This window comes from Alcaligenes endophyticus (assembly GCF_026344035.1).
Classification (GTDB): domain Bacteria; phylum Pseudomonadota; class Gammaproteobacteria; order Burkholderiales; family Burkholderiaceae_B; genus Alcaligenes; species Alcaligenes endophyticus.
This window is the reverse complement of record NZ_JAPKND010000004.1, coordinates 115343-230685: the sequence shown is the minus strand read 5'-3', so window position 1 is coordinate 230685 and position 115343 is coordinate 115343. Positions and strand designations below refer to the sequence as shown.

Here is a 115343-nt window from a genome sequence, read left to right as displayed (position 1 = left end):
AGAACAGGGCCCCGTCATTCAGGTAGAATGGCGATATATCATGCTTGTTTCAGGTATGTGTAAGCATGCTTGGAAAAATGCCGCAATCGCAGGAGATTGGCTTTGAATAATTCGTTTTCCAAGGTCGCTATCTGGATGGTTATTGCGCTTGTGCTATTTACTGTTTTTAAGCAGTTTGATGGCAGGCCGGTAGCCTCAGACGGTGTCACCTACACCCAATTCATGAACGACGCGCGCGCTGGACGTATCAGTAAAGTTGATATCCAGGGCGACACTTTGCATGTCACACCTGACGGTGGACGTAGTTACTCACTGACCTCACCCGGCGATCTCTGGATGGTGCCGGAGCTCGTTAAGGCTGGGGTACAGGTATCTGGCAAAGCGCGTGAAGAGCCATCTTTCTTAGCCAGCATTTTCATCTCTTGGTTCCCCATGCTGTTGTTAATTGGCGTATGGGTGTTTTTCATGCGACAAATGCAGGGTGGAGGAAAAGGCGGAGCCTTCAGCTTTGGAAAGTCGCGTGCTCGCATGCTCGATGAGAATACGAATACAGTTACATTTGCCGACGTGGCCGGATGTGATGAGGCCAAAGAAGATGTTCAGGAATTAGTTGATTTCCTGCGTGACCCTACTCGTTTTCAACGTCTGGGTGGCCGAATCCCACGTGGTATCTTAATGGTAGGCTCACCAGGTACGGGTAAAACATTGTTGGCGCGCGCCATTGCAGGCGAGGCAAAAGTACCGTTTTTCAGTATTTCGGGCTCCGACTTTGTCGAAATGTTTGTCGGTGTGGGAGCTTCCCGCGTCCGAGACATGTTCGAAAATGCTAAGAAGCAGTCGCCTTGCATTATTTTTATCGACGAGATTGACGCAGTAGGTCGTCAACGTGGTGCTGGCTTAGGTGGCGGTAACGATGAACGTGAGCAAACGCTGAACCAGTTGCTGGTAGAAATGGATGGGTTCGAAAGAGGCCAAGGCGTGCTGGTGATAGCCGCTACAAACCGCCCTGATGTTCTTGATCCAGCTTTGCTGAGGCCAGGTCGTTTTGACCGACAGGTAGTGGTAGGCTTACCCGACATCCGCGGTCGTGAGCAAATTCTTAAAGTTCACATGCGCAAAGTGCCTTTAGCCAATAACGTTGATGCGGTCGTGTTGGCTCGCGGTACGCCCGGTTTTTCAGGGGCTGATTTAGCAAACTTAGTCAACGAGGCTGCTTTGTTTGCTGCTCGTCGCAATGGTTCTACCGTTGATATGCAAGACTTTGAAAAAGCCAAAGACAAGATCATTATGGGCGCCGAGCGCCGCAGCATGATTATGCCTGAGGAAGAGCGTAAAAATACGGCCTACCACGAAGCAGGTCATGCTTTGGTCGCGTGTTTGTTACCTAAAACAGATCCAGTTCACAAAGTCACTATTATTCCTCGTGGTCGGGCTCTGGGCGTTACCATGCAGTTACCAGAGGGTGATCGTTACAGTATGGATAAAGAGCGTCTTCTAAATATGATTGCTGTGTTGTTTGGCGGTCGTATTGCTGAAGAGGTTTTTATGCATCAAATGACCACTGGAGCCTCTAACGACTTTGAGCGTGCAACACAAATTGCTCGTGATATTGTTACGCGTTACGGTATGACAGATACCCTAGGCCCGGTTGTTTATGCCGAGAACGAAGGTGAGGTGTTCTTGGGTCGTAGCGTGACTAAGACCACTCATGTGTCCGAAGCTACGATGCAGAAAGTAGATCAGGAAATACGCAATATTATCGATGAACAATACGATATTGCTCGTAAACTGATTGAAGACAACCGTGACAAAATGGAAGCCATGGCTAAAGCCTTGTTGGAATGGGAAACCATTGATGCTGAGCAAATTGACGATATTATGAAAGGTTTGCCACCTCGTGCCCCTTATATTCCTACTGGCACGAATGGGTCGTCCGACAAAACGCCTCCTGCAGCAGGTCCTAAACCTGCTGATGATAAGGGCGAAGCAGCTACAACTCCGGTTTAATCTTTTCGTTTACCACGAATGAAGCATTTCGTTTGGTCATGTGGGCGCTTTCAGCTTGGGCTGGAGCGCCCTTTGCTTATGGGTATCTTGAATGTGACACCCGATTCTTTCTATGACGGCAATCAACATGCTAGTCTAGAGCGTGCTCTGGAGCATGCCCATAGATTGTTAGAACAAGGGGCTGACATCCTTGATATTGGTGGGGAGTCTACGCGGCCTGGAGCCGACCCGGTGCCACTAGAGCAGGAGTTGGAACGCGTAGTCCCGTTAGTTGAGGCCTTGCATAAATTAAATGTTCCTCTATCTGTAGATACATTTAAGCCTCAGGTTATGCAGGCAGTGCTGGCAGCAGGGGCTGATATTATTAATGATATTTATGCGTGCAGAATGCCCGGGGCGATAGAGGCTATTGCCAACAGCCACGCCGGTGTATGCGTGATGCACATGCAGGGCGAGCCGCGCACGATGCAACAGCAGCCTAAGTATAAAAATGTCACGTTAGAAGTTCGTGAGTTTTTAGTTGAACAAATTAGACGTTTACGTGTGGCAGGAATAGCTGCGCAGCGCATTAGCGTCGATCCTGGATTCGGTTTTGGTAAAACGACTCAACAAAATTACCAGCTGTTACGGAATTTGAATGAAATACAGATAGAATCCTATCCCATTCTGATAGGTTTATCGCGTAAGACGATGCTTGGACAGATCACTGGTAAGCCTCCAGCGGAGCGTTTGATTGCCAGTGTGGCAGCAGCTTTATCATGTGCTGAGCGTGGAGCAAGCATTCTACGGGTGCATGATGTAGCAGCAACCCGAGAAGCGTTGCAAATTTGGAATGCCATAGAGCATGGAGTGGAAGAATGACTACACGTAAATATTTTGGTACAGATGGGATCAGAGGGGAAGTTGGCGGACCAGTCATTAATCCCGAATTTGCACTGCGCTTGGGTTATGCGGCCGGTAAAGTGTTGGCGGCTGAGCATAAGGGCACGGGCCGTCCTACCGTAGTGATAGGTAAAGACACACGTATTTCTGGGTATATGTTGGAGTCGTCCCTTGAGGCCGGTTTGTCGGCAGCAGGTATTGATGTGTTGTTGGCCGGCCCCGTACCTACGCCAGCTGTGGCTTATTTGACGCGTACGTTGCGTTTGACCGCAGGTATTGTGATTAGCGCTTCCCACAATCCATTCTACGATAATGGAATTAAGTTTTTCTCGGCTCAAGGCACGAAGCTGCCTGATGAGCTAGAGCTGGAAATCGAGTCCGCCATCGAGCAACCTATGCAGTGGGTGCGCTCTGAAGCGTTGGGACGGGCGCGCCGTTTGCAAGATTCTGCTGGTCGCTACATTGAGTTCTGTAAAAGCAGTTTTCCCAACGAGCTGGACTTAGACGGCTTACGTATTGTGGTCGATGCCGCACATGGTGCAGCTTATAACATAGCGCCTCATGTCTTTCGTGAGCTGGGTGCGGAAGTCATCGCTATTGGCGTGCAACCTGATGGGTTTAATATTAACCACGAAGTGGGTGCCACCTATCCTGAGCGTTTGGCCGAGGCGGTCAAAGCGCATAGTGCCGATTTAGGGATTGCACTAGATGGAGACGCGGATCGCTTGCAAATGGTGGATGCTGATGGGCGTATTTACAACGGCGATGAGTTGCTTTACGTCATCGTGCAAGACCGTATGCTTACACATGATGTGAAGGGTGTTGCTGGGACGCTAATGACAAACCTTGGCTTAGAGAAACGCTTTCAAGAGTTGGGAGTGGCGTTTGAACGGGCTAAGGTGGGGGACCGTTATGTGCTGGAGTTGATTCAACAGCGTGGTTGGTTGTATGGTGGTGAAAGTTCGGGGCATTTATTGTGTCTGGACTGGCACACCACAGGTGATGGTATTATTGCAGCCCTACAGGTACTAACGGCGATGCGTCATGGTAAGTGTTCTTTATCGGAGTTAGTTCGTGATCTGAAGATGTATCCCCAGATTATGAAAAATGTGCCTTTGCAGCCGGGGATAGACTGGCAAAGTCATCCGGGCTTGCAATCTGCTACCGCTCAAGTCGAGGCAGATTTGCAAGGTAAGGGACGGGTATTAATTCGTGCATCGGGTACCGAGCCCAAGCTGCGTATTATGGTCGAGGCAGAAGACTTTGAACTAGCGCAATCGGGTATTGAGAAATTACTTGCTGTAGATTTCACAAAACAGTAATGTAATTGGCAAAAGCCTGAAACATTGCTTGTGCATCATGCATGAAAGCTTATGGAGTGGAACGATGCTTGAGTTTGAACGAGTACATTCTGAATCTACTGACCTAGCTTCCGTATGGGCGGGGCACACCGTGGGTGGCTTGACCTTACGCTTGGCGCGCACCGATGAGGAACTAGAGATCTTGCAGCGTTTGCGTTTTCAGGTCTTTACGGAAGAAATGAACGCTGTCTTTCCTGATGCTACTGAGGGTTTGGACATAGACCATTTTGATCAGTGGTGTGAGCACTTTATGGTCTCCGAGCCAGAAAGCAGCCGTGTAATCGGTACTTATCGTTTTTTGACGCCCGAGAAAGCAGCTAAGGCTGGTGGGTATTACTCAGAGTCAGAATTTGATATTAGTGCTTTAGCCCCTATACGAAATAGTTTGGTTGAGGTGGGACGCTCTTGTATACATCCTGATTTTCGCACTGGTGCGGCAATTATGATGTTGTGGGGGGGTATCGCAGCCTTAATGCGCATAGGTGGTTATCGTTACCTGCTTGGTTGCGCTAGCGTTAGCTTGCGTGATGATGGGGTTACAGCAGCTGAAGTGTGGCGTGCAGCAAAAAAGACGATGCAAGCTAATCCCGAGGTTCCTATGGTGAAGCCACTGCATCGTTATCCGATAGAGCGTTTGCACAGCACTTTGCCAGCGCGTATTCCACCCTTGATAAAAGGATATTTAAAATTAGGCGCCACTATTTGTGGTGAACCCGCTTGGGATCCTGATTTTAATACCGCAGACTTTCCTGTTTTGCTTGACTTAGAGGCGATGGACGAGCGTTATAAGCGACATTTTGGTTTGGCCTGAAGAGGTTTAAGCAAGTGTTATAAGGCCTGCTATTGCAGGCCTTATTTTTATTCCACTCAGCCTCTAGCTAAGCGCTTAGTCGTGTACATTCAGTATTACGTCCAAGGGCATTTTTTCCCATTCGGCCTGTTCCGTTTGAAGCGAATACTCCGTTAATGGATGACGCTCAAGCCATTTTTTTGGGGCGTTTATCATCAGTTCGTTGTTTTTGCGTACTAGACGGACGGGAAGTTCGTCTAAGTCTTCACGGCGCCGCATAAGTATAACGGCCAAGCGTAAGCACAGCATGGCACACCACCAAGAAGTGGGGGCTTCAAAACGTTTTAATTTACTGAGCCTTCCTTGATGCCCTAAGGTAAGAAAACTAAGTAAGGTTTGTTCATCTTTGGAGAAGCCGGGCATATCGGCGTATTCTAAGATGTAGGCAGTGTGTTTGTGGTAATCGGTATGCGCGATGCTTAGCCCAATCTCATGCAGCTCTGCAGCCCATTCCAGTAAACGCTCTATCTGGTCCGGATCATTAGGATCATGTGGCCCTAATTGTTTGAATAGAACTTCTGTGGTGCGTTCAACACGCTGTGCTTGGCGAGCATCCACATGATACCGCTTGCTAAGTTGCTGTACGGTAAGCAGGCGTTGATCTTGTTCAGAGTCGCGTCCTAGCATGTCATAAAGCACACCCACACGTAGGGCGCCTTCACCCGCCAACATGTTTTTTATTTTTAGCTCTTGGAAAGCAGCCATCATAATGGCTAAACCGGCTGCTAAAACAGGGGCTCGGTGTGGTTTGACACCTGCCAGTTTGTCCATATCAACTTTGCCATCGTGGATAAGTCGTTTTTTTAAGGCCTCCATGCCTTGCAAAGTAATACCTTTGGCTGAGTAGTTATTTTCCTCAAGTATGGCGATGAGTCCCTTTGCCGTGCCGGACGATCCATATGCTTCCTGCCATCCGGTTTTTTTATATTGGCGCGCAATGCCTTCGAGTTCACGTCTGGCAGCCAGTATGGCCTTATTCATCCGTTCTTCGGTGATACGACCATCGTCGAAAAATTTATCAGTAAAGCTGACGCAGCCCATATAAAGTGAAGAAAGCAGTTGGGGCTTGAGTCCTTTTCCTATGATGACTTCGGTAGAGCCTCCCCCTATGTCTATCATGAGGCGTCGGTGCTCGGAGGGCGGTAGCTCATTACTAATCCCAGAAAAGATGAGGCGAGCTTCCTCGTGTCCCGAAATAACTTCAATCGGAAAGCCCAGTGCTGCTTCAGCCTTGGGCAAAACTTCGCTAAGGTTGCAGGCGACACGGAAGGTATTGGTTGCTACAGCACGTACGCGATTAGGATGGAACCCTTGCAAGCGCTCGTTAAAACGTTTCAGTATAGTGATGGCACGTTCAATCGCGTCGGGGCTAATGCGTTTATCGGCTCCCATGCCGGCTGCGAGCCGCACGGATTCGTTTAGACGGTCGATAGCGTAAATTTGAGCCTGCCCATTATTAATCACGACGCGCCCGATGGACAGTCGAAAACTATTGGAACCCAAGTCTACGGCGGCTAATAAATGGTCCATGTTGATCGCTAAATATGAATACTCTGCGATTATAAGTATAGATGCACCGGAGTTTGTAGCAGATATTGCATTTATTTCAGTTTCTGGCATTAAGAGTCTATTGCTATGCTCGCTTATGGTGACTTTGAGACAGTCTTAACACGCCTTCATCGAATAGTAATATAAGTGTAGTAAAAGTACGGAAGTCTTCCTCTTAACTTGTTGGGTTTCAGATATTTTATGCTTTCCTCACCTGATACTACCTTGCTAAACCGTGAGCTCTCCTTGTTGAAGTTTAATGAGCGAGTCATGGCTATGGCAGAAAACCCCAGTACCCCATTATTAGAGCGGTTGCGGTATTTGTGTATAGTGAGTTCGAATTTAGATGAATTTTTTGAAATTCGTATCTCTAGCATTAAAGAGCAGGTGTTACAAAATCCCCATAAGATCGGTGAGGATGGTTTTTTGCCCATAGAAGCTTTTAACCGGGTGCAGGAGGCCGCACATGCCTTGGTGGATAAGCAAAATAATTTGCTGATGCAGCAGGTATTGCCAAGCTTGATGGAAGAGGGAATTGGCTTACTATTTGCCGCGCAGTGGACGGAAAGCCAGCGGGAATGGGCGTATCAAACCTTCATGCGCGACGTCATGCCGTTATTAACACCGGTAGGTCTGGATCCTGCCCATCCTTTCCCTCGTGTTTATAACAAAAGCTTGAATTACATTATTGAGTTAAGCGGTAATGACGCTTTTGGGCGTACCGGTAATATTGCTATTGTCCAAGCACCTCGAGCCTTACCTAGGCTGATTCGAGTCCCTGATGAAATCTCCCATATTTCTCAAGGATATATGCTCTTGACCTCGCTCATCAGCGTGTTTGTCAATGAGCTCTTTCCGGGTATGGACGTCAAGGGTTGTTATCAATGGCGTGTCACTCGAAATAGTGACTTGTTTGTAGATGAAGAAGAAGTTACTAATTTGCGACTAGCATTGCAGGGCGAGTTATCGCAGCGTAACTTCGGTGCCGCGGTGCGCTTAGAAATTGACCAAAGCATGCCGGAAGAGCTGGAGTTTTTCTTGCAGAAAGAGTTTCAATTGGCCGCTTGGGATACCTACCGGGTACGAGGGCCTGTTAATCTTTCGCGGTTAATGCAGTTGTGTAATGTGCCAGAGCGTCCAGATCTCCAGTTTCCAGAGTACCGTGCGCCTATCCCTGCACCGTTTGATGCCGCATTTGATCACCCCAGCCAGTTGTTTGCAGCCATCGCTAAGCGCGACCAGCTATTCCATCACCCTTATCAGTCTTTCCAGCCTGTATTAAGCTTTTTGCGTGCGGCGGCGGTCGATCCAGACGTAGTAGCGATCAAGCAAACTATTTATCGTACAGGGGAAGACTCCGAGCTAATGAATTTGCTGTTATCGGCTGCACGAGCCGGTAAGGAAGTCACTGTCGTGGTGGAGCTCATGGCCAGGTTTGATGAGCAGACTAATATCAACTGGGCAGCCAAAATGGAAGAAGTGGGTGCCCATGTAAGCTATGGGGTGGTAGGAAACAAAACACATGCCAAGATGCTATTGGTCTTGCGGCGCGAAAATGGTGAGATCAGGCGTTACGGTCATGTTGGCACAGGTAACTATCACCCTCGCACGGCTAGGTTGTATACCGATTTCGGCCTGATCACAGCTAATCGAGATATCTGTGACGATATGGATAAGGTTTTTTCTTTGCTTACAGGGCTAGGGGCGTGGCGGCCATTAAAAGTGTTGTTGCAATCACCGTTTACCTTGCACGACACCATGATCGCGAAAATTAAAGCAGAAGAAGAACGAGCGCGAGAGGGTAAGCGTGCTCGCATTATGGCGAAAATGAACTCTTTGCTTGAGCCTAAGGTTATTGAGGCTTTATATAGCGCGAGTCAGGCAGGAGTGCGTGTAGATTTAATCGTACGTGGTGCTTGTGCCCTGCGCCCTGGAGTCCCCGGCTTATCCGAAAAAATACAGGTCCGCTCGTTGGTGGGGCGTTTCTTAGAACACTCACGCATATTTTATTTTTACAACGAGGGCCAAGAAGACGTTTATATGTCTTCAGCCGACTGGATGGATAGAAATTTCTTTCGCCGGGTTGAGCTTGCAGTGCCCGTGTTGGATCGCACTTTGAAACGGCGTGTTATTTCAGAAGCCTTTACTTTCGCTTTAAAAGATAATCAGCTGGCTTGGAAAGGCAATGCAGATGGCACTTATAGCCGTATTCGGACCCGTAGAGCACCCTTTAATCTGCATAACTACTTAATGGAGCGCTTAGGTTAGCGTGTTTTTTACAACTGTCATGTACATGTCATAATGCGGGCTTAACATGTTTAGACATAGCAGTTCAAAACTGCCTTATGACTAACACCAAGAGGACATATCGATGTTGAAACGTGTATTTAACAAGGTGACTATTGCTCTGGCTTTCAGTGCCTTTGCAGCAAGTGCCAATGCAATTGATATTACTGGCGCGGGTGCTTCCTTCCCGTATCCTATTTACGCTAAGTGGGCTGCCGAATACGCTAAGGAAACCAATAACCGTGTGAACTACCAATCCATTGGTTCTGGTGGTGGTCAACAGCAAATTATTGCTAAAACGGTAGACTTTGGTGCTTCTGATGACCCAATGTCCGGTGCTGCGCTGGATAAAGACGGTCTGTTGCAGTTTCCAGCGGTAATCGGTGGTGTAGTTCCTGTTGTGAACGTCGAAGGTATTGCTCCAGGTCAGTTGAAACTGTCCGGTAAAGTATTGGGCGATATCTACTTAGGTAAAGTAAGCAAGTGGGATGACGCCGCTATCAAAGCGCTTAACCCAGATGTAAAACTGCCTAACCGCGACATCGTTGTAGTACACCGCTCCGACGGCTCCGGTACAACTTTCGGTTGGACCAACTACTTGTCTAAAGTCTCTACAGACTGGAAAGATCAAGTCGGTGAAGGTAAAGCTGTTAAGTGGCCAACAGGGCAAGGCGGTAAAGGTAACGAAGGTGTTGCTGCTTACGTACGTCAGTTGAAAGACTCCATCGGTTATGTTGAGTACGCTTACGCTAAGCAAAATAATCTGGCTTGGACACAGTTGCAAAACAAAGATGGTCACTTTGTACAACCTAGCCAAGAGAGTTTTGCTGCTGCAGCGGCCAATGCCGATTGGAAGTCAGCACCAGGTATGGGTGTTATTCTGACTGAAGAGCCAGGTGCTCAGTCGTGGCCTATTACTTCTGCTACTTTTGTGCTAATGCACAAAATTCAGGATAAACCTGAGAACGGCAAAGCGGTATTGGATTTCTTTAACTGGGCTTTCGAAAACGGTGCAAAGTCAGCAGGGGAGCTAGATTACGTTGCTCTACCTAAAGAAGTTACTGACCAAATCCGTGCTACTTGGGCTGCCGAAGTTAAGAGTAAAGACGGCGCTGCGGTGTGGAAGTAATTTAGTGCTGTACTGTGATCAGTTGTAAATTGATCTCATAAGACGGCTGGTGTCTTTGATACCGCCGTCTTTATTATGTCAAAATGTCGGTTTTGTGTGTAGCGGCGATGTGCCGCCTTTAATTTTGCCGGTTGTTTAGCTGACGTCCTTATATGAAACGAAATCAGAATGCTCTCTATGATGGCCTTTTCAGGGGGCTGACGCGAAGTTTTGCGTTCCTGGTCTTTATCCTTTTGGCTGCCATATCCATCTCCCTTATCTATGGGAGCCGCGAGTCTATCCTAGAATATGGTATATCATTTTTATGGACGAACAACTGGGATCCTGTCAACGGAGTTTATGGTGCTTTAGTACCTATAGTGGGTACCCTTAGCACATCGTTAATCGCGTTGTTGATCGCTGTACCTGTATCGTTTGGTATTGCGATGTTCTTAACTGAATTATCGCCTACTTGGCTACGCCGCCCGTTGGGCACAGCGATCGAAATGCTGGCTGCGATTCCTTCCATCATTTATGGTATGTGGGGTCTGTTTGTTTTTGTACCGCTGTTTCAGCGCTACATACAGCCACACATGATCTCCCTTTTTGAGCACATTCCTGTATTGAATCAGCTTTTTGCTGGACCGGCATTTGGGATTGGGGTGTTTACTGCAGGGTTGGTGTTATCCATTATGATCATCCCTTTCATTACGGCGGTAATGCGAGATGTGTTCGAGCTTGTACCAGCCATGCTGAAAGAGTCTGCTTATGGTTTGGGAAGTACGACGTGGGAAGTCATGTGGCGTGTTGTCTTGCCGTTCACAAAAAATGGCGTCATTGGCGGCATTATGCTTGGTCTAGGGCGGGCCTTGGGTGAAACCATGGCAGTTACCTTTGTTATCGGTAACTCGTTCCGCTTACCACATTCCTTATTTGCTCCATCTAACTCCATTGCTTCCTCTTTGGCTAACGAGTTTAACGAAGCGGGTGGTATGCAAAAATCTGCCTTATTAGAGCTAGGTTTAATTCTGTTCTTGATTACTACAGTGGTGTTAGCCATCTCCAAGTTACTGCTGTTGCGCCTCGCAAAAAATGAAGGTACATCACGCTAATACGGACCAGAACCATGCTACAAAATAAATCTGCTATACATACGGATAATCCCGTTTACCGGACCCGACGCTTGGTCAATAAGGTGATGTTGACCGTTTCCTTTGCTGCCTTACTGTTTGGCTTGTTCTGGCTGTTCTGGATTATTATTACCTTAATTAGCAAAGGCAGTGCCGCCATGGCTTGGTCTTTGTTTACAGAAAGTACACCTGGCCCTGGTGGTGCTGGTGGTTTAGCCAATGCCATACTGGGTAGTGTGATGATGGCTGCGGTAGGTACTTTAATTGGTACACCCATTGGAATCTTGGCGGGTACCTATTTAGCCGAATTTGGGCAACGAGGTTGGTTGGCTCCGGCTACGCGTTTTTTGAATGATGTATTGCTGTCTGCACCTTCCATTGTGATCGGTTTGTTTATTTATGCGGTGTACGTGGCTCAGGTTGGTCACTACTCGGGTTGGGCGGGAGCCTTAGCACTGGCTATTCTAGTCATTCCTGTGGTGGTACGCTCAACCGATAATATGTTGTCCTTGGTGCCTAATAGTTTGCGCGAAGCGGCAGCTGCCTTGGGTTGCCCTCAATGGAAAATTATTCTGTCCATCTCTTATAAAGCAGCGCGTTCAGGCATTGTGACTGGGGTACTGTTGGCTGTTGCTCGTATTTCTGGTGAGACCGCACCATTGCTGTTTACAGCATTGAATAACCAGTTCTTGTCATTCAACATGAATGGACCTATGGCTAACTTGCCATTTGTTATTTACGCTTTTGCTTCCAGCCCGTTCGAGGATTGGAACAACTTAGCCTGGTCTGGAGCGGTACTGATTACCTTACTGGTTCTTAGTATTAATATACTCGCGCGTAGCCTGTTCCGAAATAAATAAGCTTACATGGAGCGCCCTTGTGGGCTGATGAATATGACTGCAATAAATTTTGCTGATGTACGTACTAAGCTAGAAATTAAAGACTTAAACTTTTATTACGGCAATTTTCATGCTCTAAAGAATGTCAATATGTCGATTAAGGAAAATAAAGTGACTGCGTTTATCGGACCTTCCGGTTGCGGTAAGTCTACTTTGTTGCGCACCCTTAATCGCATGTATGAACTCTATCCTGGGCAGACGGCAAAGGGCCACATTTTGCTCGATGGCGAAGACTTGCTGACTTCTAAGCAAGACATTTCCTTGATACGAGCAAAAGTAGGAATGGTGTTTCAAAAACCTACGCCTTTCCCCATGAGTATTTATGATAACGTTGCTTTCGGGGTGCGTTTGTTTGAGCGCCTAAGTAAAGGCGAAATGGATGAGCGTGTTGAGTGGGCACTGACTAAAGCCGCCCTATGGGGAGAGGTGAAAGATAAGCTGCACCAAAGCGGTAATGGCTTGTCCGGTGGTCAGCAACAACGTTTGTGTATAGCTCGTGGCGTCGCTATTAAGCCCGAGGTATTGTTGTTAGATGAACCGTGCTCGGCATTGGATCCTATCTCTACGGCTAAAATTGAAGAGCTTATAGCTGAACTCAAGACCGACTATACCGTCGTTATTGTTACGCATAATATGCAGCAAGCGGCGCGCTGTTCTGATTACACCGCTTATATGTATTTAGGCGAACTCATGGAGTTTGGCGAAACCGACCAGATTTTCGTGAAACCTAGTCGGAAAGAAACCGAAGATTACATTACTGGACGCTTCGGTTAAACGGTACTCCGTGTTAAGACTCGGCATCGCGCAAAGCATGTCGAATAAGCTTGCCCGTGGTTGTCATGGGCAGGCTGTCTCTGAACTCTACAATACGTGGGTATTCATGTGCAGCAACACGCTCACGTACATGATTTTGTATATCTGTAACGAGTTCAGGGCTGGGCTGATAGCCAGGCTTCAGCACTACAACTGCTTTTACTAGTTCGGTGCGTTCAGGGTCGGGTACTCCGACAACCGCGGCAAGTGCGACGGCAGAATGGGCCAGTAAAGAGTCTTCTATCGGGCCAGGGCCAATGCGATAGCCCGCGCTGGTAATTACATCGTCCGCCCGGCCGACGAAGCGCAGATAACCTTCGTCATCTTGCACACCGCGGTCACCGGTTAGTAAAAAATCACCGACGAACTTTTGCGCTGTAGCCTGTGCTTGATTCCAGTAACCAAGAAACATTACGGGATCGGGGCGGCGTACGGCAATATTTCCTTCGTGTCCAACAGGTAGTGGATGCCCTTGCTCGTCAACAATTTGCACATCGTGCCCAGGCACTGCTTTTCCCATGATGCCTTGCCGATTAGGGAACCAAGCTGAGCAGGACGATACAATCATATTGCATTCTGTTTGGCCGTAGAACTCGTTAATCGTTATGCCAAGCTCTGTTTTAGCCCATTGCAATAGTTCCACCCCTAATGACTCGCCGCCACTAGCAATAGAGCGTAGCTTTAATGGCCAGCGCTGTTTAATGCCACGTAAATGGCGCAGAGCTTTAAGGGCGGTAGGGGGTAAAAACGTATGACTAACCCCGTGTTTGGCCATTAGTTCGCAGGCGGCCTCGGGGGTGAATTTTTTAAAACGGTGCGCCAGTACCGGAATTCCATGATGCCAAGCAGGTAGCAGTACATCGAGTAGACCTCCGATCCATGCCCAATCTGCAGGCGTCCACATAAGCTCTGCTTGATTAGGGAGAAAGTTATGAGACATCTCTACACCGGGCAAGTGTCCGAGTAAGACGCGGTGGGCATGCAGAGCACCTTTGGCTGAACCCGTAGTGCCCGAGGTGTAAATCAATAGGGCAGGGTCTTCCGCTTTAGTTGGTGGCGTACTTGGGCTATCAGGCTTTGCATCGTGAATGCTTTCCCAAAAATCTGAAGTGGACAGCAGAGCGTCGTGTTTAGGCCCTACACAGTAAATATGCTGCAGGGCGGTTAACTGGGCATGAATGGGGGTGATTTTTTCCAGACCGTGTGGGTCGGTAATCAGTGCTATAGCGCCTGAGTCTTTTAATCTGTGCTGTAGGGCATCATAGCCAAACAAAGAGAATAAAGGCATGGCGATAGCGCCGATTTTATAGACGGCCAAGTGAGCGATGGCGGTCTCTAAGCCCTGAGCCAGCAATATACCTACGCGGTCGCCTTGGCTGATGCCCTTTGCTAGTAAGGCGTTTGCAAAGTGGTCTGACCAAGATTTTAACTGATCAAAGCTGTAATAGTGGGTATGACCGTTATCGTCTTCTTGGATAAGAGCCAGTTTGTCAGAGCCATCGGCCCACTTATCACAGACGTCGTGAGCGATGTTGTAGTACGTGGGGATGGACCAGTGAAATTGTTGTTGATTATTTTGGTAGTCCAAGCTGGGGTCAAGCATAGATGCACCTTGAGGTCGTTTCTTCTGAATTTATATATGGTATAGCGCTTCTGAAGTGAAACCTATACGTATAAATCAGGGGTAGCCGAAACCGTATTTGGGTTTCGGCAATTCGATCTTAGGTGGATTAGCTATTATGACTGATTAGCGTGTTCGGGGTTTTGCTGGGGCTTGTCTTTACGATGATGCCGGCGTTGACGCCTATCGTCTTTTTTGTGCTCCCAGACGGTAAACCCAGTTTTGCCAGCCTCTTGCTTCAAGCGTAGTACCTGACCCTCTGTGTTGACTACGGTCACTACTACTCCTTGACGGCCTTGTTTAATGCTACCTACCTTTGTGTAGCCGTCTTTCTTTAATTGCTCGTAGACAGGGCCAATATCTTGAATCTGTTCTGCAGTGAGTCGTTGATGATTACGTTCAGCCCTAGGGGCTTGTGTCTGCTCGGTTGGAACGGCTGGTTTGACGGCATCTTGGGCCCATGTGGATGTGGCGCCTAATAGGCCCAAACTTAGAGTGATACTGCTCAGTATGTGTTTTGCGTTCATTTAAAACTCCGTGCGTTGAAACAACGATTTGCGTTAAGCTGATGCCATTGTGCAGGACTGAGTCTGAACCGATGCTGAAGTGCCCGTTCATCTTTCGTTCATCTGGACCTTGCTATATAAAGCTTATGGTGTTGTCTCATGCTGGGAGGAAATGATGTGCGGCTATGCACGTGTATGGGGGGTGGGGGTATGCTTGTTGATGGCACAGTGGGGCTCGTTGCATGCTCAGTCCGCTGCTTGGACAATAACGTCGTTAGGCACAGAACAGTTTTATCCGTTTAGGCCGTCGGCTCACGTCCATTGGGCGCAGGTTGATGCTCCTTCGCGGTTGACCACCTCATCCGATAAGTCACTCGACTCTCCCTTCTCCGAGCCTGCGTATCGCGGGCACGAGCAAGCGATTGAAGCCGTTCGTCGTGGTGAAGCTAAACCTTTACGACAAATTTTGCAGCATCTATACCCTCAATATCCGGGACGTATATTGCGCGTGCAGTTTCATTTTGATCCCCATTTCCATGTCTGGGTGTATGACATTCGTATGCTGCAGGAAGATAAAATATTGCTACGTCTAAAAGTGGATGCGTTAACAGCAGAGGTGTTGCGTGTGCGTGGTCGCCATAAATCTAAGAAAGGACATTGAGGGTTATGCGTATATTGTTAGTAGAAGATGAGCCTGTGTTAGCGGAGCAGCTTAAGTCTGCATTGGAGCGTGCTGAATATGTGGTGCAACACGTTGCTGAGGGCCCTGAGGCCTTGTACCAGGGCGCTGAGCAAGTCTATGATGCGGCGATTCTAGACTTGGGCCTGCCTGGACTAGATGGTTTGTCGGTGTTACGCCAATGGCGCGCGGCAGGTGTAGCGTTGCCGGTACTCGTTCTAACGGCACGTAGCGAATGGCACGAAAAAGTGGCTGGGATTGATGCCGGTGCTGACGATTATTTAGCTAAGCCTTTTCATATGGAAGAGTTAATGGCCCGCCTACGAGCATTGTTGCGGCGGGCTGCAGGGCAGGTCTCCGCACAGTTAAAACTAGGGCAATTGACTTTGGATACCAGTAGCAACCAAGTGACTTATGCTGGCACAGCGTTGAGTCTGACGAGCCACGAGTACCGATTGTTAGCATTTTTAATGCATCATCCGGGAAAGGTGTTTTCTCGTGCTGACTTGACGGAACACTTATATGCCCAAGATTTCGAGCGGGACTCTAATACCATTGAAGTGTTTATTGGCCGTCTGCGGAAAAAGTTTCCCGCCAGTTATATAGAAACCGTTCGTGGGTTGGGCTATAAGCTAGTTGATCCTCAAGCATGAAAAAGCAATACCTAACGTTATGGCCTAAGTCTTTACAAGGTCGTTTGTTGCTGGGAACCCTGACGTGGATAGTATTGCTTGTCTCGGTGGCGGGGTTCGGCTTATATCGTCTTTTTCAGGACCATGTATATCGTCAGTTTGAGATGACGTTGCAAACGCATATTGACCAGATTATGGCTGATATCAATCTGGATGATCTGGATAATTTGGTTTTGCAATCCCGCTTAAGCAATCCCTTATTTGAGCAGCCTTATTCGGGCATGTACTGGCAAATTGCTTTGAGTGAGCCCGCGGGCTGGCGAGTGGTGTTGCGTTCTACGTCGCTTTGGGATGAAGCGTTAGAGACTGAGCTACCAACGTTAGGCGTACTAACAGACACTTTGTTAGGTCCAGAGCATCAAGCCTTGTTGTCGTTGAGTCAAGAGTTGGAAGACGTTGATGAACAAGGACAACGCTTGCTAATTACGGTAGCAGGGGATGTACGTTTGGTCGCCCAACCTTTAGAGCGTTTGCATCGTATTTTGCTGTGGTCGTTGGGCGGCCTGGTGCTGGGTTTGGTTGTAGCGGCCTTATTGCAATTGTTTTTAAGCTTGTATCCCTTGCGCACTTTACGGGCGCGCTTACTGGAGGTGCAGCAAGGGCATTCACGTACCATGCAGGGGCATTTCCCCTCTGAGGTGCAGCCATTGGTAGAGGATTTTAACGCTGTATTGAAAGCCAATGATGAGATGGTAGAGCGAGCAAGGGCGCAAGCTGGAAACTTGGCGCATGCCCTAAAAACTCCGTTGAGTATCTTGGCTAATGCGGCACGTGTTAACGAGCCTGGCCTGGCGGCCTTAGTCCAAGAGCAGGTGACAGCCGCACAGCGACAAGTGGATCACCATTTGAGTCGTGCACGGGCAAGCGCAGTGCGCACAGTGGGAGTGCGTACTCCTATATACCCTGTCATCACTTCTTTATGCCGCGTCATGGAAAAAATTTACCCTCCCATAGAGCTCGTGTTGGAGCAGGATGATTTGGGACTAATATTTCGTGGCGAGGAGCAGGATTTACAAGAGATGGTTGGCAACTTGCTAGATAATGCTTGTAAATGGGCTGAAAACAGGGTGTGGTGCCATGTTGGCGTGATGCAAAATAGGGTACAAATTAGGGTAGAAGACGATGGCCCCGGACTGGCGGATGAGCATCTCGAGCGAATTTTTAGACGAGGACAACGACTTGATGAGCGTCATCCCGGTTTTGGGTTGGGCTTGGATATCGTAAGTGAACTGGTGCAAAGTTACCATGGGCAATTACAAGCAGAGCGGTCCTGCCGCGGAGGGTTATGCATACGCTTGTATCTGCCAGTGATGACCTAGACACTTTAGTTCCAGCGCCCGGCCGCGCCTATGCTGTATCGCCCTGGCCCCAACAACGCACAGCTTATGGCACCAACCAAAAAAAGCATGGGCAATTCTAAGGCCCACGTTCCCTGAGCGCTGAACGAACCAAACTGGTTCCAGTGGGCCAAAATAAGTGCCGCCACCATATTGACGGCTGCCAACAGGCCCCCTAACCGAGCATACGTGCCTAGAATCAATAACAGTGGCGCCACTACCTCGCCAACGTAGACCCCCCAAGCGAGCATCGATGGTAGGCCTTGTGCGACCACCATTTTTTCTATGCCGCTAATACCAAAGCGGATTTTGGCAATACCGTGTAGTAGTAAGAGTATGCCTACGGTCAATCGTAGCAATAGGCGACCCAAGTCTTCTTGATTCAACATACAGCACCTTAGCAACTTGATTTGCTTAGATTGTAAAGCTTATAGAGCCGGTGATGGCAAGAGTAATCAGCTTAGGCAGTAAGTGAAAAAGACAAAAAAAATCCACACACTAGGTAGTGTATGGATTTTTTTTAAATATGGTCGGGGCGATAGGATTCGAACCTACGACCCTCTGGTCCCAAACCAGATGCGCTACCAGGCTGCGCTACGCCCCGAAGAAAAGAATAATAGCACTTTTTGTAGTAATAAAGCAAGCTCAAAAGTGCTGGGTGCAAATCTTTCTTTTACAGGTCCTTACTTTTTTTAGAGATAAGCTGCTTATATTGCCTATTGCGCTTTGTTTTATATTAGTCTGCCTATACTGTTGGGTGGGCAGTGAGCGATTTAGCGTATTTTCTTACGTTATGGTGCTGCTACATTATTGAGACAATAACTACTCATTATCGCCACGAAAGATGGCGCATTATCCGTGATTACATTACAAGTTTTAGGCCGCTTTAGTTTGACCGTAGGCCAGCAAAATTGCACTGATTTATTGAGTTACGATAAGGTCAAGCTCCTTGTGGTGGTGTTGTGTCTGGCGCAGGGTAAAGCGGTATCCCGAGATAAACTAGCGGCGTTGTTCTGGCCTGATTTACCACGTGTTAAAGGCTTGGCTCGTTTGCGTCATGCACTGCATACTTTACGTCAAGCGTTAGGTGAGCATAGTGGCTGCTTGGTTGGCACCGCGTGTGGGGTGAGTTTGCAAGCAGAGCAGTTGAAAGTTGATTTATTGTCCCTATTAGACAGATATGGGGAGTCTGTAGAGCTGCGTAGCGTGATGTTGGATGAGTCACCGTTTCTCGCTGGTTTGAAGTTGCCGCTACATCAAGAGTTTCAGGCGTGGCGGCAACCTTGGCAAGAGGCGTGGGAGCAGGAGCTTTTACGCTATCGCACGGAATACATAGAGCATTCACTTGAGAACGGTGAGTTGTTACCCGCCTTAGTGAAGGCCCAGAATTGGTTGCAAAATAGGCCGAACGAGGAGCACTATCATCGTTTTGTTATACGGATTTTGCTTTTGCTGGGCCACTCTGAAAAGGCACAGCAAGCGTATAGGTATTGCAGTTGGTGGCTATACCAGCACAAAGGGCGCGCTCCTTCAATTGAAACTCAGGCGTTGTTACAAACTGCGGTAGGTGGTACAGAGTGCTTAATGAAACACACTGATACCTCGATGTACCGAGCAGTCGCAACGGTGGCTTTTGCGCTTTCTTGGGATGATAATGTAGCCGCTCAAAAGGACTCTACTTGGTGGGAGGATGATGCAGAGCCCGAGGAGGCTCGTATTTTCTTGCAGCTATGGCAGGAACAGATAGTTGAAGAGGCTGCTAAATGTGGAGGATGGGTCAATCAGCATGCAGGCTCAACGATCTTCGTGCATTTTGGTTATCCGAAGCAGCTTGAGGACCCTGTGGAGCAAGCTTGGTTATTGGCCGAGCAAGTCAGCACGTATAAAACACCCGAGTCGGTGAAAATAGGTATAGCCATACACGTTAATTTGGTACTGCTGAATGGCGATTTTCAAAGCAATTTTAATGGTTTGCTGGGGCAAGTGTTAACACCATTAGTGTGGTTGGCTGAGCATGGGGAAATATTACTGAGTACGCAAGCCGCTGCTCGTCTGCCGCAGCGGGCGGTTGAGCGTTGTGTACGAGCAGGAAAGACGGTGTACCGGGTAGTCGACGCAGCGGCAAAAGTTGAGTCGGCATTGATAGGGCGGTTAACTGAGTTTGAATATTTAATTGCGCAATGGAAGGCAAGCCGTGAGCGTCAAACAGTTGTAGGGGTGCAAATACATGCACCGTATGGAGTGGGGAAAACGCGTTTGGCGGCGGCTTTGAGTCAGTATGCTGCCCGCGATACAGCGCGGGTGGTCAAGCTAAATTTGGATGCTATAAGCTGGCTTGAGCTACAAGAACAGGTGGCGGAATTTTTTGACACAAATAAGGGGGCATTGCCTCCGAGCTATACCGTTGATTCTTGCTTAATCGCTACTACGTTAGGTTTTAGCGAGCAGGATATGCAGGCAGTAAAAAACCAATGGTGTAAGCGCGAGCAGGCGCTTACGGGTGCTGGGCAGAAGTTTGGTTTGGTCAGAGTGTTGCAAGTATTACAGCAGCTCGAATCTACGTGCCCATTATTGGTAGTGTTAGACAATATAAATCCGTTACGGGCACAGGATATTAAGTTTATACATGCTGTGTGGTCGGCGTTTGAACAAGGCCATAGCCAGGCGATGATATTGTTTTTGTCTCGGAAAGAGTTGCCTTTGCCCCCGGAGTGTGTCGCGTTGCGTTTACCTGCGTTAAATGAGCTAGATACACAAAAGTATGTGCAAGCCAGTGTGCGAACCTTGAAATGTAGCTCCGAAGATAAATGGTATTTGAGTACGCACAGTAGGGGCCGGCCAGCTTATTTGGAAGCTATGTTGCATTTGCTGCGTTTAGGTTTACCACTTAATTATTTGCCTAGGGTAGCCGATATGTTGTTGTATAAATTGGCAATGTTAGCGCCTGAGGTACGGTCTTGCTTTTATTTGTGGGCGTTGTGGGACAAAGGTACCCCCCAAGCATTCGCCCAAATGCAAGGCGTAGATCTGGCGCAACAACAGTCTATGCAGGAACGCTTGTTAGCCTATGGCTTGTTAAGCAATAGCCACGGAAAGGTGGAGTGCGATCAGGTTATGAGCAACGCTGCACGTCAAATTATGACGAAGGCAGATCGTCAAGAGCTTTACGGGATGCTTGCCAACTATTTGATTCAGCATGATTACGATGCGGCCGAGGTGGCTCAGTGCTTGTTGCAGGCGCAAAGCTCGGAAGCGCTAGTGTGGTGGCATAAAGCGGTTGACAATGCATTGGGCTTGGGAGATTTGCCGCAAGCAGCCGAGCATTTATCGAACGCTTTGCAAAGCTTGCAGTATATGAAAGATATCACTCTGCGGCGCCAGTTTGAGTACGAGGCACACTTGACTCAAGCGAGTTTGGGTATTAGCCATCAGGGGCCTGCTTGCTTCGAAGCAGTCCAGGCGTATGAGCGAGCATCGGAGTTGCCAGTGACTCCTGAAGCAGAGCTACCTTTAATATGGGGGCGTTGGGTGGTGGCGCACGGGGCGGGTGAGTTGAATACTGGCTTAAGTTTATCTCGCCACCTGCAGAAACAGGCTTGGAAAAGTCGCCACAGTGTGTGGTTTGGTTGGGGGTTGTATGCAGAGGCGCAGTATTGGTTTTGGCGAGGTAGTCCCTTGCCAGCAGAACAACGGCTTTGCGAGGCAATCGAGCTGCTCGATTATACTCCGGGAGCGCCTGATATAAGTCGAACGTTAGGTTTGCATTCTCCCGCTCTGGCCCATAGCTTGCTGGGTTTAGTGCGGGTGTTAAAAGGGGCTAATGAGCTGAAGCCTCTACAAAAAGCCATAACGCTTGCGCGGCAGACAGCCGCATCGCCTGTTTCGTCTATGATTTGTGAAATACACTTTTTGCGTGGTCTGTATTTGACTAATCAGTTAAAACAGGCAGGGGAGTACAGCCGCCATTTATTGTCTCTACTGCCCCCGTCGTTTAAAGGTAGTATCTGGGAGGCAGTGCTACAAACATATAGTTTATTGACGCATGACACAGGGTTTGACGCGCAGTCGGTATTGCCCAAAGTCAGTGAGTTGCTGCCCGCTTTTGAACAAAACATGCCCTTAGGGTTAGATGCGTTTTTATGCGTGGTAGCGCGTTGCTACGTACAGCGGCAAAACTATGAGCAAGCCTTAGTATGTTTGGCGCGTGCTGAAAAAATTAGTAGGGAGCGAGACTCAGTACTGATGTGGCCAGAAATTTTATGTCTACGGGCAGACATCCTTGATGCAACTCATCAAAACAGTGAGGCCCAAGCGAGCTGGTATCAAGCCTTAGAGCAGGCCAACAACACCGGTTTGCATGTGTATCGTGCGTGGTTAGCAGAGCCAAGACGTTTAGGAAAGCACGCTGTTACAGCTTAATGCTCATCAGGCCTAGGTAACAAAAAAGCCATGCGATGCATGGCTTTTCAGTAAATGGTCGGGGCGATAGGATTCGAACCTACGACCCTCTGGTCCCAAACCAGATGCGCTACCAGGCTGCGCTACGCCCCGACTGGCAAAGACGTAAATAGTAGCATTGCTAGGGTGGTTTAGCAAGTATCTAGCTTGGTGAGTAGGCCGTGTTTTTTGTTTGTAAATGCGGTAACGAATAGGCTCTTTGGTGGTAAGCCCAAGCGGGCCAAAGGACGTGGGCAAGCGCTTCTTGGCTAAGTTGCTGATCAATCGGCACTGGCGTGTAGCTGTCTGGAGCCACGTATTGATACTGTTCAGGCTCATGGTGAGGAGCTAAAACCAGTAATTGATCACCTTTTAGGTAGCCGTAGTTTTCGTTGTATTGCATCATCGCGCGGCCATAGGCGTGCTCGGGAGCAAAGGGCAGGCAAAGGTCTTTACCAATCATGGGATGCTCACTGCTGATGCCAATCAGGGACAACAAAGTGGGGGGGAGATCGATCTGACTAATAATACGTTCGTCTTGGCGAGCTTCCACACTGCCTCCTAAAATTAGGGCGGGAATATGAAAGTGGCGGATAGGTACTAAGCTGGCGCCTCCTACGCGTGAGTCGTGATCGGCGACGACTAAGAAGACGGTGTTTTCCCAGTAGTCAGCTTGTTGAGCTTTGCGAAAAAAATCCCCAATAGCCCAGTCAGCATAACGCACGGTATTTTGGACGGTGGCTGGGTCTCCTTGAGCCTCAATACGACCTGCTGGGTATTCCCATGGAGAGTGGTTGCTAACCGAAAATGCCAGGGTAAGGGAGGTTTGGTTTTGTTCTTGATCTTGTTCAAGTAGTTGATGTAGCTTGTTGAACATATCTTCATCGCTAGCCCCCCAAGTGCCTACAAAGGCAGGATTTTCAAAGCTGGGAAGATCGTGCAGTTCGTCAAAGCCATTGCCCAAGAAGAAACTTTTCATATTATCAAAATGGGCTTCGCCGCCATAGATAAAGCGCGAACGATAATTAAATTGTTTCAGTAGTTGAGCCAAAGTAAAGAATTGGCTTTGTGAACCAGGAAGACGTAATACGGCATCCGCCAAAGTAGGTGGAAAGCCTGCACTGATGGCCTCTAAGCCGCGCACCGAGCGGGTGCCAGTGGCGTAGGCTTGGCGAAAGTGCCAGCCTTGCTCGCTGAGCTTGTCGAATTCGGGGGTAAGGCCTGCACCACTTAAGGCGCCCACATATTGCGCTCCTAAGCTTTCCTGCACAATCAACACTAGATTGAGCGGACGTGCATGTTTTTTTTGTGCAGTTTGCTGATGTAGGGTAGGCAGATGGTCAGGGCCTGCAGGTATATTTGCACACTCACGCACTATATTTTGCATGGTTTCAGTTGGCATGCCACCGTATACGTCTTCGGCGGAACGTTCGTTTTTCATACTGTAAATGGCGTATGCCACGTTATACAGCGAGTTTAGCGGTAGGGTGTTGACCATGCTGTCGCCACACCATGCCACTGTAGAGGGGTTAATGGGTCGATGGGCTAGCGTGCCACGAATAGCTAGGGTGCACAGCGCCATGGCAACTATCATCCACACGGGGCGCCACCATAATCCCATAGATTGATCCGCTGCTATGGTGCCAAATAGACTCCATCCCCCCCACACGATGGCGGTCAGGGCTAGTATGGCAACCAGCAGCATCAGCTTGTAACCCTTCCAAAGCATACCCATCACCTCTTGTGGGTGCTTAAGATAATCCACATATAAGCGGTTGGGACGCGTGTCGTACTCAATAATAAATTGTGGGGTAGAGACCTCTAAAAGCACGAGCAGGAACCAAGCGAAGGTAAACCATATTGCACTTATGGTGACTGCCCAGGGCCAGTGACCTATCCAGGGGGCTAACAATACTACAGGCGCTATAATCGCCGCGATCATCAATAAGTCGATGCGTAAGCCGCCTAGTAATACAGGGACCAAACCGCCAGCCTGCTTAACACGTTGCCATTGCCAAACTGAAAAAATCAGCCTAAAAGCCGTGAGCATGAGCAGTGCAGTGGGAATAAAGGTATAAATTAAAGTACGCATGGTAGATTAGCGACAGAGCAGAAAAACCTCTGACAGAGGGAGTGGTTCTCGAATAATATGCTCATATGGAGTATATTGGTTAACATTACTTTTTTGGGGCCATCCCTATGTTGAGTGTCCAACGATTGTATGTCAGTTTTTCCCTATCTGCTGTGCTGCTAGGTGGCGGGGTTGCTTTAGCTGAACCGGTAAAGCCTATTAAAATTGGGGAGCTAAATAGTTATAAAGCGCAGGCGGCTTTTCTGGAGCCATATCGTAAAGCGATGGAACTGGCTGTAGAGCAAATTAATGCTGGCGGAGGAGTGTTGGGCAGGCCTTTGCAATTAGTGATTCGCGATGATAATGGTAATCCCAGTGATGCGGTATTGGTGGCAGAGGATCTATGGGCGCGCGAGCAGGTAGATGTTCTAACAGGCACGTTTTTGTCCCATATAGGTTTGGCTGTTGCTGATTTAGCCGCGCATAAAAAACGTTTCTTCTTGGCCAGTGAGCCATTAACTAATAAGTTGGTATGGGACGATGCGAATCCCTATACTTTTAGGCTGCGTACGTCCACGTATATGCAAGTGGCCATGCTAATTCCGGAAGCGGTGAAGTTAAATAAAAAACGTTGGGCGATTGTGTATCCGAATTATGAGTATGGACAATCTGCCGTCAACACCTTTAAAAGTATGTTGCAGCAAGCACAACCTGATGTTGAGTTTGTCGTGGAACAAGCCACGCCCTTAGGCAAGATCGATGCAGGAAGTGTGGTCAATGCCCTAGCCGAGGCTAAGCCAGAGGCGATGTTTAATGTACTATTCGCCACTGACTTATTGCGTTTTGTGAGGGCGGGAAATCAGCGCCGTTTCTTTGACGGTTTGCCGGTAGTCAGTATGTTAACCGGTGAGCCTGAGTACCTAGACCCTTTACGCAAAGAGGCTCCGCAGGACTGGGTGGTGACGGGGTACCCCTGGTATGCGATTGATACACCAGAGCATCAGGCCTTTTTGCAGGCCTATCAAGATAAGTATAAGGATCATCCCCGATTAGGCTCTATTATTGGGTACGCCACTATACAGTCCCTAGCCGCAGGAATTACTAAGGCAGGCAGTACAGAGGATGCGGCGTTGATAGAGGCTTTTAAAGGCTTAGAACTGAGTACCCCATTTGGTCCAATACAGTACCGCGAGAGTGACCACCAGTCGACAATGGGCGCCTATCTTGGTCGTTTGCAAGATGGGAAAATGGTCGATATTCGTTATATCGATGGTGCTAGCGTGCAGCCTAGTGATGAGCAAGTGCTGCAGTGGCGTAAATAGTACACGGGTGGTATGTCTAGGCTTGGCTAGGGCGGGCCCTAGCCATTATGTGGCTTACGAATGTTGTGCTTTACGCCATTGGTAGAGCAGATCCAGTGCGGCACGTGGACTGAGCTCATCAATGTCTAGCTGCTCCAGACGTTGGTATAGCTCTAGTGCCGCTTCCTCGCGGGCGTTTAGCTCTGGGGCAAGCTCTGGTGCACTACCGGCATTAAATAAGTCTAGTTGTGAGCTAGGATCGTTTTGCGCTTCTAGGCGAGCTAGTTCTCGACTGGCTTGACGAATTACCGCCGCGGGAATACCTGCGCGTTGGGCCACCTGAATACCATAACTGCGACTGGCAGGACCCTCTTGAACTTCGTGCAGGAACACGATGCCACTGGGGGATTCTGCTGCGGCTAAATGTACGTTGACCGCAGTGGCTTGTTCATTGGGCAGGCGGGTAATTTCAAAATAGTGGGTGGCAAATAGACTTAAGGATTGATTATGCGTGAGTAAGCGCTGAGCGATAGACCACGCCAGAGCGAGCCCGTCGTAGGTTGATGTACCGCGCCCAATTTCGTCCATGAGCACTAAGCTGTACTCTGTAGCCGCCGCCAAAATAGCCGCGGCTTCTGTCATCTCCATCATGAAGGTGGAGCGTCCCCCTGCTAAATCGTCCGCTGCCCCGATGCGGGTAAAAATACGGTCAATTTGTCCTATGCGAGCATGGCGCGCCGGCACGTAACTACCTATGCGTGCTAACAAAGCAATGAGTGCAATTTGACGCATATAGGTTGATTTACCACCCATGTTAGGGCCCGTAATTAACAACATGCGGCGTTCAGTATGGAGCTCGCAGTGGTTAGGGGTAAATCGTTCTATGCTGCGTTCCACCACGGGGTGGCGGCCTGCTTGTATCCAGATGCCTGTGCCCTCTAGGAGTTCCGGTGCTACCCAGTTATGGTCTAACGCATGATGTGCCAAACTGGCTAAGGCATCTAGCTCGGCCAGCGCACTGGCGCATATTGATAAACCAGCAGCAAAGGCTTGCAGTTGGGCTAATAGATCTTCGAATAGGAGTTTTTCACGGCTTAGGCTACGGTCGCGGGCAGAAAGAACTTTGTCTTCCCATTCTTTAAGCTCAGGGGTGATAAAGCGCTCGGCATTTTTGAGCGTTTGGCGTCGACGATAGTCATCCGGTACTTTATCGGCTTGTCCACGGCTGACCTCGATAAAAAACCCATGCACCCGATTATATTCCACGCGTAGTGTGGCGATGCCAGTGCGTTCGCGCTCACGCGCTTCTATGCGTAATAAGAAGTCGCCGCTGTCGTTAGCCAAGCTGCGCAGCTCGTCTAACTCTGCATCATAGCCATCGGCAATCACCCCTCCGTCTCGAATCATAAGTGAGGGCTCAGCGGTGATAGCCGCACCTAGTAGCAGCTCTAGATCGGGGCTGAGTGCCAAGCGCTGTTTATAGTCATCTAAGATCTGTGCTGACTCAAAGTACTGATTTAACAACGCTTGTAAGCTGGGTAATGCGGCTAGAGCATCACGTAGACTGGCTAACTCGCGGGGGCGAACGCTAGCCAAAGAAATGCGTGTTGCCATACGCTCTAGGTCAGGGTAGCGATTTAAGGCTTGGCGTAGCTGTTCTAGTACGGGGGTTGCGTTTAAGGCACCCGTTTGTTGGGCTTGGATTAGGGCGGTAATCGTGTCTTGGCGTTGTTGCACCGTGCCGTTATGGCGTAAAGGGTGGTGTAACCAACGACGTAGTAGGCGACTGCCCATGGGGGTTTGGCAGTGGTCTAGGATGGAGTATAGGCATGGGCTAGTTTCACCGCTAATAGTTTCCGTAATTTCTAAGTTTTTACGGGTGACCGCATCCAGTATGACAAAGTCAGAACCGTGCTCGACCCGTAATGCAGTGATGTGCTTTAGCGCTTGTGCTTGGGTAGTACCTACATAGCGCAATAGGGCGCCTGCCGCTTGCACCGCAACGGGAAGATGCTCTAAGCCAAAACTGCTTAGGCTGTCTACGTTGAAGTGTTCAAGTAAGGTTTGCTGTGCGCCGTCGGCCGCAAAATGCCAATCTGGTAGGGTGTGACTGCTGGTGTGTCCAATCTCTGGTGCGGGTCGATAGCTTTCGGGGTACAACAATTCTGCCGGTGCAATACGATGTAGCTCATTGTCTAACATTTCTAGCGTGCACTCACAGACTAGAAATTCGCCACTGGCTAGGTTCATCCAAGCAATACCTGCTTTTTCTTGACGCTGTTGCCGAGCCGTAACAAAAGCGGCAATCATGCGGTCTGCTTTAGGTGGCAAGAGAGCATCGTCAGTTAAGGTGCCCGGAGTGACAATACGTACGATTTTTCGCTCCACAGGGCCTTTGCTGGTAGCGGGGTCACCGACTTGTTCGCAGATAGCGATGGACTCGCCCAAGGCCACTAAGCGCGATAAATATCCCTCCATAGCATGGAAGGGGACACCTGCCATAGGGATAGGTTCGCCGTTTGAGGTACCACGCTTAGTAAGGTTTAAATTTAATAGTCGGGCTCCTCGCTCTGCATCCTCATAAAACATCTCATAGAAATCGCCCATACGATAAAACAGCAAATGCGAGCCCGCTTCGGCTTTTAAGCGCAAGTATTGCTGCATCATGGGGGTGTGCGAGGATAGGTCTGTTTTATTCATTCAATTAACTGCTTATAGAACTCTTGTGGTCGTACTGGGGGGTATTGGTGAAATTTCGGGCAGTGCCTGCCCCTTACGTTGTTCTTACCAGAGAGCAACTTGATAGGTAATCCATAATATTGTACGCATATAGAGCATACTCAAGGCAGCCAAGTGGATATGCCCCAGTTGTGTGGGGTAGTAACTTTTTAGCAGAGCCTGATTTTTCCCATCTATTCTATCCGAGGGCTTTCGCTTCTACTTGGTGATCGCTTGTCATCAAAGCTTCCCACTAGCGTGATCTACTATTGTTTTAATAAAAGGGAACGCCTATGTATGAGGGTGAGCGTTTTAATAGCTTCAGCCACCTGTTTGGGTTAATCCTGGCTGTGCTGGGTACGGCATGGCTGTTGGGTGAAGTGATCAACACAGGAAATGATGCCTGCGTAGTGGGTGCGGCTATTTTCGGTTTGACCCTAGTGTTGCTGTATTTGGCGTCCACGCTCTATCACAGTAGCCTAGGACCCATTAAAACACGATGGCAACGGCTTGATCACTGCTCAATCTATTTGTTGATCGCTGGTACGGCCACCCCGTTTATCGTCAGCTCCAGAATGGATTGGATGTCTTGGGTATCAATATCAGGTCTGTGGACGCTTGCGGCACTTGGGGTAGGGCTGGAGCTTCGTTCCAAGAAGGGAGCCGTGCCATCGGTATGGCTATATATAGGTCTTGGTTGGCTGGCTGTTTTTTCGGTGTTTCTAGAGTGGGAGGTACTTGGCAACAGGTCCTTTGTACTCTTGCTCTCGGGGGCGGTTCTGTATACCGTCGGGACCTTGTTTTACCGAGTTTCAAGCAGAGTCAAGCACGCCCACGGTGTTTGGCATCTTTTTGTCCTCATGGGCACTACCTCCCACTTCTTTTCCGTCGCCGCGCACATTTTGTAGTATCGGTGCTTTGATTATTAGGTGCGTGGGTTTAGTGGTGACTTGACGCCTCGCTACTTAGCGCTGAAGTGTTGCTGGGTAACGAGGCAAAAACCAGCAGTGATTACGGCTTTTTCAAATTACGCTCTTTGATGATCTTTCCCCATTTCTCATACTCTTGGCGGGTGTAGTCAATGAACTCTTGGCGGGTGGTGGGTTGTGGCGTCATGCCGAATTCGGTAAGTTTGTTGATGATTTCTGGATCGTTCAGTACTTTGACGATTTCTTCGTTCCAGCTTTCTAGTATAGGTTCGGGAGTCTTGCCAGGAGCCGCGAAGGAATACCAGTTGAGCGCCTCAAACCCTGGGTAGCCCGATTCTGCCACGGTAGGGATGTTGGGAAGGTAAGCAGGTCGTTCTAACCCTGTGGTGGCTAATGGAATTAACATGCCTTCGGCCACATAGGGCATTGCTGTGGGAGGCGCAGCGAAATAAGACATAACGCGCTCACCCAATAAGTCTTGCATGGCCTGCGCGCCCCCTTTATAGGGCACGTGTACCATTTCCACCGAGGCTTCCATATTTAGAAGTTCGCCTGCCATATGTGAGGCGGCGCCAAAGCCTGATGAGGCATATTCAATCTCGCCTGCATTGGAGCGCGCTTGATCAAGAAAGTCTTTTAAGGTGTTAATACCCGCACCTTTGTGTACGACCAGCACATTGGGGAAGTTCACGCCTCCAGAAATAGCTTGTATGTCTTTGAATGGGTCGTAGCTGACATCAATCAGATGCGGGGAGATGGTGAGGGGACCTACCGAACCTAACAAGAGCATGCTGCCATCGCTAGGGCCTTGCGCTACATACTGGTGAGCGATGTTTCCACCTGCACCGGGCTTGTTAATAATGACGACACTTTGGCCTATGTTTTGACTGAGCTTTTGGGCAATCAGGCGGGCTGAGGCGTCGGCGGCTCCACCGGCCACAAAACCCACTACCAACGAAATTTGCTTGTTCGGTAGGACAGAATTTGCATGGACAGCAGCGGTGAGGGTGGAACCCGCTACGAGTGCCGTACAGGCTAGTAATTGTTTAAGTTGCATTATTGTGCTCCTCTAATGGTAAGAGTGAATCAGTCTTTGCTTGTTGTCGCTTTGTCAGACTGTCGTTTTTCTACGGCGTAGCGAAGTAACGCTGCACTACGAAAGAAGCCATGGGCAAATTTCCCATAAGGCATGGTTAGAAATAGGGCCATGACAGCGCCTAGGTGTAAGCACAGCAAAGTAGCCATGGCAGGCGTGTCACGAGCTAGCCAAACCGCTAAGCCACTGCTGGCAATGAGAAATAACAGGGCGATAAAGCCCAGATCCATGGGTTTTTGTGCGCTATCGCCGTGCAGGGGATGACGCCGCACGTTCAAACGCCATAGTCCTGCGGTGCCTAGACACAGAGCCAGCCCGCCTATGGCACCAAGTAACTTGGGCAGGCTGGGGAAGTTGTAGGGGGCAGGGAGATCCCACACGTAGTGGTAGAGGGTGCCCAATGCTGTCGCGGCAAAGCACAGCATAAAACCATAGAAGGTAAGGTGATGAAACCGCCGGCGCGATAAAGTGAAACGATCGTCTTCGTTATTGCAACCTTGGCCATGTCCACCGTCTAAGTATTTCAGTTGCAACACCGCATGGGTAGCTTCTATGGCTGATGATGAATCTGCCGCCACTCCTCCGGTAGCAGGACGTATATCTTGTAAAAAATGACGTACGCTCATGCCTAAAGCAAGGATGGCATAGAGGAAAATAGGCGCAAATAAACTGACAAGTAGATTGTGAGGAAAGACATCATAGAAATTTCCGATTTCGCTGGCCCTCCAGAGTGGGCCTTGTAGAGCAACGGCTAACAGTAGGAAAAAAGCTAAACTTGCTGCAAGGGATAAGGAAACCCACAAGCCATTTTTTTTATACAGTCTGCCTAGTGCGGCAGGCCAAGCGTAGTCTTGATAGGTTTGCCCTCGTACCTGGGCCATGCTTTGGGGCACATTGATTGCGAACTCATGCGGTTCAGCGTATTGACAGGCATGTAAGCATGCGCCGCAGTTGTGGCATAAGTTGGCCAAGTAGTGAATGTCAGCCTTCTCAAAGCTTAGACGCTCCGTCATGGCTGGAAACATGGCACAAAACCCTTCGCAATAACGGCAGGCATTACAGATTTGTAGCTGCCGTTGGGCTTCGCTTTCTGTCGCGTTTAAGGGTAAGACACCTGCACCCAGCTCGAGGGCTTCTTGAGTCAGATTTTCTAATTGCTGCATAAGTGATTCCTAAGCCTGTCTAGCGGGGCGATGAGTACGTGCTGCCTGCGCAGCGTTGGTGCCCGCAATACGTCCGAACGCAGTACCGATTGACATGCCTATACCCGCGGTATACCCCTTACCCAACACGTTGCCCGCCATCATTTCACCAGCCACAAATAAGTTGTCGCTGGCCTGTTTATCAAAATGAGCAGCCGCCGTTTTGTCGGTGTATAGGCCTTGGTAGGTGAATGTGACGCCTGGGCGTAGGGGGTAGCCGTAGTAGGGCGCACGATCTAAGGGTAGAGCCCAATGCGTCTTGGCAGGTGTCAAACCAACGGTGTGACAGTCGTCTAATTGGGTGTGATTAAAAGTTCCTACTTGGCAAGCATTGTTATAGGCATTGAGTGTCTCCATAAAGGTGTCCACGTCTAGGCCCAGTTTTTGTGCTAGTTCAGGTAGGGTGTTGGCTTTTTCGCCGGGAAAAACGGGTGGCATGAAGCGTCCCACCGCTTTGCTATCGATGATTGAGTACGCCGTTTGCCCTGGCTGATTGGCTAACAGACGGCCCCAAATAGCGTAACGCTTGGGCCAAAAGTCTTCGCCTTCATCGTAGAAGCGTTGTGCTTGTTGATTGACCACCACGCCCAAGGAAACGCAGTCAATACGGGTGCAAATTCCACCGTCATAAAGCGGCGCACGAGCATCAATGGCAACCATATGGGCTTGAGTGGGGTCGCCAATTTTATCTACCTTGTGCTCCTCGAACAGATGCTTTAGTAGTACCCCTTGGTTAAAGCGAGTGCCTCGGATCAGAAAGTTATCGGCAGGCCATTCCCCACGTTCATTTTGGCCCCAAGCCTCGCGTAGCCATTCGCGATTGGACTCAAATCCGCCAGCGGCTAAAACACAGGTTCGAGCCTCGATGCGTTCTCCTTTAACGAACGCGGCGAGAAAATGCCCTTGCTGTATTTCTAGGCGATCGACCGGGGCGTTATAGCGAATCTGTACACCTAAGCTTTCTGCACTACGGTAATAGGCGTTGATTAAGGCCTTGCCGCCACCCATAAAAAAAGCGTTGGTGCGTGCCACGTGTAGTGCCCCAGAGAGCGGAGCTTGAAAATGAACGCCATGTTTGCGCATCCAGTCTCTGCAGTGAGACGAGGCACGTATGACCAAACGAGCTAACTCTTCGTTAGTTTGGCCACCGGTGACGGCCAACAGATCACGCCAGTATTCCTCTTCCGGGTAGGCATCCACCAACACGTCTTGTGGGGCATCGTGCATACAACGTAAATTTCGGGTGTGCTGCGAGTTACCTCCTCGCCATTCGCGCGGTGCCGCCTCAAGTAATAACACACTGGCCCCCGCTTCACGTGCGCTCAGGGCAGCACATAACGCCGCATTGCCTCCACCAATCACGAGTACATCAAGCATGTGGGAATCCATTTAAGTTTTGATACTTAAAGGACTGTAGTGTGATTTCTGTTCAGCCGCTACGAGGTGTTAGGGTATAGGTGTTTAGTAAAACTAAAGGCCTTGCGCGGACGTGAGTGTAGCACCAGGCCAATTTCCTTGAGTGACGAGTTTGCGCATGGTCTCCACTAACACGACTCTAGCGGCCAAACCGGCCGGTGAGAGTTGATCGTCAGACAAGCTGGCGACTAAATTACGGCGCACCATATGGGGGTGGTGTAAGGGCACACGGAGTAAGTGTTGGTGATTCGCGCGCACGATGGCTGAGCCGGGTTGTATGGTGGCGGCAATGCCGGCAAGTACGATATCCATCAGCATGGAGAGACCATCAATTTCAGCTTTAAGGTTGGGCTCATAACCGTAATGAAAAAAAGCCGCATCCACGATGGCGCGTAAGCCGTGTGAGGCGCTGGGAAGCACTAAGGGCAGTTCGATGATGTCGTGTAAATGTAGACCCTTGTCGGTGCACAGAGGGAAATGATCGGCATGGGCAATCACGAATAATTGTTCTGATAAAAGGGGTGTCAGAGTCCAGTTTTGCCGAGTGCTAGCATGAAACAGGACAGCCAGATCGAGTTGGCGCCGATCTAGCATCTGAGCAAGATTGCCTGACAGGCTTTCTACCAAATGCAGGCGTACATCCGGATAGCGTTGTTGCATGGCCATGAGTAAAGGTACGCTCAAGACTGAAGAAGTGGTGGGGGACATGCCTATAGATACATGCCCCGCTAAGCGAGCCGCTTGAGCGGCTTGAGCAGCATTGGCGGCATGACGCAGCACTAATTCAGCCTCTTGGCGTAATGCCAGTCCAGCTGCTGTAGGTATGACTCCGGTAGAGGTACGTTGCAACAAACGGGTAGAGAGTTCGCTTTCTAAGCGACTGATTTGCTGGCTCAGTGCCGAGGTACCTATGCCCAGTTCGCGCGCTGCATTACCCATGCTGCCCAGCTCAACAATACGGACAAAATAATGTAATTGACGCAGTTCCATGGCACCGATGTTCGAATAAAAAACTTAGCGATAAGTTGAGTGAAAATGTGGCTTTCATTAAGTGTAGAGCCTTTGCAGGCTCAGTACACCCGCTTTTAGTTGGCCTTACGTCACCACACATTGTGTGCTGTATCAGCTTTCCATGTATGCTGGCTTCATATATTAATTTTACTATTTTGCTTCATGTCACAAACCACACGGCTTGCCGATGGCCTTGCAACGCCTAGGCGTTATTGGGCGGCATTGACACTTTTGTTGTCCTTGACCATTACAGTTTTAGATTCGGCCATGATTAACGTGGCCTTACCCACCATTGCCAAGTCGTTGGAAATCGATCCAGCGGCCATTGTGTGGGTAGTGATCGCGTATAACTTGATCGTGGTGGTGTCGCTCTTACCGATGTCAGCATTAGCAGAGCGGATTGGATTCAGACCTTTATTTGTTTTGGGGCTGAGCATCTTTGGCCTTGCCTCGATCCTCTCGGCTATGGCTGAATCGCTTGCGGGATTGATCTTGGCCCGAGTGTTGCAAGGCTTAGGGTCTGCCATGTTGATGTGCCTGTTTGGGGGACTGACCCGTGGTATTTATCCGCTGCATAAACTGGGCAAGGGCATTAGCCTAAATGCGATGACGGTTGGCTTTATGTTGGTGCTAGGGCCTACGTTGGGTGCCCTGTTGCTAGAGTGGGTATCTTGGCGATGGATATTCTTTGCCAATATTCCTTTATGTTTACTAGGCTATTGTGGGGCGCGATTTTTACCTGAGCCACCCCGTCAGAGTGGACGCTTCGACTGGCTGGCGTGCCTACTCAGCGTTCCTGTTTTTGGTCTGAGTATTATCGGTTTAGATGCCTTGGTAAAGCAGCCGCTGATCGCAGTGCTATGTTTTCTTTTAGCGGGTATAGCGGCTTGGACTTTGGTGCGGCGTTCACGGGATCAGTTAGCGCCTATTGTGCCGGTAGACCTGTTACGCATCACACCTATTGCTTATGCCGTAGGCGCGTCAGCCTTCTCGTTTGCGGCGCAAGCGTCTGCTTTTGTGGTGTTGCCCTTTTACTTTCAGCAAACCCACGGGTACGGCTATACGGAAGTCGGTATGCTGTTGGGGGCTTGGTCGGTGGGTATGGCTCTGATGGCACCCGTTGCGGGGGTATTGTCGGACCGCTATGCGGTAGCTTTCTTGTCTGGTTTGGGCGCTGCTGGTATTGCTTTAGGTTTGGGAGGAGTGCTTTTGGTGCCCGCTCAAACTCATTTCGCTTGGTTGGCGGCAGCTATGGGAGTAGCAGGGGTAGGGTTTGGTTTTTTTCAGACACCTAATAACCGTGCCATGCTAGCGGGTGCGCCCTTAAGTCGCAGTGGAGCAGCTGGTGGTATGCAGGCGACTACACGCGTTTTTGGGCAAAGTTTCGGCACTACGTTAGTGGGATTGTCTTTTCATTTAAGCACCACCTATGGGGCAAGTTTGGGTGTGGGGGTTGCCATCGCCTGTGCTCTAGCAGCCCTGGTGATCAATGTATTCAGGGCTCGTAGTGCTGTTAAGGATATATCGTTGTGAAACAGCATAATGGAGTATTGTTCTTTAGACTGCTTGTTTATTTTTCCCAGGACTCATCATGCCAGTTTTACATTTAACCACTCCGTTGGTGCATTCCCCGTTTTTTTCTGCGCAGGCAGGGGCTGGGAAGCAGGTGCAATTAAAGCTCGAGTCGATCCAGCCATCGGGCTCGTTTAAAATTCGTGGTATAGGGCATGCCTGCCAATTGTTTAAGGCTCAAGGTGCACAGCGTTTTATTTCGTCCTCAGGCGGCAATGCCGGTTATGCGGCGGCCACAGCTGGCGCATTATTAGGCATACCTGTAACGGTGGTCGTGCCAGAAACTACCGGAGCGCGTGCGCGGCGCTTAATTCAAGCTACCGGTGCGACGGTGATCGTGCACGGCGCCAGCTGGGTGGATGCTAATGCCTACGCACATACTTTGCTGCAAGCCAGCGATCGCTTCATTCATCCTTTTGATGATCCTTTATTGTGGGAGGGGCATGCTAGCTTGGTTGATGAGTTAGTGTCTCAAACCCGCAAACCAGATGTTATTGTCTGTTCGGTTGGGGGCGGAGGCTTGCTGTCGGGGATTGGCGCTGGTTTGTTACGCAATGGGTGGCAGGACGTGGGCATATTAGCCGTGGAAACGGCAGGAGCCGCTTCTTATGCGGCGGCCTTAGCACAGCAAGGTCCTGTGGACATTGGCGTCATTACCTCTATTGCAACTACGTTAGGCGCCAGGCAGGTGTGTCAACAGGCGTATGACCTATCACATGAGTTGACGATACGCAGTCATGTGTTGAGTGATCAAGATGCTTTACAGGCTTGCGCCAGCTTTTTAGCAGAGCATCGAATTGCGGTCGAACCCGCGTGCGGTGCTGCGTTGGCGGCTTTGCCCGCACTGCGTCAGTATTACCCTGACGCTGAACATATTGTAGTGGTTGCCTGCGGGGGCGTAGGCATAGACTGGGAGCAGATGCGCCCCTACATGTAAAGAAGGGCGCTACTTGCCTTTAACGCATGGTCACGAATTCTTCGGCGGCGCTGGGATGAATCGCCACGGTATTATCGAGGTCTTTTTTGGTAGCGCCCATTTTGAGCGCTACTGCAAACCCTTGTAATATTTCGTCCATGCCCATGCCGATACCATGTATACCCACGACCTTTTCGTCAGGGCCAACGCAGACCAGCTTCATTTTCGTCATTTGGCGGTGCTCGGTGATCGCGGTGTACATAGAGGTAAAGCTAGATTGATACACCTTAACTGCATCGCCGTATTGTTCTCGAGCTTCGGGCTCGCTCAAGCCCACTGTACCAATAGGTGGATGGCTAAACACCACGGTAGGTACATTGTCGTAATTCAAGTGCTCGTCGGGCTTGTTATTAAAAAGACGTTCGGATAAGCGACGTCCTGCAGCAATTGCTACGGGAGTCAGTTCAATACGCCCGGTAACATCACCCACAGCGTAGATCCCAGGAATATTGGTATTTTGATATTTGTCGGTTTGAATATAACCACGCTCGTCTAGAGCTACGCCAGTTGCAGCAAGATTAAGCTGCTCAAGTTTGGGGCGACGACCTACTGCCCAAATAACCTCATCTACCGTGTGTTGTTGCCCGTTTTCTAATGTTAGGGTGATGCTGCCGTCATCATTTTTATGCAGTGATTTTGGAGTAGAGTGTGGGTGCAAGTTCAAACCTTGGGCTTGCATGGCGTCTACCAAGGCAGAGCTTAATAAAGGGTCGAAGTGACGCAAAGGAGTTGCTTGGCGCACAAATAAATGAGTTTCCGAACCTAAGGCGTGTAAAACTCCGGCCAGTTCGACAGCAATGTAGCCTGCACCGATCACCGCTACGCGCTGAGGGCATTGTTGTAGGCGGAAAAAACCGTCGGAGTCTATACCTAATTGGGCTCCTGGAATATCAGGAATAGCGGGCTCGCCACCGACTGCAATCAGGATATGGTCGGCAGTGTATTGTTCGCCATTTACCTCTACGGTGTGTGCATCAATGAAACGGGCATGGCCTCGGATGACGTCCACGCTATTTTTGTTAAGGGTGTCGTCGTAGATATCGTTTAGGCGTTTGATATAGGCATCGCGGTGTGCCACTAATGTGCCCCAGTCAAACTGGTAGGAGGGAGTTTGAAAACCATACGCGGGCGCCATGTCTTGTAGGGCCTCGGCAATATGAGCGGCATACCACATTACTTTTTTAGGGACGCAACCGACGTTGACGCAGGTGCCGCCTAACCGATCGGACTCAATAAGGGCGCATTTTTTACCGTACATGGAAGCGCGGTTGCTTGATGCAATGCCGCCGCTGCCGCCACCGATGGCGAGGTAATCGTAGTGTTTGCTCATGATTGCTTCATTTTTTAACGAATAAGAAGAAGGTGGCTTAGATAGCGACCATATAGGGTCAACTCAGGCACGAGGGAAGTTAATTCATTCTACCTAGTAGCAGGAGGCTGTGCAAACCGCGCGAAACAGGGTTAAAGAGAGTAAAAAACAGATAAAAAAGTGCCCGCAAGATGCGGGCACTTCAGTAGCAACGTCAGTGATGCAGATTAGTACGCCGCAACTAAACCATCTTTACGAGGGTCTGAGCCGCCAACGTAATGCTGGCCTTGACGCAGAATTAGTTGAGCACCACCAAATGCAAATACTCCACTGCCAGGCTCTACGGTTACTTCGTGACCTCGGGCTTTTAAGGCCTCCACGAGTTCAGGAGGGAAGTTAGGCTCTACAGCAACACCCCTGCCTCCGGTTACTCGCCAACGTGGTGCATCCGCAGCGGCTTGTGGGTTTTGACCGTATAACAAGACTCTTAAGGCCATTTGAACATGCCCTTGAGATTGAAACGGGCCGCCCATTACGCCAAAAGACATCTGCGGTGTTCCATCAGCATGCATAGCAAAGGCGGGGATAATGGTGTGGGAAGGGCGTTTTCCACCCGCGACACGATTCACGTGGTCTGGACGTAAGCTGAAACCATGGCCACGGTTTTGCATACTAATGCCGGTACCAGGAACAACGACACCTGAACCAAAGCCCATATAGTTTGACTGAATAAACGATACCATCATGCCGCTTGCATCGGCCGCAGTTACGTACACAGTGCCGCTAGGCTTAGGGGTACCGTATTGAGGATCACCCGCGACAGCGCGGTTAACCAGTGCTGCTCGCTCTTCTAAGTAAGCCGGGTCCAATAGATGCTCGGGCAGGTGTTTCATGTGCTCGAGCTCAGCATGGTGCTCGTAGATATCGGCAAATGCCAGCTTCATCGCTTCTATGCACAAGTGCAAAGTGTCTGGGTGGTCGACACCTTGCTCGCCTACATTCAAATGCTCCAAAATACCTAAAGCCATTAAAGCGGCAAGACCTTGACCATTTGGTGGGATTTCATGCACTACGGATTGAGCAAATTTTTGCTCGATCGTGCCACACCAGTCGGCTTTGTGTGCCGCTAGGTCTTCTAAGGTCATGGCACCTTGATGCTTGGCAGAGAACGCGACGATTTTTTCTGCCAAATGACCGCGATAAAACGCTTCACCGCCAGTGGTGGCAATAGCTTCTAGGGTTGCGGCCTGATCAGGGTTGCGAAACCACTCGCCTGCTTTAGGAGCTTGCCCAGTGGGTAGGAAGCACTCAGCAAAGCCAGGTTGATCGCCTAAGCGCAAACGACCCAATTCCCAAAGGCGCGCAATAATCGGAGACACCGGAAAACCGTTGCGCGCGTACTCTATAGCAGGTGCAGCGACTTGCTCTAGGGATAAGCGCCCAAAACGCTCTGAGAGTGCCACCCAAGAAGCGACTGCGCCGGGAACAGTTACCGACTCCCAGCCTTTGTCAGGCATGGCCTGGTGGTCCTTAAAGCGTTCGGGGCTCCAGGCTTGGGGGGCGCGACCCGAAGAATTCAAGCCATGTAGCTCTTTGCCATCCCATAAAATAGCAAACCCATCACTGCCAATACCACAGCCAGAAGGCTCCACTACGGTCAGAGCAATCGCAGCGGCTAACGCTGCATCTACAGCATTTCCACCCGCCAACAACATGCGTAAGCCCGCTTGCGCCGCCAGAGGCTGCGAGGTGCTTACCATGTTTTGGCCTAATACGGCCGAGCGTGCGGAAGAGTAAGGTTGTGTCCAGTCCATGTGTGTACCTTTATTGAGTAGGGACATTAGCTTGAACGATAACGTCTTTCCAGCGTGCGCTATCGTGTTCGACGAGCTCAATGAACTCTTGTGTGTTCGTGCTGCGGGGGGGCTCTACACCCAGAGCCTCTAGTTGTTTGCGCACCTCGGGATTCTGTATGCTTTTTTGAAAGGCATCATACACTTTATTGAGGATGTCCGGATTGACGCCCTTAGGCGCGTACAGGCCAAACCATGCTAGCGACTCGTATTCCGGTAAACCCGCTTCGATAAAGGTGGGCAGGTTCGGGGTGAGTCCATTGCGGTGCTGCCCTGTGGTTGCCAACGCCTTCAATTGCCCACTACGTATATAAGGCAGCCCAGAGGGGATCGCATCAATCAGTACATGTACATTGCCACTAATCATGTCAGCAATCGCCTGTCCTGTACCCCGGTAGGGGACATGGGACATTGTTGCACCTGTTTGGTGCATAAAAAGCTCTGTATTCAGATGCACGATGGTGCCGGTGCCACTGCTGGCGTAATTGAGCTCATCGCCGTTCTCTTTGGCGTACTCTACGAGTTCTTGCAAGGAGTTGACGGGTACATTAGGATTGACCAGCAAGACGCTTGCGGCATCGCCTAAATGTGCAATGGGGGTTAAGTCTTCGTTGGGTTGATAGGAAAGATTGGTGTACAGGTGGGGAGCAATAGCCTGTGTGCTATTGGTACTTAATAATAAAGTGTAGCCATCTGGTTTGCTGCGTACGGCCTCGGCAGCGCCTATGGTGCCACCCGCGCCGGTCTTGTTGTCTACGATGATACTTTGTCCTAACTCGACGGCTGCTTGATTAGCAATCACACGAGCGACAATATCCGTTGCCCCGCCCGTAGGAAAAGGCACAATTAAACGAATGGTTCGATCGGGCCAATCTTGCGCATTGGCGGCCTGACATAAGCACAGGCTGAAGGCGAGAGCCATACCTATTTTATTGATGAAACTTTGTTGCATTGTAAGCCTCCCCAGAAAAAGACAGATCTTGGGATCATACGAGCAAGCGCTTTGCTATACCAGCAACAAATTACTAGGGTATCTTTGCTAAAAAGGCAAATCAATATCTACGGTGTTTGTAAGCGAGGCAAAATAAAATCAACAAATGTTTGGACGGCATTGGGTAAATGGCGTCCAGCTAGTACCTGAACCTCGATTTGCCGGTTGAGCAACACAGGCTCTTGGATGAGTACAGCCTGCATTAAGCCTTGGTTTAATAGATGCCGTGCAGAGATTTCAGCCGAGACACTGACACCGCCACCAGCGAGCACAAACTGATGTAAGGAATTCATGTTATTGCTGCTAAAGACTGGTTGTAGCGACAGTTGCTGAGCGCTACACGCAACTTCCAGTAATTGACGTACGGTGGTATGCACATCAGGTAGCGCGAGTGGGTAGCTCAATAAGGTGGCCAAGGTAATACGCTTGGAGCGCCCCAATGGATGGTTAGGGGGGGTCAAAGCCAGTACAGGAGCATCTTGGCGATATAGAACATGTAAGTCTTTTTCGGACAAACGAGTGAATTGAAAGCCTATATCGACATCACCCTTGCGCAGTTGCTCACTGATAATGTGAGGGGGTTGCACGTTAACGTCAAACAAGATTCCCTGATGTCGCTGGCGAAACTCGCTAATATGTTGTGGCAGGAAACAGGTTGCTAAACCCTCTGAAGCCGCGATGCGGACTCGGCCTACATTCAGACCGTGCAGGGCGTGAATTTCTTGCATGGTTTTCTCGGCATCGAGGAACACGCGGCGGGCATGAGCAGCCAACGCCTCGCCCGCGGCATTGGGAATCATGCCGCGTGGATGACGCTCGAAAAGTGGAGTTCCAAGGCTTTGTTCTAGGCTACTTATTTGACGGCTGATGGCAGAAGCGGCGACATGCAAGTGTTGTGCCGCTGCACTAATTGAGCCGTAGCGCACGACTTCATAAAAATAGCGTAGCGCGCTGTCCTGAATGCTCCGTATGTTCATAGCTCGGTGGTACGTTTGCGTAGTTTCGGTCGCAGTTGTGCCAGTAACTCGTAAGAGCGCAGGCGTGCAGAGTGATCGTAGATATTGGAGGTCACCATAAGCTCATCGGCTTCTGTGAGCGCAATGAAGGCATTCATTTGTTGCAGTACCGAGTCAGGGTCGCCCACAGCAGAGCACGATAAAACAGAGTCAATCAGAGCTTGCGCAGCGGGTGGGCAGTGGTGGTAGAAGTTAGCTTGTGGCGGAGGAAGTTGAATCGGATGTCCTGTACGTAACGACACAAAAGATTGCTGCCAAGATGAGGCGAGATATTCTGCTTGCTCTACCGTGTCGGCTGCAAAAACGTTAAACCCCAGCATGACATAAGGTTCGCTAAGCTGCTTAGACGGTTGGAATTGGCGCCGGTAGAGTTCGATGGCGGGCATCATTTGCGCTGGCGCAAAGTGTGAGGCAAAAGCATAAGGTAACCCCAACGAAGCGGCGAGCTGGGCACCAAATAAGCTGGAGCCGAGGATCCAAATAGGTACTTGAAGACCTTTGCCGGGCACCGCTAGCACCTGTTGCCTAGGCTCTGGAGACATGTAGTCCATCAGTTCGAGCACGTCTTGTGGAAAGGCGTCGGGGTGTGTATTTAGGTTACGCCGTAACGCTCTCGCGGTGGTTTGATCAGAGCCCGGAGCTCGGCCTAAGCCTAAATCGATCCGGCCGGGAAAGAGGGACTCTAGAGTGCCAAACTGCTCGGCAATGATTAAAGGAGAATGGTTGGGCAGCATAATACCGCCAGCACCCACACGGATACGCTGGGTGTGATTGGCAATGTGGGCGATAAGCACTGCTGTGGCTGCACTGGCAATTCCAGGCATGCCGTGATGCTCGGCTAACCAATAGCGGTGGTAGCCCCATTGTTCGGCTTGCTGGGCAATTTGCACGGACTGGTGAAAAGAGCGTGCCGCACTAGAACCCTGCGCGACAGGGGAAAGGTCTAATACTGAAAGAGGGTAGTGAGTAGGCATGATGCTGACCAAAAACAAAGGGATGTAACGTATAGTCGTAATAGATAGAAGGTTCGTCAAGTCCCCACTTATTTATTTGAGGTTGGTATGGAGCAATCCGCAACTCGTACCCTAGCGCATTATCAAGCCAATGCTGAACAGTTTTGGGAAGGTACGCGCGATCATGATGTTAGTCAAAATATACAGGCTCTCTTGGGCGCACTGCCATCTACTGGCGCTTTAGACATACTTGATTTGGGGTGTGGGCCGGGGCGGGATATTAAACATTTTCATGAGTTGGGTCATAACCCCGTAGGCTTAGATGGCTGCGCTGCATTTGTTCAAATGGCCCAGCAATACACTGCTTGTCCCGTGTGGCATCAAGACTTATTGACCCTAGACCTGCCGGCAGAGCGCTTTGATGGGGTGTTTGCAAATGCCGTACTTTTTCATGTGCCTAGAACACATATTGCCTCCGTGTTAGCACAGCTACATCAATGTTTACGCCCAGGCGGGGTGCTATTCACGTCTAATCCTCGTGGGCAGGGGCAAGAAGGCTGGCAGGCTGGTCGCTATGGTGTGTATTACGACTGGCAAGAGTGGCGTGAGCGAGTAGAGCAAGCCCAATTTGAAGCGATTGATCATTACTACCGCCCAGCGGGAGTGCCCCATGCTCAACAGGCATGGTTAGCTTCTGTATGGCGAAAAATATAAAAGAATGGGCGTTGTGTGTGCTTGGTTTTTAAGTGGTTGATTTTCAAAGATAAAAGTATTTATTCCAAGTATTATCCGCCAAGTTATGCACAATTTTTGTGGATAAAGCTGAAGGCTTAACGACCTTCTTAGCTGAGCTTGGTTTTTTTGCAAAAAATAACATATTCTGTAAAAAAACCAGTCTTTTCTTGTAGTCTATTGTTATTAAAGGTTTATTTTTATCTGTGCACTTGCTTATCTTAGTGTTATCCACAGAATAAGTGGATAAGCTAAGGCGCCTAATGTGGATATGACTGATTTTTTATCAGTTATTTTAAATTGTTGATTTTTAACGTTTTATTTGCATTTTGCCCAGCTTGTTAATAATGCTATCCACATGCTTTGGGGATAAGTGGAAGTGTGATCTCGTTTGAGTTTCCGAACCATAAGCGGCTATTATTTAAGCCTTTCGTCAGCTAGCAGGAGTTAACGCATGGAAAGTGTCAGCCTTTGGGCCAGTGATTTGTCAGCTTTCGAGCAAATAGCCTTGAATTTGCTTTTATCTCTAGTCATATTGGTGGTGGGCTGGTGGATTTCGTCATTGGCGGGTCGTGCGGTAGAGCGGATAATCAGACGAGCCTCCCAAATAGACCACACCGTCGTGCCTATTGCTCAGTCTGTGGTGATTTGGGCAATTCGTATCTTTGTGATTATTGCGGTATTGGCTCGGTTTGGTGTTCAAACGGCCAGTATTATTGCCATTTTAGGTGCCGCCGGTTTAGCGATAGGCTTGGCCTTACAGGGCACGCTACAAAATATCGCTGCAGGCATCATGCTGCTGGTATTACGTCCCTTGCGCGCAGGTGAGTTTGTGTCCGTGGTAGGCAAGGGCGACGGGACGGTACACGAGGTGGGTTTATTTGTCAGTACCTTTGTACAAGCGGATGGCATTTATTTCACCTTACCGAATAGCCTGATCTGGGGCAACCCTATTATTAACTACAGCCGTAATAAAACCCGTCGTCTCGATATAGAGGTGGGCGTACGTTATGGTGATGATGTAGACCAAGCGATTGATCTGTTAACCAAGTTAGTCAGCGCACGCAGCGATGTGTTGCAAGATCCTGCTCCACAAGTCATGGCAATGGGCTACAAAGAAAGCGTCGTGAGTGTGAATATTAGGGCGTGGGCAAATGTCGAAGACTATTGGAATTTGCGCTTTGAACTGCATAAAGACATAGTCAAAACGTTAGCTCAGGCTGGCTTTCAAATGCCAGTGCCTGCGCGGCAGGTATACGCAGTCAATCTTGACAAGAAGCACTAAAGTGGCTGGCAGCGCTATTGAGCGCTTGCCGCAATAACAGTGCAATTTCCTTTTGGCGTTGAGCATGCATGCGCTCGGTAATGGCAGTAATGCTTAGCGCCAAAATGGGTTGGCCTTTTTGGTCGCACATTGCACATCCAACTCCTAGCGCACCACGTACGGCATAGTTGCCTACAACCGAATAGCCACGTATTCGGGTGTTTTCGATCAACTGCCACATGTCCCGTTGTGTCATGCCGCCGTATTGTTCTAAACGCTCCGCATTATGAGCAATGATTTCATGGATGCTCTGATCGTCAAGCTTGGCTAAGTAGGCCATGCTTCCGGAACCTACTCCAAGAGGCTGACGTTTTCCAGCATAAGTTGCCAAAATTTGCACGGGATAAGCACCAATTTCACGCCATAAGCTGACTGACTCATGGCCCTCACGTACCACTAAAAAAACGGCGTCGCCTGTTTCTTGAGCCAGTTGCCTCATAAGGGGCTGCATGATGCAAATGCGGGAATCTTGCTCCGTAATGTTGTTAGTGGCTGTTTGTAATGCTTGGTAACGAAGTCTTGTGGGGTGCTTAGCTACTAAATTGTGCGCAATCAGCGCGGCTAATAGTCGATAAATAGTGGGTCGTTGTAACTGTGTTAAACGTGATAGCTCTGTGACGCTCAAGCCTTGCCCTGCGGCTTGTTGCAAGGTTTTTAGTAATAGCAAACCACGTTGCAAGGTGCGTGGGCCTGCCGTGTCAGTGTCTTTTGATGTATCCATGAGGTGAGTTTGAGAATAACTTATACACAGATCTTCACTCTATTCGACCATTTTGTTCAGTCGTTCGACATCCAAAGGAGTTTGGCCATTTTCAATGCCTTGTCCTAAGCTTTCCAGCGCTTGACATAGTCGATGGATTCGAGCGTCTTGTTGTGCAGTATGCGTAATAAGCTCGTGTAAGACCGTAGTTAAGGGGTCATTGGCCTGTGCACCCACCGCGTAGGCTTCGAAAGCGGTGCTTCCGATATTTTTGTCTGTTATGTCGTTGTTAGTGCGTGATTGTTTTAGTAGCTCTAGTAAGGAGCTTTGCTGCAGGTCGCTTGCTTGACAGGGGGAGTGCGGGGTTGGGGCTGATTCGGGTGCGGCGCTAAGCTGTTCATCAGTGCTAGGAGTGGAAATATCGCGCTTGCTAATAATACGCGCAGGGTTACCAACCGCAGTGGCTCCGGCTGGTACAGGTTTGACCACTACCGCATTAGAGCCAATGCGAGCCCCTGCACCCACGGTAAAACCGCCCAAGATTTGTGCGCCGGCGCCAACCACGACACCCGCCTCTAGAGTAGGGTGGCGCTTGGTGCCTTTGTAAAGGCTAGTGCCGCCTAGTGTGACGCCTTGATAAATCGTACAGTCGTCACCTATAACAGCCGTTTCGCCAACTACCACACCAAAGCCATGGTCAAAAAATACACGTCTGCCTATTTGTGCCCCAGGGTGAATTTCTAAGCCTGTCAGCATTCGACCCACATGTGAGCAAAAACGAGCCAACCAGTAAAGCCGCCGTTTCCATAGGCCGTGGGCCATACGATGGATTAAAATAGCGTGCAGCCCGGGATAGCAGGTGAGAACCTCTAGGCGGCTGCGCGCCGCGGGGTCTCGTTGCAGGATGCACTGTATATCTTCGCGTAATTGACTAAACATAGGTGTTTATTCTTGCATGTTTTTTGGCTCGTCGGGCATATCCCTTCGTGTTTCGGGGACATAGTAGCCCGCAGCTTTGGCCGTTTTAATCATCGCGGTACACAAACCGCGTAGCATATCCACTTCGTCTTGGCTTAGTTGATTGCGGACAAACATATGTTGCATGCGGGGCACCAGTTTCTTGGGGTGCTTAGGGTCTAAAAACTTTACGCCTTCAATCGCACGCTCCCAGTGCTCAAGTAAAGCATGTACTTTCTCATTGCTGGCTAAACGTTTCCCTGGATCTGCCTTACCCTCGGTATGAGGGAGCAGGTCAACGCCGGTATTGCTCAGCAAGGCGTAGCGCATTTCCCATGCCGCTAACTGCAGCGCTTGGGCGACGTTAAGAGAGCTGTATTCCGGATTGGCGGGGATGTGACAGAGGTATTGGCATAGACTAATATGTTCATTTTCTAGCCCGACACGCTCAGTACCCAATACAATAGCTACTTGGCCTGCGTGTTGGTCCAAGTGCTGGCGACTAAGTTCGGCAGTTTGACGTATATCTAAAGGTGGTGGCCCTAAATAGCGCGCCCTGGCAGTGAGCGCAAAAGCCAGGGTAACCGGCTCTAGGGCTTGGGCTAAGGTGGATACTACACTGGCCTGGGCTAGAATGTCGGTAGCGCCACTGGCTAAAGACTGTGCCTCAGGATGCTGTAGTACGTTAGGATCTTTTGGATTAACGAGGCAAAGTTGGTGAAAGCCCATCGTTTTAATGGCGCGGGCGGCTGCTCCTACATTACCAGGGTGGCTAGGTTGCACCATAATGAAGCGAACCTGGGCAAAATTTTGACTAAATGCCGTTGCTTGTGTCTGAGTCATTTAAAATAGCTGGTTTGAAAAGATACTTGTCGTGTAAGACTGGGATGCCTTTGCGGCACAGTTGGATTACGTACAGGTCGATTGATTGTTAAAAAACGGAATCTTATGCACCCGATGCTAAATACCGCCATCAAGGCGGCTCGCCGTGCTGGCAATATTATCAACCGCGCCAGTCTTGAACTGGAGCGTCTTTCTGTTGCGCGTAAAGGCCCTAAAGATTATGTCACGGAAGTAGATCGTGCTGCAGAAGAAGCGATTATTGAAGTGTTGTCCGAGGCGTATCCTGATCATGGTTTTATAGGTGAAGAGGGCGGTGTACGTATGCCCTTAGCAGGTCAAAGTGATGAAACGCCCGAGTATCAGTGGGTGATTGACCCCCTTGATGGTACAACCAACTTTATTCACGGCTTTCCTTTTTACGCGATCTCTATTGCTTTGTTGCACCGTGGGCAAGCACAGCATGCGGTTATTTTCGACACTAACCGTAACGAGATCTTCTCCGCGAGTCGTGGGGGTGGCGCCTTTGTTAACGACAGGCGCGTGCGTGTGTCAGGCTTAACTCGCTATCACGATGCCTTAATTGGTGCGCATGTGGCCGAGTCTGGTTATGGACCAGGACGCAGTTCGCCATTTGCAGAAATGTTGTCTGAATGTGCAGCAGTGCGTCGTGTTGGTGCAACAGTACTTGATTTGGCGTATGTGGCGTGTGGCCGCCTAGATGGCTTTTGCGCTACAGGATTAAAACCATGGGACCTTGCTGCAGGTGTATTACTTATTACCGAGGCAGGCGGTTTGGTGTCTGACTTCGATGGTGAACAAACCTGGAAGGAATCGGGTAATATTTTAGCGGCAACGCCTAAGTTGTTCCCCCAGATGTTGTCTTATATGAAAGATTAAATCCTTGATCAAATCCCACTTTTTGTAGTGGGATTTCCTTATCTGAGCAAGGGGTTACAGGGATGGACTGGTTACTGGATCCCACGGTGTGGGCGGGCTTGCTGACACTAGTCGTACTGGAAATAGTGCTGGGCATTGATAACCTAGTATTTATTGCCATTCTGGTTGATAAGTTGTCTCCAGAGCAGCGTGATCGTGCGCGCATAGTGGGTTTAAGTTTGGCCTTGCTTATGCGATTGGGGCTGTTGACGGTAATGTCTTACCTTATTCAGCTTACCAGCCCCTTGTTTAGCGTTCTTGATCATAATTTTTCGGCTCGCGACCTAATCCTAATAGGTGGCGGCTTTTTTTTGCTGCTTAAAGGAACGCTAGAGCTCCATGAGCGTTTAGAGATACGTACGGTGCATACTGCTCCGGTGCGTGCGTATGCCAGTTTTTGGGTGATTGTGGCTCAAATTGTTGTGCTGGATGCTGTGTTTTCTATTGATGCCGTAGTGACGGCAGTAGGTATGGTTCAGCATTTACCCATTATGATGGCCGCCGTCATTATTGCTATTGCTCTCATGTTGCTCGCTTCTAAGCCTTTAACCAATTTTGTGAATAGTCGGCCTAGTGTTGTGATGCTTTGCCTGTGCTTTTTACTCATGATTGGTTTCTCCTTGCTCGTAGAAGGTTTTGGCTTTGACGTACCTAAGGGCTATCTCTACAGCGCGATTACCTTTTCCATTCTGATTGAAAGTCTTAATCAACTGGCCCGGCGTAACCTGCGCTTGGCTGAAGCGCGACGCCCGATGCGGGAACGTACCGCCGAAGCGGTGCTGCGTATGTTGGGTAAGGGGGCACCTGATGAACAGCTTCCTGCTTATACCCAAGCAAGTGTGCCGCAAGCCGTATTTCGCGAAGAAGAGCGCAATATGGTGAGCGGAGTCTTAATGCTTTCTGAACGCACGGCACAATCCATTATGACACCGCGTAACGACGTGAGTTGGCTCAATCTGAACGATCCTGCTCAGGCGCAGTTGTCCTATATTTCCACCTTGTCTCATAGTATGCTGCCGGTCTGCCGTGGTGGCTTAGATCACGTAGTGGGCATAGGAAGAACCAGCGAGCTGTTGGCCGATTTAATGGCTCATGGCGGTATTCAACTGCAAAACTTGCGCGAACCCGTATATGTTTACGAGTCTGTCGGGGTGTTGCAGTTAATGGGGATTATTAAACAGTCGGGTGGACAGATGGTGCTGGTGAGTGATGAGTTCGGCGCCATTGAGGGGCTGGTGACTCCTTTAGATATTTTTGAGGCGATTGCCGGTGATTTTCCTGATGAAGGAGAAATGCCGGATATCCGGCGTTTAGAACCCGATAAGTGGCAGTTGGACGGAGCCACCGATCTGCATCACTTACAGCAGTTTCTGCGTGTGGATGGCTTGTCAGACGAACATGAGGAGTACACGACGTTGGCAGGCTATTTGTTGAAACGTTTTGGGCAACTTCCCCAAGTTGGAGATCGGTGTGATTTCGATTGGGGGAACAGCCGTTATACCTTCACTGTGCTCGAACTGGACAGCCGCCGTATTGCGTCGGTTTTACTTGAGCGCCACGATTTCGCCCCGGCTGTCACGCCGGACATTGACACTACTTACTAATCGAAGAGATATTGTTTTCATGACTGATCACACCTTGTATATGTTGAAGGCACTGGTGTTGGGCCTGATAGAAGGTTTTACCGAGTTCATCCCGGTTTCTAGTACTGCCCACCTGCTACTGATAGGTGACTGGATTGGTTTTGCCTCAGATCACAATAAGGTGTTCGAGGTGGTGATACAGTTCGGTTCGATTTTGGCGGTGATCTGGATTTTTCGTGCACGCATTTTGCAGTTGATTTCAGGTGTACTGAAAAAAGAGCGTAGTGAGCTTATGTTTGCGCGTAACTTATTAATTGCGTTTTTACCCGCTGCCGTCATTGGTGCGCTAACCATACAATATATCAAAGCGTTGTTTGGCAATCCTATGGTATTTGTGGTGATGTTAATCGGGGGCGGTTTTATTATGCTTTGGGTAGAGCGTAAGCCTCAGTATGCGAAAGCTAGTGATCACGATAATAACGATACCGTAGTACAACAAGCGGCGACAGCGTTCAGCCTAGAGCAAATTAGCTGGAAGCAGGCACTGATTGTTGGCTTTGCCCAGTGTGTCGCCATGATTCCCGGTACCTCACGTTCTGGGGCGACCATTGTCGGGGGCATGCTGGCAGGAATACAGCGTAAAACAGCGACTGAGTTTTCTTTCTTTTTGGCGATGCCTACTATGTTAGCGGCGACGGTTTACGACTTATACCGTAATGGTGGTGCACTAAGCGAGGCACAAACATCAGCGATTGCTATTGGTTTTGTCGCCGCTTTTTTCAGCGCTTTAGTATTAGTGAAAGCCGTTTTGTATTTTGTCTCACGTCATACGTATCGACCGTTTGCTTGGTACCGGATTGCTTTAGGTTGCTGCGTATTTATTTGGCTGATGGCGCGCTAAGCACGTTATTCAAGGCGATGGCGGCAGGTTAGCAAAGGCCGCCTTATTGGGCTGAAGTAAAAAGGGGGCTATCTTGGCATAGCTCCGTGTGCTGATGCTGTACTAGGCAGATGCCCTTTGCACTAATGCTAATGAACCCGCCGCGCTGGTCATGCTCGTAATCCCAGTCAGGTAAAACCCAACGGTACACTAGGGGCTCGTGGCGAAGAATGTGCCGTGCAGGTCTATGGGTATGACCATGGATTAACGCAACTGGGTCAACGGCGCAGGCTTGTTGAGCTACTGCCTCTGGGTTAACGTCCATAATGTAGTTAGGCTTGGTTTTGTTTTGTCGCTGGCTTTTATCACGAAAATAATTAGCAATTTTTTGGCGCCAAGACAGCGGTAAGCGTAAGTAGCAGGCCTGCAACCATGGCCAACGCACGATACGTCGAAAGCGCTGATAGGCGATGTCGTCTGTGCATAGCTCATCACCATGAGACAGTGCAATGAGTCCAGCATCACTTTGCAACAAGATTTGCTCTGGCAGTAGTTCGGCGTTCACGTGACGGGCGAAATCAAAGCCAAGTAAAAAGTCGCGATTGCCTCGCATCAAATATAGGCGGTGATGGCGGCTGTATGCGCGTAAGGCCGAGTTTATCTGCTCTAGCCACGCAGGAGCTTGCTGGCATAGGTCGTCACCTATCCAAGCATTAAAAATATCGCCGCATAAGAATAAAGCGTCCGCTTGCGTGGACGCTTCTTGCAGAAACTTAAGGAAAGCCGCCGTGGTGGCCGGTGTGTCCGGCCCTAGGTGAAGATCAGCGGCAATCCAGAGGGTTCCTGTTTGCTGTAGCTTATTCGACCACAGTGGCGGTTTCAATGATAATGTCCGTTACGGGTACGTCTTGGTGGAAACCTTTATTACCGGTGGGCGTTGTTTTTAGCGCATCTACAACGTCAGTACCTTCGATAACCTTACCGAATACTGCGTATCCCCAGCCGTTAGGTGTGGGTGAAGTAAAGTTTAAGAAGTCGTTATCAGCAACGTTAATGAAAAATTGTGCTGTGGCCGAATGGGGGTCAGAGGTACGAGCCATAGCTACCGTGTACTTATCGTTTTTCAACCCATTGTCAGCTTCGTTTTTAACAGGACTTTCAGTAGGTTTTTGTTTCATGCCTACCTCAAAACCCCCACCTTGAATCATGAAGTTATTGATGACGCGGTGAAAAATCGTGCCATTGTAAAAATCGTTTGCAACGTAGCGCAAGAAGTTATCTACCGTTTCAGGTGCTTTTTCTCGGTCCAGTTCAATAACGATATCGCCCTGGTTAGTGTGCAGCTTGACGCGAGGTGTAGTGCTCATGGTTGTGCCTTGAGGGGAAGTTGAAGAAGTGGCTGCCGCTGGGCTGGTGAGGACACAGCTTAGTGATAGACAAGCAGCCATACTAATGGTGCGCAAAAGTGGCGCGTAGCTAAAAAGATTTTGTTTGGACATGATAATAATCAAGTAAACAGAAGTGGCTATTGTTGCAGAATTTTCAACGTCTGTTGAGCCCGCGTACGAGCTCGACTGGATCCGGCCTTAGAGGCTTCGTCGAAAGATTGGTTGGCAAGCATAAGCTGAATTTCACCCATGTTGCTACGTGCTAAGGTATAAGTTGAGTCGGCCACCAACGCCATTTGTAACGAGTCCAGTGCCATTTCAAGTTTATCTTGTTGCATGTATTCGGCGGCTAAGTTATTCCAGGGCTCGGGTAGTTCGGGATAAAAACTAGTCATGTCTAGATAAATTTGTATCGCCTTATTGTGCTCTTGTAGGCCAGATAGGGCCCGTGCTTTTAAAAAAAGCAGTTGCACATCCGTGCCAGGTTCTAATTCTTGATTGCGCTGTTTCGCACGATTCTCAATGGCTTGTAAGGCGTCTTCGTTTTTTCCTTGGGCCAATAGCAAGGAAATGCGCTCGGTAACTTGAGCGCCACTTAAAGGTAGTGCAGTGTCTGCCTTAGGAGCGAGCACTTCTAGGGCTTGGGCTAATCCCTTCCAGCCGCGTTCGGGTTTAGGTGCAAGCTCTAATAAAGGGTCATTGACAGTAGGCGCAGAGGGGGCAAGCGCGTTAGAATTCAATGTGGCCGGTATCGTGGAAGTTTGATTTTGTGCGTTCGCGATGGGTGCCATTACAGTAAGGGCCAGCATGACGGAAGCCACAGAATGCTTGCCCTTGGGCATATAACAGTAATGTTTGAACACAGTAAATAGTCCGTTAATGTTTGGTTGATTGCCAGACGGGTTGATCTGTTGCTGTCCATTTAGTCGGGCGGCTTGCTATACTAATCGACCATCATTCTAACCTGCGTATTATCAGGAGCGAATATGGTAGTGGGCGGATAGTTAAATTAGTACGCTCACGAACGGCAAGGTCAGCTAGCTTGCAAGTAAAGTAGCATGCGATCGCTTCATACACCATTTTAAAACGATTACAGCCAATGTTGCGTATTTATAACTCCCTCACTCGCTCCAAAGAAGTTTTCCAACCCGTTGAGCCGAATCGTGTGCGCATGTATGTCTGTGGAATGACAGTGTACGATTTCTGCCATCTGGGCCATGCGCGCATGTTGGTTAGTTTCGATGTGGTGCAGCGTTGGTTGCGGGTGCAAGGGTATGACGTCAAGTACGTACGCAATATTACTGATATTGATGACAAGATTATACGTAGAGCCGTAGAGCGCAATCAGCTCATGCGCGAGGTAACGAGCTTTTATATTGATGCCATGCATGCGGATGAGCGTGCTTTAGGGGTGCAAAGTCCCGATTACGAACCACGTGCGACTGAACACGTACCAGCGATGTTAGGGATTATTGCCAAGTTGCAAGAGAATGGCTTGGCCTATCAGTCCGAGGATGGCGACGTGAACTACGCTGTCCGATCTTTCCCTGATTATGGAAAACTGTCGGGTCGTTCGTTGGATGAGTTACGAGCAGGTGAGCGCGTAGCGCTTAATACCGCTAAACGTGACCCTTTAGATTTTGTGCTGTGGAAATCTGCCAAGCCCGAAGAGCCTGCTGAGTCTAAGTGGGAGTCACCTTACGGCACTGGGCGTCCGGGCTGGCATATTGAGTGCTCTGCGATGAGTAAAGAGCTCTTAGGCTTACCGTTGGATATCCATGGTGGTGGCCCTGATCTGAAGTTTCCCCACCATGAAAACGAAATTGCTCAAACGGAAGGGGCTTTTGGTGGTGAGCTAGCGTCGGTGTGGATGCATTGCGGCTCCTTAATGGTAGATTCCGAAAAAATGTCCAAATCGTTGGGTAATTTTCGTCGAATCCGCGACACGTTGGCGGCTGAGTCCGATTTGCACGACGACCACAGTAGTTACACAGCGAATCCGCGTGAAGCAGAAATGGTGCGGTTCTTTATTGTGCGCAACCACTATCGCAGCATGCAAAACTACGCGCCAGATAATTTGCTGGATGCGCAACACGCGCTGGATCGCCTATACCAAGCTTTAGCGAATGTGCCTGCTGAACCCGTTGTGGTCGATTGGCAGCATGAGGCAGCGCAGGCTTTTGCACAAGCGATGAACGATGACTTCAATACAGCGGGTGCGGTGGCGGTACTATTTGAGCTGGCTACCGAAGCTAACCGCACTAAGTCAGGCCAAGTGAGCGGTTTGATGCGCTCTTTAGGTGCTGTGTTAGGGCTTTTGCAGGTAGATCCTCAACTGTATTGGCAAACGAGTAGTCGTTATTTGCAGCAAACCCAGAGTCCAGACGAGTCACTGAACCCTGATCATATTGAGAGCCTAGTGGCTGAACGTACTCAAGCGAAGCTAGAGCGCAACTTTGCCCGCGCCGATGCGATACGCGACGAGCTTAAAGCTAAGGGAATCGAACTGGAAGATCGTCCTGGAGGTGCTACACAATGGCGCAGGGCATAGCCGGTTCTTTGCAGCATAGTGGCGGTCACGCTAGCACGAAACCTCAGTATTGGGACGAGGCGGTGCGCCATTTAGTGAAGCGCGACCGTATTTTGCGTAAGCTGATCCCACAGTACGGCGAGGAAGCTTTGCAGCATACGGCCTCACCTTTTATTACCTTGGCGCGTTCTATTGTCGGACAGCAGGTGGCCCTGCGCACAGCCGATACGCTATGGTTGCGCTTGGTGGAACAATGCGGTGCAGAAATTAACCCGCAAACGTTATTGCAGCAGGATGAAGCAACGTTACGATCTTTGGGTTTGCCGAAGCGTAAAGTTGAGTATATTCGTGATTTGGCGCTACATTTTAACGAGCGTAAAATCATGCCCGATACTTGGGGCGACATGACTGATGAAGCTGTAGTAGCTGAGTTGTGTGCCATTCGTGGGGTCGGGCGATGGACGGCAGAGATGTTTCTTATTTTTAATCTTCATCGACCTAATGTTTTGCCATTAGACGATGCTGGTTTATTAAGGGCCATTTCTCAACATTATTTCAGTGGTGAGCCTGTCTCCCGTTTTGAGGCACGTGAAGTTGCACAAGCGTGGGCTCCATGGTGCACTGTGGCAACTTGGCATTTATGGCGCAGTCTGGACACAGTTGCGGTACGATACTGAGTTAGTCTATTAACTTGAAGACTTAATAATGCGAAATACATTCCTGGAGTTTGAGCAGCCACTGGCTGAGCTTGAAGGCAAAATTGAAGAGCTACGCTATGTGCAGTCTGATTCCGCTGTCGATATTTCAGATGAGCTGAGTCGTTTGCAACAAAAAAGTCAGACGCTAGCGAAAAACATTTATGCCAAGTTAACACCTTGGCAAACCGCTTTAGTGGCACGCCATCCGCAACGCCCCTACACATTGGATTACATACGTGAAATTTTTTCTGATTTCCATGAGTTACATGGGGACAGAATGTATGGTGATGATCCAGCTATTGTGGGTGGGTTGGCACGGTTTAATGGTACGCCTTGCATGGTTATTGGGCACCAAAAAGGCCGTGACACGAAAGAGCGTGCTCGACGTAATTTCGGTATGCCGCGCCCTGAGGGCTACCGTAAAGCCTTGCGTTTAATGCGCTTGGCGGAAAAATTCGGTATACCGGTGTTCACGTTTATTGATACCCCAGGCGCTTATCCTGGTATCGGTGCTGAAGAACGTGGCCAGTCCGAGGCGATTGGACATAATTTGTATGCCATGGCTAAGCTGCGTGTGCCTATTATTGCCACCATTATTGGTGAGGGCGGTTCAGGAGGGGCTTTAGCCATTGCCGTGGGTGATGTGGTGTCCATGCTGCAGTATTCTACCTATGCGGTGATTTCCCCCGAAGGGTGCGCCTCCATTTTGTGGCGTAGTGCTGAAAAAGCCTCTACCGCTGCGGAGGCATTAGCCATTACCGCCCCCAAGTTAAAAGATCTAGGTTTAATTGACCGAGTGATCAACGAGCCAGTGGGTGGAGCGCACCGCGATCCCACCATGATGGCAAGACAGTTAAGTCGAGCTTTAGCGGATGCATTACGTCAACTGACAGGGTTGTCCACAGAAGAGCTCTTGCAGCAGCGCATGGAGCGTCTTATGGCATATGGCCGTGTCCAGGAAGTTCGTTCTTGAGTTGCAGCACGTAGCACAATCGGGGCAGTGGCAAGCTGATCCCGTTTTGTTACGGGCATTAAGCCAGTCGTTGCAACCCTGGTTGAAGCAGGCGCTGGAGCAAGACCGTAAGCTGGCGGTAGCGTTAAGTGGTGGAGCGGACTCCGCCATGTTGGCTGTGCATGCGCATACCTGGGCACAGCAACATGGTGTAGGGCTGCACTATTTTCACATACATCATGGCTTGCAAGGTGCTGCGGACGGGTGGCAGCAGCATGTGCATGCGTTGGCTCAGCATTTGAGGCGCCCATGCCATAGTTTGCGTGTTCACGTGGATAGCACGCGTTTTCGTGCAGATGGCATGGAGTCAGCCGCTCGGCAGGCACGCTATGCAGGCTTGGCTACCTTGGCGCAGCAGTGCCAGATTTCCACTGTATTGTTAGCTCATCATCAAGACGATCAAGCGGAGACCGTGCTGATGCGCTTACTGCGTGGCGCTGGGCCAGACGGATTAGGGGCCATGCAAACGGTTGTGCAGCGCCAAGGCCTTACGTTTTGGCGCCCATGGCTTAGCGTTGCTCGACATCACATTCTACAGGCGGCCGATGATTTTGCCCGCTGCACTGGCTGGTTAGCAGTTCAGGATCCAACCAATATCAATCCAGATTATACCCGTGGCGCGGTACGCGATCGCTTAACCCCCATTCTGGACGAGCGTTGGCCTGGTTGGCAAGGGGTCTTGGCACGTCAAGCTCGTCTTAGCCAAGAGCACAGTCGAATCTTACAAGAGGTTGCTGCCCAAGATTGGAAGGGGCTCGAGCCTGATGAACAAGACGGATTTAGTTTGGCAGCCTGGCGGTTATTGAGTCACGAACGGCAGGCATTGGTATTGCGCTATTGGTTGCAACGCCAAGGCTTGGCTATGCCTACTGAAGCAAGGCTGCGAGATCTCATGCGGCAACTGCGTGGTTTGCATGCCTTAGGGCACGACAGGCATCTTAATGTGAAGCATGGTGATGTATCCATTATGTGCCGCCGCGGACGAGTTTTTTTACAAACAGCCCAAGCGTCATCCAGTTAGATAGCAAACGCGTTAACTCTAGCTGTTATGTTGCCAAAAAAAGGCTTTAGGGATCGCTTTTTGGTAATTCTGTAACATTGCAAGCGTTAGCGTGGCGGAAACCCGTTAGAATAGAGTGTTTTTCCGTGTTTTTAGACACAGCCATTTGAAGCAGAGTTAAAGATGTCCCTTATTGTTCAAAAGTATGGCGGCACGTCTATGGGTTCGGTCGAGCGCATTCAAAATGTAGCTCGTCGAGTGGCGAAGTGGCACGCAGCTGGTCATCAAGTTATTGTCGTGCCTTCAGCCATGTCCGGCGAGACGAATCGATTGCTCGGTTTGGCCAAAGAGCTTAGTGCGCAACCCGATCCACGCGAGCAAGATATGCTTGCCGCAACTGGCGAGCAAGCCAGTAGTGCCTTATTGGCAATGGCTCTCATTGCTCAAGGCGTTCCCGCTCGTAGTTATGCTGGCTGGCAAGTTCCAGTGCGCACTGATAATTCTTATACGCGCGCTCGTATTCGTGCTATCGAGGGTACGCGTATCCGTGAAGACTTGGACGCTGGCCGTGTAGTCATCGTAACGGGCTTCCAAGGCGTGGATGAGGATGGCAACATTACGACACTGGGGCGGGGCGGTTCTGACACCTCAGCGGTAGCGGTTGCCGCCGCCTTGCAGGCATCGGAATGTTTAATCTTTACTGATGTGGACGGGGTGTACACCACCGATCCGCGTGTTGTGCCTGCGGCTCGCCGCATGAAAGTTGTGTCGTTTGAAGAGATGCTGGAAATGGCATCGTTGGGCTCCAAAGTCCTTCAAATTCGCTCGGTAGAGTTCGCTGGTAAATATCAGGTTCCCGTGCGAGTTTTGTCTTCGCTAACAGACCCTTTGATTCCGCTCGAAGAGGAAATGGCTTCGGGCACACTGATTACTTTCGAGGAAGACCAAAAAATGGAAGCTGCCGTCGTATCAGGCATCGCTTTTAGTCGCGATGAAGCCAAGTTTACCTTACGTGCTGTACCCGATACCCCCGGTGTTGCGTATTCTATTCTGGGCCCGATTGCTGCGGCCAATATCGATGTAGACATGATTTTACAGAACGTTTCCGTGCAAGGAATGACCGACTTTTCCTTCACCGTAAATCGTAACGATGCTTTGCGCACCCACGATCTCTTGAGTACTCAGGTAGGGCCTGCGGTAGGAGCTGGTGAAATTGTGTATGACGACACCGTTTGTAAAGTCTCTATCGTCGGAATTGGTATGCGCAGTCATGCTGGGGTGGCCAGCGCGATGTTTCGCACCTTGTCGCAAGAAGGTATCAATATCCAGATGATTAGCACCAGCGAGATTAAAACCTCGGTCATTATTGACGATAAGTACATGGAGCTAGCAGTACGTGCTTTGCATAAAACCTTTGAATTAGATCAGGAAAAATAAGAGACTATAAAAAGCTGGCATTCTATAAAAGAATTATGCTATAGTTACGTCTTCTTTAGAGCTGGAGACGTGGCCGAGAGGTTGAAGGTACTCCCCTGCTAAGGGAGCATATGGCTTATACCCGTATCGAGGGTTCGAATCCCTCCGTCTCCGCCAGCACTAGATTGAAGCCCTTGATGATTCAAGGGCTTTTTTCTTTTTCAAGCCTATGTTCGATGCGTTCTCCACGCAGCGGTTGAAACCGTCTACCCTTACCCTCTTGGACCTTCTTTGTCGCTGTAAGCGCGGTATCTTTTTGCGTGTCTAGCGGGTCAATTAAGCATTCAGCAATTAATTCTTCAAAACGACAGAATAGCAGAATATTGTACGGTGGCATTCTCTAGGAACGTGTATATATTGCGACCGAAGTGCTCATAATAATTTGTGAGTAGTGCACATCATATAAAAACAGAATTCCTGGAGACATGCATGAAATTGATATCTATTATGCCGTTCGCTCGCGCTGCCTGTATGGCCACAGTGCTGGTGGGAGGTGTGTTGACGCAAGGCGTCGCTTGGTCTCAGACACAAGGGGGGACTTTAGTGGCCGTCGTTCAGCCCGAACCCCCTTTATTGATGTCAGGGATTAACCAGCAAGGCCCCACGCTATATGTAGCAGCAAAAATTTATCAAGGCTTATTAACGTATAGCGCCGATTTAACTCCTCAGCCCAGTCTGGCAAAGTCATGGACAATTTCAGATGATGGGTTGGTGTATACCTTTACTTTGCAAGAGGGGGTTAAGTGGCATGATGGGCACCCTTTCTCGGCAGAAGATGTGGTATTCACCGTCGATAAATTGTTGCGTGAGACACAGCCGCGTATCCGTACACTAATTAACAAGTATATAGACAAGATCGTTGCAACAGACGAATCTACGGTTGAGTTTACTTTGAAGTCTCCTTTTGCACCTTTTATTTATGCTTTCGAGGCGGGGTCGATTCCGATTGTTCCTAAGCATTTGTATGAGGGCACAGATTACAAAACTAATCCAGCCAATCTGACGCCAGTCGGTACTGGACCATTTAAATTCGATGAGTGGAAAAGAGGCTCTTACATTAAGTTAGTGCGCAATCCGGATTATTGGAAACCGGGCCAGCCTTATCTGGATGAAGTGATCTTCAGGGTAGTCCCTGATGCCGCGTCACGCGCTGTAGCCTTCGAGAAAGGCGATGTCCACGTGTTGCGGGGCGGCGATGTGGATAACGTGGATGTGAAGCGTTTGCGAGCTTTGCCGGATACCGAGTACTCGCTAAAAGGTTGGGAAATGTACTCCCCCCATGCGTATATGATCATGAATATGCGCAAGCCACCTTTCGATAATGTACTAGTGCGCCAAGCTGTCATGCACGCCATCAATCGGCAGTTTATTGTCGATAATATCTTGTTTGGACTGGGGAAAGTAGCGACAGGGCCGATTGCTTCGACGACTCTACTTTATGACCCTGATGTGCCCACTTATGACTACAGCATCAAGAAGGCCAAAGAACTGATTAAAGAGTCAGGGGTTGATCTGTCAAAAACGCCGGTGAAAATGCTGCCTATACCTTATGGTACTAGTTGGGATCGGATAGCGGAATATACCAAGCAAAGTCTTGAGCAAATTGGTTTTCAGATTACTACCGAGCCGGTTTCTGATGCAGGTAGTTGGTTCACTCGAATCTCAAACTGGGATTATGACCTGAGCTTTAATTATGCCTTTCAATACGGTGACCCTGGTTTGGGCGTTTCCCGACTGTACTTGTCCAGCAATATTGTGAAGGGCACTCATACCGCCAACGTGCAGAACTACGTGAATCCGAAAGCAGACGAACTCATGACGGCGGGAGACCAAGCAGTGGATTTGGCTGAGCGGCAAAAATACTATTCTGAAGCCCAAAAGCTTTTGGTTGAAGACGTGGCCAATGGTTACCTCTTTGAGATTGAGAACCCCACCATTTATCACTCTAGCGTTAAAAACTTGATCAATAGCGCCGTTGGCGTCAGCGATTCATTTGATAACGTGTTTATCCAGAAGTAAGCCCATTACCCATTGATGACTGGAAATCAGGAGTTTAAGCCTGAGCCCCCGGCGTGGGCTGTCGGGGGGTTAGTGCAAATATTCCAAGGATGTATGAAGTGAAACTTTTATCTTTCTTGATGGCGCGTATTGGTAAGGCATTGCTAGTGGTTCTGGGGGTTGTGGTGGTCAATTTTCTATTGATACATCTGGCTCCTGGCGACCCTGCTGCCGTGATGGCTGGAGAGGCAGGAGCCACAGATCCTCAATATATCGAGGAGCTGCGGCGACAGTTTGGCCTTGATAAGCCTATTTTGCTGCAGTTGTGGATTTACATACAGGGAATATTCCACTTGGATTTTGGGTACTCCTATCGCAATGGCCTACCGGTACTAGATCTGATCCTTGACCGTTTACCCGCTACTTTGTTGCTGATGACTTGTGCCTTTGTCTTTTCGATTATTACCGGGGTGACTTTAGGTGTGCTAGCAGCAAAGAGCCGTTTTTCCGGAAAGCGAAAATGGCTGGATAGTCTGATCATGATTTGTGCCTTAGTGATCTATGCGGCACCTTTGTTTTGGCTGGCCTTGCTGGCGATTGTTCTATTTTCAGTGGTGCTCGGATGGTTACCTGCCTTTGGCATGGAAAGTATAGGAGCCAACCTGACGGGGCTTGCCCGGGTTTGGGATATCGCGACTCATCTCGTTTTGCCCACAGTCACACTCGGATGTTTTTTTATGGCGGTCTATGCCAGATTGACCCGCGCCTCAATGCTCGAGGTTATCGGGATGGATTTTGTCAAAACAGCTCGGGCCAAAGGCGTACCTAGCGGGTTGATTATACGTCGGCACGTGTTGCGCAATGCTTTGCTGCCGGTAGTGACTTTTGCTGGCATCCAGCTTGGTCAGATGGCAGGTGGAGCCGTACTGACAGAGACCGTCTTTAGCTGGCCAGGGATAGGTCGCTTGATGTTTGATGCCTTGATGCAACGTGATTATCAACTGTTGCTAGGTGTATTTTTGATGACCTCGGTCATGGTGGTGTTGTTTAACCTCCTTACGGATCTGGTTTATCAGCTCATTGATCCGCGAATCGAATTGGGGGCCTGACATGAAGTTATTTTTCCAGCGTTTTTTTTCTAATAAAGGCACTTTATTAGGTTCGGTAATTTTCGCCGTCATTATTGTGGTCGCCATTTTTGCGTCGCTTTGGTATGAAGAGTCGCCGTGGATGATGGTGGCGACGCCCCTAATTCCCCCTTTCCAGAATCCCGAGTACTTTTTTGGCACTGATATGTTGGGTCGTAACATCGGCGCGGGCTTGGCCTACGGTGCGCGAGTCTCTTTGATGATCAGTGTTGCCTCAACGCTAGTAGCAGTATTTTTCGGCATTTTTGTTGGGGCGATAGCAGGCTATTACGGAGGATGGTTAGACGATTTGCTGATGCGAATGACAGAATTTTTTCAAACCATACCGCAGTTAGCCATGGCAATTGTTGTGGTGGCGATCTTTACACCGTCTATTTATTCCATCATCGGTGCCATCGTGTTGGTTTCTTGGCCTCCTGTTGCTCGTCTCGTACGAAGTGAGTTCATGTCGTTGAAGCAGCGCGAGTTTGTACATGCGGCGATTGGTTTAGGGCAAAAGCCGAGTCAAATTATTTTTAATCAGATTTTACCTAATGCTTTGTCGCCCATCATTGTTATGGCCTCGTTGATGGTGGCCTCGGCCTTACTGACAGAGGCAGCATTGTCTTTTCTGGGTCTGGGTGATCGTAACCTGATGAGTTGGGGCTACATGATCGGGGCGGCGCGCACCATGTTGCGGGAAGCGCCTTGGATGAGTGTTATGCCCGGGTTGGCTATTTTATTCTGCGTTCTTTCCATTAACTTGATCGGTGAAGGACTGAATGACGCCCTGAATCCTCAACTGCGTAAAAAGGGGGCGGCGTAATGCGTGAAGAAGTGCTTTTAGAGGTAAGCCATTTGAGAGTGGCTTTACAAAATGGCGGTGATCGTCCCTACGCAGTTAAAGATGTTTCTTTTCGCGTACAGCGAGGAGAGATTCTGTGCATCGTCGGCGAATCGGGCTCTGGCAAATCGGTTAGCGCGAATGCCATTATGGGCTTGCTGCCTGAAATCATGAAGCCTCAGTCAGGGCAAATTCTCTTTAAAGGAGTTGACCTACTGAAGCAAAAAGAGGAGCAGCGTTTAGCGTGGCGGGGGAAAGAAATTGGCATGATTTTTCAAGAGCCCATGTCGGCGCTCAATCCCATCATGCGTGTGGGCGAGCAGATTGCAGAGGTGCTTGAGGTTCATGGGGTGCACAGTGATAAGGCTCGACAAACGCGCGTGTTAGAGCTCCTGACTTTGGTAGGCTTGCCTGAACCCGAACGCTTAAGGCTTAGTTATCCCTTCCGTTTGTCAGGTGGTCAACGTCAGCGCGTCATGATTGCCATGGCGTTGGCTCTTGAGCCGGAAATATTGATTGCGGACGAGCCCACCACCGCATTGGATGTGACGACTCAGGCCCAAATACTGGCTTTAATCAAAAGCATTCAACAATCCATGGGAATGGGTGTGATCTTTATTACGCATGACTTTGGCGTGGTTGCAGAAATTGCAGATCGTGTGGCGGTGATGGAAAAGGGAGTACTGGTAGAGCAGGGCACTGCCGAACAGGTGTTGAATGCGCCGACGCACCCATATACCCAGAGATTGATTGCATCCGTGCCCCATTTGCGAGCAGGGCAGTGGGACGGCAATATGACTCAGCCTCTGATTGAGGTCAAAAATATAAAGAAAGACTATGTTCTTTCCCGTGGTTTATTCGGCAAGAAACGTCTCTTCAAAGCAGTCAATGACGTCAGTTTTGAGGTCTATCCAGGAGAGACTTTTGGCATTGTTGGTGAGTCAGGGTCGGGTAAGTCGACGTTGGGGAAATGTCTGGTGCGTTTGCTCAGAATCGATAGTGGGCAATTACTCTTTTGTGGTCAAGATATTGCCGATTTGGATGTCCACGAGTTACGTCCATACCGAAAAAAGATACAGATGATTTTTCAGGATCCGTTTGCCTCCCTTAACCCTAGGCATAAAACGGGGCGTCTGATTATGGACGGCCCAATGACGCATGGGGTGGATCGTCATACAGCAGAAAAAAAAGCGCGTGAATTGCTTGAGTTGGTGGGCTTAGGAACTGAGGCGTTTGAGCGCTACCCGAATGAATTTTCTGGCGGTCAACGCCAGCGTATCGGCATTGCGCGGGCGTTAGCCATGGAGCCAGAGCTATTGGTGGCAGATGAGTCGGTATCTGCTCTGGATGTTTCCGTTCAGGCGCAAGTGCTGGAGCTGTTAGCCGAATTACAACGTAAGTTAAATCTGACCATTGTATTTATTACCCATGATTTACGCGTGGCGGCCCAAATTTGTCATCGTTTAGCGGTGATGCAACACGGGGTCATTGTCGAGCAGGGTTCGCCAGGGCAGATTTTTGACGCCCCGCGACATGCTTACACACAGAAACTCATTGATGCTGTTCCGGGTAAAGCGTGGGATTGTTCCCGAGTCCAAATGTTACGCAATGACGTCAGTCATTGAGCTCCTAGAAAAGGTATCTTGTATGTCAAAAGATTTACGCATTCGCAATGGCGGACAAATAGTAATAGAACACTTACGCAACTATGGTGTTCGGCGCATTTTTATGGTGGCAGGGGAAAGTTACTTACCCTGTATCGATGCCTTGTATGACCATCAGGGTGAGATTCAGGCGGTTGCATGCCGGCAAGAGGGTGGGGCTGCCTATATGGCCGAGGCGCACGGCAAACTGACCGGTACGCCAGGTATCTGCTTTGTCACGCGAGGGCCAGGGGCTACTAATGCCAGCATCGGGGTACACACCGCGTATCAGGACTCCACCCCGATGATTTTATTTGTCGGACAGGTTGATGCGGGCACGCAAGACCGGGATGCTTTTCAAGAAATTGATTATCGGCGTATGTTTTCCTGCATGAGTAAATGGGTCGCTCAAGTGGACAGCACAGAACGATTGCCAGAGTATCTGGCGCGGGCCTTTGCGGTGGCCACCCAGGGCAGACCGGGGCCTGTTGTGTTGGTCTTGCCGGAACAGGTTTTATGGGGTAGCGCGACAGTGGCTGATGTCATGCCCTTCAAAAAAGCACACCCCAGTCCCATGCCATCCGAACTCGCGCAGATGCAAAGTTTGCTGCAACAGTCTGAACGGCCATTTCTGTTGCTGGGTGGTAATGGTTGGACTCCCGCTACACGCCAGATTATTGAATCGTTTGCCAGCCGATATCAAATCCCTGTTGGGGTGGGCTGGCGTAGGCAGGAGTGTTTTGATAATCGTCACCCTAATTATGCAGGGCACGTAGGCTATGGGCTGACCGCTGAATTAGAGCAACGCATTAAAGAAGCCGATCTGATCATCGCATTGGGGTCGCGCTTAAATCAGCCTACAACCGTGGACTATACCTTGCTTGTCAGCCCGCAGCCTACGCAACAGCTGATTCATATCTATCCAGATGCTGATGAATTGGGTCGAACCTATAGGCCGACTTTAGCTATTCAGGCAGACATTCATGGGTTTGCAGAGGCAGTCCAAAATTTGCAGCCGATTTCCGCGCCGGCGCGAGGGCAGCATGTGGTTCAGGCAAATCAACAATACTTGGATAGTTTGGTTCCTTTAGATATGCCGGGACCTATGAATCTGAATACGGCCGCCAGCATTGTGGCCAAACGCTTGCCGATCGACTCTTGTGTAACGGCAGGGGCAGGTAATTTTGCCTTATTTCCTCATCGTTATATTCAGATATCGGCGCCAGGGACACAGTTGTCGCCCATTTTGGGTGCCATGGGGTACGGTTTGCCAGCCGCTATCGCGGCCAAGCTTGAACAGCCAGAGAAAGTGGTGGTGTGTTATGCGGGTGATGGATGTTTTCAGATGACGATGCAAGAGCTGGGTACCGCCGCACAGCAAAAGCTGGGCATGGTCGTTTTAGTGTTTAACAACAGTACCTGGGGCACGATACGCATGCATCAAGAACGAGAGTTCCCAGGGCGCGTGATTGGTTTGGGGCTATCTAATCCTGATTTTGCCGCTATTGCTCGTGCTTATGGTGGGCATGGCGAAACGGTTACCCGTACTGAAGATTTTGCTAGTGCCTTTGATAGAAGTCTGGCCTTTGCCGCCAGTCATCATTTACCCGCATTAATTGAAATTCAGTACGACGTAGAAGGCATTAGCCCAGAGACGACGCTGAGCCAAATACGCGAAGCGGCGTTTGCTTTGCGGAAAGAAAATTGATCAAAGGACTGGAATGAACGCTTTTTTTACGCGCGCTCAGATGTTGCACGACCCTCTTCAATTTATGCGTATGGGACGAATTGCGGAGTGCAATGACTTGCCCAGTCGTACCGAGGTCTTGCTTGATGCTCTGGCTAGTGTGGGAGTTTCTGTACATGAACCCGCAGACTATGGCTTAGACCCTTTATTGGCCGTACATGCTCCCCATTACTTGGCATTTTTGCACGATGCCTACACACGCTGGAGCGCGCACGCACAGGCCGGGCCCGAGGTATTACCCAACGTTAGCTATTACTTGAATGCACGTCAGGAAGACCAGATGCGTAGCCCCTGCCGCTCGACATCCATAGTAGGCCAAGCAGCATTTTACTTGGGGGACCTTGCCTGTCCGATTGGGCCGCATACCTACACCTCTGCATTGCGCTCGGCGCATACCGCGCTGGCAGCCTGCGACTCGGTATTAGGGGGCAACCGTGCTGCATATGCTTTATGCAGACCGTCGGGTCATCATGCGCATAGCGACAGAGCAGCAGGCTTTTGCTATGTCAATAACGCCGCGGTAGCGGCACAACACCTGCGGGGAAAATTCTCCAAAGTGGCTACGTTGGATGTCGACATTCATCACGGAGACGGCACGCAGCAGATCTTCTATCGACGTGATGATGTATTGACCATTTCTATGCATGCCGATCCGACGGAGTATTACCCCTATCAAACTGGCTACGCTGACGAAATAGGTTTTGGCGAGGGTGAAGGTTACAACCTGAACCTGCCTTTAGCACATGGCTCAGGCAACGCTGAGTTTTTAGCAGCGCTTGATCAGGCAGGCCAGGCAGTGACTACATTTGGTGCCGAGGTTTTAGTGTTGTCTTTGGGGTTCGATGCACACAAACAGGATCCGTTAAGCGTGCTTGAGCTCGACACTGATTGCTTTTACGAAGTGGGGCGGCGTATTCAAGCGCTAAATCTGCCTACAGTGATTGTGCAGGAAGGTGGGTACGCGATTGATGAAATAGGGGGGTGTCTGCGCGCCTTTTTACGTGGTTTTCTTCCAGCTTCTATTCGATAAGGATGGTTATGACTTTACACAATGCAGCCTACTGGAAACAAAAATCAGCTGAATTAAGCTTACCGGCTCAAGCCTTCGTGAATGGGAAGTTTGTACCTGCCTTAGGAGGGCGTGTTTTACCTATCATGAACCCGGCCTCTGCCGCTGTGCTCACACACGTGGCTGATTGCCAAAAAGAAGACATAGACTTGGCTGTGCAAGCAGCAAGACAAGCCTTTGAATCAGGAGTGTGGTCTGGGAAAAGTCCGCGGGAACGTGGACAGTGCTTAGTGGCCTTGGCGGCGCTAATTGAGCGTGATAAAGAAGAGTTTGCCTTACTTGAAACCTTGAATGTGGGCAAACCTATTGCTGAGAGCTTATTGTTTGATTTACCCGAGGCGATCAAAACATATGCGTGGTATGGCGAGGCCATAGATAAGATTTATGACGAGATTGCCCCTACAGGCGCGAATGCCTTAGCTACGGTGACCCGCGAGCCACTGGGGGTTATTGCCGCGGTTGTCCCGTGGAACTATCCATTATTAATGGCCTCATGGAAAATTGCTCCTGCATTGGTAGCAGGCAATTGCATCGTAGTCAAACCGTCTGAACTGACGCCCTTGAGTGTGCTGAAGTTGGCGAGCCTTATGGAAGAGGCGGGCATTCCCCCCGGCGTTTTTAATGTGGTTCCAGGAACAGGTCCTGAGGCGGGTCAAGCTTTAGGACTGCACCCCGATGTGGATTGTTTGACCTTTACAGGGTCGACAGCCACAGGGAAGCGTTTCATGGAGTACTCCGGTCAATCAAACCTAAAGCGAGTTTGGCTTGAGTGCGGCGGCAAGTCTCCCCATATCGTATTTGATGATTGTCCTGATTTGGATAAAGCGGCCTTGGCCGCAGCGGTGGGCATCACCTCTAATCAGGGCGAAGTGTGTATTGCTGGTTCGCGCCTATACGTTCAAAGCGGCATCTATGAACAATTCATGGAAAAGCTAAGCGCGTGTATACAGGCGATACGGCCCGGTGATCCGCTGGACCCCGAAACCACAATGGGAGCTATTGTGGATGAGCGGCAAATGAATAAAGTGCTCGACTACATAGAGAGTGGTCAAGCCCAAGGAGCGCGCTTGCGTTTAGGGGGCCAGCGTACCCGAGTCGATACAGGAGGCTACTACATTGAGCCCACCGTATTTGACTGTGATTCAGAGGCGCTATCCATTGTCAGCGATGAGATTTTTGGCCCTGTACTGGCAGTACTCCGCTTTGATACCGAAGAGCAAGTCATTGCTTACGCCAATGATTCCATTTACGGACTGGGCGCTGGATTATGGACCTCGAATTTAGGGCGGGCGCACCGAGTGTCGCGCAAACTTAGAGCAGGTCTAGTTTGGGTCAACTGTTTCTTTGATAGCGACATTACGGTTCCTTTCGGTGGCGTAAAACAATCGGGAAGTGGACGCGACAAGTCTTTGCACGCTCTCGACAAATATACGGATCTGAAAACTAGTTGGTTCAATTTAGAGCCCTAACGCGTAACGATTGATTGTCTTTTTCGGGGAAATCGGTGGAAACAAAAACTTTGGTGCTTACCGGCGCAAGTCGCGGGATTGGCCACGCGACTGTTAAGCGTTTTAGTGCTGCTGGCTGGCGTGTGATCACTCTTTCACGCCAGGCTTTTACGGATGATTGTCCCTGGAGTGCTGGCGCTGAGAATCATCTGCAGCTGGATCTGGGAAGTACCGATGCGATCGAGCAGGGCTTAAAAGACCTGAGCAAGCTACTGCCTGAGGGCAAGATCCATGCTTTAGTGAACAATGCCGGCATTTCCCCTAAAAAAAATGGTGGAGGGCGTATTGGTGTATTGGATAGTGACTATCAAACATGGTTAAGCGTATTTAACGTCAATGTGTTTGGTGCAGCGCTAATGGCCCGTGGCCTGTTCCACCAGCTAAAGGCAGGAGGGGGAACGATTATCAACGTTACTTCTATTGCAGGGGGGCGGGTCCACCCGTTTGCTGGCTCTGCTTACGCAGCTTCCAAGGCGGCTTTGCTTGGTTTGACACGTGAAATGGCTCATGAGTTCGGCCCTCATGGCATTCGTGTGAATGCGATCTCACCGGGTGAAATCGATACGGCTATCTTGTCTGCTGGCACCGACGACATCATTAAAAACAGCGTCCCGTTGCAGCGCTTGGGTACGCCCGAGGAAGTGGCCGCCGTCATCCTTTTTCTATGTTCATCGAATGCGATGTATGTCAATGGTGCAGAGATACATATCAATGGTGGGCAACATGTCTAGCGGGAAACTGCTATTTATTTTCGGAGAGTAATCCGTGACTTGTACAACACTATCCGGAATTATTGAGCCCTTAAAAACGTCTCCACCCGATTGCAGCGTCCAGACTGCTGTGCAACTGGTGCAACAGCATTATGGGATGCGGGTGACGGCTACGCGCTTGGCCAGTGAACGTGATCAAAACTTTCATGTGCGCACGGCCGAAGGGCAATCTTTTGTTTTTAAGATAGCCAATACGGCGGAAAGCCATGAGGTAGCGGCTTTTCAGACGGCGGCACTAAACCATGTGGCTGCATTAGACCCTAGTTTGCCCGTCCCTCGTGTGATTAAGACGCTAGATGGAGAGGATAATTTCTTTATCCCTTTGAATGGGCAGCAAGCCGTAGTGAGAATGTTGTCTTATCTTGAGGGTGAGCCTTTGTATAAAGCGCCTAAAAGCCGGCAGCAGCGTTTCAACATCGGTCATTTGTCCGCGCGCTTGTCACTGGCCTTAAGAGATTTTCATCATTCGGCTGCTAGCCATCATATTTTATGGGATATAGAGCACGCAGGACACCTACGGGAGTTACTGGTCCATATCCCGGATAAAGATAATCGTGTACTTGCTGAGCACTTTTTGGACCGGTTTGATCGCCATGTTCAACCCGTTTTACCTTTGCTGCGTACACAAGTCGTCCACAACGATCTCAATCCGCATAACTTATTAGTTGATCCCACGCAGGTCACTCAAGTGGCAGGAATCTTAGATTTTGGCGATATGGTAAGGACGGCATTGATTAACGACGTGGCAATTACCTCTTCTTATCTTTTAGATTCTAAGGGGCATCCGCTTGAGCCCGTCGCTGATATGCTGGAGGGCTATCAGTCAGCCAGTATCTTGGAGTGGGCTGAGATCAGCCTACTGGTTGACCTCATCGCCACCCGGTATGTGATGAATGTGGCGATAACGGGATGGCGCGCGGCACGCTACCCGGAAAATAAAGCTTATATTTTGCGCAATAACGAAGCGGCATGGGCTGGATTACGGTGTTTGCAATCCTACCCGCACTCCGAGCTCCAAGAGTATTTGAGAGCTAAGTGCTACGCCGCAGTCATGAGGAGCCCGGCATAATGGTGGATCAAAATTTATTACAGCGGCGTCGGCAATTGCTAGGGCCTGCGTATCGTCTATTTTATGATGAACCTCTCCACCTAGTGAGGGGCCAAGGAGTGTGGTTGTACGATGACCAAGGCAAGGCTTACTTAGACGCGTATAACAATGTGCCTGTGGTGGGCCATTGCCATCCACAGGTGGTGCACGCGCTTTGTACTCAGGCCAGCATCCTGAATACACACACTAGATATTTGCACGACAGCGTGCTTGAGTACGCCGAAACTTTGTTGGCCACGTTTCCCAGTCCGTTGGCGCAAGTTATGTTTACGTGTACTGGCAGTGAGTCTAACGATCTGGCGTTGCGCGTAGCGCGTAGTGTGACGAAAGCAAAGGGGGTGATTGTAACCCGGCATGCTTATCACGGAGTCACGCAGTCTACCGCTGAACTCTCCCCTGCCCTAGGGGCCGCTTATAGCCAGCCTGATTTTGTGGAATTAGTGACAGCGCCCGATCCGTATCGCCATGGGGTTGAAACCTGCCAATTGTTTCTTCTCGAAGTTCAAGGAGCGATTGAACGTTTAGCTCAGCGCGGCATCGGTGTGGCAGCTTTTATGTTTGACTCGATTTTGTCTAGTGATGGGGTTCTTTCTGATGTCACCGATGCGCTAGTGCAAGCGGCCGCTGCCGTAAAAGGCGCCGGCGGTCTGTTGATTGCCGACGAGGTCCAAGCGGGCTTTGCACGCACCGGTACCCACATGTGGGGTTTTGAGCGGCATGGACTCATGCCTGACTTAGTTACCCTAGGAAAGCCGATGGGTAATGGTCACCCTATGGCTGGGGTGGTAGGGAAAGCTGATTTGTTCGACCAGTTTGGGCGTGAGTGTCGTTATTTCAATACATTTGGGGGGAATCCGGTTTCGTGTGCCGTGGGCCTTGCGGTGATGAATGTGATTCAGAGCGAAGGGCTGTTACAGCATACTCACCTAGTTGGAGGTGCCTTGAAAGCTGCGCTGAACGAGCTGGGGCAAAAACACGCTTTAATCGGGGATGTGAGGGGAGCGGGCTTATTTCTTGGGGTGGAGTTGGTAGAAGATAAAGTAAACAAGACGCCCGCCACCGAGCAAACCGCGCAGATTGTGAATCTCATGCGTCATAAGGGAGTGTTGATCAGCGGGGCGGGGCCGCGTAACAATGTGCTGAAAATACGTCCGCCTTTGCCTTTTTCAATAGCGAACACAGAGCAGTTTATTGATGCGCTGGACGCATCGTTCAATGAGCTTTACTAAATTACACGGAAACATAGGCAGCGCAATGAAAAACTCTATCACAATGAACGAATCGCGTTTCTGGAAAACGATGGTAGTTTCCAATGGGATTGGAACCCATAGAGAAACAGGTCTAAAGCGCTTAGCCTTTACCGAGGAGGATAAAGCCATGCGCGATGTATTCGTGCAATGGTGTCGGGAGGCAGGGTGCGAAATCACGATTGATCAAGTGGGTAATATTTTTGCTCGGCGTGAGGGCACGGTGCCGGGCTCAGATCCCGTCGCCATGGGCAGCCACCTCGATACTCAGGTGAATGGGGGGCGCTACGACGGTATCTTAGGCGTGCTGGCGGGTTTGGAGGTGATTCGTACTCTCAATGACGAGGGAATAGAAACCTTACGCCCACTTGAGGTCATTGTGTGGAGCAACGAAGAGGGAGCCCGCTTTGTGCCTACCATGGGCGGATCTGCCGCTTTCTGTGGCAATTGGGACTTAGACTTCATTTTGAATGCGAAAGACGATGACGGCATTACCTTTGAACAGGCGCTGCAGTCGACGGGCTATCAAGGCTCAGCACCCTTGCCAAGTCGACGACTCGACACCTATTTAGAATTGCATATCGAGCAGGGGCCTATCTTGGATGCCGAGCGCAAACAGGTGGGGGTAGTGGTGGGTGGGTATGCTGTTCGTAGTTTGGTTATTGAAGTCAAGGGAGAAACTGCACATGTGGGCCCTACGCCTATGGACCAGCGTCGAAATGCCATTGTAGGAGCGGCCTACGTTACCACGGCGCTGAATGAGATTGGCTGGAAATATCATGCGGAAGACGCGAAAACCACCACCTCCCGTATTGTCGCCTTTCCGAATAAACAAGGGATTATTTCTGAGTATGCTGAAATGATGGTTGACTTGCGTCATCCGACGCAAGCAGGCGTAGAAAGCATGCTGGCAGAGTTGAAGCAGGCAATCGGTAAGGCGCAGCAAAGAGCTCAAGTTAGTATCCAGATCGTAAAAGAACTCAAGTACGGCATGGATAGTTTTGACAAAGAGGTCATCTCAGCAGTGAAGCAGAGCGTTAAGAAATTGGGGTATGACTCTATGGAAATTAAGAGCCAAGCAGGGCATGATGCTTATCAAGTTGCTTTGGTCGCGCCCACAGCGATGATATTTACACCCTGCGATATGGGCTACTCTCATAATGAAAAAGAAGACGCTACCCCTGAGCAACTTAGCCCAGGCTTGAATGTGCTTTTGCATAGCGCGCTGGCAAGGGCTAATCGTCCTTTGTAAAAGAGTTAGCGGTTCCAGCTCATCGCTCCTAGGAGGCCAACTGTGCTTAAAATCAAACTTGATCGGATTGATTTAAAGATTCTTTTGTTGTTGCAAAAAGATGCTCGTATTACGAACTCGGCTTTGGCCGAGAAAGTAGGTTTGTCATCTAGCCCTTGTCTTGAGCGAGTACGTAAGCTTGAAAAAGCGAAATTGATTAATCAGTACCGGGCTGTGCTCAATACCGAGCGTTTAATTCAGCACGTGCATGTGTTTATGGAAATTACGCTGGAGAAGCATTTTTCACAAGACTTTGTGCTTTTTGAAAAGTACATTTGTGCCATGCCAGAGGTTTTGTCATGTTCGCTAATTAGTGGGGATTTTGACTATCTATTGCGAGTGATGGCCGTGGACGTGGCGCACTTGCATTCTATTTCACAGCGGATGTTTGCGGCGGAAATTGGTATTGCCAAGCACTTTACTTACATTGCATTAAAAAACGTGAAAGACACCACTGAAGTTCCCTTGGAGGAGCTATTAGATGCCCGACAGCAGACTGTATGTACGGAATTTGATGCAGTCTGCCCTCAGGGGCCAGCAGCGAACAGAGGGGGATGAGTTGGGTATCTAATTTTGTTAGGCCAGGGTTACTTTGATCTGCATCTGTCAATATGTTTTTTTCCTATGTTCTCTCTGACGGGGAGAGCTATGCTTTGTTTGAGGCCTTGATTACAATCTCGTGGTGAGCCTGCTGTTTTAATACTGGAGTGACCCATGATCAAACGAGTGATAGGTATTTGCTGCGCGTTTTTTCTCGGTTTTGCACCGACAGGCGCTTATGCTGATGATTCGCTCAGCGACCTGCATGTACGTCAATACGTGGCGAGCCTACCTGCTATGCAAGCAACGCTGTACGAATTGATACGCGATGGTTTGTTTTGGCAAGAGCCGGGAGCGGCGCTCTATCACGCTATAGAACAGGCTGCGCAAGCTAATGGGACAGAGACCTATCGTCAACTTGACCGCCAAGTACGAGCCTACGGTTTTGACAGTATTGAGCAGTGGACGTTAGTAGCAGACCAGGTACAGATGACCCGCCAATACATGGCCGATGCGCAGGCGATTGAGCAGCTATACACAGAGCTTAATGAGCTGGAAAAGGTTTTGAATGCCAATGCGCGGCAATATTCTACGGCCGAGCTGGAGCAATTATTAAAAAGTTTTGCACAAAGCAAACAGCAGGTGCTGGCGTTAGTTGCAACGCGTGATTTGGTGCCCTTGGTGCAACCTTATGTGGCTCAGTTGGATGCGGCCATGTCGGAGTATTAACCTGCCGAAAACGGCATAGGTAGAGTGTTTGCATTTGATGCTTCCGCATTTGTTTTGACATAGTCAAATACAGGAACAAAACGTACTTTTTTCGCGTATGTATGCGCAAAATACATGTTATGTGTTTCCTTTATTCATAGTGTATAGTGCACTTCTCTGTTTATTTCCATTTGTGCGTATTATTGCTATTTGGCATTGTTTCTGTCGATGGCGGCTCCGCTAGATGTGCTCGAGGTGTAGTGTGCGCGTAGACTTCTTAATTATTGGTGCTGGTATGGCCGGATCAGCCCTGAGTTTTTACTTGGCTCAGCATGCTAAGGTTCTGGTTATTGATAAAACCCCTGGCCATGTACTGAATGCTCGGGGATGGGCCTGTGGCATCGCTAGAACGGATGGGCAACCCCAGTTGGTACGTGAGTTATGTGCCCTCAGTGTGCCCCAATTAGAGCAGCAAGGGTGGAGCCAGTGGAGGCCATTTCTGTATACCGCTGCAGTGGGCCAAGGTGCACTGCTACAGCAGCGACAGCGGCTTTTGCAACTCACGGGAGAGGCAACGCGCTTAGTGTCAGCAGGGCATCTACGAGAGTTATTGCCCGTTTTGCGGGATGACTATCTTGAAGGAGGCTTGTTGCTTGATCAAGTTCTGGAGGTCAATGCCCTAGGGATGCAGTCTTGGTTGACTGAGCAGGCGCAGCAGGCAGGCTGTCGGTTTTTAGTTGATAGCGCAGTCACCGAAGCCATTTATAACGCTGGGCGGTGGCACGTGAGATTAGCTAACGGGATGAGCTTGGAGGCCAGCGTATTGATTAATGCTGCTGGGGCAGGGGCGAACGACCTAGCCGAGCTTTGTGGGGTGGGTGCTAAGGATCTGGTGACGAGCGAATATACCCATTTTCTGTTTGATGCTGAGTTTGACGGGGTTAGCCGCCAGAACGCTGTGGTGGCAGGTATTGACGCCAGTTATACCTTGCGCACGTTAGAGCGGCACATTTGTTTAACTTCCAGCCTTGTCCCTTACGTAAGTACTGAGCAGGCTCAGACAATGGCACGACGTGCGCAAATAGATTTAGCCTATAGCATCTATCAACTGGAAAGTGTGAGTCGTATACGAGCACGTTTTCCCGTTTCTAGTTGGGTCGAACGCTTATGCCAAGCTAAGGATGGGCATTATGTAGTGGGCTGGGAGCCTAATAGTCATCCATTTTTTTGGTTTACGGCTTTTGGTGGCAGTGCGCTACATGGATTGTTAGCAGCCTCTGAGTTAGCCAGTCATTTGCTCTTACAGAGCAGACCCAGAGCAGCGCTAGAGGCGTTATCTTGGCAGGCTATGCAACCAGGCCGAGAAATAGTGCCTGCAGGAAGCTGGCGGGTTTAACAGGACTGCATACTTGAGCCCCGTAGGCAAGCTTGGAGCTTGCCTACGGGGTTTTTCGTTAGGGTAGAAAAACTTTACTTGCCTACTAACTCGCTGACATCAATGATGTACATTTGACGTATGTTTTCATGCACTGAGTCTATGCAAACGAGCTGGCCGTCGCGGCTCCAGCGTGGGTGCAAATCACAGCGATTTTCCTTGCGTAAGTTTGGGTCCGTGTAAAAGCTACCCAAGTCATAACGTAGATCTTGTTCCATATCGTACAAGAAAAGAATGCGTTGATTCGTTTCTGAGTCTGGGTAAGTGTCGCTCAACAACCACCGTTTATTCACAGGAGAAAAGGTCATGTGGCCGTTTTCATCTAGTACGGTAGCGCCTACGACTTCTACTGGGCCATTATCCGCGTCCGTATAAAGATGGTAATGGATGCTGCCTTGATGGGGCCCCCAAACGATAATACGGTTGTCATCGCACCATAGGGGGTGAGATATCTGGTATTCGGATTTTTCGTAATCAAAAGTACCTACAGCACTGGGATCGAAGTCCTCGGCCAACTGGGGCAAGGGGTGATCGGAGCATTCAAGTAAACGCATATCAGTACCATCGGGGTTGATGGTGATCAGGCGATGTAAGAAACATGTTTCATCTTTCACTCGCTCGGTCCAGCGGTGAAGGAATAAGATACGCGACGAAGCTGGATTGATCTCTATATGGCTAACCCAGTGTATGGCTTTATCCATAGAGGGTACATGGTGAAAACTCTTCAAATCAGCATAACTGACTAAAAGCTGATGTTCGCCTGTGTTCAGGTCTAGGTAGCGCAGACCATCTGTGGTTGGGGCCAGCGCTAATGGTGCTTGGGGCTCTGCGTCACAATAGCCGATTGTTTCGTGCGTGATCCATAGGCGGCGGTAGTCAATGCTAATGGCAAACTGACTGTTGGGCGCCACAACGTAGATGGGAAGGTCTAAATCACGACTGGTTCCGGTATCAATATTGAAAATACGCGAACCTAAGTTAGGGTACGGTGACTGAGTATTCTGGCTGCGGATGTTATAGATAATTTGACGGCCAGGCTGACCATCTAACCACTGGGATTGGCAACCCATTTGCCAGTTCCACGTGGTGGTGGTGTCAACCACGGTAAAGGCATCTTGGTTTTCTAAATCAAAAAAACCGATTTCAGCTTCTAAGTCCGCTTGTAAGTCGGCATCCATCATGGGAACCTGATTGGCTAATAGATAGCGATCGGAGCGATCCCAGGTTGACTTATTGTAGTAACCAAAGAAATGATGTTTAGGCCCTGTGCCAGCACGGCGTATGGGGCAGGGGTACTTGATAATTTTTTCAGACATGCAAAGAGTTCCCACTCGGATATAAGCTCATAAGAGGACGAGTTCAGCCGTCATGCAAGACTCAAGTTAGCACTCATGGGGTATGTCAACAAATTCTTTTTGTTGTACAATCTATTCAGTTTTGATATAGAGTTTTTTAGGCGCTTAAGTATGTCCAGACCCCTTAATTTTCAACAAATACTGGCTTTTAAAGCAGTCATGGAATTGGGAACGACGATACGCGCTGCCGAGTACCTGAATACAACGCAACCCTCTATTAGCCGACGCCTTAGCGAAATACAATCGGCGACTGAGCTAGAGCTGTTCGAGCTGCATCGCGGGCGCTTGCGGCCTACCAGCGAAGCGAAGCTGTTATACAAAACCATACAAAAACACTTTGATGGCTTAGAAAGTATTGAAAATGTCATCGCCATCATGCGTCGTTCAGGTGTGGGCGTGCTGCGCTTAGGAAGCACATCTACCTTGGCATTAGGCCTACTGCCACCAGTCACACAGGAGTTCTTGACGCTATTTCCTGATGTACACATCGAAGTACAGACAACGACGACACAGCAATTGGTGGATTACTTGCATCAAGATCTTATCGATGTGGCGTTCAGTACAGGTAATCTTGAGTCTGATTTTGAGGCCGAACGGGTGCACCAGTCTCAGGCTGTTTGTGTGATGCCCAGTCTTCATCCATTGGCGAGTCGGGCGTGTATTCAGCCCAGCGATTTATTACAAGATCGCTTATTGTCGTTAAGTGATAATGATGACTTTACGATACGTTTACGAGGCATTATGCGCGACTTGGGTATAGAGCCTGAGCGCACTATCGCGGCTACTTCGTCGATTACCATTTGTGCGTTGGTGGCCGAAGGATCTGGCTTAGGGGTGGTGAACCCTTACGTGGCTCGTTCGTTCGCAGGGCGCTTAGCCATTAGGCCTTTTGAGCCCGCTTTAGATACATCCGTGTATATGGCGACACCTAACCGCAGTACGCCTTCATTATTGGCACGCCACTACATGGATTTATTGCGAAAAAAAGCGGCCCAATTGACGGTGCCGCCTTCATCCGCAGATCTACATTTTTAATCTACTTTTGGGTCTAGCGCGTCGCGCAGGCCGTCGCCAACCAAGTTAAACGCCAAGACGGTTAAAAATATTGCCAAGGCAGGGAACAAGGCCACATGAGGCGCCAAAACCATGTCAGAGCGGGCATCGTTCAGCATAGCGCCCCACTCTGGAGTAGGTGGCTGGGCACCCATTCCTAGGAATGACAAGCTAGCCGCCGTGATGATGGATGTCCCGATACGCATGGTACCGTAGACCACGATAGGAGATATCGTACTGGGTAAAATATGTTTAAAGATAATGGTCCAGTCCGATGCCCCGATGCTGCGCTCAGCCTCAATGTACGTCATATGTTTAATGGATAAAGTATTGCCACGTACTAAACGAGCAAAGGCTGGCACACTGAAGACGGCCACCGCGATAATGACATTGATGATGCTAGAACCCAGCACAGCGACCACTCCAATCGCTAGTAACATGCCTGGAAACGCGAAGAGTACATCAGACATGCGCATAGTGATGCGATCCCACCAGCCTTCGTAATAGCCTGCCATCAATCCGAAAAAAGTACCTACGATAGCCCCTAAGGCGACGGATATTAAACCGGCTGATAAGGAAATACGCGAGCCCATCAAGATGCGGCTTAATATGTCTCGGCCGAGTGAGTCCACACCAAACCAGTGCTGCCACGAGGGACCTTGGTTTAAGGCATCGTAATCGAAGTAGTTCTCAGCGTTGTAAGGCACGATCCAGGGGGCCAAGATAGCCAGTACAACCAGAAATGCAATAAAAATAGCGGCTACAACAGCCAGTTTTTGTTGTTTAAATTTACGCCAACACTCAGCCATGGGCGTCAGAATTTTTTCTTCTTCAGCACTGTTGACCGCAGCATTGGGTACAAAGTTGGAGCTCATGATGGGTCCTTTGCTTATTTCAGACGTATGGCTGGATTAATCGCCCCGTAGAGTAAGTCTACGGCCAGATTAATGAGCAGGAACTCTAGCGAGAAAAGTAAAATCAAGCCTTGTATTACGGGGTAATCACGCATATTGACTGAGTCAATCAGCAGACTGCCCATGCCGGGCCAGCTAAAAACCGCTTCCACAACGATTGAGCCACCCAACAGTGTCCCAAACTGTAAGCCCATCATGGTGACCACTGGAATTAAGGCATTACGTAATACGTGTTTGTTGATCACACGCTCTTCACTCAAACCTTTAGCGCGTGCAGTACGAACGAAGTCTTCTTTGATCACTTCCACAAATGAGGCGCGCGTGAAGCGGGCCATAATGGCGGCCACACCGGCGCCAAGGGTAATAGAGGGCAGTATGTAATGCTGCCAACTGCTCGCACCGATAGAGGGCAGCCAACCTAGATAGACAGAAAAAAGTTGGATCAGCACCATACCTAGCGCAAAGGCAGGGAAGGAAATTCCCGATACGGCTACTGACATGCCCAGATGGTCAGGCCATTTGTTGCGCCAAACGGCAGAAATGATCCCGACTACCAGACCAAAAACTATAGCCCACACCATGCTGGTAACCGTTAGCATCATGGTGGGGAAAAAGCGCTCCGCGATCAATCTGGAAACGGGTTGATTGATTCGCAAGGAGGTGCCGAAATCGCCTTGCAACAGATTGACGACATAATGCATAAACTGTTCAGGTAACGACCTGTCCAATCCCATCTGGTGACGGATAAGCTCAATGGTGGCACCATCGGCATCAGGGCCTGCCACTAAGGCCGCCGGGTCGCCGGGTAGTAAGTGAACAAACATGAAGACCGCCACCAGTACGATGATTAAGGTGGGGATCATGCCGAAAATGCGTTTAAGTGCGTAAATAAACATGATGTGATGCGCAGGCTGGGAGGGGAGGCAACCCTCCCGTTAATGACAAAGTAATCTAGTCGCGTTATTGCAATTCGATTTCAGGGTAGTAGAAGTTGCCATCAGGCATAACGTACATACCTTTCAGCTTGTCGCTTTGGCCATAAACGTGATCGCGAGTTACCAAGAAAATCCATGGTGCATCTGCCCAAACTTGTTCTTGAGCCATTTTGTACTGAGCTGTTTTCTCTGCTTCGTCGGTGGTCAGCAACGAGGCCTCAATGGCCTTATCGACTAACTCGTTGGAGTAGTAAGCATTGTTCTCGAATGCAGGTACCCAAGAAGAAGTGGCCAATAAAGGACGCAGGACCCAATCAGCCTCACCGGTGGACGAGGCCCAACCAATGTAATACATGCGGTTGCCAGCGGTTTCTGGATTAGATACCTGCTTAACCCGTGCGACTCGTTGGCCCGCTTCCAAAATTTCGATGGATGTTTTTACGCCAACTTGTGCCAATTGCTGTTGTAAGAACTGCACGACTTTCGTAGCGGTGCCATCGTTATAGCCAGACCAGAGCGGCACGCTAAAGCCGTCTGCGTAACCCGCTTCCTTAAGTAGTTCACGCGCTTTGGCGGGGTCGTATGGCCATGGATCCATTTTTTGCGCGTACTGTACGCCTTGAGGTATTACTCCTTCCATTGGGCGCGCGTACCCAGCGTAAGCCACTTTAGCTAGAGCCTCTTTGTTAACGGCGTAGTTCAGAGCCTGACGAACACGAATGTCGTTAAAGGGTTTGACTTGATAGTTCAGCGCTACGTAGGTATCGGACACCGATGGGGTAGCGACGATTTCAATGTTTTTAGCTTTCTCTAGTAGCTTGGCTTGCTCATAAGGAATAGGGTAGGCAAATTGCGCTTCGCCAGTCTGAATCACTGAAGAGCGAGTATTGTTATCGGTTACAAAACGGAACGTTAATCCGTCTACTTTAGGCCAGCCGGTGCGCCAGTAATGATCGAATTTTTCTACTTTAACGTGCTCAGATGGGCGCCATTCGAGGAATTTAAAAGGGCCTGTGCCCACAGGATGGGAGGCGATATCTTTATTGCCATATTTTTCTAGCGCGGCAGGCGAGATAATCATGGCGGCAGCATGCGCTAAGGTACTTAAAAAAGCGGAGAACGGTTTTTCGAGCACAAAATCTACAGTGTGCTCATCAATGACGTTCACTTCTTTGATAAGGCTAAACTGACTCCAGCGTGACAATCCATTGGCTTTATCTAAGACGCGGTCAAAGGTGACCTTAACGGCATTGGCTGTAAAGTCGGTGTCGTCATGGAATTTAACACCTTGGCGTAGTTTGATCGTGTACACCAAGCCGTCTTCACTTACTGAATAGTCTTCAGCCAGTACCTTTTGAATCTTAAGATTCTGATCGAACTCGAACAAGCCCTCATAAATTGACTTGCTGACTGATCGAGTGATCGAGCTGTTAGTGTTGTAGGGGTCAAGTGACTCAATGGCAGAGGAAATGGCCAGGGTAACTTGTTTATCGGCTGCCAGGCTTAGCGGGGCGTTTAACGTTCCTACACATAGCGCGGCGGCTAATAGAGCTGCTTTAGGTTTAAAGATTTTCATAGGGTCTTTACCTGCGATGGAAAGTGAAGAAAATCGCGCTTAGCTGCGCGCAACAAAATGTCCGTTTCCGATATCCTCTAGCGTCAGGATAGCGGGCTCGTCACCAATGGCTCTTACTGGACTAGGGATTTCGTCCACTTGCAATTGGCGGCTCATTGTTCGACGAGTAGGGTCAGCCACGGGTACAGCTGACATCAGCTTTTTGGTGTACGGGTGCTGGGGGTTTTCAAAAATAGCATTGCGTGGGCCAATCTCAACAATCTGTCCCAGATACATCACTGCTACACGGTGACTGACACGCTCAACCACTGCCATATCGTGTGAGATAAACAAGAACGAGACACCAAGCTCCTGTTGTAGCCCCATCATTAAATTAACAATTTGGGCTTGAATTGAGACATCCAGTGCGGCCACTGATTCGTCAGCGATTACCACTTTAGGATTCAGCGCTAAAGCCCGTGCAATGCAAATACGCTGACGTTGCCCACCTGAGAACTCGTGCGGATAACGCTTGGCAGCATTAGCAGGTAAGCCAACACGCTCTAAAAGCTCAGTCACTCGTTGTTGTGCTTGTGCACGGCTCATCACCTTGTGAATTAACAGAGGTTCCATAATGGAGTAACCCACGGTTAGCCTAGGGTCGAGCGAGGCATAGGGATCCTGAAAAATAAATTGTATATTGCGGCGAAGCTGCTGCAGTTGAGGGCCCTTCAAGTCACTGATGTCATGACCATCGAAGATTATTTTCCCCGCTTGGCTGTTCACCAGTTTGAGTAAAGATCGGCCAGTGGTAGATTTACCGCAGCCCGACTCACCTACTAAGGCAAGTGTCTCGCCAGCCCACAGGTCAAAACTAATGTGTTCTACCGCATGAACGCGCTTGGTGACTCGATTGAGCAGTCCGGTGCGAATATCAAAGCGAGTGCTTAAATTTTGTACTTGTAGAATAGGCTCGGCACTGTAGTCGGGGGCCTTGGCTTGTACAATTACCGGTTCAGTGTCGGCTTGGCGTGCATCCACTTGAATGAGCTCAAAGGGTGCAGGCAAAATGGTGCCATGCATGGAGCCCAGTTTGGGTACGGCAGAGAGCAGTGCCCGAGTATAGGGGTGCTGGGGGGTACTGAACACGCCCTCAGTGTTGCCTTCTTCAACTTTATCACCGCGATACATCACCAACACGCGATCAGCTACTTCGGCCACTACCCCCATATCGTGGGTGATGAAGATGACGCCCATTTGCATTTCTTTTTGCAATTCCCGGATCAACTGCAAAATTTGCGCTTGTATCGTGACATCTAAGGCGGTCGTAGGTTCGTCAGCAATAAGTAGGGCAGGTTTACAGGCTAAAGCCATGGCAATCATGACTCGTTGGCGCATACCGCCTGATAGTTGATGAGGAAAACGGCCTATAACTGACTGCGCGTCCGGAATACGTACTTGGTCCAGCATACGTAATACGGCCGCATGCGCTGCGGAGGCGGTTAAGCCTTGGTGTAAGCGAATAGACTCTGCAATTTGCTCGCCGACGGTAAATACAGGGTTCAGCGAAGTCATGGGCTCTTGGAAAATCATGGCCATGTCGGCGCCACGTATGCTTCGCATCAACGTATTATTGGCTTGATCTAAACGCACAATCTCTTGATTGCGGCGACGCAGACTCATGTTGCCATGGGTGATTTTTCCACCTCCATGTTCCACCAAGCGCATCAATGATAACGAGGTGACAGACTTTCCTGAGCCTGACTCTCCGACGATGGCAAGTGTTTCACCTTGAGCGACGGTGAAGCTTAAATGCTTGACCGCATCAACTGTTTTCTGATTGCGGCTAAATTGCACGCTCAGATTCTCAACAGCGAGAACTTGCTTTTCTTGTAGAACGATTGGCGTAGTCATGTTGCGTCAGTAAATAGGTACATGTTTAAACATCAAGCTGTTGTTGAATCAGCAGCTGGGTGCGTTCTAGTTGGCTATCTGTGTGTCCCAGCCAGTCTTGAATCGTGTGGGCAAGGTGATAGTCAGGACTCACACCTGTCCCTTCGTATAATTGCCCATCTTTTTGGAACGAAGCCATCGTAGAGAGCATGAAACTTACTTGGCTGTGCGGCAGTGTGAATGTTATGGCGTTGCCACTGCGGCCATTGGTTGGCATGCCAACCAATTGGATATTGCCCCAATCTTTAAAGCTGGAACTGAAAATGTCGCCAGCACTGCCAACCCCCCAGTCCACCATTAGGTAAACGGGCTTGTCGTAGTAGTACTTTTGACTATCAGGACGCAATGCCATGAAGTACCAGTCACTAAATGCTTTGGGAGGGGGCTCCCACACGGGTTGAAACGTAGACAAGAATTGCTCTAAGGCTGCAATGTCCTTGGCAGCGACCATAGGGTCATGACGATAGGGCACCTTTTTATCCCAGGTATCGAGCTGACCTATAGGATTAAACTCTGGCTCCTGGCCCTTAGGGATGCGTAGTTTGCAAACGTTGGCTATGTAGGGCGCAGAGTTTGGCGCCATAAAGTAAGGGAACAGCGCCAAGAGGTTATCTCTGACGCCGCCACCACACTGACGTGCATCAATAATCAGGGCGCGGCTATCTTTAAAGCGCGCCATGTTGGCATGAATCAGCGGAGGCAGGGCGTCATCATGTTGGGAGTAAATGCGTAGATACGCAATATTGTTATCCAACATACGACTTTCTTTGGGTAGATTGAGCGGCGCAGGCGGTGTGATGAGCTGTTCACTTAAGCTCACCTGGTGCTCGACTAAGGCATCATCATTTGTATTACGTAAGCTTATGCGCAGTATGTCGCGTTGGGGTAGGCCTAACTCATTACGCAGTAGACCTATGTAGCGCATAAATAGAAAACCACGCAACGTTTTTGACGAGCTAGAGCCATAGGTGCCAGCGCTTAGTGCATCAGCACAGGCTAGCCAACTGTCAATGGGAAGGCCATCTATACTGTGTACGTAAGGGTAGAGCGGGTCTAATAGCTCGCGTTGTACAGGATCATAGGCAAAACATAAACGACCGACACGCCCGAAACACACAGGGCTAAAAACGGCAGGAATGTACTGTTCTATGTTGACCAAGCGCCCGTGAGCATCCCCAATTTCTTGCAGTATTTTTTGGGTAAGCAGGGCGATTTGCTCAACTTGTACTGTGTCGGGAAGTGTCGCTCGTACGCTGTCGAGCACTGTTCGGTAGGGAAAGCTAACCGACAAAGCATACGATGAGCGCTCGGCAATGAATTGTGTCAGTTGCGTCAAGTCAGCATTGGCGTGCTCACGGCTTAAGAGCGGGTAAGCGCTTTTATCTAGGGCAGGGCTCAGAGCAACGGTATGCGGGGTGCAAGTAGAGTAGCTGGCCCGAGACGCCTGATGAGAAAAACCATCGAAAACAGTCGATGCAGTAGGCATGGCAGTCATATATATTAGTAGTGCTTAAGCTATCAAGACGATGAGGCAAATGTCTGATACCTATACAAAATCTTTCCTATGTATCTATACAATAAGCCCGATTTCTTGATACAACTAATTCTTTGATTGGGATACTCTATGCACAATTGATATACCTAGGGTTTACGCTGGTATAGCATAAAGCGTATTCCGCCGCAGCGGTAACGGAAAGACTCAGGCTTGATTCAGGCCTGTATAGTTAAGCAGGTTGTCGCCCTGTTTATGACAAGAAGCAGCTTATTTTTAAACGAATAAAATGGTTTGCCTTTTCTACCGGCCGACAAGCTTGATTGTTCACACCTATAAAGTGGAGGACCTATGAGTAGTAAGCATATGCTGATTATTGATCCACAAAATGATTTTTGTGATTTGCCGCCGTCTTACTGGGCAGTAGACCCGCTTTCTAAAACAGGAGCGCGCCTGCAGCCTAGTTTGCCTATCGTAGGTGCTCATGCTGATATGCAGCGTTTAGCACGCTTTGTTGAACGAGCTGCTAACTCTTTGGATAGGATTACCGTCACCTTGGATTCCCACCTGGGCGTATCCATTGAACGTCCTAGTATGTGGTTAGCGCAAGACGGTGGTGAGCTACCCGCTTTTACCCCCGTACGGGCACAAGACGTGCAGCAAGGGCGTTATCGCGTGCGACATTCAGCATTCAAGACTATTGTTATGGATTATTTATTGGCACTAGAGCAGCAAGGCCGTTTCACCCACATGGTATGGCCTGCCCATTGTGAAGTGGGTACGTGGGGGCATCAAGTGCATGCTGATATATTGAGAGCCCTTCATGGGTGGGAGGCAATGAGCGGTATACCTGTAGCGAAGGTCTTAAAAGGTATGAGTCCCTATACTGAGCATTACAGTGCTTTAGTGGCCGAGGTGCCCGATGTGGCCGATCCAGCCAGTCAGCTTAACCAGACTTTATTGAACAGCTTAGAGGCTTCGGATATGGTGATTGTAGGCGGTGAGGCAGCGTCCCATTGTGTGCGCTGCACCTTAGAGCATATTGTGCAATACGGACGGGACGGGGACTTGTCGCGTTATGTGTTGTTAGAAGATTGTGTCAGCGTGATTAGTGGTTTTGAAGACGACTATCAGATTTTTTTGCAGCAAGCTAAAAAGCAGGGGCTACGCCTAAGCACCAGTACACAGTTACTTGCTGAGCTGCAATAACGGGGTCATCAGCCTTAGTTTATAATTCCGACTTTATTATTTGTCATGGGAGAGTGGTATGGAAAACAATACTCAGGTGCCAACCACGCAAGCTAGTACTGAGGAAATAAACGCTAAACGTCGTTTAACGATGGTCATCTATGGCTTGTATGCGTTAAGCCTTTTTATGGGTGGCTTGCCTAGTATCGTGGCAATTATTATGAATTATGTTAAACGCGATGATATGCGTGGTACTTGGTTAGAAAGTCACTTTGAGTGGCAAATTAAGACCTTCTGGTGGACGCTGCTAGGGGGGGTAATATCCGCTTTACTGCTTATGATAGGCGTGGGGTTCATTTTACTGGCAGCCGTTGGCATCTGGTACATATACAGAATTGTGAAGGGCTTTTTGCGTCTTAACGACAATCAGGCTGTGTCCTAGAACCAAAAGATTGACAGAATCGGCGCTGAGGCGCCGTTTTCTTTGCTTTTTTAAAATGTAAAAGGAGTGTAGTGAGGATTGTGCCCTCTAAGTAAATACAGCGTTGCTATCACGAGTGATGATTTGTGGTTAAATCAGGTAAATTCAAAACAATGCGCTCGCCTAAGTAGCGGGAGCTTATTGAGACAAGTTATGCAAAATATATATTCTATCGATGGCATTATTCCTGTGGTGCACCCCACCGCTTACATTCATCCAACTGCTGTTTTGATCGGCGATGTCATCATAGGGCCTGGCGTCTATGTCGGCCCCCTAGCAAGCTTGCGTGGTGATTATGGGCGTATCGAAATGAAAGCAGGCTCAAATGTTCAGGACGGCTGTGTTATCCATGGCACCTATCGGCAAGATACTGTCGTGCACGAAGACGGACACATTGGGCATGCTGCCGTTTTACATGGTTGCACGATTGGAGTGAATGTGTTGGTGGGCATGAATGCGGTGGTAATGGATCATGCTGATGTGGGGGCTAATAGTATTATTGGGGCACAGGCTTTTGTGAAAAAAGGTATGCAGATACCGCCATATAGCCTCGTGACCGGCGCCCCCGCACAAATCATTCGCCAGCTCGATCAAGCGACCATTGATCGCAAGCACTTTGGCACTCGTTTATATCAGCGTTTGGCGCAACGGTGCCTGCAAAGCATGGAACAAGTGGAGCCTCTCACCGCCCCTGAGCCTGATCGCCGACGCTTAACAACGGATATGATATTTCCGCTTGAATGACATCCTCATGCCAAGACTGATGCGTGTGTGGATTGGCGTGGGCTTAGCAAAAAGCGCGTACTACTGCCCATCCAGTTCTTCTTGTGAAGTGGCTATGAGTGCCTGGAATATTTGATTGTGTAAGGCACTGCTTGAGCGGTTTTTTTTGACTTATTGCAGCATGTTATAATCCTTGCTGCTTAAAGTTTTAACGTATTGTGTTGTTATACGTTCTGCATTAACGCGTATTTACGCCTCTTGTTGTTCGCCACGGCGACAAAATAAATCTATTACTTTTCACCCATTGTGGCGTAAAAACTCAGGCGTCAATGCCTCTAGCTAGCCTCCCTGATAATTGGCGAGGCTTATCCATACTTTTCTGGCCCTACGGTTAGGGTTAACAGGCTTCAATGACCAACGCTGTGCCGTGTAGTGCAGACTGGCGGTGAGGCTGTCCACGTTGCCGTCATAATGCGCTGGGCAAACACAGGCGACGAGTGGACTTACCATTGCACGCAAGAAGGAGTTAAAAGGTGGTTCTGTGGAGCTTATGAGCTTTATCCTCGCCCATATCGATGTTTTGATGGCACGTACTGTGCAACACATTACTTTGGTGGGCATCGCGGTAGGTTTAGCCGTATTACTAGGTGTACCAATAGGTATTGCGATTACTCAGCACAAGCGGGTGGCTGATTGTGTGCTGTATATGGCTTCTGTGATGATTACGATTCCCTCGATAGCCCTATTTGGCCTGATGATTCCATTACTGTCACCAATCGGGTACGGCGTAGGCCCGGTTCCTGCCATGGTAGCTGTCTTGCTGTATTCGCTCCTACCCATCATACGTAACACGCATTCGGCTATTCATAATCTTGACCCAGCATTGCGGGAAGCAGCAAAGGGGATGGGTATGCATCCTTGGCAGCGCCTTTGTCGTGTGGAGATTCCTATTGCGATGCCGGTGATTATGGCTGGAGTAAGAATCGCAGTGGTGATGAATATTGGTGTTATGACCATTGCCACCTACATCGGTGCCGGGGGATTGGGAGACTTTATCAGCAATGGGATTGCACAAACAGACAGACTACAACTGATCACCGGGGCGTTGGCTGTCAGTGTATTGGCAGTGTTTGCCGATTACAGCTTGGCAGCCTTACAGCGTTACTGGACGCCAAAAGGGGCGTGAATGATAAAAAGGATATAACAAGGCAAAAATATGATCCGATTAGATAAGTTAACCAAAATATTTGATTTGCCTGGGCGTCAGGTCATCGCTGCAGACCAAATATCCATGGAAGTGCCCGAGGGTGAAATTTGCGTGCTGTTAGGGCCATCAGGGTGCGGTAAGACAACCACGTTAAAAATGATTAATCGCATCATTACCCCGACTTCAGGCAAGGTTTTCATTAACGGCCGCGATACCGCACAGATTGATACGGTGCAATTGAGGCGCAGTATAGGGTATGTTATCCAGCAAATTGGGCTTTTTCCTAATATGACAATAGAGGAAAATATTTGCGTAGTGCCTAAGCTACTGGGTTGGGACAAGTTAAAAGCCAAGCGTAAAGCAGCCGAAATGCTAGAGATGATGGCCTTAGATCCTGCAACGTTTCTACGGCGCTACCCTAAGGAGCTATCTGGCGGGCAGCAACAGCGGGTGGGTGTAGCACGTGCCTTAGCGGCAGATCCTCCGGTTTTGCTGATGGATGAGCCCTTTGGTGCGATTGATCCGATCAACCGAGAAAGCATACAAGATGAATTTTTGAAGATGCAACAGGTGTTGCGCAAGACGGTTTTATTTGTCAGCCATGATATTGATGAGGCAGTGAAGATGGGCGACAAAGTCGCTATTTTTCGCGAAGGTAAACTGGAGCAGTTCGCCACTCCTGATACCTTATTAGCGCATCCTGCTAGCCCGTTTGTGGCTGAGTTTCTGGGCAATGACCGTACCCTGAAGCGCCTGCGGCTATTACGAGTTAGTGATGTTATCGATGTGCACGCTCCTACCGTACAGCTTGCATCAACCCTAGTTCATGCGCAAAGGCTGATGCAAGAGCATGGCCAGGCCTATATGGTGGTCGTCGATGCTCAACAGGCTGTGCGGGGGGCTCTTTACTTGGAAGATATACTCGAGAAAAGTGGTTTGGTGCATGAGCATTACGAGCGTCTACCTAGTAAAACATATATGGAAGAGGATTTACGCTCTGCCGTCTCCAGCATGTTTCGCCATAACGTTTCTTGGTTGCCCTGCGTGGATGAACAAGAGCGATTCCAAGGTTGCATTACACAGCGTGCAGTGCGCCATGCATTAGGGGATATCTATCGTGTTGAGCAGGAGTCGGAATGAGACGTTTGTTTCCCCTAGGGTACGGGGTGGCAGTGCTATGCCTTTTATTCGGGCTGGGTTACCGACATCAGGAAGTGTTGCTCCACACGATGGAGCTGTATCAGGAAGACATATTTTATTTAAGCGTTGAGCATATAGAATTGGTGGCCATTTCGGGCGGCTTGGCCATAGTGGCAGGTGTGTTGCTGGGAGTGTTGTTAAGTCGTGCCTTCATGGCTCGTTTAGCTGAACCACTGATTCAGGTCCTGAATATAGGCGCTACCATTCCTACCTTAGCGGTATTGGCGCTGTCTATGAGCGTGTTAGGAGTGGGCAAGATCCCCGCCTTATTCGCTTTGTGGGTCATGGCATTGCTGCCTATTGTGCGCAATACCTACGCCGGACTTAAGTCAGTGGCACCACATTTAGTTGAGGCAGCGCAGGGAATGGGCATGCGACCTTTTTTTATCGTTTTGCACGTTGAGCTGCCCAACGCATTGCTGGTCATTTTTGCGGGTGTACGGACAGCTATTGCCATCAATATAGGCACTGCTCCTCTGGCTTTCTTGATAGGTGGAGGCGGGCTAGGCGAGCTTATTTTTACCGGTATCGATTTAAATGAAATAGACATGTTGCTAGCGGGCGTGATTCCTGTCGCCTTATTAGCGGTGTTGCTTGATTTTATATTGGGCCAGATGCAGTACTGGCTGATTCCGCGGGGCGTGAATCCTGCGCGTTGAGAACAGTCGAGTCATCTACTTTTGTAATCTAGGAGAGAATATGTTTAAGAAAATACTTTTTAGCGCCGTGACAGCGTCAGTCATGCTAATGGGCAGTGCAGCGTTGGCCAAAGAGTTAAGGATTGGTGCAAAAAGCTTTGCTGAACAGCAGTTACTGGCCGAGATGACAGAACAATTGCTCAATGGTAACGGCATCGCTGCTAAATCCATGACTGGCATGGGGAGCAGTTTATTGCGTCAGGCGATGGAAAATAAACAAGTTGATCTGTGCTGGGAATATACAGGAACTTCTCTCATTACCTATAACAAGGTGACAGAACGCTTAAGTCCGGAGCAAACCTACGAACGTGTAAAAGAACTAGATGGGAAGTTAGGCATGGTGTGGCTTAATCCTGCCCAAGCTAGTAATAGTTATGCCTTGGCAAAGCGAGGCGGTGAGCTGGAAGAGATCAACACTATCAGTGATCTGGCGTCGAGCTATCAAACTGACAAGGCACTTAAACTAGCGAGCACGACTGAGTTTGCTAAACGTAGTGATGGGTTATTGGGCTTACAGAAAGAATATGATTTTAGGGTAGGGAGAGCTAATCTCGTTTCCATGCATCCTGGGTTGATTTATCCTGCGCTACAAGAGGGGCAGGTCGATATAGGAGTGGTGTTTTCTACGGATGGACGAGTGGCTTCCATGAATTTTACTATTTTGGAAGATGACCAAAACTTTTTCCCCAGCTACAACATGACGCCTGTTGTATTGCAAGAGGTAGCAGATACTCAACCCGAGGTGGTGAATCTGCTCAATCGCTTATCAGCAGTTTTGGATAATCCAACCATGCAACGTTTAAATGGTGAGGTTGCAGTAAATAAAAAATCGGTGCAGGAAGTAGCCCAGAAGTTTTTACAAGAGCAAGGCCTAATCGCTAGCTAGGAGCAATATAGAGCTGCTCAGTACAGCATCTAGAAGTTAGCCGACATAGCCTCTTTTTGAGGCTATGTTTTCTTTCTCATTTGTAATCTAGTTCCTACATACCTAATATCGCTCTTCAGCAATAACAGTTTTAAGAGTTTCTATAAAGGCTTGGGCGAGTCGAGATACGGGCTCGCTTCGTACGTGTATCAGGTAAATATGTAAAGAGGGTGCGTTCATGATAGGACGGGTCACGAAACGGCTGGTGGCCCAGCTTTGGGCGGAAAATTGATCGACTAACGAGATGCCTACGCCGGCCTGTACCAGTGCGCAAGCGTTCTGGGGCGAACCAACTTCTAATACGACTTTGGGGCTTTGCTCTTGCTGCTGCATAAACTGCTGCACCATTTTCCCAAAGGGTGAGTTACGGTCATAGGATATAAACGGGTATGGCAATAGGTCTTGCACGTTTAACATGGCTAAGCGAGATAAGGGATGGTTATAGGGGCAAATGCATACCATTTTCCCTGTGCCTATTTCTTCTTGGGCCAAGTTGGGATGGTTTAATGGGAGTATGGTGACGGCTAAGTCTGCTTGTTGTTTTAGTAAGCGTTCTGCCAAAGGCAAGTGGGTTAAGTAATGAAAACCTAGTTTGACCTGTGGGTGATGCTGCCTGTACCGGGCAATCGCGCTGGGTATTAACATCTGCCCCAAGCTAGGGCTGGCCACCAAATTTAAAATGCCCTCTTGATGTTCTTTGAGCTCACTCGCTAGCTCATTAAGTCGCTGCATTCTTTCGTAAACGGCTTCTACCTCGTGGTAAAGCTTTTTCGCTTCTTGCGTGGCGTGTAAGCGGCCTCGTATCCGTTCGAACAGAGCAAAACCAATTTGTATTTCCATGTGAGATAGCAGTCGGCTTACGGCGGGCTGCGATACAAATAGCAGTTCTGATGCGCCCCGTATGGTTCCTGTCGTCATCACCGCTCTAAACACTTCAACTTGGCGCAGATTCAGCTTCATTCCATTCCAATTTTTCTACTTGTAATATCGCTAGGGTTAACACCTAGTGATGGCTTCGTTTTTTTTGTAAATATCAATATGGTTTAAGTGATTAATATATCACGACTATTTATTTGTTTTGGTGTTTGTTTTTTTCTATTCCTTAACGTTATGTTAAGGGTGAGGGCCAAAACAATAATAGTCAGAATGGCAGGCGCTAGGGAATAATGATTCATATTAAATTTTTATCCACACTGGCCGCCATGATTGAAAAAGACAGTCTTTCTTCCTCAGATCGCTACTTTGATCTCACTATTCGTAATGGGCGCGTTTGCAATAATGATGGCAGCTCTTACGCTGATATTGGCGTACGGGACGGTGTCATCGTGGCTCTTGAGCCTGGTTTGCCTGCGGGTAAGCAGGATGTAGATGCACGAGGCTTATGGGTGCTCCCTGGAGGTATTGATAGTCATACTCATATTGAACAGCTGTCGGGCATGGGATTGATGTGTGCAGACGACTTTTACTCTGGTACTGTTTCGGCTGCTTTTGGTGGTACGACGACTATTTTGTCCTTTGCTGCCCAGCACAGAAATGATCGGATTCCGGATGTCTTAGCTGATTACTCACGGCGAGCACAGGAAAAGGCCGTGATTGATTATGGCTTTCATTTGATCTTGACAAATCCTGATCAGCAGGCGTTAGAGGTGGATCTGCCACTAGCGATTCAATCCGGAATTACATCGTTGAAGGTCTATATGACGTACGACATGTTGAAGCTGGATGATTACCAATTGCTGGATGTAATGGCTGTGGCGAGCGAGCATGGCGCCATGATTATGTTGCATGCGGAAAATCACGACATGATTCGATGGGTAGCCAGACGTTTACTAGAGCGTGGCCATACCGCGCCAACTTTCCATACCGTGGCACATGACGTATTGGCTGAGTCCGAAGCTACTCAACGCGCTATTTCTTTGTCTCGTTTGTTGGATGTGCCTATTTTGATCGTGCATGTGGCTGGTAAGGAGACGGTGCAGATTATTCGCCATGCTCAGAAGTTGGGTGCGCCCGTGTATGCTGAAAGCTGCCCCCAGTATTTGTTTCTTGAGGCCAGCCAGACTGATGCACTTGGTATGGAGGGGGCGAAGTTTTGTTGCAGTCCTCCGCCAGGCGACAAGGAATCCCAGGAAGCAATTTGGGAAGGTTTTAAAGATGGTTGTTTGACGGTCTATTCCTCGGATCATGCTCCGTATCGTTTTGACGAGACAGGAAAGCTGCCGAAAGGTGAGGCTACTACCTTTAAAGAAATGGCTAATGGAGTGCCGGGTATTGAATTGCGTTTGCCTTTGTTGTTTTCAGAAGGGGTCATGAAGGGGCGCTTAACGATTGAAGAGTTTGTAGCTTTAACAGCTACGAATCACGCTCAGATGTATGGCATGAGTCCAAAGAAAGGACGTATCGCTGTAGGTGCTGATGCTGATTTGGTTCTTTGGGACAGCGAGAAACGAGTCACAGTAAGTGCCGATATGTTGCACGACAGAGTGGGCTATACGCCTTATGAAGGGCGAGAGCTGCAAGGCTGGCCAGTACAAGTATATAGCCGAGGAAGATGCGTAGTCCGTGATGGTCAATTGCACGTGGAGCGTGGCAGCGGGCAACTTGTTGCGCGAAATCGACCGGAGCCTGTGCTGCAGCATAAGCCAAGTTCCGGGAGGCGGGTTTTTGGTGAGTTGTTGGGACTAAAGAAGTTTAAAAATAATGGATACGAATAGTGGATCGATAGGTCTATAAAACGCACACAAGGAGTGAGACATGAAGCAGATAAAAAAAATTACTTATTACCGTATGTTGGCCTTAGTAATGGCGTGTAGTGCTGCGGCCTACGGCCATGCCCAAGCTCAACCGTTGCGGAGTGCGGTTGACGCTACCTTCGCTCCCCATGCTATGACCAAGCTAGGGGGAGGTGTACAAGGGTTTAACGTAGACTTGGGTGAGGAGATAGCTAAGCGTGTGGGCAAGGAAATCGTGATTGAAGGCGCGGAGTTTTCTGGATTAGTTCCTGGGTTAAATAGCGGCCGTTACGACTTTTTGGTGGCTCCTGTTACGGTAACTCCAGAGCGAGCAAAGTCTTTACTATTTACTGAAGGTTACTTTGATACGGACTATACCTTTTTGGGTAAGAAAGATGCCCCTAAGGTGGAATCTTTGGAACAGTTGAAGGGTAAAACTCTGGCGGTGAATAAAGGCTCCAATTATGAAGGTTGGGCGCGCGATAATGCGCAGCAGTATGGTTTTAAGTATGACGTCTACGGTTCTAATGCTGATGCTGTACAGGCGGTTCAGTCAGGCCGTGCGGATTACAACTTAGCGGGGACCACGGTAGTGGCGTGGGTGGCGAAGCAAAATCCGAATTTACAGACTAGTTACACCATAAAAACCGGCTTGGTTTGGGCTCTAGCATTTCGTAAGGACGATGTAGAGGGGCGCGCCAAAGTATCAAATATATTGAAGTGTATGAAGCTAGACGGCACGGTAGCTGCGTTGGCAGAGAAGTGGTTTGGCATAGTACCGGAAGCCGGTAACTCAGCGATAACGGTAGTTGAGGGCACTGGCGTGCCGGAAACAGAGGGTTATGACCCCACGCCCGTAAAACCGGTTTGTTCATAATCTCCTCGTGTTCGTTCTAATGCTTAAGTTAAGCAGTTCAGATCGAGCACAGTGACACTCAAACAGCACCGTTGAGAGTCTGTTTGGTGATTCAGAAGGCCTCGGTGTGGCGCCAGCCTTCTCTCGTGTTTAGTGGGAGACCAATATATGACAGAAAATCCGATAATTTTAGAAGTGCTTGATCTGCGTAAAAGTTATGGTGAAACAGAAGTCTTGCGTGGTGTCAGCTTGACTGTTCGCAAAGGTGAGTTAGTGTGTGTGATTGGCCCGTCAGGCTCGGGGAAAAGCACCATGCTGCGGTGCTGCAATTTATTGGAAACACCTAGCTCCGGAAAGATTGTAGCGAATGGGCATGATGTGATGGCCCCCCATACTGACGTCAATCGTATGCGCCAGGATGTGGGTATGGTGTTTCAACAATTTAATTTGTATCCCCATTTGACTGCCTTGGATAACGTGGCCTTAGCATTGCGAAAAGTGCAGAAAAAAACCAAGGATGAAGCTGAGCAACAGGCCTTACAGGCGTTAGAAAAAGTAGGGCTAGGTCATAAAGCAAAAGCTAGGCCTGGTCAACTTTCCGGCGGGCAACAGCAGCGCGTGGGAATCGCTCGGGCTATTGCTCTGAATCCTAAAATAATTTTGTTTGATGAGCCCACCAGTGCTTTGGATCCGGAATTAGTTGAGGATGTGTTATCAGTGATGCGTCAGTTGCGCGAAAGCGGCATGACTATGCTGGTAGTAACACATGAGATGGCTTTTGCTCATGCAGCGGCCGACAAGGTTATTTTTATGGATGAAGGAGTGGTGGTGGAAGAGGGCAGTGCTGCTGACGTATTTGAGCATCCGCATGAGGTTAGGACTCAGAACTTCATTTCACGCTATACCAATCGTAAGGTGGCTTAGGAATATAGCATGATGGACTCTTTGAATCAGTTCGTATTTACTTTCTTCAATCTTGACGTAGCACGGCAATACGCGGAGAGTATTTTTGCCGGCGCCATAGTGACCCTGTATACAGGCCTTGCCATTGTTGTGACAGGCACTGTTTGCGGTGTTTTGCTTGCGGTATTGCGAGCGCTGCGCTGTCGTCCTCTGACATGGCTAATTGTTGCTTTTGCGGACATCTTCCGTGCCTTGCCGCCATTGGTTCTGCTGATTGTTATGTATTTCGGGATGCCAGCTTTAAATATGCCCATGTCAGCTTTTACAGTCACGTGGTTAAGTTTGTCGTTAGTGCTCACGGCATATGCAGAGGAAAGTGTATGGGCTGGCATTAATTCTTTGAGCAAAGGGCAAATGGAAGCAGCAAGATCCACTGGAATGAAGTGGTTGCAGGCCATGGTGTGGGTGGTTTTACCACAAGCTATACGGAGGGCAATTCCTACGCTGACCAATCGGATTATTTCTATTACCAAAAATACCGCTTTAGGTTCTGTCGTGGCGTTAAACGAGATTTTGAACAATGCTCAAGGAGCCAGTAGCTACTCTGGAAATCCGACGCCGCTAGTTATGGCAGCGGTTGCTTACTTGGCCATCTTTTTACCCTTGGTGGTGTTTTCACGCTGGCTAGAAACCCGTTGGTCTAGTTGCTGAGTAGAGAGAAGGTAATGGAAAGTTTAATACACAATTTCTTCAATCTGGCTGTTTACCAAGAGGTGTTCCCCCATCTTTTAAATGGTCTGTGGATGACTATTGGCTTATCGGCTTTGATTATTCCGGTTGGGCTGCTTTCAGGACTACTGCTAGCGGTAGGTATGACTCAAACCAAAAGTCGATTTTTATACTGGTCTATCGTGGCCTACATAGACGTATTTCGTGCATTTCCGCCCTTGGTGTTACTTATTTTTGTTTATTTTGGTTGGCCTTTTTTGGGTTTGGAGCTGGATAAGTTAACGGCGGTGTTAATTGCTTTTGGACTGAATAATGCGAGTTATTACGCCGAGGTTTTCCGCGCTGGCTTAGAGAGTATTCCCAAAGGACAGATGGAGGCAGCACGATCCACAGGCTTGAGCAAACTGCAAAGTTTATTGTTTGTGCTCATCCCTCAAGCTGTCAGAAATGTTTTCCCCGATTTGGTGGGCAACAGTATAGAAGTGGTGAAACTTACTACGCTGGCTAGTGTGGTGGCTTTGCCAGAGCTATTGCGTGCGGCGCGAGATGCTCAGTCATTACTCTATAACCCTTCGCCAGTCATGCTTGCAGCACTCATGTACTTAGCTCTTTTATGGCCTTTGATTCGTTGGTTGGGCTATTTAGAACAGCGCCGCAGTCACGAATAAAAAGCTTATTCCCCCCATTTTTTAGTGCTCATCACCTTTGAGTAGGGGAGATGGCACGCCGAAATTATTGAATTACAGAAGGAGTTTGAACCATGTATAGCAACAATTCACTTATTGATGAAAAGTCTCGCGGTGTATATGTTATTGCCGCCACCCCGTTCAAAGATGACGGAGAGCTAGACCTTGAGAGCGTCGACCGCCTGACTGACTTTTACCTAGAGAAAGGCGTTGCCGGGATGACCATACTGGGGATGATGGGTGAAGCCCCCAAATTAACCCTAGAAGAAACCACTGCGGTAATGCAACGCACTTTCAAACGCGTTAATGGTGCAGTACCTATTGTGGTGGGAGTGAGTCATGCATCGAATAGGCACGTGAAGAGCCTAGCGAGTGAGGCGATGGATCTGGGTGCAGCGGGCGTGATGTTGGCTCCGGTCGCCAATCTGAAAACAAACGAACAAGTCTATAACTATTATGCAACAGTAGCGCAATTGTTGGGCCCGGACATTCCCATTTGTTTGCAGGATTTTCCGCAGGTGACGGGTGTGCATACCTCTGTATCAGTGATCAATCAGTTAGTGGATGATTTTGAGCAGGTTGTCATGCTTAAGCACGAAGATTTTCCTGGCATGCGTAAGTTGAGTCAGATTCGCCAGGAGGCGAGCGAGCAGGGTCGTAGGCGCATTAGTATTCTAGTGGGTAATGGGGGCCTATTTTTGCCACAAGAAATGCTTCGTGGTGCAGATGGTGCGATGACGGGTTTTGCATATCCAGAAATGTTAGTGCAAGTGTGTGCCTTGTTTGATGCTGGCAAACCCGACGAAGCAGAAGATTTATTCAATATTTATTTGCCTCTGCTACGCCATGAATTTCAATATGGCATAGGCCTAGCGTTGCGCAAAGAAATTTTGCATCGTCGGGGAGCCATTAGTTCAGCCTATGTGCGTCGTCCTGGTCCATTGTTAGATGCGAATGATCACGAGGAGTTAGGTCGCCTTATGAATAGACTTGAGCGCAGTTTGGCATAACTTTGCCTGTTTCACCCCTTAGGAAAATGAGATGCGAGACACACTATATATTATCAATCCAAACAGTAATCAGGCAGTAACGGCAGGGCTGGATAAGGCACTGAACATATTTAGGGGGCCAGGGGTGCCTCGCATCGAATGCGTGACCATGGTGGACGGACCAGCAGGCATTCAAAGTCAGTTGGATGTAGATAAGGCGGCAGTACTGGTGCAAGAGTTTGCTCACGAGCATCAGCAAAACGCTTTGGGGTTTATTAGCGCTTGTTTTAGTGATCCAGGTTTGCACGGACTGCGTGAGATGCAGGGGGTGTTATCGATGGGAATCAGTGAATGCGCGGTCCTAACAGCCCTTAGCATGGGACAAAAGTTTGGCGTAATAGCTATTTTGCCAAACTCTATACCCAGGCATTGGCGTATGTGGTCAGCGATGGGAGTACATGAACGCGTTGCTGGAGAGGTGGCTATAGGGCGTACGGTTGCGCAATTGAGCGATGAGCACGCTACGTTAGAGGCTATGCAGCTAGCAGGCAAGCAATTGCGTGACCAGTATGGAGCGCAGGTACTGATTATGGGCTGTGCTGGGATGGCGTCTTTTCGTGAACCTTTATCTCAAGCATTATCTATGCCAGTGGTTGAGCCAGTCCAAGCAGCGGTAAGTATGGCTTTAGGACGTTTGCAATTAGGGTGGGCCTGAAGTGAATAGACAAGAGCAACCGCAACGGGTCCATTTTTTGCTTAGCAAGTTGGAGCAAATTGTAGGGCCAGAGGGCTTAGTCAGCGCTCCAGAGGATAAGCGTCAGTACGACACAGACTGGTTAAAAAAATGGCAAGGTGATAGCTGTGTGGTGGTGCGCCCCGCAACAACCTTGCAAGTTTCTCAGGTCATGCGACTGTGTTATGAAAATCAAACCCCGGTGGTAACGCAAGGGGGGAATACGGGCATGAGTGGGGGGGCCACACCTGACGGTAGTGGGGCACAAGTGTTATTGAGCCTGTCGAGGATGAATAAGATCAGAGAAGTAGACGCGCTGAACAATAGCATGTGCGTAGAGGGCGGAGTGATTTTAGCGCAGGTGCAGAAGGCTGCCGAGCAAGTGCAGCGTTATTTTCCCTTAAGTTTGGGGTCAGAGGGCAGTTGCACGATAGGCGGTAATTTAGCCACGAATGCGGGGGGCATCGCTGTATTGCGTTACGGCAATATGCGAGATATGGCATTAGGGTTGGAGGTGGTTTTACCCGATGGACGCATCTGGAATGGTTTACGTGCATTACGTAAAGATAATACTGGCTACGATTTGCGAGATCTCTTTATCGGTTCAGAAGGAACGTTAGGGGTAATCACTGCCGCGGTGTTAAAGCTGTTTCCTCGGCTCACCACGCAAGCCACTGCTTGGGTAGGGGCAAGCAGCATGTCGGCGTTGCTGCATATGCTTAGCGTATTGTATGAGCAGTGTGGTCAACGATTAGTGGCATTTGAAATGATGAGCGCAGAGGCACTGGATTTGGTGCTGCAACATGTGCCAGCGAGTAACAGCCCTTTGCAAGGTCAGCATGCTTTCCATGCTTTGATAGAACTGGCTGATACGCATACTGATAGTTTGACCGAAATGCTAGAGACGTGTCTGGAGCAAGGGGTGGAGAAAGGCTATATAGACGATGCCATTTTGTGCATGAGCCTTAGTCAGCGGCAGGAGCTATGGAAAATTAGAGAAGGTATTTCCGAAGCGCAGGTGCGTGCTGGCCATTGTGTGAAACATGATATTGCGCTGCCTATTTCCGCTCTAGACGAGTTTGTAGTTCAAGCCAGTGCAGCGGTAAGCGCGCTGAGTCCAGGATTGCGCTTAATTAATTTTGGACATATGGGTGACGGCAATTTGCATTTCAATGTGCTGTTGCCGGGGGGGTTGGGATCTGCGGAAATAAAAACGTGGACTCAAACCCTGAATAAAGCGGTGCATGGGTTGGTGCACCAGTATCAAGGCAGCATCAGTGCGGAACACGGGGTCGGACAACTGCGTAGGGATGAGCTACGCATTTATAAAAACCCCGTAGAACTGGAACTCATGATGTTATTGAAGCAGACCTTGGATCAGAATCAGATTATGAATCCGGGCAAACTGCTCTGAAGTTTAGCCACAGCAATTAAGGAGAAGACGATGGATTTAGGTTTACATGGCAAAACAGCCCTAGTGTTTGGTGCAGGTGGAGGCTTAGGGGGCGCCATTGCACGCTCTTTAGCACAGGAAGGTGCTCAACTGGCATTGGCCGATATTAATGGCGAGGCCGTAGAGCAATTAGGTGAGGAGTTGCGTCAAGCGGGAACAAAAGTGGTCTGCCTAGAGTGGGATTTGGGGGACCTGAGCTTGATTGATACGCATATTACGCATATCGAGCAAGAGTTAGGAGGTATCGATATATTGCTTAATAACACCGGAGGCCCACCCCCCACGTCGGCTGCAGGGCAAGATGCCACTACATGGATGAAATACTTTCAAAGTATGGTGGTCTCTGTGATAGCGGTGACAGATAGGGTATTGCCAGGTATGCGGGACCGTGGTTTTGGTCGCATTGTTACCAGCAGTTCTTCTGGAGTTTTAGCACCTATTCCTAACTTGGGCATATCAAACACCTTACGCGCTAGCTTGATGACTTGGTCGAAAACTCTAGCGCGAGAAGTAGCTAAAGACGGAGTGACCTGTAATTTAATTATTCCGGGTCGTGTAGCGACGGCACGTGTCCGATTTTTGGATGAGCAAAGAGCACAGCGAGAAAATCGCAGTGTTGCGCAGATAGCAGCGGAAAGTGCTGCCACTATCCCCATGCAACGCTATGGCGAGCCTCAGGAGTTTGCTGATGTGGCGACTTTCATCGCCAGTGAAAGAGCTTCATACATTACGGGCTCGGTCATCCGCGTCGATGGTGGATTGATTGCGGGCGTATAAATATGTTAATTAATGACCCCTCTGCCGTTACAGGCTGGGTCCTACGCACTTCTCTGGCCTCGCCCTTTGGCCGGAAAGTGCGCTTGGCGGCGGCAACCTTAGAATTGGATATCCGCGTGGAGGTTGCCGATACAACTGATCCAGATGATAGCCTGCGTCAACAGAATCCTTTAGGCAAGGTGCCAGTCTTACTTTTAGGAGATGGCCGTGCTTTGTTTGATTCATCTGTCATTATTGATTTTTTGAACGAGTATGATGGCAGATCGCGGTTGATTCCAATCGGAGAAAAACGGCACCTTGTTTTAGTGCAGCAGGCTCTGGCAGACGGCATACTAGATGCTGCATTATTGCAGATGTATGAGTCGCGTTTTCGTCCAGTGCATTTGCATGGGGGACAGTGGCTGGAGCATCAACGGGGTAAAGTGCAGCGAGCTTTGTCGTATTTCGAGCAACACTTACCCCAGCAGCAGCAAGCTGGTCCGCATATTGGTGAAATTAGCTTGGCTGTTGCATTGTCTTATCTTGATTTGCGTTTTGAGGGTAGATGGCGTAGTCAATTCCCTACGCTAAATCAGTGGCACAAAGAGGTGCAAACCAGAGGCTGGTTACAAGAATAGGACTCAGTTTGGAGCATTTATTGCTCATCTAATTGAAAAAGAATAAAGGGTTACGTGTAAACACGTAACCCTTTATTAAATATGGCGCGGCTGGCAAGATTCGAACTCACGACCCCTTGGTTCGTAGCCAAGTACTCTATCCAACTGAGCTACAGCCGCTGTGAGAAAAGTAATATAGCATTAAAAAAACAAAGTGCGCAAGTGTTTTCATGATTTTTATCAGTTTTAGGTTCAAAATATACTCTTCAAGCCCTAAGAGGCAGGCCAAAACGACTTACATGGTTTAGTTCGAATGAAGCGAACATGAAGTCTGCTTTTTTGCTAGAAATAGCGTAATGCTTTAGTTTGTAGGTGGGTTTGTTATATGCTGTGTGGGTTTCGACGTATAGCGTGTAAGTGGAAGTGCTCTGCTAGTAAAGGGGGGGCTGATGAAGTCGTCGACAAATTTGGTAGTTACCCATCGTGAAGTAGCTGGAGTTAATACAAATGGATCTTACAAAAATAACGTGCACTGAAGACTTTCGGCGTGTTGCCCAGCGGCGTGTGCCCAGAATGTTTTATGACTACGCGGACTCTGGGTCGTGGACACAAAGCACATACAGAGCAAATGAATCTGATTTCCAGCACTTGAAGTTCAGACAGCGCGTAGCAGTGGATATTGAGCATCGTAGTGTGGCCAGTACCATGATAGGTAGCCCCGTATCCATGCCTGTAGCGCTTGCGCCAACGGGGCTCACGGGAATGCAACATGCAGATGGGGAGATGCTAGCTGCGTTGGCAGCCCGTGATTTTGGCGTACCTTTTACGCTCTCGACGATGAGTGTGTGTTCGTTGGAAGACGTGGCGCAAGCGACTCAAGCTCCCTTTTGGTTTCAGTTGTATGTCATGCGAGATCGTGATTTTATTCGTAATCTTATTGCCCGTTCTAAGGCGGCAGGTTGTTCTGCTTTAGTATTAACGCTTGATCTACAGGTTTTGGGGCAGCGTCATAAAGACATTAAAAACGGCCTTTCTACGCCACCTAAACCTACGTTGCGAAACCTGCTTAATTTAGCGACTAAACCGTATTGGTGCCGTCAGATGTTGGGAACCCACCGGCGCAGCTTTGGCAATATCGTGGGGCACGCTAAAGGGGTATCTGATTTAAGCTCTTTATCAACGTGGACGGCGGAACAATTTGATCCTAGTCTTAGCTGGAAAGACATTGAGTGGATAAAAAAAGAGTGGGGCGGCAAACTTATCTTAAAAGGCGTTATGGACGCGGAGGATGCGCGTCATGCTGTGGATAGTGGGGCAGATGCCTTGATTGTTTCCAATCATGGTGGTCGTCAGCTAGATGGAGCCCCTTCTTCGATTGCTGCATTGCCTAGCATTGTGGCAGCGGTGGGCGATAAGATTGAAGTGTTGCTAGATGGTGGTATTCGTTCGGGGCAGGATGTATTGCGCGCCAAAGCACTCGGGGCTCATGGAGTATTGATTGGGCGTGCTTTCTTGTATGCTTTGGGTGCAGGGGGGCAGGCGGGGGTTACGCGCTTATTGCAACTGATGAAAAATGAATTGGATGTTTCCATGGCGTTTTGCGGTCGTACTGATATCGCCGACGTCGATCGCTCTATTTTGCTCAATCCTGATTTCTTTGACCGTTTTTAAGCAAGAAGGCCGTTGTTTGCGCAACGGCCTTTGCTTTTGTTAGTTACATGCGATTAAGCGTGTAGCTTTGTCGTAATTTCAGCGATATGACGTCCTTGGTAGTAGGCGCCATCCAGCTCGTTTTTTGAAGGCTGTCTAGAACCATCTCCTGCGGCAATAGTGCTGGCCCCGTAAGGGCTTCCGCCTGTCACTTCGTCAATGAGTGTTTGGCCGTTAAAACTATACGGCAAACCTACGACGACCATGCCAAAGTGTAATAAGTTCGTGATGATGCTCATTAGAGTGAGCTCTTGACCACCATGTTGAGTGGCTGTCGAGGTGAATGCTCCCCCTACCTTGCCGTTTAGTGCCCCTTTAGCCCATAGACCGCCTGCTTGATCTAAGAAGCTCGCCATTTGCGAGCTGATGCGGCCAAAGCGTGTTCCGGTACCGATAATAATGGCGTCGTAGTTTTCTAGTTCAGCGATCGTTGCAACAGGCGCCGCTTGATCCACTTTAAAGTGAGCAGCTTTAGCGACAGCTTCGGGAACAAGCTCTGGCACGCGTTTGATGTCGACGCTTGCGCCTGTAGAGCGTGCGCCCTCGGCAACGGCGGTAGCCATTTGTTCGATATGTCCGTACGCTGAGTAGTAAAGCACCAGTATTTTTGCCATTTGTGTACTCTCCGAAAGGTTTAAGTGATAAACGCTTCAAACACGACGACTGAGCCTAGTAAAATCTTGTAGGCCACGTAAGAGTAAAGTTAACTGATCTATGTCTATGAAGGCCAGACTTTACGGTATTTTTTACAAAGAAAATGTACAGGTGCTGTGGGCGAGAAGTTGCATGTGTTCATCGTAAGCTTTGACCTCACCGAAAATTAAGCTTCGGCCCCGCCGTAAAGTAGAACCGTGTATTGTTATGCTGTCTCCGCTTGGCTTATTTGCTAAGCTGGTGTTGCAGGTTTGCACCGCAAGCTCAGGCACGTCTAGGTGAGCCAACTGCATGACGAAGCAGGTTAGGGCCGTAAACGTAGAGCAACATAATTGGCCATTGTTTTGGGCTAAGCCTGTGTGCATCGCTTGCCGTAAAACGACCGTCCCGGGTCGTAGTTCCTCTAGGCTGGGAGGGTGGGCGCGTAAAGCAGCGGGTAAGTTTTGCTTAAGGTATTGCTGCGCTTGAGCCAAATTCTGTGCGTTAACCACAATAGACGTCTTGGATGTTATTGTTGGCATTCACTCGTACTGATAAGCGAGTCGGATCGTAATCGGTGGTGTACATACGGTCGGGCTGCATGACGCGAAGCTTATCAGCCCCAGCTTGTTCTTGGGCTCGTTTGAGCGTTGTTTCGCTGGCGGTTTGACCAATAATATTGACCTGACTTGCACGGCAGCCTTGTGAGCTAAGCGACGTGTGGGCACGTGGCGAGTTGGGTTCTTTGGTGCTTGCACAGGAGGCTAGCAAGCTTATCACAGCGATGACGGGGAACATTTTCAGAGTCATCATCTACTCCTTAAATATGTAAAGGTATAGCTATTATGATAGCGTCAGTGATATGTTCTCGCCTATAGCTAGTTAAGGTGATTTTCGTGAAAGGTGGGGGTGATTGGCGATGCAGTAACGTAAAGGAGCCAAGGCCCAATCCTGTGCGTAGTCTATACCTATTCTGGGGCCGGCATGGATCGTTGAGCTTTTTAAGGCAGGGGCATCGGCTATCCATAGGGGGCCATGACATAAGTCCGTGCCGTTAAGTTCACGGTTAATATGCATAGCCTTACACAGGCGTCCAGGGCCATGGGTGGCTAGCGTCACGCCACTGACAGGTTCCAAGGCCCGTAGCAGGACCGCCGAGGCTAGCCCAGCTTGTTGCGTGACGACATTTAAGCAGTGATGCATGCCGTAGATAAGGTAAATATACGCGTGCCCCGGTTCTCCAAACATGACTTCGGTGCGTGCGGTTCGGCCTTTGGAACTGTGTGCAGCTTTATCATGAGGTCCTAGATAGGCTTCTGTTTCTACGATGCGGGCTATTTGACAAGCTTGCCCGGCGTGTTCGTGGATCAGGTATTTACCTAGTAACTCAACCGCGACCACACGGGGGTCGCGGTGATAAAAATCACGATGTAGTGCTTGATAGCTCATGCAGGCAAGGGGCTTTGAGAAATTTTGCTTAGCCAGTGTTGTTTTTGTTCTGGGGGTAGAAAGCTGGCGTTGATGCTATTGGCAGCGAGTTGACGTATTTCTACGTCTGTTAAATCCAGTGCGTCGATCGTTTGCGTGTAGTTATCCAGCAGATACCCACCAAAATAAGCAGGATCGTCTGAGTTGATCGTCACGCACAATCCTTGGTCTAGCAATCGCTTAAGATTATGTTGTGTGAGGTCATTAACGACTTTTAAGCGTAGATTGGAGAGAGGGCACACAGTAAGGGGTGTGGCCTGGCTGCGCAGGCGCATCATTAGGGCTGGATCTTCCTCGCTGCGTATGCCGTGGTCGATTCTCTCTACTTGTAGTAGGTCTAGGGCGTCGCGTACATAGTCTGCGGGGCCTTCCTCACCAGCATGGGCGACCAGTCTGAAACCTAACTCTTTACAGCGTTCAAAGACACGTTGAAACTTTTCTGGGGGATTGCCTAGTTCGGCCGAATCCAGGCCGATGGCGATCCAGAGGTCTGCATATTGTTCGCGTAGGGGAAGGGCGGATTCTAAACAGGCGAAAGCATCGGCTTCGCTCAGATGCCGCAGAAAGCTCATAATCAGATAACTGCTAAGGCCTAGTTCTGTACGTGCTTGGCGTAGGGCCCGTGCTAGTCCTGCAAACACGACTTCAATGTCAATGCCGCGACTTGTATGAGTTTGTGGATCGAACATGATTTCTACGTGTACGGCGCCATCTTGATGCACGCGTTGCAGATAAGCCATGCTCATGTCGTAGAAATCTTGCTCTGTTTGTAGTACTTGGGCACCGGCATAATACAAGTCTAAGAACGACTGCAAGTTAGTGAAGCTGTAAGCTGCCCGCAAGCTGGCAATGTCGGGATAGGGTAAAGTCTGCTGATTGCGTTGAGCGAGTGCGAAAATGAGTTCAGGCTCAAGGGTGCCTTCTATGTGTAAATGTAATTCTGCTTTAGGTAGGGCACGTAGGGCGGCCGTTAAGGTGCTGGAAGTCATCGTCGCTCCATAGGATGGGTGAAGGGGATAGTGCCTAGTGTAGCGAGTAAAAGGCAAGTTATAGAAATAGCTCGACTATCGTTATCCTGTACGCTTACAACTGGCGATAAAAAGTAATAGCCACGCCAGCATAAGAGCCGTTCCACCCAAGGGGGTTACGGCCCCCAACATCCTGACTTGACTCAACACTAGAAAATATAGGCTACCCGAAAAAAGTATAATACCTGCCACCATTAGACGTGCACTCCAACGAATGAGGGAAAGGCGAAAGCGCTCTAGAGGTAAGACAGACAGAACGAGCAAACCCACACCGTGTATTAGTTGATAGAGCACCGCAGTGTGCCAGATGTCCAGATCGACACTGCTAACACGAGCCTTCAAGGCATGGGCTCCAAAGGCACCGCAGGCGACGCCCATAAAGAGAAAAAATGTGCCCCAGCGTAAATAATAAGTTTGTTTCATCGTTGGTGCTTTGTCTGTAAGCGGATTAGTAAAAGATGGAAGTACCTGATAAAGGTAGCTGCTTGCTGCTATTATCGGATAAAAAATAGCGACAGGAGTAAAAAGGGTATGTCCGCCAGCAAGCAGCAAGAGAGTAAGCCTATAGGCGTTAGGGCACAGGTTTGGTACAGGCCGGGGCAAGCGGCTAGACAGATAGAGACTGGGGAAGTGCCCAAAATTTTGGCTCAGGCAGAGGGGCTTCTGTGGACAGGCTTATATAATCCCGAGCCACAGATGCTCCATGAGGCAGGGCAGGCTTACGGTCTACCGGCCGATGCAATAGAAGAACTGCTGACTCCTCATAAGCGCCCTAAGCTGATTGAGTATGGCGATTTTTTGTTAGTGGTGGTGATTACGGTCGGGCTCAAAGATAAGCGTCCTGTCTTTGGCGAGACACAACTGCTCATTGGTAAAAATTTTCTATTAACTATCCGGCGTTCCTCGTTGATTCATCATAGCGATTTACGCGCTCGTTTAGAAAATGCCCCTGATTTATTAGCACGAGGCCCCGACTACGTGGCCTCAGAGCTGCTGGATTTGATCGTTGATCATTATTTGCAGGCTCTAGATGTGCTAGAGCGGGCCGTAGAAAGTATTGAGCAACAGTTCCTGTTGCATGGCTTTCGCGAGACGGATGTACGGCGAATTTATCGTCTGCGCCGTGATCTTTTGCGGACTCATACAGTGGTGACTCCGTTGGCAGAAATTTGTCAGCGCTTATCGCGTATCGAGAGCGAGGTGATTGATGTGCATGCTCGTGCTTATTACCTAGAAGTGTCAGATCGTGTGCGTCGTACATCGGAGTTCATTTACGCGCTCAGGGAGGCGGTCGCTTTTGCTTTTGAGGGGGGCATGATGATAGAGCAGATGAAACAGACCGACACTGGACGAAAACTGGCTGCGTGGGCTGCTATTTTGGCTGTTCCCACCGCTTTAGCGGGTATCTATGGCATGAATTTTAAAATTATGCCCGAGTTAGAGTGGACTTTAGGGTACCCGTTTATACTCAGTGTGATGGGAGGTGTTTGTGGCACCTTGTATTGGAAGTTCAAAAAAATGAAGTGGCTGTGATTTTTGGCGGAGTAGACAGCGTTCTATAAATACCTATAATTTGTAGGCCTTGTGTTGTTTTCATGGTTTTTCATCTGGGTCTATTACTTGAAAAAAAATACCCTGCTTACGTCGAAAAAAAAAGTATCAGCCTATGCGGTGGCGCTTGCGGCGGTATTGGCTATGTTGCTGGCAACTCCGTCAGACGAACCAACGACATCGCCAAGTAGCTTTTCCCTGGCAGGCACCTTGGTACGGGTGGCCGACGGCGACACCTTGACCATAAGGCTATCCAATGGCAAGACGCAGCGTGTGCGTTTAGCTAGCATAGATGCACCCGAGATGTATAAAAGCCCGCAGCAGCCTGGGCAGGAGTTTGCTCAGCACTCTGCACGCAGACTCAGTGATCTGGTGGATGCGTCCAGTGTAAACCTACGCTGCTATGAGTATGATCACTACGAGAGGGCGATTTGTGATGTGTTATTGCCTGATGGCCAGACAGCGAATCAAATATTAGTAGAGCAGGGTTTAGCCTGGGCCAATCAAGAAAAAAAAGGCCGTTTCCTACATGATAAGCAGATGCTTACTTTGGAGGATCAGGCCCGTACGAATAAGCGCGGTTTATGGTCTTCACCAAAACCTATCGCTCCTTGGAAATGGCGTTACGATTGTTGGCAGAAATCAGCATGTTAAAAAACTTGCGGATCGTATTGATCTTAGTGGTGCTAATGGTCTTATTAGTGCTAGGGGTGCGTCACCCCATTAATAGTCCGTATGGCCCCAAGGCGATGGAAGAAAACGCCTTATATACCGCTTTTACTTCGCGCTCCCCTAAACACTTAGACCCGGCGTTGTCGTACTCGGGGGATGAAACCCCTTTTACCTATTCTATTTATGAGCCCTTATATGGCTATCATTATCTAGAGCGCCCCTATCATTTAATACCTAAAACAGCGCAAGAGCTAAGTGAGCCCGTGTATTACGACAAGCAGGGTAAGGTATTGCCGCAAATCACACCGGGCGAACAGGTCTACAAAAGTGTATATACCATTCGGATTAAATCAGGTATCAAGTATCAGCCCCATCCTGCTTTCGCCCGCGATGCCAAGGGGCAGTATCGTTATTACCCCATGCCCTCTCTTGACTTAAGCCATGCTTACAGTATTGCTGATTTTCCTGAGGTGGGTACTCGCTACTTAACCGCTCATGATTACGTGTATGGCTTTAAGCGTTTGGCCAGCCCACGGTTGGCCTCTCCTATTTCGGCGGTTATGGCTGAGCACATATTGGGTTTCGAGCAGTTTGTAAAACAGCTAGCCGAACTGGATCGACAAGAGTCTAGATCTGCATGGCTCGATTTGCGCGAGCCAGTCCTGGAAGGGGTGCAGGCGATTGATGACCTCACCTTAGAAATTACAGTATTAGGTAAATATCCCCAATTTAAATATTGGCTGGCGATGACGTTCACTGCTCCGGTGCCGTGGGAGGCCGAGCGTTTTTATAGTCAGCCTGGCATGGCCGAACATAATTTAAGTCTGAACAGTTGGCCTGTAGGGACAGGTCCTTTTATGTTGACGGAGTCGATTACAAACCGTAGGCACATTTTAGAGCGTAATCCTAACTATCGCGGTGAGCCTTATCCTTGTACGGGAGAGCCAGGCGATCAAGCTGCTGGCCTGCTGCGTGACTGCGGGCAAATGATGCCGTTTTTGGATAAGGTGGTTTTTAGTATAGAGAAGGAAAGCGTTCCCTTGATGGGGAAATTTTTGCAAGGTTATTATGATGTGCCGCAGGTTGAGCGTGGCGAGTACGGCGTGGCAATGACTGTCGCGGCGGGCGACTCAGCAGATAAAGCACAACTATATGACGAGCGAGGCTTGCAACTGCGCACGAATGCTGAGCCAGGTTTGTTTTATCTAGGCTTTAATTGGCTCGACCCTGTTGTAGGGAAGGGGGATAGTGCAGAACAGGCAGAGCGAAATCGAAAATTGCGTTTGGCCATAAGCATCGCGTTTGATTGGGAGCAGTACGTCTCTATCTTCATGAATAGCCAAGCGTTGGTGGCACAGTCCCCTGTACCGCCCGGAGTGTTAGGTTATCAGCCTTTGCCCCAGGGGGCTAATCCCTACGTATACGAGCAAGAGGCTGATCAAATCAAGCGTCGTAGTCTTGAGGAAGCTCGTACATTGTTAGCACAGGCCGGTTACCCCGATGGCCGTGATGCCAAAACGGGCAAACCGTTGATCTTGTATTTTGACTCAATGACAGGGATGGGTGCTGATGCCAGTATGGACTGGATGCGGCGACAATTAGGGCAGATCGGTATACAGCTAGAAGTACGCGCCAGTGACTACAATCGTTTCCAGGAAAAGATGAAAAAAGGGGCGGCACAGTTATTTATTTGGGGTTGGAACGCCGACTATCCTGATGCTGAAAACTTTCTGTACCTGCTTTATGGTCCACAGGCTAAGGTGGCTCACGGGGGCGAAAATGCCAGTAATTATCATAATGCTGAGTACGATAGTTTATTTGAACAAATGCGTTATTTAGATGACGGACCGGAGAAAGAGTCAGTTATTCATCGCATGGTTGACATAGTGCGCCATGATGCCGCATGGATGTGGGGCTACATACCTAATTCAGGGGGGGCCTATCAGTCTTGGGTAGGAAATGCTAAACCCACTCAAATGGTGCGTGACTCACTACAGTATTTGCGTGTGGATAGTGAGCAGCGCAATCTGTTGACGCAGCAATGGAATAGACCGAATTGGTGGCCGATGGCGTTCTTTTTTGCCGCCATATGGGCGCTGATAGCGTTAGTTCGTGCTTTAGCGAAAAGGCGTCATCAAGCTCAGGCTTTGGAACCCAAGACTACTCGGAGCCGCGGATGATCACTTACATTATTCGACGATTGTTCTATGGTGTGTTCGTTCTGTTAGGGGTCAACTTGGTGACCTTCGTCCTCTTTTTCGCAGTGAATACGCCCGATGACATGGCCCGTTTAGCCATTGGGGGGCAGCGCGTCAGCCAAACTGCTATTGACAACTGGAAAGCCGAGCGGGGCTATGACAAACCCTTAATGTATAACCAGGCAGCACAGGGTAGTCAGAAATGGACCGACACTATTTTTTATGAGCGGTCGGTGCCTTTGCTTAGTATGGATTTTGGTTTGTCTGATCAGGGGCAAGATATTGGGCACCAAATTCGAACGCGCATGATGCCCAGCTTAGCTCTGGCCATACCAACCTTTATCTTAGGTTTGCTAGTTTGCGTGTCATTTGCGTTGCTGATGGTGTTTTTCCGTGGGAGCCGATTAGATTTTGCCAGTGTATGCCTCTGTGTCTTCTTACTATCCATATCCGGGCTGTTTTATATTATTGCCGGGCAATGGATGTTTGCACGGGTGCTGCAATGGGTGCCATACTCAGGCTGGAATGAGGGATGGACCAATTGGCGTTTTTTAGTCCTGCCGGTCGCCATTGGTATTATTTCTAGGCTAGGGCCCGAGGCACGTTTTTATCGTACCTTGTTTTTGGAAGAAGCAAGTAAGGACTATGTACGTACTGCACGCGCCAAAGGCTTGGCAGAGCGGTGGGTATTATTCAGACATGTGCTACCCAATGCGATGCTACCCATCTTGACAGGAACAGTGGCGGCGCTGCCTTTATTGTTTATGGGTAGTTTAATTTCGGAATCTTTCTTTGGTATTCCCGGGCTGGGTAGTTACACCATTGATGCCATTAACGCGCAAGATTTTTCGATTGTGCGCGCTATGGTGTTTCTGGGCTCCGTGATGTATATCCTAGGGCTGTTATTAGCTGATATTTCTTATACCCTAGCCGATCCTCGTATTCGCTTTGACTAATGCCTATGCCTGAGATTATTTTTCTTTGGACCGATACCTTTGTACTATGTTTAGTGCTGGCAGTATTGGTTTACATTATACGAGTTAAGCGTAGCCCCTCATTGCGATCAGCCTGGGCTAGCGTGGCACGCACCCCCTCGGCGATGTGCGCTGCTGTCATACTTTTGTTCTTTTTGTTGGTTGGCTTATTAGACTCGGTTCATTATCGGCCCCTGATAGCTCCGGCCCCAGGTCAAGAGCATAGTACCCGTCAATATTCTCCCATTGCTCGTTCAGTGCTAGATGATGTATTGGATTGGGCGAATATGGCAGCGGTTGAGAAAACATACTCTGCACCGTTATCACGCTATCAGTTTTCCAAAGAAAGCATGCTAGTGGATGGGCAGGCGGTACGAGATTTTCCGCGTCTAAAGGCGGCAGGGGTGGGCATCGATACCCACGCACAGCATCAACAAGACTTATGGCGTTTAGCTAGTTGGTCGATATGTTGGGGTTTGCTCTGGAGCATATTCTTAGCCGTTTTACTTAGCCTGTGGGGGCGGACCCGAGCAGGCGTCAATAGCTGGCGCAACGCATTGTTGTTTTGGTGGCAAGGGCAAGGTCTAGTCCCATGGCGTGGTGTGTGGGTCACAACCGGCATTTTAGGTTTTGTGCTGATAGGTATTGTTGTTTTTAGCAGTAATTACCATGTGTTAGGGACAGATCGAACGGGTAACGATATTGTCTGGCAAGCGCTAAAAAGTGTGCGTACTGCGTTAGTCATTGGCACACTGACGACTTTTGCGATGTTGCCTCCAGCTTTGATTTTTGGTTTGGCGGCAGGGTATTTTCGGGGTTGGGTCGATGATTTAATTCAATATCTTTACACTACCCTAACATCGATTCCAGGGGTGTTGTTAATCGCGGCTTGCGTGTTGATGATGCAAGTGTATATCGATACCCATGCGGAGCTTTTTACGACCGTGGCGGCACGAGCTGATTTGCGCTTGTTTTTACTGTGTCTGATTTTGGGGTTGACAGGGTGGTCGGGCCTATGCCGCTTATTGCGTGCCGAGGCCATGAAACTACGCGAGCTCGATTATGTGCAAGTGGCCAAAGCATTTGGTGTAGGCCACACACGGATCATGTTTAAGCATTTATTGCCTAATGTGATGCACATTGTCCTCATTACGATAGTGCTAGAGTTTTCGGGGCTTGTGTTATACGAAGCGGTGCTTTCTTACCTAGGCATAGGAGTTGACCCAAGCATGCCCTCGTTCGGTCGGATGATTGATGCCTCACGCACTGAACTGGCTCGCGACCCCATGATTTGGTGGGGCCTAACCGGAGCGTTTATGACGATGTTAGCTCTAGTGCTGTCAGCCAATATATTTGCTGATGCAGTGCAAACAGCCTTTGATCCACGTACCCGCAGGTTGGCCCTACCTCGTTTGCGTGCACGGAGCCAAGCATGACTAGTTCTACTGCATCCCTAGTGGATGTGCGCGGTCTACAGGTCAGTGTGCAGTCTGAAAATGGGGTACATCTTGCCGTGAAGCACTTGTCTTTAGCCGTTGCTCGTGGCCAGACCTTTGCTTTAGTGGGTGAGTCAGGCTGTGGAAAAAGCATGACGGCCATGGCTTTAATGCGTTTGCTGCCAGAGGTGGCAAGCATAGAAGCGGGCGAGGTTATTTTGGGACACGAGGACTTGCCACGCCTTAGTGAGCAGGCGATGCAAAATGTACGCGGAGCAAAAATCAGTATGATTTTTCAGGAACCTGCCACGAGTTTGAATCCGGTCATGAGCATCGGGCAGCAGGTTGCGGAAGTTATCGCGCGTCATGAAGGCGGTCGTCGTGTTGCGCATAAACAGAAAGCGATATCCTGGTTGGATCGTGTTGGGATTGTTAACGCTAGCGAGCGTTATGATGATTTTCCGTTTCAATTTTCCGGTGGTCAAAAACAGCGCATTATGATTGCGTTAGCCTTAGCCGCTGAGCCACAGCTACTCGTGGCCGATGAACCAACAACAGCCTTAGATGTTACTGTACAGGCTCAGGTTTTACAGTTACTTGCCGACATACAGCAAGAAATGGGGTTGGGAATTTTATTGATTACGCATGATTTGGCAGTGGTACGTCAGCATGCCAATTATGTGGCCTTGATGCGGTCAGGGGAAATTGTAGAATCAGGGCCAGCGGAATCATTTTTTTCAGCGCCTACTCACCCCTATGCTAAAGAGTTATTAGCAGCCATTCCTACTTTCGCTCGCCGCGGCTATAGCTTGACCAGTGGGCAGTGTTTGCCTGCCAAACACTTGGAGCATGCTAAAAAGGTATTAAATATCAGTAATTTGCAGGTCAGCTATAAACAGAGAGGTGGGCTTTTTAAAAAAACCTCTTCTGTGGCTATTGTTAAAGACTTTTCTTTACATTTATATGCGGGTGAAACCTTAGCGCTGCTTGGTTCTTCGGGGTGTGGTAAGAGCACGGTAGCGCGTAGTTTGTTGCGCTTATTGGATAAGCAGGCCGTAGTAGCAGGACAGGTGGATTTCTTGGGACAGGATGTGTTGAAGGCTCGCGGCAAGGACTTGCATGCCATCCGTTCCGGCTTGCAAATTGTATTTCAAGACCCGTACGCTTCATTAGATCCCCGTATGATGGTGGGCGAGATTTTAGATGAGGGCATGGCCGCTCTACGAACTGATTTTTCTCGCTCAGAGCGCCAAGCTAGGGCAAAAAGGCTTATAGAGCAAGTGGGTTTGCCAAATAACACGCTCATCCGATATCCGCACGAGTTTTCGGGTGGACAAAGGCAACGTATTGCGATCGCTAGAGCCCTGGCCGTTGAGCCTAAGGTGTTGATATGTGATGAGCCTACCTCAGCCTTAGACGTCTCGGTACAAGCTCAAATTCTGGATTTATTGCAACAATTACAAGCCGATTTAGGCTTGGCTTATTTGTTGATCACGCATAATTTTGGTGTTGTCGAGTACATGGCGGACCGAGTGGCTATTATGGACGCAGGTTCCATTATTGAGCAGGGGGCTGCGGAGAATATCTTATTTCATCCGCAGACAGAGCAAACACGTCGGCTTTTAGCGGCAGTGCCACGCATTAACTAGCCAAGATCATTACCAATTCATGTGGGCACCTCTACAATGCTCAGTTATATGTTTCAATTCTTTGTTAGGTAATATGCCGTGAAAGTTTTTGATTTACAGTGCCAGCACGGTCATGTTTTCGAGGGCTGGTTTCGCTCCAGAGAGAACTTTGATCAGCAGATCGAACAGGGGTTATTGCAGTGCCCTGTCTGCAGCAGCGCGCAAATC

General features: G+C 49.3%; 100 protein-coding genes, 4 tRNA genes and 1 pseudogene (1 of these 105 cut by a window edge). 68 read left to right on the top strand and 37 right to left on the bottom strand.

What is annotated here, in order from left to right; all coding sequences use genetic code 11:
• Positions 1 to 102: 102 nt before the first annotated feature.
• From ftsH to OSH01_RS09420, 4 genes are all read left to right on the top strand, one after another.
• A complete protein-coding gene (ftsH, locus tag OSH01_RS09435) occupies positions 103 to 2007 on the top strand; it encodes an ATP-dependent zinc metalloprotease FtsH (protein WP_290459625.1) in 1905 nt (634 codons plus the stop codon).
• A gap of 18 nt (positions 2008 to 2025) precedes the next feature.
• Positions 2026 to 2868: a dihydropteroate synthase gene (folP, locus tag OSH01_RS09430; protein ID WP_266123839.1), complete on the top strand. Its 843-nt coding sequence runs from the start codon at positions 2026 to 2028 to the stop codon at positions 2866 to 2868.
• Positions 2865 to 4211, top strand: a complete 1347-nt coding sequence (glmM, locus tag OSH01_RS09425) for a phosphoglucosamine mutase (protein WP_266123838.1) — start codon at positions 2865 to 2867, stop codon at positions 4209 to 4211. The genes folP and glmM overlap by 4 nt, the downstream gene beginning before the upstream one ends.
• Positions 4212 to 4275: 64 nt before the next feature.
• Positions 4276 to 5061, top strand: coding sequence for a GNAT family N-acetyltransferase (locus OSH01_RS09420; RefSeq protein ID WP_266123837.1), 786 nt, complete (start codon positions 4276 to 4278; stop codon positions 5059 to 5061).
• Between the two features lie 75 nt (positions 5062 to 5136).
• Here the strand turns inward: OSH01_RS09420 and OSH01_RS09415 are convergent, their stop codons facing one another.
• Positions 5137 to 6630, bottom strand: coding sequence for a Ppx/GppA phosphatase family protein (locus OSH01_RS09415; RefSeq protein ID WP_266123836.1), 1494 nt, complete (start codon positions 6628 to 6630; stop codon positions 5137 to 5139).
• A 219-nt stretch (positions 6631 to 6849) separates the two neighbouring features.
• Between OSH01_RS09415 and ppk1 the strand changes: the two genes are divergently transcribed.
• From ppk1 to pstB, 5 genes are all read left to right on the top strand, one after another.
• A complete protein-coding gene (gene ppk1 / locus OSH01_RS09410) occupies positions 6850 to 8916 on the top strand; it encodes a polyphosphate kinase 1 (protein ID WP_266123835.1) in 2067 nt (688 codons plus the stop codon).
• A 103-nt stretch (positions 8917 to 9019) separates the two neighbouring features.
• Complete coding sequence (gene pstS / locus OSH01_RS09405; RefSeq protein WP_266123834.1) at positions 9020 to 10063, top strand: phosphate ABC transporter substrate-binding protein PstS; 1044 nt, start codon at positions 9020 to 9022, stop codon at positions 10061 to 10063.
• Positions 10064 to 10215: 152 nt separating this feature from the next.
• Entirely contained in the window at positions 10216 to 11154 is a 939-nt protein-coding gene (pstC, locus tag OSH01_RS09400; protein WP_266123833.1) for a phosphate ABC transporter permease subunit PstC, read from the top strand.
• Positions 11155 to 11168: 14 nt separating this feature from the next.
• Positions 11169 to 12032, top strand: coding sequence for a phosphate ABC transporter permease PstA (pstA, locus tag OSH01_RS09395; protein ID WP_266123832.1), 864 nt, complete (start codon positions 11169 to 11171; stop codon positions 12030 to 12032).
• A gap of 33 nt (positions 12033 to 12065) precedes the next feature.
• A complete protein-coding gene (gene pstB / locus OSH01_RS09390; protein ID WP_376918075.1) occupies positions 12066 to 12845 on the top strand; it encodes a phosphate ABC transporter ATP-binding protein PstB in 780 nt (259 codons plus the stop codon).
• A 13-nt stretch (positions 12846 to 12858) separates the two neighbouring features.
• Here pstB and OSH01_RS09385 read toward each other — a convergent pair whose 3' ends face one another.
• Positions 12859 to 14487, bottom strand: coding sequence for an acyl-CoA synthetase (locus OSH01_RS09385; RefSeq protein ID WP_266123830.1), 1629 nt, complete (start codon positions 14485 to 14487; stop codon positions 12859 to 12861).
• 134 nt (positions 14488 to 14621) lie between these two features.
• Positions 14622 to 15032, bottom strand: coding sequence for a hypothetical protein (locus tag OSH01_RS09380; RefSeq protein ID WP_266123829.1), 411 nt, complete (start codon positions 15030 to 15032; stop codon positions 14622 to 14624).
• Between the two features lie 79 nt (positions 15033 to 15111).
• Between OSH01_RS09380 and OSH01_RS09375 the strand changes: the two genes are divergently transcribed.
• Genes OSH01_RS09375 through OSH01_RS09365 form a run of 3 tightly spaced genes read left to right on the top strand, consistent with a single transcriptional unit; the run spans position 15112 to position 17701 of the window.
• Positions 15112 to 15672 (top strand): PepSY domain-containing protein, encoded by a 561-nt coding sequence (locus OSH01_RS09375; RefSeq protein WP_266123828.1) that lies wholly within the window; start codon positions 15112 to 15114, stop codon positions 15670 to 15672.
• A gap of 5 nt (positions 15673 to 15677) precedes the next feature.
• On the top strand, positions 15678 to 16343 hold the full coding sequence (locus tag OSH01_RS09370) for a response regulator transcription factor (RefSeq protein WP_266123827.1): 666 nt from the start codon (positions 15678 to 15680) through the stop codon (positions 16341 to 16343).
• Positions 16340 to 17701: a sensor histidine kinase gene (locus tag OSH01_RS09365; protein ID WP_266123826.1), complete on the top strand. Its 1362-nt coding sequence runs from the start codon at positions 16340 to 16342 to the stop codon at positions 17699 to 17701. The genes OSH01_RS09370 and OSH01_RS09365 overlap by 4 nt, the downstream gene beginning before the upstream one ends.
• A 5-nt stretch (positions 17702 to 17706) precedes the next feature.
• Here OSH01_RS09365 and OSH01_RS09360 read toward each other — a convergent pair whose 3' ends face one another.
• Positions 17707 to 18108, bottom strand: coding sequence for a DoxX family protein (locus OSH01_RS09360; protein WP_266123825.1), 402 nt, complete (start codon positions 18106 to 18108; stop codon positions 17707 to 17709).
• Positions 18109 to 18246: 138 nt separating this feature from the next.
• Positions 18247 to 18323: transfer RNA gene (locus tag OSH01_RS09355), tRNA-Pro, on the bottom strand.
• A gap of 254 nt (positions 18324 to 18577) precedes the next feature.
• On the opposite strand from OSH01_RS09355, the gene OSH01_RS09350 reads away from it, so the two are divergent.
• Positions 18578 to 22138, top strand: coding sequence for a BTAD domain-containing putative transcriptional regulator (locus tag OSH01_RS09350; protein WP_266123824.1), 3561 nt, complete (start codon positions 18578 to 18580; stop codon positions 22136 to 22138).
• Positions 22139 to 22193: 55 nt separating this feature from the next.
• On the opposite strand, the gene OSH01_RS09345 is transcribed toward OSH01_RS09350, so the two are convergent.
• Together OSH01_RS09345 and OSH01_RS09340 are read right to left on the bottom strand one after the other, a co-directional pair.
• Positions 22194 to 22270: transfer RNA gene (locus tag OSH01_RS09345), tRNA-Pro, on the bottom strand.
• Between the two features lie 49 nt (positions 22271 to 22319).
• Positions 22320 to 24248, bottom strand: a complete 1929-nt coding sequence (locus OSH01_RS09340) for an LTA synthase family protein (protein ID WP_266123823.1) — start codon at positions 24246 to 24248, stop codon at positions 22320 to 22322.
• 107 nt (positions 24249 to 24355) lie between these two features.
• Between OSH01_RS09340 and OSH01_RS09335 the strand changes: the two genes are divergently transcribed.
• The gene (locus OSH01_RS09335; protein WP_266123822.1) at positions 24356 to 25549 is read left to right on the top strand and encodes an ABC transporter substrate-binding protein; all 1194 of its coding nucleotides are present in this window, start codon (positions 24356 to 24358) and stop codon (positions 25547 to 25549) included.
• Between the two features lie 54 nt (positions 25550 to 25603).
• Here OSH01_RS09335 and mutS read toward each other — a convergent pair whose 3' ends face one another.
• Positions 25604 to 28228: a DNA mismatch repair protein MutS gene (gene mutS / locus OSH01_RS09330; protein WP_407652922.1), complete on the bottom strand. Its 2625-nt coding sequence runs from the start codon at positions 28226 to 28228 to the stop codon at positions 25604 to 25606.
• Positions 28229 to 28539: 311 nt separating this feature from the next.
• Between mutS and trhA the strand changes: the two genes are divergently transcribed.
• Complete coding sequence (gene trhA, locus OSH01_RS09325; RefSeq protein WP_266123821.1) at positions 28540 to 29154, top strand: PAQR family membrane homeostasis protein TrhA; 615 nt, start codon at positions 28540 to 28542, stop codon at positions 29152 to 29154.
• A 103-nt stretch (positions 29155 to 29257) separates the two neighbouring features.
• On the opposite strand, the gene OSH01_RS09320 is transcribed toward trhA, so the two are convergent.
• The 4 genes from OSH01_RS09320 to OSH01_RS09305 all read right to left on the bottom strand — a co-directional run bounded on the left by OSH01_RS09320 (position 29258) and on the right by OSH01_RS09305 (position 33879).
• A complete protein-coding gene (locus tag OSH01_RS09320; protein WP_266123820.1) occupies positions 29258 to 30232 on the bottom strand; it encodes a Bug family tripartite tricarboxylate transporter substrate binding protein in 975 nt (324 codons plus the stop codon).
• A gap of 29 nt (positions 30233 to 30261) precedes the next feature.
• Positions 30262 to 31434 carry a tricarballylate utilization 4Fe-4S protein TcuB gene (tcuB, locus tag OSH01_RS09315; protein ID WP_266123819.1) on the bottom strand — a complete coding sequence of 391 codons (1173 nt, stop codon included), beginning with the start codon at positions 31432 to 31434 and terminating at the stop codon, positions 30262 to 30264.
• A gap of 9 nt (positions 31435 to 31443) precedes the next feature.
• On the bottom strand, positions 31444 to 32850 hold the full coding sequence (gene tcuA, locus OSH01_RS09310) for an FAD-dependent tricarballylate dehydrogenase TcuA (RefSeq protein ID WP_266123818.1): 1407 nt from the start codon (positions 32848 to 32850) through the stop codon (positions 31444 to 31446).
• Between the two features lie 93 nt (positions 32851 to 32943).
• Entirely contained in the window at positions 32944 to 33879 is a 936-nt protein-coding gene (locus OSH01_RS09305) for a LysR family transcriptional regulator (RefSeq protein WP_266123817.1), read from the bottom strand.
• A 183-nt stretch (positions 33880 to 34062) separates the two neighbouring features.
• On the opposite strand from OSH01_RS09305, the gene OSH01_RS09300 reads away from it, so the two are divergent.
• Positions 34063 to 35433, top strand: a complete 1371-nt coding sequence (locus tag OSH01_RS09300; protein WP_266123816.1) for an MFS transporter — start codon at positions 34063 to 34065, stop codon at positions 35431 to 35433.
• 58 nt (positions 35434 to 35491) lie between these two features.
• A complete protein-coding gene (locus OSH01_RS09295) occupies positions 35492 to 36409 on the top strand; it encodes a pyridoxal-phosphate dependent enzyme (RefSeq protein WP_266123815.1) in 918 nt (305 codons plus the stop codon).
• Positions 36410 to 36428: 19 nt separating this feature from the next.
• Here OSH01_RS09295 and gorA read toward each other — a convergent pair whose 3' ends face one another.
• The 5 genes from gorA to OSH01_RS09270 form a co-directional block, all read right to left on the bottom strand.
• Positions 36429 to 37778 (bottom strand): glutathione-disulfide reductase, encoded by a 1350-nt coding sequence (gene gorA / locus OSH01_RS09290; protein WP_266123814.1) that lies wholly within the window; start codon positions 37776 to 37778, stop codon positions 36429 to 36431.
• Positions 37779 to 37984: 206 nt separating this feature from the next.
• Complete coding sequence (locus OSH01_RS09285; protein ID WP_376918074.1) at positions 37985 to 39571, bottom strand: gamma-glutamyltransferase family protein; 1587 nt, start codon at positions 39569 to 39571, stop codon at positions 37985 to 37987.
• A 10-nt stretch (positions 39572 to 39581) separates the two neighbouring features.
• Positions 39582 to 40562: a Bug family tripartite tricarboxylate transporter substrate binding protein gene (locus OSH01_RS09280; RefSeq protein WP_266123812.1), complete on the bottom strand. Its 981-nt coding sequence runs from the start codon at positions 40560 to 40562 to the stop codon at positions 39582 to 39584.
• A gap of 107 nt (positions 40563 to 40669) precedes the next feature.
• On the bottom strand, positions 40670 to 41578 hold the full coding sequence (locus tag OSH01_RS09275; protein ID WP_266123811.1) for a LysR family transcriptional regulator: 909 nt from the start codon (positions 41576 to 41578) through the stop codon (positions 40670 to 40672).
• Positions 41575 to 42591 (bottom strand): LLM class flavin-dependent oxidoreductase, encoded by a 1017-nt coding sequence (locus tag OSH01_RS09270; RefSeq protein WP_266123957.1) that lies wholly within the window; start codon positions 42589 to 42591, stop codon positions 41575 to 41577. Before OSH01_RS09270 ends, OSH01_RS09275 begins: the two co-directional genes overlap by 4 nt.
• Positions 42592 to 42678: 87 nt before the next feature.
• On the opposite strand from OSH01_RS09270, the gene OSH01_RS09265 reads away from it, so the two are divergent.
• Positions 42679 to 43284 (top strand): class I SAM-dependent methyltransferase, encoded by a 606-nt coding sequence (locus OSH01_RS09265; protein WP_266123810.1) that lies wholly within the window; start codon positions 42679 to 42681, stop codon positions 43282 to 43284.
• Between the two features lie 472 nt (positions 43285 to 43756).
• Positions 43757 to 44587, top strand: coding sequence for a mechanosensitive ion channel family protein (locus OSH01_RS09260; protein WP_266123809.1), 831 nt, complete (start codon positions 43757 to 43759; stop codon positions 44585 to 44587).
• Here the strand turns inward: OSH01_RS09260 and OSH01_RS09255 are convergent.
• The 3 genes and pseudogenes from OSH01_RS09255 to OSH01_RS09245 all read right to left on the bottom strand — a co-directional run bounded on the left by OSH01_RS09255 (position 44565) and on the right by OSH01_RS09245 (position 47126).
• Complete coding sequence (locus OSH01_RS09255; protein ID WP_266123808.1) at positions 44565 to 45347, bottom strand: IclR family transcriptional regulator; 783 nt, start codon at positions 45345 to 45347, stop codon at positions 44565 to 44567. The genes OSH01_RS09260 and OSH01_RS09255 overlap by 23 nt on opposite strands.
• A gap of 411 nt (positions 45348 to 45758) precedes the next feature.
• Positions 45759 to 46265 (bottom strand): annotated as a pseudogene (cysE, locus tag OSH01_RS16475) (serine O-acetyltransferase); the annotation flags it as partial.
• A gap of 6 nt (positions 46266 to 46271) precedes the next feature.
• Positions 46272 to 47126 (bottom strand): RNA methyltransferase, encoded by an 855-nt coding sequence (locus OSH01_RS09245; protein WP_266123806.1) that lies wholly within the window; start codon positions 47124 to 47126, stop codon positions 46272 to 46274.
• Between the two features lie 105 nt (positions 47127 to 47231).
• Between OSH01_RS09245 and OSH01_RS09240 the strand changes: the two genes are divergently transcribed.
• From OSH01_RS09240 to OSH01_RS09230, 3 genes are all read left to right on the top strand, one after another.
• Positions 47232 to 48023 (top strand): inositol monophosphatase family protein, encoded by a 792-nt coding sequence (locus OSH01_RS09240; RefSeq protein ID WP_266123805.1) that lies wholly within the window; start codon positions 47232 to 47234, stop codon positions 48021 to 48023.
• A gap of 62 nt (positions 48024 to 48085) precedes the next feature.
• Positions 48086 to 49666, top strand: a complete 1581-nt coding sequence (locus OSH01_RS09235; protein ID WP_266123804.1) for a TerC family protein — start codon at positions 48086 to 48088, stop codon at positions 49664 to 49666.
• A 19-nt stretch (positions 49667 to 49685) separates the two neighbouring features.
• On the top strand, positions 49686 to 50546 hold the full coding sequence (locus OSH01_RS09230) for an undecaprenyl-diphosphate phosphatase (protein WP_266123803.1): 861 nt from the start codon (positions 49686 to 49688) through the stop codon (positions 50544 to 50546).
• 43 nt (positions 50547 to 50589) lie between these two features.
• Here the strand turns inward: OSH01_RS09230 and OSH01_RS09225 are convergent, their stop codons facing one another.
• The 3 genes from OSH01_RS09225 to OSH01_RS09215 form a co-directional block, all read right to left on the bottom strand.
• On the bottom strand, positions 50590 to 51408 hold the full coding sequence (locus OSH01_RS09225) for a UDP-2,3-diacylglucosamine diphosphatase (protein ID WP_266123802.1): 819 nt from the start codon (positions 51406 to 51408) through the stop codon (positions 50590 to 50592).
• Positions 51383 to 51892 carry a peptidylprolyl isomerase gene (locus tag OSH01_RS09220; protein ID WP_323177988.1) on the bottom strand — a complete coding sequence of 170 codons (510 nt, stop codon included), beginning with the start codon at positions 51890 to 51892 and terminating at the stop codon, positions 51383 to 51385. Before OSH01_RS09220 ends, OSH01_RS09225 begins: the two co-directional genes overlap by 26 nt.
• Positions 51893 to 52050: 158 nt before the next feature.
• Positions 52051 to 52776, bottom strand: coding sequence for a tetratricopeptide repeat protein (locus OSH01_RS09215; protein ID WP_266123801.1), 726 nt, complete (start codon positions 52774 to 52776; stop codon positions 52051 to 52053).
• Between the two features lie 236 nt (positions 52777 to 53012).
• On the opposite strand from OSH01_RS09215, the gene cysS reads away from it, so the two are divergent.
• From cysS to OSH01_RS09115, 20 genes are all read left to right on the top strand, one after another.
• On the top strand, positions 53013 to 54464 hold the full coding sequence (gene cysS, locus OSH01_RS09210) for a cysteine--tRNA ligase (RefSeq protein ID WP_266123800.1): 1452 nt from the start codon (positions 53013 to 53015) through the stop codon (positions 54462 to 54464).
• A complete protein-coding gene (locus tag OSH01_RS09205) occupies positions 54449 to 55120 on the top strand; it encodes a DNA-3-methyladenine glycosylase family protein (RefSeq protein WP_266123799.1) in 672 nt (223 codons plus the stop codon). The genes cysS and OSH01_RS09205 overlap by 16 nt, the downstream gene beginning before the upstream one ends.
• Positions 55121 to 55148: 28 nt before the next feature.
• Entirely contained in the window at positions 55149 to 56114 is a 966-nt protein-coding gene (locus OSH01_RS09200; protein ID WP_266123798.1) for an acetyl-CoA carboxylase carboxyltransferase subunit alpha, read from the top strand.
• Positions 56086 to 57174: a tRNA lysidine(34) synthetase TilS gene (gene tilS / locus OSH01_RS09195; protein ID WP_266123797.1), complete on the top strand. Its 1089-nt coding sequence runs from the start codon at positions 56086 to 56088 to the stop codon at positions 57172 to 57174. Before OSH01_RS09200 ends, tilS begins: the two co-directional genes overlap by 29 nt.
• A 162-nt stretch (positions 57175 to 57336) precedes the next feature.
• Positions 57337 to 58590, top strand: a complete 1254-nt coding sequence (locus OSH01_RS09190; RefSeq protein ID WP_266123796.1) for an aspartate kinase — start codon at positions 57337 to 57339, stop codon at positions 58588 to 58590.
• Positions 58591 to 58653: 63 nt separating this feature from the next.
• Positions 58654 to 58746 (top strand) — tRNA-Ser (locus OSH01_RS09185).
• 312 nt (positions 58747 to 59058) lie between these two features.
• Positions 59059 to 60648 carry an ABC transporter substrate-binding protein gene (locus OSH01_RS09180; RefSeq protein WP_376918073.1) on the top strand — a complete coding sequence of 530 codons (1590 nt, stop codon included), beginning with the start codon at positions 59059 to 59061 and terminating at the stop codon, positions 60646 to 60648.
• 89 nt (positions 60649 to 60737) lie between these two features.
• On the top strand, positions 60738 to 61736 hold the full coding sequence (locus OSH01_RS09175) for an ABC transporter permease (RefSeq protein WP_266123795.1): 999 nt from the start codon (positions 60738 to 60740) through the stop codon (positions 61734 to 61736).
• A gap of 1 nt (position 61737) precedes the next feature.
• On the top strand, positions 61738 to 62580 hold the full coding sequence (locus tag OSH01_RS09170) for an ABC transporter permease (RefSeq protein ID WP_266123794.1): 843 nt from the start codon (positions 61738 to 61740) through the stop codon (positions 62578 to 62580).
• A complete protein-coding gene (locus OSH01_RS09165; RefSeq protein WP_266123793.1) occupies positions 62580 to 64223 on the top strand; it encodes an ABC transporter ATP-binding protein in 1644 nt (547 codons plus the stop codon). Before OSH01_RS09170 ends, OSH01_RS09165 begins: the two co-directional genes overlap by 1 nt.
• A 22-nt stretch (positions 64224 to 64245) precedes the next feature.
• The gene (locus OSH01_RS09160; protein ID WP_266123792.1) at positions 64246 to 65949 is read left to right on the top strand and encodes a thiamine pyrophosphate-binding protein; all 1704 of its coding nucleotides are present in this window, start codon (positions 64246 to 64248) and stop codon (positions 65947 to 65949) included.
• 13 nt (positions 65950 to 65962) lie between these two features.
• The gene (locus tag OSH01_RS09155; protein WP_266123791.1) at positions 65963 to 67018 is read left to right on the top strand and encodes a histone deacetylase family protein; all 1056 of its coding nucleotides are present in this window, start codon (positions 65963 to 65965) and stop codon (positions 67016 to 67018) included.
• 8 nt (positions 67019 to 67026) lie between these two features.
• Positions 67027 to 68526: an aldehyde dehydrogenase gene (locus tag OSH01_RS09150; protein ID WP_266123790.1), complete on the top strand. Its 1500-nt coding sequence runs from the start codon at positions 67027 to 67029 to the stop codon at positions 68524 to 68526.
• Positions 68527 to 68561: 35 nt separating this feature from the next.
• Positions 68562 to 69296, top strand: coding sequence for an SDR family NAD(P)-dependent oxidoreductase (locus tag OSH01_RS09145; protein WP_266123789.1), 735 nt, complete (start codon positions 68562 to 68564; stop codon positions 69294 to 69296).
• Between the two features lie 34 nt (positions 69297 to 69330).
• Positions 69331 to 70404 (top strand): phosphotransferase, encoded by a 1074-nt coding sequence (locus tag OSH01_RS09140; protein WP_266123788.1) that lies wholly within the window; start codon positions 69331 to 69333, stop codon positions 70402 to 70404.
• Positions 70404 to 71672, top strand: coding sequence for an aminotransferase class III-fold pyridoxal phosphate-dependent enzyme (locus OSH01_RS09135; protein WP_266123787.1), 1269 nt, complete (start codon positions 70404 to 70406; stop codon positions 71670 to 71672). Before OSH01_RS09140 ends, OSH01_RS09135 begins: the two co-directional genes overlap by 1 nt.
• Before the next feature lie 25 nt (positions 71673 to 71697).
• The gene (locus OSH01_RS09130; protein WP_266123786.1) at positions 71698 to 72942 is read left to right on the top strand and encodes a Zn-dependent hydrolase; all 1245 of its coding nucleotides are present in this window, start codon (positions 71698 to 71700) and stop codon (positions 72940 to 72942) included.
• A gap of 42 nt (positions 72943 to 72984) precedes the next feature.
• Positions 72985 to 73539 (top strand): Lrp/AsnC family transcriptional regulator, encoded by a 555-nt coding sequence (locus OSH01_RS09125; RefSeq protein WP_266123785.1) that lies wholly within the window; start codon positions 72985 to 72987, stop codon positions 73537 to 73539.
• A gap of 156 nt (positions 73540 to 73695) precedes the next feature.
• Positions 73696 to 74250 (top strand): hypothetical protein, encoded by a 555-nt coding sequence (locus tag OSH01_RS09120; protein ID WP_266123784.1) that lies wholly within the window; start codon positions 73696 to 73698, stop codon positions 74248 to 74250.
• A gap of 241 nt (positions 74251 to 74491) precedes the next feature.
• Positions 74492 to 75625, top strand: coding sequence for an NAD(P)/FAD-dependent oxidoreductase (locus tag OSH01_RS09115; protein WP_266123783.1), 1134 nt, complete (start codon positions 74492 to 74494; stop codon positions 75623 to 75625).
• A 74-nt stretch (positions 75626 to 75699) separates the two neighbouring features.
• Here the strand turns inward: OSH01_RS09115 and OSH01_RS09110 are convergent, their stop codons facing one another.
• Complete coding sequence (locus OSH01_RS09110) at positions 75700 to 76980, bottom strand: hypothetical protein (RefSeq protein WP_266123782.1); 1281 nt, start codon at positions 76978 to 76980, stop codon at positions 75700 to 75702.
• 150 nt (positions 76981 to 77130) lie between these two features.
• Here OSH01_RS09110 and OSH01_RS09105 point away from each other — a divergent pair, with 150 nt between their 5' ends.
• A complete protein-coding gene (locus tag OSH01_RS09105; protein ID WP_266123781.1) occupies positions 77131 to 78054 on the top strand; it encodes a LysR family transcriptional regulator in 924 nt (307 codons plus the stop codon).
• Here the strand turns inward: OSH01_RS09105 and gsiD are convergent.
• The 5 genes from gsiD to OSH01_RS09080 form a co-directional block, all read right to left on the bottom strand.
• On the bottom strand, positions 78051 to 78947 hold the full coding sequence (gsiD, locus tag OSH01_RS09100) for a glutathione ABC transporter permease GsiD (RefSeq protein ID WP_266123780.1): 897 nt from the start codon (positions 78945 to 78947) through the stop codon (positions 78051 to 78053). The genes OSH01_RS09105 and gsiD overlap by 4 nt on opposite strands.
• 14 nt (positions 78948 to 78961) lie before the next feature.
• Positions 78962 to 79882 carry a glutathione ABC transporter permease GsiC gene (gsiC, locus tag OSH01_RS09095; protein ID WP_266123779.1) on the bottom strand — a complete coding sequence of 307 codons (921 nt, stop codon included), beginning with the start codon at positions 79880 to 79882 and terminating at the stop codon, positions 78962 to 78964.
• A gap of 64 nt (positions 79883 to 79946) precedes the next feature.
• Complete coding sequence (gene gsiB / locus OSH01_RS09090; RefSeq protein ID WP_266123778.1) at positions 79947 to 81497, bottom strand: glutathione ABC transporter substrate-binding protein GsiB; 1551 nt, start codon at positions 81495 to 81497, stop codon at positions 79947 to 79949.
• A gap of 39 nt (positions 81498 to 81536) precedes the next feature.
• The gene (locus OSH01_RS09085; RefSeq protein ID WP_266123777.1) at positions 81537 to 83390 is read right to left on the bottom strand and encodes a dipeptide ABC transporter ATP-binding protein; all 1854 of its coding nucleotides are present in this window, start codon (positions 83388 to 83390) and stop codon (positions 81537 to 81539) included.
• A 25-nt stretch (positions 83391 to 83415) separates the two neighbouring features.
• Positions 83416 to 84924 (bottom strand): S41 family peptidase, encoded by a 1509-nt coding sequence (locus OSH01_RS09080; RefSeq protein WP_266123776.1) that lies wholly within the window; start codon positions 84922 to 84924, stop codon positions 83416 to 83418.
• Positions 84925 to 85272: 348 nt separating this feature from the next.
• Between OSH01_RS09080 and OSH01_RS09075 the strand changes: the two genes are divergently transcribed.
• From OSH01_RS09075 to OSH01_RS09045, 7 genes are all read left to right on the top strand, one after another.
• Positions 85273 to 86130 carry a cysteine hydrolase family protein gene (locus tag OSH01_RS09075; RefSeq protein ID WP_266123775.1) on the top strand — a complete coding sequence of 286 codons (858 nt, stop codon included), beginning with the start codon at positions 85273 to 85275 and terminating at the stop codon, positions 86128 to 86130.
• Positions 86131 to 86188: 58 nt separating this feature from the next.
• On the top strand, positions 86189 to 86551 hold the full coding sequence (locus OSH01_RS09070; protein WP_266123774.1) for a DUF4870 family protein: 363 nt from the start codon (positions 86189 to 86191) through the stop codon (positions 86549 to 86551).
• A 192-nt stretch (positions 86552 to 86743) separates the two neighbouring features.
• Complete coding sequence (locus tag OSH01_RS09065) at positions 86744 to 87334, top strand: phenylacetic acid degradation protein PaaY (RefSeq protein WP_266123773.1); 591 nt, start codon at positions 86744 to 86746, stop codon at positions 87332 to 87334.
• A 520-nt stretch (positions 87335 to 87854) separates the two neighbouring features.
• Positions 87855 to 88499: an ABC transporter permease gene (locus tag OSH01_RS09060; protein WP_266123772.1), complete on the top strand. Its 645-nt coding sequence runs from the start codon at positions 87855 to 87857 to the stop codon at positions 88497 to 88499.
• Between the two features lie 30 nt (positions 88500 to 88529).
• Entirely contained in the window at positions 88530 to 89660 is a 1131-nt protein-coding gene (locus OSH01_RS09055; protein WP_266123771.1) for an ABC transporter ATP-binding protein, read from the top strand.
• Entirely contained in the window at positions 89657 to 90379 is a 723-nt protein-coding gene (locus OSH01_RS09050) for an ABC transporter permease (RefSeq protein ID WP_266123770.1), read from the top strand. Before OSH01_RS09055 ends, OSH01_RS09050 begins: the two co-directional genes overlap by 4 nt.
• A gap of 40 nt (positions 90380 to 90419) precedes the next feature.
• Positions 90420 to 91304: a glycine betaine ABC transporter substrate-binding protein gene (locus tag OSH01_RS09045; RefSeq protein ID WP_266123769.1), complete on the top strand. Its 885-nt coding sequence runs from the start codon at positions 90420 to 90422 to the stop codon at positions 91302 to 91304.
• Between the two features lie 102 nt (positions 91305 to 91406).
• Here the strand turns inward: OSH01_RS09045 and OSH01_RS09040 are convergent, their stop codons facing one another.
• A complete protein-coding gene (locus OSH01_RS09040; protein ID WP_266123768.1) occupies positions 91407 to 92303 on the bottom strand; it encodes a LysR family transcriptional regulator in 897 nt (298 codons plus the stop codon).
• Positions 92304 to 92545: 242 nt separating this feature from the next.
• On the opposite strand from OSH01_RS09040, the gene hydA reads away from it, so the two are divergent.
• The 10 genes from hydA (at position 92546) to OSH01_RS08990 (ending at position 101818) form a co-directional block, all read left to right on the top strand.
• Positions 92546 to 94057 (top strand): dihydropyrimidinase, encoded by a 1512-nt coding sequence (hydA, locus tag OSH01_RS09035; RefSeq protein WP_266123954.1) that lies wholly within the window; start codon positions 92546 to 92548, stop codon positions 94055 to 94057.
• A gap of 40 nt (positions 94058 to 94097) precedes the next feature.
• Entirely contained in the window at positions 94098 to 94952 is an 855-nt protein-coding gene (locus tag OSH01_RS09030) for a transporter substrate-binding domain-containing protein (RefSeq protein ID WP_266123767.1), read from the top strand.
• 147 nt (positions 94953 to 95099) lie between these two features.
• Positions 95100 to 95855: an amino acid ABC transporter ATP-binding protein gene (locus tag OSH01_RS09025; protein ID WP_290459648.1), complete on the top strand. Its 756-nt coding sequence runs from the start codon at positions 95100 to 95102 to the stop codon at positions 95853 to 95855.
• A 9-nt stretch (positions 95856 to 95864) separates the two neighbouring features.
• Positions 95865 to 96545, top strand: a complete 681-nt coding sequence (locus OSH01_RS09020) for an amino acid ABC transporter permease (protein WP_266123766.1) — start codon at positions 95865 to 95867, stop codon at positions 96543 to 96545.
• Positions 96546 to 96559: 14 nt separating this feature from the next.
• A complete protein-coding gene (locus OSH01_RS09015) occupies positions 96560 to 97231 on the top strand; it encodes an amino acid ABC transporter permease (RefSeq protein ID WP_266123765.1) in 672 nt (223 codons plus the stop codon).
• 92 nt (positions 97232 to 97323) lie between these two features.
• Entirely contained in the window at positions 97324 to 98259 is a 936-nt protein-coding gene (locus OSH01_RS09010; protein WP_266123764.1) for a dihydrodipicolinate synthase family protein, read from the top strand.
• Positions 98260 to 98290: 31 nt separating this feature from the next.
• A complete protein-coding gene (locus OSH01_RS09005) occupies positions 98291 to 98953 on the top strand; it encodes an aspartate/glutamate racemase family protein (RefSeq protein WP_266123763.1) in 663 nt (220 codons plus the stop codon).
• Between the two features lies 1 nt (position 98954).
• On the top strand, positions 98955 to 100385 hold the full coding sequence (locus OSH01_RS09000) for an FAD-binding oxidoreductase (protein ID WP_266123762.1): 1431 nt from the start codon (positions 98955 to 98957) through the stop codon (positions 100383 to 100385).
• 30 nt (positions 100386 to 100415) lie between these two features.
• On the top strand, positions 100416 to 101201 hold the full coding sequence (locus OSH01_RS08995; RefSeq protein WP_266123761.1) for an SDR family oxidoreductase: 786 nt from the start codon (positions 100416 to 100418) through the stop codon (positions 101199 to 101201).
• Positions 101202 to 101203: 2 nt separating this feature from the next.
• Positions 101204 to 101818 carry a glutathione S-transferase family protein gene (locus OSH01_RS08990; protein WP_266123760.1) on the top strand — a complete coding sequence of 205 codons (615 nt, stop codon included), beginning with the start codon at positions 101204 to 101206 and terminating at the stop codon, positions 101816 to 101818.
• Positions 101819 to 101900: 82 nt separating this feature from the next.
• Here the strand turns inward: OSH01_RS08990 and OSH01_RS08985 are convergent.
• Positions 101901 to 101977, bottom strand: a tRNA-Arg gene (locus OSH01_RS08985).
• Positions 101978 to 102304: 327 nt separating this feature from the next.
• On the opposite strand from OSH01_RS08985, the gene OSH01_RS08980 reads away from it, so the two are divergent.
• On the top strand, positions 102305 to 103468 hold the full coding sequence (locus tag OSH01_RS08980) for an alpha-hydroxy acid oxidase (RefSeq protein ID WP_266123759.1): 1164 nt from the start codon (positions 102305 to 102307) through the stop codon (positions 103466 to 103468).
• A 53-nt stretch (positions 103469 to 103521) separates the two neighbouring features.
• Here the strand turns inward: OSH01_RS08980 and wrbA are convergent, their stop codons facing one another.
• From wrbA to OSH01_RS08950, 6 genes are all read right to left on the bottom strand, one after another.
• On the bottom strand, positions 103522 to 104121 hold the full coding sequence (wrbA, locus tag OSH01_RS08975; RefSeq protein ID WP_266123758.1) for an NAD(P)H:quinone oxidoreductase: 600 nt from the start codon (positions 104119 to 104121) through the stop codon (positions 103522 to 103524).
• A 132-nt stretch (positions 104122 to 104253) separates the two neighbouring features.
• Positions 104254 to 104682, bottom strand: a complete 429-nt coding sequence (locus OSH01_RS08970; protein WP_266123757.1) for a PaaI family thioesterase — start codon at positions 104680 to 104682, stop codon at positions 104254 to 104256.
• The gene (locus tag OSH01_RS08965) at positions 104645 to 104953 is read right to left on the bottom strand and encodes an I78 family peptidase inhibitor (RefSeq protein ID WP_266123756.1); all 309 of its coding nucleotides are present in this window, start codon (positions 104951 to 104953) and stop codon (positions 104645 to 104647) included. Before OSH01_RS08965 ends, OSH01_RS08970 begins: the two co-directional genes overlap by 38 nt.
• Before the next feature lie 69 nt (positions 104954 to 105022).
• Positions 105023 to 105589: a DNA-3-methyladenine glycosylase gene (locus OSH01_RS08960; RefSeq protein ID WP_266123755.1), complete on the bottom strand. Its 567-nt coding sequence runs from the start codon at positions 105587 to 105589 to the stop codon at positions 105023 to 105025.
• Complete coding sequence (locus OSH01_RS08955; protein WP_266123754.1) at positions 105586 to 106617, bottom strand: adenosine deaminase; 1032 nt, start codon at positions 106615 to 106617, stop codon at positions 105586 to 105588. Before OSH01_RS08955 ends, OSH01_RS08960 begins: the two co-directional genes overlap by 4 nt.
• An 81-nt stretch (positions 106618 to 106698) precedes the next feature.
• Positions 106699 to 107079, bottom strand: a complete 381-nt coding sequence (locus tag OSH01_RS08950) for a DUF423 domain-containing protein (RefSeq protein ID WP_266123753.1) — start codon at positions 107077 to 107079, stop codon at positions 106699 to 106701.
• 108 nt (positions 107080 to 107187) lie between these two features.
• Here OSH01_RS08950 and OSH01_RS08945 point away from each other — a divergent pair, with 108 nt between their 5' ends.
• From OSH01_RS08945 to OSH01_RS08915, 7 genes are all read left to right on the top strand, one after another.
• The gene (locus tag OSH01_RS08945) at positions 107188 to 108189 is read left to right on the top strand and encodes a magnesium and cobalt transport protein CorA (protein ID WP_266123752.1); all 1002 of its coding nucleotides are present in this window, start codon (positions 107188 to 107190) and stop codon (positions 108187 to 108189) included.
• Positions 108190 to 108276: 87 nt separating this feature from the next.
• Positions 108277 to 108861 (top strand): thermonuclease family protein, encoded by a 585-nt coding sequence (locus tag OSH01_RS08940; protein ID WP_266123751.1) that lies wholly within the window; start codon positions 108277 to 108279, stop codon positions 108859 to 108861.
• Positions 108855 to 111059 carry an ABC transporter substrate-binding protein gene (locus OSH01_RS08935; RefSeq protein WP_376918077.1) on the top strand — a complete coding sequence of 735 codons (2205 nt, stop codon included), beginning with the start codon at positions 108855 to 108857 and terminating at the stop codon, positions 111057 to 111059. The genes OSH01_RS08940 and OSH01_RS08935 overlap by 7 nt, the downstream gene beginning before the upstream one ends.
• The gene (locus tag OSH01_RS08930) at positions 111056 to 112033 is read left to right on the top strand and encodes an ABC transporter permease (RefSeq protein WP_266123750.1); all 978 of its coding nucleotides are present in this window, start codon (positions 111056 to 111058) and stop codon (positions 112031 to 112033) included. The genes OSH01_RS08935 and OSH01_RS08930 overlap by 4 nt, the downstream gene beginning before the upstream one ends.
• 5 nt (positions 112034 to 112038) lie before the next feature.
• A complete protein-coding gene (locus tag OSH01_RS08925; RefSeq protein WP_266123749.1) occupies positions 112039 to 113487 on the top strand; it encodes an ABC transporter permease in 1449 nt (482 codons plus the stop codon).
• Entirely contained in the window at positions 113484 to 115136 is a 1653-nt protein-coding gene (locus OSH01_RS08920; RefSeq protein WP_266123748.1) for an ABC transporter ATP-binding protein, read from the top strand. The genes OSH01_RS08925 and OSH01_RS08920 overlap by 4 nt, the downstream gene beginning before the upstream one ends.
• A 78-nt stretch (positions 115137 to 115214) precedes the next feature.
• Positions 115215 to 115343: the beginning of a DUF1178 family protein gene (locus OSH01_RS08915; RefSeq protein WP_266123747.1), read on the top strand. The gene runs 324 nt beyond the window's last position; the window shows 129 of its 453 coding nt (coding positions 1-129); the start codon lies at positions 115215 to 115217; the stop codon falls past the right edge of the window.

Bases quoted from the DNA above. Each gene is read 5' to 3' on its own strand.
- OSH01_RS09265 (WP_266123810.1), top strand. From the start codon at position 42,679: ATGGAGCAATCCGCAACTCGTACCCTAGCGCATTATCAAGCCAATGCT.
- OSH01_RS09360 (WP_266123825.1), bottom strand. From the start codon at position 18,108: ATGTTGAATCAAGAAGACTTGGGTCGCCTATTGCTACGATTGACCGTA.
- OSH01_RS08995 (WP_266123761.1), top strand. From the start codon at position 100,416: ATGGATTTAGGTTTACATGGCAAAACAGCCCTAGTGTTTGGTGCAGGT.
- pstA (WP_266123832.1), top strand. From the start codon at position 11,169: ATGCTACAAAATAAATCTGCTATACATACGGATAATCCCGTTTACCGG.
- OSH01_RS09280 (WP_266123812.1), bottom strand. From the start codon at position 40,562: ATGCAACAAAGTTTCATCAATAAAATAGGTATGGCTCTCGCCTTCAGC.
- OSH01_RS08925 (WP_266123749.1), top strand. From the start codon at position 112,039: ATGCCTGAGATTATTTTTCTTTGGACCGATACCTTTGTACTATGTTTA.
- OSH01_RS08930 (WP_266123750.1), top strand. From the start codon at position 111,056: ATGATCACTTACATTATTCGACGATTGTTCTATGGTGTGTTCGTTCTG.
- OSH01_RS09055 (WP_266123771.1), top strand. From the start codon at position 88,530: ATGATCCGATTAGATAAGTTAACCAAAATATTTGATTTGCCTGGGCGT.
- OSH01_RS09285 (WP_376918074.1), bottom strand. From the start codon at position 39,571: ATGGACTGGACACAACCTTACTCTTCCGCACGCTCGGCCGTATTAGGC.
- OSH01_RS09050 (WP_266123770.1), top strand. From the start codon at position 89,657: ATGAGACGTTTGTTTCCCCTAGGGTACGGGGTGGCAGTGCTATGCCTT.
- OSH01_RS08990 (WP_266123760.1), top strand. From the start codon at position 101,204: ATGTTAATTAATGACCCCTCTGCCGTTACAGGCTGGGTCCTACGCACT.
- OSH01_RS08950 (WP_266123753.1), bottom strand. From the start codon at position 107,079: ATGAAACAAACTTATTATTTACGCTGGGGCACATTTTTTCTCTTTATG.
- OSH01_RS09320 (WP_266123820.1), bottom strand. From the start codon at position 30,232: ATGCAACTTAAACAATTACTAGCCTGTACGGCACTCGTAGCGGGTTCC.
- OSH01_RS09150 (WP_266123790.1), top strand. From the start codon at position 67,027: ATGACTTTACACAATGCAGCCTACTGGAAACAAAAATCAGCTGAATTA.
- OSH01_RS09245 (WP_266123806.1), bottom strand. From the start codon at position 47,126: ATGACTCAGACACAAGCAACGGCATTTAGTCAAAATTTTGCCCAGGTT.
- pstB (WP_376918075.1), top strand. From the start codon at position 12,066: ATGACTGCAATAAATTTTGCTGATGTACGTACTAAGCTAGAAATTAAA.
- tilS (WP_266123797.1), top strand. From the start codon at position 56,086: ATGGCCGTGTCCAGGAAGTTCGTTCTTGAGTTGCAGCACGTAGCACAA.
- OSH01_RS09160 (WP_266123792.1), top strand. From the start codon at position 64,246: ATGTCAAAAGATTTACGCATTCGCAATGGCGGACAAATAGTAATAGAA.
- OSH01_RS09065 (WP_266123773.1), top strand. From the start codon at position 86,744: ATGCAAAATATATATTCTATCGATGGCATTATTCCTGTGGTGCACCCC.
- OSH01_RS08970 (WP_266123757.1), bottom strand. From the start codon at position 104,682: ATGCCAACAATAACATCCAAGACGTCTATTGTGGTTAACGCACAGAAT.
- OSH01_RS09075 (WP_266123775.1), top strand. From the start codon at position 85,273: ATGAGTAGTAAGCATATGCTGATTATTGATCCACAAAATGATTTTTGT.
- OSH01_RS09130 (WP_266123786.1), top strand. From the start codon at position 71,698: ATGAAAAACTCTATCACAATGAACGAATCGCGTTTCTGGAAAACGATG.
- OSH01_RS09045 (WP_266123769.1), top strand. From the start codon at position 90,420: ATGTTTAAGAAAATACTTTTTAGCGCCGTGACAGCGTCAGTCATGCTA.
- wrbA (WP_266123758.1), bottom strand. From the start codon at position 104,121: ATGGCAAAAATACTGGTGCTTTACTACTCAGCGTACGGACATATCGAA.
- OSH01_RS09015 (WP_266123765.1), top strand. From the start codon at position 96,560: ATGGAAAGTTTAATACACAATTTCTTCAATCTGGCTGTTTACCAAGAG.
- OSH01_RS08980 (WP_266123759.1), top strand. From the start codon at position 102,305: ATGGATCTTACAAAAATAACGTGCACTGAAGACTTTCGGCGTGTTGCC.
- gsiD (WP_266123780.1), bottom strand. From the start codon at position 78,947: ATGAGCTCCAACTTTGTACCCAATGCTGCGGTCAACAGTGCTGAAGAA.
- gorA (WP_266123814.1), bottom strand. From the start codon at position 37,778: ATGAGCAAACACTACGATTACCTCGCCATCGGTGGCGGCAGCGGCGGC.
- glmM (WP_266123838.1), top strand. From the start codon at position 2,865: ATGACTACACGTAAATATTTTGGTACAGATGGGATCAGAGGGGAAGTT.
- OSH01_RS09085 (WP_266123777.1), bottom strand. From the start codon at position 83,390: ATGACTACGCCAATCGTTCTACAAGAAAAGCAAGTTCTCGCTGTTGAG.
- OSH01_RS09305 (WP_266123817.1), bottom strand. From the start codon at position 33,879: ATGGAACTGCGTCAATTACATTATTTTGTCCGTATTGTTGAGCTGGGC.
- gsiC (WP_266123779.1), bottom strand. From the start codon at position 79,882: ATGTTTATTTACGCACTTAAACGCATTTTCGGCATGATCCCCACCTTA.
- ppk1 (WP_266123835.1), top strand. From the start codon at position 6,850: ATGCTTTCCTCACCTGATACTACCTTGCTAAACCGTGAGCTCTCCTTG.
- OSH01_RS09005 (WP_266123763.1), top strand. From the start codon at position 98,291: ATGCGAGACACACTATATATTATCAATCCAAACAGTAATCAGGCAGTA.
- OSH01_RS09340 (WP_266123823.1), bottom strand. From the start codon at position 24,248: ATGCGTACTTTAATTTATACCTTTATTCCCACTGCACTGCTCATGCTC.
- OSH01_RS09010 (WP_266123764.1), top strand. From the start codon at position 97,324: ATGTATAGCAACAATTCACTTATTGATGAAAAGTCTCGCGGTGTATAT.
- OSH01_RS08965 (WP_266123756.1), bottom strand. From the start codon at position 104,953: ATGATGACTCTGAAAATGTTCCCCGTCATCGCTGTGATAAGCTTGCTA.
- OSH01_RS09335 (WP_266123822.1), top strand. From the start codon at position 24,356: ATGTTGAGTGTCCAACGATTGTATGTCAGTTTTTCCCTATCTGCTGTG.
- OSH01_RS09180 (WP_376918073.1), top strand. From the start codon at position 59,059: ATGAAATTGATATCTATTATGCCGTTCGCTCGCGCTGCCTGTATGGCC.
- OSH01_RS09260 (WP_266123809.1), top strand. From the start codon at position 43,757: ATGGAAAGTGTCAGCCTTTGGGCCAGTGATTTGTCAGCTTTCGAGCAA.
- cysS (WP_266123800.1), top strand. From the start codon at position 53,013: ATGTTGCGTATTTATAACTCCCTCACTCGCTCCAAAGAAGTTTTCCAA.
- OSH01_RS09365 (WP_266123826.1), top strand. From the start codon at position 16,340: ATGAAAAAGCAATACCTAACGTTATGGCCTAAGTCTTTACAAGGTCGT.
- OSH01_RS09380 (WP_266123829.1), bottom strand. From the start codon at position 15,032: ATGAACGCAAAACACATACTGAGCAGTATCACTCTAAGTTTGGGCCTA.
- OSH01_RS08955 (WP_266123754.1), bottom strand. From the start codon at position 106,617: ATGACTTCCAGCACCTTAACGGCCGCCCTACGTGCCCTACCTAAAGCA.
- OSH01_RS09135 (WP_266123787.1), top strand. From the start codon at position 70,404: ATGGTGGATCAAAATTTATTACAGCGGCGTCGGCAATTGCTAGGGCCT.
- trhA (WP_266123821.1), top strand. From the start codon at position 28,540: ATGTATGAGGGTGAGCGTTTTAATAGCTTCAGCCACCTGTTTGGGTTA.
- OSH01_RS09370 (WP_266123827.1), top strand. From the start codon at position 15,678: ATGCGTATATTGTTAGTAGAAGATGAGCCTGTGTTAGCGGAGCAGCTT.
- OSH01_RS08935 (WP_376918077.1), top strand. From the start codon at position 108,855: ATGTTAAAAAACTTGCGGATCGTATTGATCTTAGTGGTGCTAATGGTC.
- OSH01_RS09385 (WP_266123830.1), bottom strand. From the start codon at position 14,487: ATGCTTGACCCCAGCTTGGACTACCAAAATAATCAACAACAATTTCAC.
- OSH01_RS09155 (WP_266123791.1), top strand. From the start codon at position 65,963: ATGAACGCTTTTTTTACGCGCGCTCAGATGTTGCACGACCCTCTTCAA.
- OSH01_RS09205 (WP_266123799.1), top strand. From the start codon at position 54,449: ATGGCGCAGGGCATAGCCGGTTCTTTGCAGCATAGTGGCGGTCACGCT.
- OSH01_RS09240 (WP_266123805.1), top strand. From the start codon at position 47,232: ATGCACCCGATGCTAAATACCGCCATCAAGGCGGCTCGCCGTGCTGGC.
- OSH01_RS09110 (WP_266123782.1), bottom strand. From the start codon at position 76,980: ATGTCTGAAAAAATTATCAAGTACCCCTGCCCCATACGCCGTGCTGGC.
- OSH01_RS09170 (WP_266123794.1), top strand. From the start codon at position 61,738: ATGAAGTTATTTTTCCAGCGTTTTTTTTCTAATAAAGGCACTTTATTA.
- OSH01_RS09300 (WP_266123816.1), top strand. From the start codon at position 34,063: ATGTCACAAACCACACGGCTTGCCGATGGCCTTGCAACGCCTAGGCGT.
- OSH01_RS09120 (WP_266123784.1), top strand. From the start codon at position 73,696: ATGATCAAACGAGTGATAGGTATTTGCTGCGCGTTTTTTCTCGGTTTT.
- OSH01_RS09275 (WP_266123811.1), bottom strand. From the start codon at position 41,578: ATGAACATACGGAGCATTCAGGACAGCGCGCTACGCTATTTTTATGAA.
- OSH01_RS09025 (WP_290459648.1), top strand. From the start codon at position 95,100: ATGACAGAAAATCCGATAATTTTAGAAGTGCTTGATCTGCGTAAAAGT.
- OSH01_RS09415 (WP_266123836.1), bottom strand. From the start codon at position 6,630: ATGGACCATTTATTAGCCGCCGTAGACTTGGGTTCCAATAGTTTTCGA.
- tcuA (WP_266123818.1), bottom strand. From the start codon at position 32,850: ATGCTTGATGTACTCGTGATTGGTGGAGGCAATGCGGCGTTATGTGCT.
- OSH01_RS09255 (WP_266123808.1), bottom strand. From the start codon at position 45,347: ATGGATACATCAAAAGACACTGACACGGCAGGCCCACGCACCTTGCAA.
- OSH01_RS09105 (WP_266123781.1), top strand. From the start codon at position 77,131: ATGTCCAGACCCCTTAATTTTCAACAAATACTGGCTTTTAAAGCAGTC.
- OSH01_RS09040 (WP_266123768.1), bottom strand. From the start codon at position 92,303: ATGAAGCTGAATCTGCGCCAAGTTGAAGTGTTTAGAGCGGTGATGACG.
- OSH01_RS09030 (WP_266123767.1), top strand. From the start codon at position 94,098: ATGAAGCAGATAAAAAAAATTACTTATTACCGTATGTTGGCCTTAGTA.
- OSH01_RS08920 (WP_266123748.1), top strand. From the start codon at position 113,484: ATGACTAGTTCTACTGCATCCCTAGTGGATGTGCGCGGTCTACAGGTC.
- OSH01_RS09420 (WP_266123837.1), top strand. From the start codon at position 4,276: ATGCTTGAGTTTGAACGAGTACATTCTGAATCTACTGACCTAGCTTCC.
- OSH01_RS09235 (WP_266123804.1), top strand. From the start codon at position 48,086: ATGGACTGGTTACTGGATCCCACGGTGTGGGCGGGCTTGCTGACACTA.
- pstC (WP_266123833.1), top strand. From the start codon at position 10,216: ATGAAACGAAATCAGAATGCTCTCTATGATGGCCTTTTCAGGGGGCTG.
- OSH01_RS08960 (WP_266123755.1), bottom strand. From the start codon at position 105,589: ATGAGCTATCAAGCACTACATCGTGATTTTTATCACCGCGACCCCCGT.
- OSH01_RS09080 (WP_266123776.1), bottom strand. From the start codon at position 84,924: ATGACTGCCATGCCTACTGCATCGACTGTTTTCGATGGTTTTTCTCAT.
- mutS (WP_407652922.1), bottom strand. From the start codon at position 28,228: ATGAATAAAACAGACCTATCCTCGCACACCCCCATGATGCAGCAATAC.
- OSH01_RS09230 (WP_266123803.1), top strand. From the start codon at position 49,686: ATGACTGATCACACCTTGTATATGTTGAAGGCACTGGTGTTGGGCCTG.
- OSH01_RS09270 (WP_266123957.1), bottom strand. From the start codon at position 42,591: ATGCCTACTCACTACCCTCTTTCAGTATTAGACCTTTCCCCTGTCGCG.
- OSH01_RS09070 (WP_266123774.1), top strand. From the start codon at position 86,189: ATGGAAAACAATACTCAGGTGCCAACCACGCAAGCTAGTACTGAGGAA.
- OSH01_RS09190 (WP_266123796.1), top strand. From the start codon at position 57,337: ATGTCCCTTATTGTTCAAAAGTATGGCGGCACGTCTATGGGTTCGGTC.
- tcuB (WP_266123819.1), bottom strand. From the start codon at position 31,434: ATGCAGCAATTAGAAAATCTGACTCAAGAAGCCCTCGAGCTGGGTGCA.
- pstS (WP_266123834.1), top strand. From the start codon at position 9,020: ATGTTGAAACGTGTATTTAACAAGGTGACTATTGCTCTGGCTTTCAGT.
- OSH01_RS09175 (WP_266123795.1), top strand. From the start codon at position 60,738: ATGTATGAAGTGAAACTTTTATCTTTCTTGATGGCGCGTATTGGTAAG.
- hydA (WP_266123954.1), top strand. From the start codon at position 92,546: ATGATTGAAAAAGACAGTCTTTCTTCCTCAGATCGCTACTTTGATCTC.
- OSH01_RS09295 (WP_266123815.1), top strand. From the start codon at position 35,492: ATGCCAGTTTTACATTTAACCACTCCGTTGGTGCATTCCCCGTTTTTT.
- OSH01_RS09020 (WP_266123766.1), top strand. From the start codon at position 95,865: ATGATGGACTCTTTGAATCAGTTCGTATTTACTTTCTTCAATCTTGAC.
- OSH01_RS08945 (WP_266123752.1), top strand. From the start codon at position 107,188: ATGTCCGCCAGCAAGCAGCAAGAGAGTAAGCCTATAGGCGTTAGGGCA.
- OSH01_RS09220 (WP_323177988.1), bottom strand. From the start codon at position 51,892: ATGAGCACTACACCTCGCGTCAAGCTGCACACTAACCAGGGCGATATC.
- OSH01_RS09165 (WP_266123793.1), top strand. From the start codon at position 62,580: ATGCGTGAAGAAGTGCTTTTAGAGGTAAGCCATTTGAGAGTGGCTTTA.
- OSH01_RS09200 (WP_266123798.1), top strand. From the start codon at position 55,149: ATGCGAAATACATTCCTGGAGTTTGAGCAGCCACTGGCTGAGCTTGAA.
- folP (WP_266123839.1), top strand. From the start codon at position 2,026: ATGAAGCATTTCGTTTGGTCATGTGGGCGCTTTCAGCTTGGGCTGGAG.
- gsiB (WP_266123778.1), bottom strand. From the start codon at position 81,497: ATGAAAATCTTTAAACCTAAAGCAGCTCTATTAGCCGCCGCGCTATGT.